This window comes from Pseudoalteromonas sp. SCSIO 43210, from assembly GCF_054133285.1.
Map to the genome: position 1 here is coordinate 1,211,101 of NZ_CP087225.1, position 115,343 is coordinate 1,326,443.

Sequence of the window (115,343 nt, forward strand, 5' to 3'; positions counted from 1 at the left end):
TGCCCGCCCGATAAGTTATCGGGGTGTCGATTACCCATGTCTTTAAGACCGACTTGCTCAAGTGCGTGTGCTATTTTTTCAAGGCGTTGTTTTTTATTACCTTTAGGCATTGCAAAGGCAATGTTACCAGCAACAGTTAAATGCGAAAACAATAAAGCGTCTTGATAAAGCACTCCAATATGGCGTAAGTGTGGAGGGGTGTTATCGATATTTTGACCATTAAGCCATACCTCTCCATTGGCCTTAAAGCTACTTGGTAAAGTACCCGTAAGCCAATTTAATAAGCTTGATTTACCACTGCCTGATGGGCCCATAATAGTCAGAATTTCACCGCCATTAACTTGCTCGTTTAAGCTAAGTAGCAGCTCATTTTGGCGATAAAGCTGACAATTTTTAATCTGTAACGATGACTGCATTAAAAAACCTTAACCCTGATTGATAGTGTTAAACATGGGGCTTTAAATATGTGCACTTTTAAACTTGCGTACTTTAAACACGTGCACTTTTGAAAAAATATTTAGGTAAACCCCATGCCAGTATAAATCCAATAAGTGGCAACGCCATTTGCATAATAGCGTACACGGCACTGGTGCGTCTGCTTGCGCCATTGGCAAGCGTAACAGCTTCGGTTGTTATTGTGGCTATGCGCCCGCCGCCAGCTAAAAGCGTGGGGAGGTATTGTCCAAAACTAATTGCTAAGCCCAGTGCGGCTGCAATTAAAATAGGGGCAAACAACTGAGGTAGTTTTACTTTAAAAAACACCTTGCATGGCGCTGCGCCTAGGCTTGCTGCAACATGAGCAAAACGAGGATCTAAGCGCCTATAACTGCTCGCAAGTGACAAAAACACATAAGGCAACACAAACAGTAAATGCGTAAGTACCACATTAAAAAATGCGGCTTGGTTATTTACCAATTGTTGTATCCATACTAGCCCAAACAAAAAGGCAATACTGGGTACTAATAACGGTAAGTAAATAATTAAACTGGTAAAACGAGAAATAGGTTTGTCACTCAACTGCTCTGATTCTAAACACAATAGAGTAAGAATAATGGCAAATAGTGTGGTTACTAAACCGATTGCTAGCGTATTAAAAAGCGGGCTGCCCATTTGCATTAGCGCACTTTTAAAATGCAGTAGCGTAAATTGCTCAGGCATTGCATCTGGAAAGCGCCAAAAACCTGCAACCGACCACATAACTAAACCAATAAGTGACAACAGTATAAAGCTAATTACTAATGTGGTGAGTACTACCGTTATTTTTTGCCAATAAAATCCGCCGTATTCGCGCACTCCATTAGTGAGGGAGTCGCTAAATAGCACTTTTACGGCCTTTTCTGCGCCAAGCCAAAGGGCTAACAAACCGCCTGTAACAGCCAGTTGTAATAAAGCACCTGCTGAGGCTTTAATACGCAGATTTAAATCAACATCGTTAAACCAATGCATTATTGCAACGGCCAACGTGGGTGGTGTATTTGGGCCTAATATAAGAGGCATTTCTACACTGGCACTAGCATAGGCAAGCACGGCTAAAAGCGGCAAACGCAACAACGGATAAAGACTTGGCAGTATTACTTTAAAAAAGGCGGTCATTGGGCAATAACCTAAGTTAAGCGCAACCTTATGTTGTTGGCGTAATTTTTTGCCAAGCTCAGGTTGAGCAAGTACGCCCAGTGCCATTAATAATAAAAAGGGAAGCTCTTTGAGTGTTAAGCCTAAAATAATACTAATACCGAATGAATCATGCGGAAACATGCCGTTTGGCGCAAGTTCCCAGCCGCTTAACCAAGGCGAGGCTAAGCGTGAAATCATACCTGAAGGGGCAATCAAAAACCCTACTGCAATAGCCGCGGCGGCATGAGGTATAACTAATATAGGGCTCAATAAACGCTGAATTCGGTTAAGCCACGGGCTATTAAAAAACGCAGCTAAAATCATTAAGGTAATGATAAATGCAAGCAAAGTACTTATTAAGCCCGTTGCAACGCTTAAGCTAACCATTTGGGTAAGGCCAGGTGTTTGCCAAAGGGCATTAAAACCTTGCAAGCTAAACGTTGTTTGCTCAAGTACGGGCGCATAACCAAAGGCGGGCAGCAAGACGCTAATTAAGCCACCAAGTACGGGTAGTATAAGTAAAGCGAGTAAAAATCGCGGGCTAAATTTTACAATGCGCGTAAACATATCGGTGCTGCACTGCGTTGTTGCTTTGGTATTTACTGGTACACTTTTTGAAATAACGCTCATTGGCTTACTCCATAACGGGTTTGCCAACCTTGCATAATGGCGTTTACCCAGCTTGGATGAGGTTCGCTCAATGTGCGTTTAATACTGTTTAAAGGCAGTGCACTTGGATGCGGTTTAGCCGTTTTAAATAAGGCTTGCTGATTGGGCGTTAACGTTGATTGAATAAGTACGCTTTTATCGCCCCATATATGCGCTTTTTGTTTTTGGGCTTGCGCCTCAGGGCTGAGTAAAAAATTAGCCACTAATTGCGCACTTTGCTGGTGGCTTGCATTGTAAGGGATTGCCACAAAATGGGTATTACTTAAACTGCCATCACTCATTGCATAGCTGCGAATGCTGTTTGGTAAGTCATAGCGTTTTACAGCTGCCGGTACTTCAGGTGCTGAAAAAGTAAAGGCTAAACTCAACTCTGTATCGTCCACAAGGCGGCGCATTTGAGCACCACTTTGCATAAAATGAGTGCCACCACGCCAAAGCGTTGGGTGTAGTTTATCTAAAAAGTCCCACAGTGGGTTTAACACTTGCGCTATGTTTTTAGTTGTAGCTGGTTGGTTTAGCTGCGCTTTAATATTTTCGCTGCTTTGCTGATGCAGTACAACTAAGGCGTATTTTAAAAAGCTCATACCTAAAAAGTCAGGCGGCTTTGGGTAGCTAAAGCGACCAAGGTTTTGCGCGCTCCAGTTTAATAATTCGTTTAATGTCGTCGGCAATTTATTGTTTGCCTTACCATTTATTGCAATGCTGTCGTAATAAAACGTAAGTGACGCTTGCCCCCATGGCGCTTCCATGCCATTTGTAGGTAAACCAAAATCAAAGGTTACAGCAGGGTTATTAGCAGCATCGGTTAATGCAAAGTAGGGGAGTTTACTCGCCCATTTTTTTAAAAGAAGAGAATGCTCACTCATGGTGGCAAAGTTAGCCCCGTTGATCCACATTAAATCTACGCTGCCTTGGCTGTTGTTGTTTGCTGATTTTTCGGCAAGTACACGGCTTACCGCTTCGCTGGTGTCGCTTAGTTTTACATGCACTAAGTTAATGTTGTACTTAGTTTTAACTTGCTGCGCAGCCCATTGAATATACGCATTTATTTGTGCGTCGCCGCCCCATGCATAAAAGTATACATCTTGATTACTACCAAGTGCTTGAACTTGTTGCCATCGAGATTGCTGCTGTGTGTGTATTACCAAATCACTTTTATTATTTGCAGTAATAACGCTATTAGCAAACACAGTGCTCGAAAAAACAGCTGAATTTGCGATTGTACAAACGTAAAACGCGACACAGCAAAAGCTGTATCGCGCCTGTGTTTGCCAAAACTTAATGGCGAACATTTAAATCCCAGTTGTAGTCTAAAAATTTAACTTCCATGTCATCATTTTTAAGTGCTTTTTGCTGAGCTGGTATCAGTTTAAGTGCATCGCTGTATTGCAAGAAAAACTGCTGTAGCGTGTTTGCACCTCGAAAGCCTTTTTCAAAGTCATCGCCGTACCACTTAAATATTGAAGAGAGGCTTAGCGTATTTTCTTGAGCCATATTACGTGTCATATCTGATAAAAAACGCACCGTTTGCTCTTGCAATTGGCTCTCTAAATCAGTGGCTGTATACGCTTCTTCTCGAAGTGCAGGGCAACCAATACTCGCGCAATTTACTGCAAAGTGAATGCGTGGATCGTTGTATTTCCCGCTGCCACGTATTAAACCATGCTCTATATCATCAAGGCTGCGAGTTTTGCCAAGTAAAGGAATAAACTCTTTACTCCACGGTGAGCTAAAAAAACTCCCTAACTCTTTGATTGATTTAAGATCTGGATACTTAGTCAATATAAGTTCAACAGTCCATGCGTTATATGCATTGATTAAAAAAGCGAGTTGCTTAGGCTTTTCCCATGCGTCGAATTCGCTTTGCGTTACAGCCGTTAACGAATCTAAATACGTTTTTAGCTGTGCATGCTCACGTTTTATGGCAGCGTAATCAACCTCAGTACTGTGATTATGGTTAATGGCGACAACATGCTTATTTAACAATGCATTCCAGCTATCGTGCATGCTCTGGGCTTGGGCCGAAAATGACGCTGCAAACGATGTTACAACTAAAGCCGAACCAAGTAGTAATGCTTTTAAAGGTGTTTTAAACATAATTAACCTCGACGCCAAGTGTGGTATTTTTCAAGCAAGTTAAGCACTTTTTCAGGTGCATGAGCGCGTTTCCACTCACCTGCTGCGTATTTATTACCTTCAGCCCAAGTAGGGTAGCTGTGGATAGTACCGAGTATTTTGTTAAGGCCTAAACCGTGTTTCATTGCCAGTACAAACTCAGCAATTAAATCGCCAGCGTGTTCAGATACAACAGTAACGCCCAATATTTTGTCTTTGCCTTTTGGTGTAATCACTTTAATAAAGCCTTTTGTAGCGCTGTCGGTAATTGCACGGTCTAGCTCTTCAAATTCAAAGCGAGTAATTTCGTAATCTATGCCTTTGTCTTTTGCGTCTTGTTCGTTTAAACCAACACGTGCTACTTCTGGGTCAATAAACGTAGTCCACGGAATAACACGGTAATCTACTTTAAACTTTTTAAGGTGACCAAATAAGCCATTTACCGCAGCGTACCAACCCTGATGGGCTGCCACATGTGTAAATTGGTATGGACCTACAATATCACCCGCTGCAAAAATATTTGGATACAGTGTTTCTAGATATTCGTTAGTTACTACTGTGCGGTTTGTTTCAATGCCAAGCTCTTCAAGGCCATAACCTTTAAGGCGCGCACTTCGACCAACGGCACATAGTAGCTCATCGTATTCAATATCTATTTCTTTGTCGTTATGTTTAACAACAATATATTTTTTACCATCGCGAGCTTCACAACGTAATGCCTGATGCGATGTTAAAATATTAACGCCGCTTTCGGTTAACGCTTCGTGAGCAAAAGTAGACACTTCAAGATCTTCTTTGATCATGATGCGCTCCGCCATTTCAATTTGCGTAACACTTGAACCTAAACGTGCAAAGCTTTGTGCTAATTCGCTACCAATTGGGCCACCACCAAGTACTACAAGTTTTTTAGGGGCTTCATCTAGCTCTGCAAATTTATTCCACAATGTATCGCTTGTTACATAGCCTGTTTCTTCAATACCAGGTAGTGGCGGTACAAATGGGCGTGCGCCAGTTGCAATAACAATGGTGCGTGCAGTTAATGTTTGCGTGCCGCCATCGTTAAGTTTAATTTCTACAGTCCATGGGTCGATTAATTTACCGTAACCTTTTACTACATCTACGCCTAGATTGGTGTAACGCTCAACACTGTCGTGTGGTGCTACATCTGCAATTACTTTATGTACACGTGCCATTACTTTTTTGAACGAAAACTGTGGAGTTGTGTTTTCTAAGCCATATTTTTCACCGTGGCGAATTTGCTCTGCAATTTTAGCGCTTTTAATAACGGCTTTACTTGGAACGCAACCGTAGTTTAAACAGTCGCCGCCCATTTCGCCCGCTTCAATAAGGGTTACTTTTGCTTTAACAGCGGCAGCAATATAACTTGTTACTAAACCACCTGCGCCTGCGCCAATAACAATCATGTTACGGTCGAATTTTTTAGGTTTAGTGTAGTTTTTGTATACGCGACGTTTTTTAAACACGTTTAAAATTCCTTTAGCAATGAATGGAAAAATACCCAATAAAGCGAATGATAAGATTAAGTTGAATGATAAAATTCCAGATAAGCTCTCTATTTGCGCCAGTTGCGTACCTGCATTAACAAATACAAACGTACCGGCTAGCATACCTGCTTGGCTTACCCAGTAATAAGTCCATGACTTTATTGAGGTAACACCCATTAGTAAATTGATTAAAAAGAACGGAAACACCGGCACTAAACGAAGAGTAAATAAGTAAAATCCACCTTCTTTTTCAACGCCAGCATCAATTGCGGCTAAGCGCTCAGGAAAACGTTGTTTAATAGTGTCGCGTAGTAAGTAACGCGATACTAAAAAAGCAAGTGTTGCGCCAATAGTTGAGGCAAAAGATGCAACCAATAAGCCTTCAACTAAGCCAAACAATGCACCTGCTGCAAGTGTTAAAATAGCGGCGCCTGGTAACGAGAGAGCAGTTACTACTACGTACAGTAAAAAGAACCCACCAATAACGAGTAACGGTGACTGCTCTTTGTAATCGCTAAACTGATCCATCGATCCTTTTAAGCCATCAAGCGTAAGTAGTTGGTGTAAGTCAAAATGAAAGAACAGACCGACAGCGGCCGCTGCAATCAATAATAGAAATATTTTTTTTATCATGTTCTCTCTCTTAAAAACTATGCGTAAGGGTTAACTTGGCGTTTATTGGCAACTCAGGAAAAGCTAAAGTTGCACCAAAGTAACCGCCTTCAAATACGGGGCGCCAGTTTTTTTGATTTGTGACGTTATTTACATCTAAACGTAATTTAGTACTAGGCGTAAAAGCATAGCTAGTATTTACGTTTAATGTGTACTGATCACGAATTTTTACCGTCGCTAAAAAGTCCAATGGGTAACTCTTTGTATATAGACCTGAAAAAACCCGTTTGCCATTTCGAATTAATTGAATAATTTCCGTTAAAACTGAACGATTGCTCAGGAATGCCTTGAACTTGGCGATTAGAGCGTGCAAATGGTGTAAAGCTTGGGGCACCAACACCGGTGCCTGCGATAATATCTGGACGAGAGTTGTCAAATGCATCTGCTACTTGCGCCGAATCTTGACTGCTTGCAGAATTGTCGTAACGTGCATCAATATAACTGTAGCCGGCACTTAACCAATAAGGGTAGGCATCGTAAAACACTTGGCCTTCAAACCCTTGTGTACGAATACCGGTATTGCTTCCATCGCGGTTACGTAAACTACGACGTTGGCTAAACAAAGCACCATCGGCGTACCAATCGCTGTCGGTTGGTGCGTATTTTAAACCAAACTCAACAAGGGTGTTTTCGGTAGCAAAATTTTGTGCACTGATTGTGTTGTCGCCACCCAGTGATGTACCGCCAGCCATGCTGTTTGATGTAGCTTCGTTATAACTTGCTGCACCGTAAGTGGTGTAATCACCATTTAATCGGTAGTTAAAGCTAACTTGACCCGATTGCAGCGTGTCATTAATGCTATCACTTGCTGCAACTTGACCTTGTGGTGCGATTGGGTCGTGCGCATCTACATCATAATAATCAACACGATAACCTACGCTTGTATGAAACTTATCTGTCCAATCAGAATCTTGCTGAATAGCAAAACCCGTTTGCCATGAGCGCGAATCGGTAGTGTCTGATAAGTTAAAGTCGCCGCTGCCATCGTTATTAATATCGTACTGACCACCAGGGGATACAAATACACCTGGGCTAATTTCAATTAAACGCGCTTGCTGTGCATCAGTTAAAGGAATGCGGCGATTTGAAATTGGGCCAGTTAAATCAATAGGCAAGTCGGCTTCGGTAGTAAATTGGCTATAGCCTAATACGCGATTATAGCGCACATCAAATGCAAAAATTGTTTGCTGTTCATTGCTCCATTGGTAAGTCAATTCGGTACGATTTTGCGCGGTATCGGCACCGTCTATAATTTCAACAAAGCTGTTTTGTGCAATTTCTTCGCGTTGTAAGTGCTGAAAATACGTAATATTTTTTATTGATGCATTACTGGAAAGTTCACGCTTATAAATGCTGTGTAATAAGTAAGTAGTGGCTTCGTTTTGATTATCAGGATCGGTAAGTACCGTACTACGGTCTATTTTTACTTGCCCAGTAGGTGAAACAATAGAACCAGCCGCTGGTATTGTACTGCCATTTGCTTGTACGCCTTGGCCAGTAATGTATAAGCCATGATCTATGAGTGCTTGTGTTGGGCGGTTAATACCTGCGTTATCGGTAAATTCAACTTGGTACAACTCAAAGTTAAGATCCCAGCTGCTCTTGTCATCAGGTAATACCCGAAGGGCAGCAAATAGGCTGTCACTTTTAGTACCTGAAAAATCATAGTAACTGCCGTTATCTATGTGCTCAGCGCTTACTCTAAAGCCAACTTTGTCTTTTACAATCGGTGCGCTGTAATCGACCAAAACGCGGTATTGATCCCACCGGCCTGCGGATAAACTTGCTTTGCCTTTGCTTTCATCGGTAGATGCTTTTTTAGAATGTAGATTCACAAAGCCGCCGTTACGTTGACTTGAGCCAAATAGAACCGGCGGTGCGCCTTTTACAACATCAATTTGTTCTACTGCGTTGAACGATAACGGCACCCCAAAACCATTATTGCCAGCTTGGCGGCGTGTACCATCTTGAAAAAGCTCACCCAATTGTCCGCGAATTGTTGGCAAACTTGGTGCACCAAAGCCACTCGCTGAATAGGTATTAGGGCTTACTGCTAATACATCTTGTAGCGTAGTAATATTAAGTTGCTCTATTAACTCACTTGAAATTGGTGTTACCGAGCGGGCTATATCTTGTAGTGCTAAGTTATCACCAAACGGGCCATCTACAGTGGTATCTTTAACTGAAAGGCCTTGAGATTTAGTAATTTGGCCCGCCACTTCAATGTGCTCTATTACATCATTTTTTGTTATTTTTAATTCTTCAGCTGCAAATGAGTTAAGTGGTGTATTTAATATGGCGGCTAAGGATAAAGCCAAGTATGCGTGTTTCAAACGTTTTCTCTCTACGGTTATATGTTGATGTCGATAAAGACCGAAAGGTTTAAAAATAACTTTCAGTAAAACTTCGATTCTTTTTGTTTATAGAACATTATAAAAACAGTTGCTTTTTAGGGGCTGTAATTAAGTAATGTTGTTTCATTAGTGGATGAAACATCAATAGAGCAATTGTATGATATTCCCTGTAAATTATTGCTTTTAATCGGCTTTTTTATTGTAGTCTACTTTTGGGTAGTTAACCTTTTATTATGTATTAACTTTCATATAATAAATCTGCATATTTCAAATAATCCACGCTTTATTTTCTAAAAGTAAAATAAGCAAAAATAATTACGCTGTGTTTGAAATAAAAACTAACTAATACGGTCTTGAATTACTTCAAGGTTTATTTATACATTTTTGAGGGAATTTTTATGACAGGTTCAATGAGTTCAGAACGTACAAAATCGTCTGCAGTGGTCTCTTTTATCGCTTCGTTTGGGCGTTTTTATTGTAATGATCATGTGGACATTCGATAAATTCGTAAATCCAGGCCATAGCGCACGTATTTTCGAGCACTTTTATGGGATCAGCGGTTCATCAGACATGGTTGCTTATGTTATCGGTGCTCTGCAACTTGTATTAGTATTGGCATTTTTAGCGGGTATTAAAAAACGCATTACTTATGGTGTGATTTTTGTGATGCATGGTTTGTCTACGCTTTCATCTTATAACCAATACATTGATGGCTTCAACAACTTATTATTCTTCACTGCATGGCCAATGTGGGCTGCGTGTTTTGCACTTTACTTATTACGCGACCAAGACGTGAAATTTACTGTGAAGTAGTAAAAGAAAAAATGGTTATAAGCCATATGGCTTATAACCAATAAGTACACAGGGAGTGTGTGGAAGTCGATTTATATGTTATGCAACTAGTGCATAGCATGGTTATATTGCTCAGCAAGGCTCTCTTTTTGCCCTTCGTTAAGTGCTTTCCCCGCTAATTGAAACACTTCGTGTTCTTCTTCACTTAAATGATGATGTACCAAATGGTGCAGCTTTTTAGCTGTAACTAACCATGCAGACGAGCTCATTTCTGTATCTTCGAGTTGTTCAATTAATTCATCAATTTCGTGATGTTCAGCTACGCTGTGGCGTGCTTTTTCATGAGTTAAGTCATCAAACATAAGTGGGTTATAAAAGTAACGTTCTTCAAATTTTGCGTGATCTTCTAATTCTGTTTTTAGCTCATCCATTAACTTGTGGCGCAGCTCTGTGTCGCCGTGTGTTTGAATAAGCGCATCTACCAATTCTCGTTGTTTGTCATGGTCATGACGTAGTGCTTCAAAAATATTCATAATTAGTCCTTTTACAATTTATTTGCTTATAACACTAACTAGCAAACGAAATGCCAAATATTAAGTTATTGTATTTTAATGAATATATTTTAATTTTTTTATTCTTAGGCTGCTATCACTGTAAATTTTACATTTGCATGAATGCAATAATTTCAGGTTTTTGCGTAGTTCAATTATAAAAGTGAGTATAAATCCCTACAGAACCTTACAAATATTTACTGGTTGTTTATTTTATTGCAGTGATAAAGTAGCAGCGTTATTTAGGTACAACCTATATGTTACTCCCACATATAACATCAATCGGTATAAATGCAGGTAGCACGTTAACTTAATAGGATAGTTTAAGGATGAACATAAAAACCCCCATCGCCGCATTATTGCTGTGCGCTCTACTGAGTGCATGTAGTACTGCCTCGCGTTCTGACCCTAACTTATGCATTGAAAAAGCTGAAACGTTTGATCGGAATGGTGCTCAAACAAGCTCACAGGTTTATAATCAATGCATTAGCGCACAAATTAAAAAGGATGAAAAAAACGACACTTTTTTTGATACTATTGGTAAGTTCTTTTTTGAATTTTTTGTAATGGTGGTAAAAAAGTAAATAGGCTAACTTGCAGCTGTGATTTAAAGTAAATAAGTTGCGTAAAAATAGGATTGGTTATGAAGCAATTGTTGATAGCAATTTCACTTTTATTATTACTAAGCGCTTGTACGGCGAAGCCTTACGCAGGCTCGGCAAAATGTATGGAACAAGCAGATATTGCATACGAAACCGATACACGTAAAAATGAGACATTAGATAATGAATGCAAAGCTGCAAAAGTAAATACGCCTAATAAAGAGCTTGAGAATCATGGCTTGGTTGATAGAAGCCTTTTACAGCTAATCGTTAGCGTTTTAAATGGCGTATTTTAATAGTAAAAATATAATTAAATAAGGTATGTATGAGAGAAGAACTAAGAACAAAAATAATTACCGTATGCGATAAAAAAATAGCAGCTAAAGGCGAAAATGTGGGGCTTTCTTTTTATGCATTTTTTGCCAATAAAAACGACGACCCAGAGCTACTTATGGAGGCCGCTACTTGGTGGATACACACCCATAAATTAGATCATTTTGTAAAAGCACATAAAATTAAACAGATGGTTTTAGATGGACTTTAGTCAATAAACTGAGCAAGTACTTCTAGCTGTGTTTATTTAATCAACAACGACTTGGTTTCTTCCGTTTTCTTTTGCTTTATAAAGTAATTTATCTGCATGCTTAATAAGAACATCCAGTGTGCTTTTTAAAGGGCTACTTACAGAGGCTCCCACACTAAAAGTGATTTTTGTATCACTAGGAAGGTCTTTTATATTACTACAATGCTCGGTAAACCTAGTGGCGAGCTGGTCAAATATATTTCGAATAGCTAGTTCGTCAACTGAATTTAGTGCAAACAACCATTCTTCGCCGCCGTAGCGGCCAAACTGATGATCACCACTTAGTGTTTCTTTTACAGCTTTTGCAAAGGCAATAAGAACTAAATCTCCAGCATCGTGACCAAATTGGTCGTTAACTTTTTTAAAGTAGTCTAAGTCAACAATTGCTATCGTCATTTTACCTTCATCAAGCTTTGCTTCTGCTGCGCGCATTATTCCTCTACGATTAGGGCTATTTGTTAGATAATCTGTTAATGAAATATCGTGATATTTTTGACGTTGTCGAGACTGTTTGTAAAATAAAAAGAATGAAACAATAACTAAAATAAACGCAATAGCAGCGCTAAGTCGCCAAATTATTTTTTTTTGATACTCTTCTTTTGCTTGCAGTTCACTAATGTCTTTTGCGTATTCTAGTTGTTGTATTTTTTCTTCTTGTTCTTTTACTTCAAACTTGACCTGCAGTGTTTTTATATTATTTTCACTGGTTGCTTCGTAGTGTTTTTTTGTATAAAGGAGCTTTTGTTCAATTGCTTCAAAAGCCTCGTCAGTATAGTTAAGGTGTCGCTTTAACTCATAGCGTTTACTTAGAAACTCGGCTTTATAAATGCTGCGGCTGAATTTATCTAATTTTAAAAATACCTCATCGTTTGCTTCATTTGCTTGATCAAGTAAATCTAGTTTTATATATATGTCAGCTAACAAAATGAGTGAAGCAAGTTGCATGTCGTAAATACCTGCAGAACGAGCGAGCTCAATGTTTTCTTTAGTTAAAGTTAAGGCTCTGTCGTAGTTTGCTTGTAAGTACTCAATACTGGCAATTGAGTATTGGGCAAAGGTTAGGCCTTTTTGCGCATTAACTTTTTTAAAATAAAATAATGCTTTGTTTAGATATATTAAGGCATCTTTAGGTTTTTCTATCTCAAGCAATACATTACTTAAACTCCAATATGCTTTTGCAGTAAAAAGCCCATCTTGCGTTTTTTCATATGCTTCAACCGCTTTCTTTGCATAATATACGGCTTTGTCTTTTTCATTTAGATAATTGTATGCATCGGCTATTTTTCTAAAAAAGTATCCTTGAGATGCTGAGTCGTCATCTTTTAATGCTAATTCTAGCCCCTCCAGTGCAACATTTAGGGTTTTTTTCAGTGCATCTGTATCGGTGTAATAGTAAGCAAGTGCTCGTAAAATAATGATTTTTTCTTTAGTCGAATACTGTTGCAAGCTCTCTTCTAATTTCGTGGCTAGTATTAGTGCTGGAGCTGGGTTTGGCTTTCTCGCTAAAGACTTCAGTTGTGATTCGAGAAATAATAAATGAACACTTTTTTGATTTGGTAACTCTTTGTTCTTTAAGTAATAAGACAAGTGTGTGTTTAACGCCTCGTATTTTTCTTGTCTAAAAAGTAGCTCCGCATACAAAGCGGCCGCTTCTAGATGAAGTTTTTCCCAATTTTGCTCTTTGCTTATTTTAAACGCCTGAGCGAGTTTGTCTTCATTTTGAAGATAGTCTATTTCATTTAGTTTTATGTTATTAATGAGAGCTTGAGCCGCTTGGTAATTTTGCGGATATGGCTCATCGTTAGCTGAGGCAAAATTACACAAAAGTAAAAACGAGACTAGAGCAATACACTTTGCCCATAAAGTATTATCTAAAATGTTTATTTGTATATTGCTAGTCATTTTAACCCTTTGATGACTTATTTTTATCAGTGAAATAATTTTGTTTACATTGTTTGTTAAGCTATTTCTTGAATCTATTTTTATATTTTTTTTTGAAAAAACTTAATCATAAACGATTTCAATTTAACTAATAAAAACCATAATTTGTATAATATAGCAGTTGTGGCCATATGCATTTATTAAAAATCAGCAGCTACTTCAAACTCTAATCGTTTAAGCGTAATTGGGTGAGTAAATGCTAAGTATTCTGCATGTAAATGTAATCTATCGGCTTTTTGTCCGTAATGTGTGTCGCCTATAATTGGCATGTTTAAACCTAAACTGTGCGCGCAATGCACTCTTAATTGATGAGTTCGCCCTGTTTTAGGGTATAACTGTAATCGGGTAATGTTGTTGTTACGCTCTAAAACCTGCCAGATAGTAAGCGACGGCTTACCATGTGTGTAACACACCATTTGGCGCGGCTTGTCATCAAAGTCGAGTACAAGCGGCAAGTTTATCTCGCCGCTATCTTCACTTACATTTCCATCTACTAGTGCGACATAACGTTTATCTATAGTGCGTTCAATAAACTGCTTTTGCAGTGCTTTGTGCACGCGTTTATTGAGTGCGATCATCAATAATCCAGAAGTCGACATATCTAATCTGTGTACAATTAGTGGGCCTGATGCCTCTGGAAACTGCGTTTTGATTCGCATATAAACTGAGTCATCAATATTAACGCCAGGTACCGATAAAAACTCAGCGGGCTTATTTACCACAAGTAAGTCGTCATCTTTATAAACAATACTTAAATCTTTACCCTGAGCTGGGTTGATAAGTAGCGGGTTATCTTCAACGTTTAAACCCTTTAACATATGCCCAAGTATTGGTTGGCATTTACTGTAACAAGATGGGTAGTAATTTTTATGCTGCCTAATTGCTGATTTTGGCGCTGCTCCCCACCAAAACTCTGCCATAGCAAGTGGCTTTAAGTCATGTTTATAGGCGTATTGTAATAATTTAGGCGCTGCACAATCGCCAGCACCCGAAGGAGGCGTGTGCTCAGGTAATGCTGCAAAAATAGCATTTAAATCTGTAGTTTCACCATTTGCATTTAAAAATTGGTACTGTGCAAATAGCTTTTTTTGTAAGCTTTTAGAAAGCGTTTTACGGCGTTTTTTTAAATGAGCAATTTCATCAGAAATATTGATGTGTGTTTGCTGCAGTGACTCGATTATATTTTGCCAATAGGCTTTAAGTGCCAGTAGTTGCTTTTTTTCTACGATGCTTTGCCCTGCAAGCTTATTTTTTAACTGCTCAAAATCACTTTCGCTAAGTTCTAATTCACCTTCGGTACGTTGTATTTTTCGTTGCTGACGACCGGCTTGCATTACCGCCTGTTGAGCTAATAGCGCTTGCTGGTAGCTCTGTGTTGCATCATCAAGTTTGCTATTAACTTCAAGCAGTTGTTCGCTATTTTCTAACTGCTCAATTTGAGCATTAATATCGTTAATTATTTTACTTTGAGCCAAATAGGTATCGTCTTGAAGTTGCATGCTAGAAACAGGCGGCACAAAGCTAATATTACCTTTATCACCTTCAATTTGTCCCGAATAAGCACTTAAAAAGCCTAATTGTTGCTTAGCATTTTGCACCACTAAAACCCCAAACATTTTACCTGCATTTTCTGCTTTTAAATGCGTTAACGTTTCAAGTTGTTGCTGTAATTGTTTAGTGGCTGCTACAGCTAATGCTTGCGGCTCGTAATAAAAAGGGAAAGTAAACTTTTCAGGAAGCGCGAGAGCATCAATATTTTGAGAAAATAATGTAAAGCACGAAGCAGAATTTGACATAGAAGTAAGAGAAAAGCATTCAGTAAAATAATTGAGCGCATAATAACATATTCATAGTTAAGCAACTAAAAATCTCGCACCCGCATATTCATAAACACTTTAAAGCGGACATTCATGTTTTATGTATCAGTATGGGGCGCAGCAAACCTAGGCGTTTGTTAGTAAAGTCTCAGTAGTAATATATCTATCATTATCAAAATATTTAAGCTTATCGATTCTCAATAATTGAGCGCATTTCGAAACGATGACTTACCTGATAGATCAGAGACGAAAAATCAATTTACAGAATAACTGAATATTTAGGAGTTCTATATTATGAGTCAAAATATCGCAAGTTTTATCACTAAAACTCTTGATCAAGCTGGCGTAAAACGTATTTGGGGAGTAACTGGCGATTCACTTAATGGCATTAGTGAAAGTCTGCGAAGAATGGGCACAATTGAATGGCTAGGAACGCGACATGAAGAAGTTGCCGCATTTGCAGCAGGTGGCGAAGCGCATTTATCAGGGGATCTTGCGGTGTGTGCGGGTTCTTGCGGGCCAGGTAATCTTCATTTAATTAACGGCTTATTTGATTGTCAGCGTAATAATGTACCGGTATTAGCTATTGCCGCACACATTCCTTCATCTGAAATTGGCAGTAGTTATTTTCAAGAAACCCATCCGCAAGAATTATTTAAAGAATGCAGTGTGTATTGTGAAATGGTGTCGAGCCCTGAGCAAATGCCGTACCTGCTAGAAACCGCAATGCGACAAGCAATACTAAACAAAGGCGTGAGTGTACTTGTGCTACCTGGCGACATTGCATTAAAAGATATGCCTAAAGCTATTAAGCCAAAATGGAACGTGCCAAAACCAGCAACGTATACCCCCGCTTTATCTGATATTAAAGCAATGGCGACTCATCTTAATAAAAGTAAAAAAGTAACCTTATTGTGTGGTGCTGGCTGTAAGGATGCCCACGACGAAATTGTTGCGCTAGCCGGCAAATTACAAGCGCCAATTGTGCATGCTATGCGTGGTAAAGAGTTTATTGAATACGATAATCCTTACAATGTTGGTATGACCGGATTTATTGGCTTTGCATCGGGCTATCATGCAATGCAAGAAGCCGATACGTTACTTATGATTGGTACTAGTTTTCCTTATCGTGCTTTTTATCCCGAAAATACCACCATATTACAAATTGATAATCAGGCTGCGTCACTCGGGCGACACGTACAAATTGACTGTGGCGTGCTAGGGGATACAAAAAATTCAGTGGCCACATTACTTGATTATATTAAAGGTGAACGGACAAGTTCGCACTTACAAAAATGTGTTAAAAATTACAAAGAGTCTCGACAAGATCTTGATGAACTTGCCAGTGGCAAAACCTCGCAAAATTTAATTCACCCGCAATACCTAACACGTTTACTCAACGAGCAAGCGGCTGACGATGCTGTTTTTACTTGCGATGTAGGTACGCCAACAGTGTGGGCTGCGCGTTATTTATCAATGAATGGAAAACGCCGCTTAATAGGATCGTTTAATCATGGCTCTATGGCAAATGCTATGTCGCAGGCAATGGGGGTTCAATCTGTAGATAGAGATCGCCAAGTCATTGCAATGTGTGGTGATGGTGGCTTTTCGATGTTAATGGGGGATTTAATCTCACTTAAGCAGCTTAATTTACCAATAAAGATTGTTGTTTATAATAATCGCTCACTTAGTTTTGTGGCTATGGAAATGAAAGCCAGTGGGTTTTTATCAAGCGATACCGATTTAGAAAACCCAAGCTTTGCTAACATTGCACAAGCCTGTGGCTTAAAAGGGATTCATGTGGACGACCCTGAAAAATTATCATCGGCAATGAACGAAATGATGGACCACTCAGGGCCTGTTGTTTTAGAAGTCGATACTGCAAAACAAGAGCTTTCAATGCCGCCGCAAATCAAATTAGAGCAAGCAAAAGGCTTTAGTGTTTACATGATGAAGGCGTTAATAAATGGAAAAGGCGATGAAGTTGTCGAACTGGGTAAAACTAATTGGTTACGTTAGTTAAGTTACTTCCCTATTGAGTATTTTGGCTCAATAGGGAAGTATGAAGCAATAATGTCCTCTATTATGTGCTTATTGCAAAGGTATGCCTTTCACGTAATGTAAAAAACGTCGGACATACTTTCTTAAATATTAATAAACCATAGTGCTTTCTTTTAACTTGTTGAACTAAAAGTAAAATAGCATGAGGTTTGTATAGAGTAGGTAATAGTAATAACCTATGAGGTCAATTACGTGTTTATAAAAGTAGGTATAGAGCGTTGATTAAAATTGAAGACTTTTCTTTAGCATGGCGCTGGATTAGCTCATCCCATGGTGATTTTTCTAAAGCTACATTAAATAAACTCAATCCATTGAGTGAAGATCAAGCAAGAGCATTAATTGCCGCCACACCCATTAACTTTCCGGTTGGAGCAAAAAGATTCGACTCCACACAAGGGAGTGAGTTAACACGCCAATGGTTAAAGGGCTTAGTAAATGATTCGCAAACAGTAACAATTTGCTGGGATCAAGAAACAGCATTAGCCCTACCTTGGATAGTTTTTTGTGATCACTGGGATGATTTTTGCTATCCATCAAGTGATGACATAAATCTGTATTTAACCTGAACTCTGGTTAAGAGATTTACTAAAATATTGAATCATAGTGATATTTAAATTTATTTTCTCTAGCCAGAGATTTTTAGTGAAAACAAGGCGAATTTACGCGTCAATAGCTGGCCTATTGCAAGTAAATTCAACGCAGTTAGCGCTGAAAATAGCTGCTTGAGATAGATTTATTATCCAGAGTTCAGGTTATTTAGAAAGCGGTGAACTGTTTTTACGTTGGAATCACTATGAGGTTTTTGAGTTTGACTCAAGTGCAATGTAATGAGCTAAAACACTTAGTATTGGCCTCAATTGCTACTTGGCGGTTGTTTTTAGCTTAACGTTTCACTCGCTTTACTCAATTAAAGTAAAGCGAGTGCTCAGTATCACTTACAAACTCTTTTTAGGCGGTAGGGCGACGTTTGCAAATATTAGCCCTGCAACAAGCGACATAAATATTAAAAACGTTTGCTGGCCTATATGCTCTGCATATATAAAGTCTTGGCCTTCAATGAGTGAGTTTAAGCCAATATAGGTTTTGCTACCTGGTACTAATACAATTAAGCCTTGCATGGCTACAATAGAGGCCGGCGCATTAGCAACACGGTTAAACAAGTTACTAAATATACCCACCGATAAAGCACCCACAAACGTACCTAACGTGTAATCAAGGTACATAGCTGAGCCAATACTTGTGCCGTACGCTATAAATCCTGATGCAATAGACCAAACTGCGTGTTTAAGTTTGGTTCTAAAAATAACGATTAGGCTGCTACAAAGTAAAAATATAGCCAGCCATGCTGTCCACTTTGGTAGAGGATCAGGTTGTACAAAGTCAGCTTGCCCAAAGAGTGCAAAGCCAATACCTATACCAATAAAACCGCCAAAATAGAGTTTAAATAACAGCATAAACGAGTCCATGACTCTTGCTGTACCCGACACTAAATGCCGTGCTGCAAGCTCTGCTAAGCCAAGCGCAAGTGCTAAACCGGGTATAAACACAATAATGGCCGAAAGTACCACCAAGCGTATGTTTATTTCGGGCGTTATGTACACGCTTACTGCACATGCAAGTATTGCCGATATTATGGCTACCAATGGCTCAAGCATATGAGCTACGCGTTTTGAGCGTCCAGACCAAAGTACAAACACATAAACAACCAAAGTAAGTAGCGATGACCAAATAACATCAGTCCAGCTAGTACCCATTAACATGGCAAACGCACCACCAGAAGTTGCAAAGGCAACGCCCGTAACAAGTTTATTGTATGGGTTTGGCATGTCGTAAATAGCATCTAACTGGGCGTCAACTTCTTGTAAAGTTAACTTGTCGTCAAGCATTTGGTTTACAAGGTCGTCGGTATCGGCAAGTGAGCCTAAATCGTGATCGCCAGGGTCTACACGAGCAACATGGGTGTACTCGTCTTCGTGGCCATCAGTCCAAATAACAAACGTTACCGAAGTTGGCGACATAACAAACGACGATTTAAGTCCTAAATAGGTAGCCACTTCCATTAGGTGGGCTTCTAGGCGGTAAGCAGGCGTACCATACTTGTGAAGCATTTTACCCAATTTAACGATAAATTTGCGTTTTTCTGTAAAGGTTGCAGTTTTCAAATCTTTTTGGACCAAATATTGCGATAACTAAGCTAAAAATATAGACAATACAGCTAAAACTGCCCACGTTTGATGGGCGCGATTTTAAACACTAATTGGTGTGTGTCTAGTCATTTTTAATCTAATTTTTTATTTTTTTCAGCTATCCATTGCGACATGTATTGAGTGCTGCGCATTGTATGATGTTTGAGCATTTGGCCTGTAAAGTTTTTTTCGCGATGAGCCTTTAAATCGCTACTTATTGAATCGATTTTTTTAATTAACACCGTGCTCAATTGTGCTTTATCGTAGAGCGTATTAAGGAGTGTATTGCCATCTTGCTGCGCTTGTTCAAAGTCACTTTGATTGGTGTACATTTCAACAGCTGCATTGGCAAAATCGTCGGCGGTGTTGGCTATTTTACCAGGCCATGGTAAATCATTATGCATGCCCTCAGCACCAATATTGGTGGTAACGCTGGGTGTTTGCATAATCATGGCTTCAAGCAATTTACCTTTAATGCCAGCACCAAAACGAAGTGGCGCTAAACATACACGTGCGCTTTGCATTACATCAAACGCATTATCGGCCCAGCCTTTTATTAAAAACCCTGTTTTAGGGTTATTTAGCGCCGTGGCTTTTGGTGGTGGGTAAGAGCCATAAATATGAAGTTCTGCTTTTGGTAGTTGCTTGCGAATAAGTGGCCATATCTTTTGTAAGTGCAACACGGCATCCCAGTTTGGCGCGTGCCTAAAATTGCCTATGGTCATAAAATGTTGGCGCTGCTCAAACGTTTTTGTACTTGCAGGTAATGAGCTTAAATCGACCATAAATGGTAAATGGTGCAATAAGCTTGGCTCTATTTTAAATACGCTGCTTAGTAAACGCATTTCATAACTTGAAATAATTAAGTTTAAATCGCAGCGTAAAATAGCGGCAATTTCGCGTTTTGCTATGTCTGAGTGTAAATCGCTGATTGTAAACTCACGCTCACCTTTAAACGCTTCGTGACGAGCGTTACGCAGACATTGTAAATCTTCGGTATCTAAAATTTTAATCGCATGAGGGCAATGTTTATCGACGCGCCAGCCAAATTGTTCTTCCATCATAAAGCGGTCAAACATGACTATATCTGGGTTATAGGCTTTAACGTATTCGTCAAAGCTATCGCAGTTTAGTGCAATGCTTTGGCTGGTTATGCCAAAAGCGTCAAGGTTTACCATGTGCTCTGTGCGCTGCGCGGGCGTTGCAAATTCAACGTCCCAGTTTTGCGCTCTAAAAGTATTTAATAACGACATCATGTGCGTTCCCGCAGCAGATGAATTTGGTTCTGGCCATACGAAACCAATTACCAGCACTTTTTTCATTGGCTAGAATCTCTAATTAGTGAGTTTACATTTACCAGTGTTTTTACTGGCGGAGCTGTGTTTTGTAGCAATTCTTTGAGTACTAGGTGACAACGTTTAGCAATGTCATGTGTGTTAATTACAACGGTGCTTAAGCTGTAAGGCATAACGCTATAATAAGGTAAGTGGTAGCAGCTCGCTATTTTTATATTGTTATTGGTTGGTATGTTAAGCGTCTGTATTGCAGTAAAAACACCTTGTGCAATTATATCATTTTCGCATACAAGGGCGCTTAACTGAGGGTGTTTTGCGTAAGCTTCAATAAATGCATTTTTAGCACTAAGCGCTTGGTTTTGACTGCATGATATGGCTACCAAAGGCGTAACGCCGTGCTGTGAGCAAGCAGTATTAAAGCCACTTTGAAGTGCTTGAGAGTCGCTTAGCGATAGCTCGCTTCCTATAAATGCAATATGTGTAACGCCTTGTGCAAGCAAATGCATGCTGGCTACGTGGCTGGCTTTTTTATAATCGGGAAGTACGCATGGCGCTGCGCTAAAGGGAACTTCTCGCATTAAGGTCATTACTTTTTGCTGTGCGCTGAGAGTATCGAGCCATTTGGCACAAGTATTAGCAACAGGGCAAATAATAAATGCGGCGGCGTTGTATTCTTTTAAGTTTTTAACCGCGTTTGTTTGCAGCTCAAGATTATTATTACTACTTACTATCATGGCTTGTAAGTTATTTTCGTTTAAAATACGCTCAAGGTTAGTCGCGAGTTGCGCCATATACGGATTAGTTAAATCGTTTATTACAATAGCGACTAAGTTAGAGCGCCTTGAGCGCATAGCTGCTGCATCGCGATTGTAAATGTAGCCTAGTTCGTCAATGGCTTTTAGTACTTTTTGTTTACTTTTTTTGCCGACTTTATCGCTTTGAGTAAGCACCAAGGATACGGTTGACTTTGATACACCAGCAAGATCTGCAACATCAAAAATAGTGACTGATTTAGCTCTGTTCTGCATTGTACTTAAAGTGCCGAAATAGTGAATAAATAGCGCAATAGTGTAGCTTAAATAACACTATTAAGTCATCTATTGGAATACTTTAAACGAGCTTAATGCTTTATGAACAAAGCAAAACGTGTTTATATACGTTTATAAAAGTAAAAAATAACAAAAGGATAAAAACATGAACGCTTTTAGGCTGTTAGTTGCCTTTATTTGTTGTGTTGCATTATTGCCAGCAAGTTATGCAGAACAAGGGTATCAAATGCCCTCACCAGAGCTTGCAGCTTTGGTTGATGCTAAATTAGCCCCCACTAGTTACTTGTCGAGCGATGGTCAGTGGCTTGCATTATTTGAACGCAAACGAGTGGTAACACTTGATGAGCTTGCAAAAGAAGAGCTTAAGCTTGCAGGGATTAAATTGAACCCAGCTAATTTTTCGCGTTCTCGTGTGAGCGCTAAGTTTAGCGCTGTTGAACTTAAACATGTTCGCACTGGTACAGTGATTAGTATTAATAATTTACCACGCGGTATTATTCGCTCTCCTCAGTGGTCGTCTAACAGCAAGTATTTAGCGTTTATAGTTGAGCAACCTAGCCAAGCAAATTTATGGCTTTACAATGTTGAAACAAAACAAGCAAAAGAGCTTTCAAGTGCAGCACTCAATTCAGTAATAACAGCAACTCCCTACGAATGGTTACCTGACAGTAGCGCCATAGTGGCAAACTTGGCGGTAAATGTTGGTAAACCTGCTTTGCAAAACGACAGTCAAAATGTAGTGCCTGTTATTCAACAAAGCACTGGTGAAAAAGCGCCCGCCCGCACTTATCAAAATCTATTAACAAGCCCATTTGATGAAGCGCAGTTTAAATTTTATGGCTTAGGTCAGCTGGCTTACATAACACTTGATGGTAATGCCCAAGCAATTGGACGTCCTTCTTTATTTAAAGCGTTTTCGATATCACCTGATTCGACAAATATATTGGTTGCAGGTATTAGCCAGCCATTTTCGTATCAAGTACCGTACAGCCGTTTTGCAAGCACTTGGCAAATATGGGGCATGCGCGGTTATGTTTTAGCCGAACTTGCAAAGCAACCTCTTGCCGATAATATTCCGCAAGGTTACGACAGTGTTCGCACTGGCCGCCGCGATTTTGAATGGCGAGCCGATCAAGGCGCTGAAGTTATTTGGGCGCAGGCGCAAGATGGCGGCGACATGAAAACCGACGTTGAGCACCACGATTATCTTTACAGCTTACGTGCACCATTTAAACGCGAGCCTAAATTGTTTGCCAAAGTAGAGCGCCGTTACGCGGGAATGGAGTGGAGCAACGAGAACATTGCAATGCTGACAGATTGGCGCTTTAGTGATCGCCAAGTACGTACTTACATCGTACAACCACGAAATGCCGACAGAAACCGCGTTTTATTTTCAGAGCGTAGTTATAACGATGCGTATAAAGATCCAGGTAATGCAATTTACGAGCACAACGATTTAGGTGCTAACGTTATTAAGATTGTAGGCGGGCGTTATATTTACCTGCGCGGTAATGGTGCTTCAGAGCAAGGTAATGTGCCGTTTTTAGATAGGTACGATGTTAAAACAAATAGCAGTAAGCGTTTATGGCAATCACAAGCGCCATACTACGAGCGCGTACGCGCACTGCTTGACGACGAAGGTGAGCGATTTATTACTATTCGTGAATCTAAAACTGAGCAACCTAACTTTTTTATACGCGATTTAGATAACGACACGCTAACGCAGTTAACGACATTTGAGCACCCGTATCCTGCATTTAAAGGGGTAACTAAAGAGCAGTTACGTTATAAGCGCGACGACGGGGTTGAGCTTTCTGGCACGCTTTATTTACCACCAGGGTATGACAAAACACAAGGCCCGTTACCGGTACTTATGTGGGCTTACCCACTTGAATACAAAGATAAAGCGGTTGCATCGCAAGTACGCGAATCGCCTTATGCATTTACCTACATTGGTTATTGGGGCCCAATGCCTTACCTTGCCAAAGGGATTGCCGTGTTTGACGACCCTAAAATGCCAATAGTGGGTATTGATGGCAGCGAGCCAAACGATAACTTTAGAAAGCAGTTAGTATCAAGTGCGCAAGCAGCTGTTGATGTATTAGTTAAAAAAGGTATTGCCGATAAAGATAAAATTGCCATAGCAGGGCACTCGTATGGTGCATTTATGGTTGCTAACTTATTGGCTCATAGCGATTTATTTAAAACCGGTATTGCCCGCAGTGGCGCGTATAACCGCACATTAACGCCGTTTGGTTTTCAAGGAGAAGAGCGTGATTTTTGGCAAGCACAAAGTGTGTACGCTAATATGTCGCCGTTTTTCCATGCTGAAAAAATTAACGAACCAATGCTAATGATCCACGGCCAAGAAGATCCTAATTCAGGAACCTTCCCAATGCAAAGTGAGCGCATGTACGCAGCCCTAAAAGGTTTAGGTAAAGATGCTCGCTTAGTAATGCTCCCTTATGAAGCACATGGTTACCGTGCGCGTAAAAGCTTATTGCATGTATTGTGGGAACAAGAACAGTGGTTAGATAAGTATTTGTTAAATGATACAGCAAAGCCAGTAGAGGTCATTACTGAACCAATGGTAAGTGCTGGGAAATAGTAATAAACATGAGTAAGTAACAGCGCGGCTACTTATAGCCGCGTTTTTGCTTTTAATATGAGAGTAAATTAATGATTGATGTAGCAGCGCTTGCGGTTTTTATTCCTACGTTCTTTTTTGTGTCTATCACCCCTGGTATGTGTATGACGCTCGCTATGACTTTGGGTATGAGCATTGGCGTGCGCCGCACATTATGGATGATGATAGGCGAGCTATTAGGTGTCGCAAGTGTTGCTATAGCTGCGGTATTGGGCGTTGCAAGCGTAATGCTAAATTACCCAGATGCGTTCGCTATTTTAAAGTGGGTAGGCGGCGCGTACTTAATTTATATTGGCGTTAACATGTGGCGAGCCAAAGGAAAAATGTCCATTGATACCTCAAAGCCAAGTGATGTAAGTAGGCCGTCGTTATTTACCCAAGGTTTTGTAACTGCAATTGCAAATCCTAAGGGCTGGGCGTTTATGATTTCACTACTGCCGCCATTTATAAGTGTTGAGCATGCTGTAGCTCCTCAGCTTTTAGTATTGTTAAGTGTAATAATGGTGAGCGAATTTGTATGTATGTTAGCTTACGCAACAGGCGGTAAAAGCCTGCGTTTATTTTTAAGCCGTGGCGATAATATAAAATGGATGAACCGTATTGCTGGCAGCTTAATGGCTGCTGTAGGTATCTGGTTAGCGCTAGGGTAATCGCTTAGCGAAGGAGCATATTTGTCATCTCTAAGTTTGACCTATTCAAAGGTCGGATGACTTTATTCACCAGCCGGCCTTCATATAATAAAAGTGAAGAATGATTACTCCGTAATCGAATTTATATAAGCGTTTATATTATGTTGGTTAGTTGGGTTTTTAGCTGCCCAACGATCATTTATACCATCTTTATTTTTATCAATTATGTCAGGGAATCCTAGAAATTGTCGTTCATATTCTTCCCAGCTTTTAATCATTTCTAGTTCACTGTTTATTAAACCTTTGCCATTAATAGGCGTACTACCATCTACTTGGTTTAACACTTGTGTATCAATATTATCTAAAAACATGCCATTGGCATTAAAATTAGCCCCTACGTTTTTTTCCTTTATAAGTGTGCTGTAGGTTTTTTGAGTACTATTTATTGTCGCACTATTTACAGCACCATTGATTGGCTCTAACTTAACTCGACTGAGTCGTTTATCATCCATTGATATATTTTTACGTTTTGCATCTTTGCTAGTGCGATAGTTTACACCCAGTCGGTTATCGGCAGTTATTTTCTCATCTCCCACAAAATAGTTACCAGATATATAAGCTTGAGACTTTGTTATATTTGGTGAGTACCATAAATCAACAAGTTGTATTGCTTTACTTGCGGGTCCCGGTTTGTAAATGTTGTTTATTAAGTTAAAGCGGCCATTCTCGCTACCATAAACATTATTGCTGCCCCAGTTAAAAATGATATTGTTGGAAAATTCAACAAATTCAAACTGTTCATCGTAAGGGGGTTTTAAGCGTGAACCATTTAATCGTGGTGTGCGGCTATTATGATGAGCGATGACATTATTAATAAAACTGGCTTTATTCCCCCCCCAAATTCCACCATAGCCATGGTGTCCTTTAGGGTGGATTGAATGATTAAGGCTCGCAGCTACAATTGAATTTTGCAGCGTGAATCGTTGGTTATTATAAAAGCTAGCAGTTTCATCGACTGACCAACTAAATGAGCAGTGATCAATTATTATATCTCGGCTATTGCGCACGGACATCGAATCTTCAGCTAATTTAAATGTACCAAGGCGAAAACGCATATAGCGAATAATGATATGATCAGCATCCGAAACTTGAACTGGCGCACCCGCAACGGTAATGCCACCAGGAGAGGTTTGCCCTGCAACAGTTAAAAAGCCACTTTTTACAATAATAGGTTCTTTTAAATGAATAACACCGGAGATATTAAATACCACTGTGCGCTTGTATTTACGCTTTAAGGCGTGTCTAAGTGTTCCCTTTGCTGGGTTTTTAGGATTATCTTCCAGTGAGTTAACAATATAGATTTTGCCGTCACGCCCCCCTTGCGTGTATTTCCCGTATCCATCGGCATTTTTAAAGGCTAAATTTGAGTCGAGTGCATACCCGTGAGAGGTGAATACGCCCACTAATAAAACAAATACACTTAAACTTAAATATTTAATTTTCTTATTGATTGTATCCAAAGTATGCACCCTAAAATTGTTATGTTTATAAGCTAAAGCTATCAGTAGCAAAAGTAGTTTTATTTATTTGTTGTGCTAAATTATGAAGTACGGCATTTGGATGCCATTTATCACCAAATACCCACTGTTCGACAGTTTGTTGGGCTAAATAAGTGTTAGTGGGCTGAAAATTATTACGTGCCCATGAATAACTATTAATGTTTTGATTATTCGCAAAAAAATACCGAGCGCCAAATTTGTTTGCCTTATTACGGCTTTTATCAGGGTAGGTTTTTTTGAATATTGGTTTGTCAGCCATGTGGCTAGAGAACTGGTTATTAATTAAATAAAACTGTGCATCATAATGATGTCGACCTAACCAAAAACCTTTTACACCATCAAATTCACTGTCATTTACAACGAGCTTTTGATTTACATTGAGTTCGCCATCATGCCAAAGAGTGGCACTTTGCTTTATGTTGAAGAATTTAGAATGCTCAATTAACGCGGTACCACGAGGACACACCATATCGGTTGCGCCAGTAAATGAGCAATATGAATGGTAATATAATCCATCTTTTTTATTCCACAAACTCAGAGTATCGGCCCCGTCGGAACTAATGTTACATTGATGCAAGGTGATGCGGGTGGCGTTTTCAAAACTACGAACCGCAAACTGGTGCTCGTTAGTGTTGTGTTCTCGGCCGTAGTGATTAGTGATTTGTAAGTTGACGATATTTATATCGCTACCGTTAATATTTACAACCGCCGCCCCCCAATCACTGTCGTGATTTTTTCGCCAGTTATTTCTAAGCTCAGGAAAAGTAATTCGCGTATTACTTTGCGACTGACCAACTAAACTTAAGTTATTGCGAGTTATAAATAGCTTTTCGTTATATTCGCCAGCGCTGATTAAAATAATAACGCGTTTAAAGTGAGTACTCGCATCAATAGCTTGTTGAATAGAGCTGAAATATTTAGGGTTATGCTTATCAACATACAAAATAGTACTGGGCTCACTTCCAATGGCTGGTGTTTTTGAGTGGATGTTGCAACTAACCAATAGACAAATAACGAAAAAAGTAAACTTCATCATTAACGACCTATTATTGACGTTTTTATTGAATCAGTATCAATACTTACAATCGCCCCTCGGTGTTGAATAACCTGTCCGGCTAATAAGTTACCAGCTTTGGCACAGTCCTCTATTGAATTACCGTGTAGCCAGTATGCTAGAAACCCCGCGTTAAATGAATCCCCAGCCGCTGTTGTATCAGTAACATTATCGACTTTGTTGGTTTTAAAATAGCGGGGCTCTGAGGTGTTTTTATTACTGTACTGACAACCATCAGCACCTGTTTTTATGAGCACATGCTGAGCGCCGGCTTTGTGTAAACGAGAATGGCAAGCGGTAATATTATTATCGGCCCAAATTTGTACTTCATCATCAAAAGTGAGCAATGATAAATTAGCAAGCGCATACATGACTTTGTTGGTTTTTTTACAGTGTTCATCACTTGCCCAAAGAGCCGGGCGGTGATTACTGTCATAAATAATATCGACACCTTGATGAGCAAGCTTTTTCAGAATTTCAAGCAGGGTATTGCAATCTTTAACTGATAAAATAGCGAGTGATATCCCTGATAGATAAATAGCATCAAAATGACTAAGAAGCGCGACAATATGGTTAAAATCAGGATGTGTTACCAAATATTTTGCTGCTGAGTCGCTTCGCCAATATTGAAAAGAGCGCTCTCCTTGAACATCGTTTTGGATCATATACAAACCAACCTGTTTATCAGGTGCGATAAGTACAAAATCAGTATTTAATTGATGTTTTTGCCACTGCTTTATCATCGCGGTGCTCAAAGTGTCGGCACCCATGCAAGTAACATAATTTACATCAACACTTTGACCTGCGAGCTTTTTCAAATAAATAGCGGTATTCATTGTGTCACCGCCATAGTTTTGTTGCATAGAAGAAAATAATTGACCCGATAGCTCAACCATACACTCGCCAATAATTGCTATTTTTTTGATAGACATTTAAAGCGTGACTCCTTTTTTCCAGATAGCGACTTCACGAATATCATTCTTTTCATTACAGGTTTGTTTTCCGTTGACTATCTCAACAAGCAAGTCAACAAACTCACCATGCACTTGCTCCATACTTACATCGTTGATGAGCACACCAGCATCAAAATCTATCCAGCGTGTTTTTTTCTTGGCTAGCTCTGAATTAGTGGCAATTTTAAGCGTAGGAACAAAGCCGCCATAAGGGGTGCCACGACCAGTGGTAAATAGTACAATGTGGCAACCAGAAGCACCTAAAGCACTTGTTGCAATTGGGTCATTGCCAGGTGCATCTAGTAAGTTTAAACCGGGTACGCTCAAACGTTCACCGTAGTGTAAGACGGCTTGTACTTTGCTGCTGCCAGCTTTTTGTGTACACCCTAGTGATTTATCTTCCAATGTGGTTATTCCGCCTTTTTTGTTTCCAGGTGACGGATTTTCGTAGATGGGTTGATTATGTGCTTTGTAATAACCTTTAAAGTTGTTAACCATTTCAACTAACTTATGAAAGGTTGCTTCGTCTTTACAACGCGACATTAATAGCGTTTCGGCACCAAACATTTCTGGTACTTCGGTTAACACGGTTGTACCGCCTTGGGCTATTAAATAATCTGAAAACACACCTAGCATAGGGTTAGCTGTTATGCCCGATAGGCCATCACTGCCACCACACTCTAAACCAAATTTAACTTCACTTAATTTTCCAGGTTCGCGTTTGTCGTGCTTTATTCGACTATAAATTTCTTCGAGAAGAGCGACACCATCTTCAATTTCGTCATCAGCTTGTTGTGTGATTAAAAATTTAACGCGGTTTTCATCAAAATCCCCAAGCCCTTCTTTAAACACATTTAATTGGTTGTTTTCACACCCCAAGCCAACAACCAACGCACCGCCTGCGTTAGGGTGCAATACCATGTTTTGTAAAAGAATACGGGTTGTTTCTAAATCATCACCGAGCTGTGAGCAGCCAAATTGATGAGGAAAAACATGAATTCCGTCAATGCCAAGATCAGGGTTTCGTTGCATAAACTCTTTTTTCATTTGTGCAATCATACCGTTTACACAGCCAACAGTAGGGATAAGCCAAATCTCGTTGCGTATACCAATTTCGCCATTTTTACGACGATAAATATTAACATCGGGTGATGGAGTTGCTGCTGCTTGGTCAATAAACTCAGGGGTGTATTGATATTCAAGTTCATCGTTTAGGGTGGTTTTAACACAGTGTGTATGAACCCACGTACCTTTTGGTATATTAGCTAAAGCAAAGCCAATTGGAGCTCCATATTTTATAACTTTCTCGTCTTTTTCTATGTCACGCAAAGCTACTTTATGGCCTTTGTCTACATCTTGAGTTACTAAAATGTCGATGCCATCAACCGGTAATGTTTCGCCTGCTCCAATATTGCGCATGGCAATTGCTACATCATCGGTTGGGTGTAATTTGATTAATGGTTTCATTTTATTGACCTAATTTACTTTCAATGGTGGCTGCTACACTGGTGTTCAACATACTCTGTAGATAACCTACGATGCTTTGTTTAAGGCCTGAAATATCATTTAAATTTGTTTCCCAGTGCCAATCACAGGCTAGGAACTTTTCAACCAATTGATCAATACTTAAGCTACCACGGCCATACTCCAGCCAGTTGTCTTTAAAAAACGCTAACCATTGTTCGCTATCACTGAGAGCTATAGACTCATCATTACGTACACCACTGTAAAATAAAATTTGTCCAGCCATTGCCATCGCAATTAACTCAGGAACCTTTTGGTTTAATTCCACATATTTAAATAGCTGAGGTAGCAGGCGTGTCTTAAATTTAGTCATACTGTTTAGTGAAATAGACAATAGTAGATGGCAAATATAGGGGTTTCTAAAGCGGTTAAGTACATCGCTGGCAAACTTCTTTAGCTCATCTGCGGGTAAATCAAGGGTCGGAATAATCTCATCAGCAATGAGTTGAGTTAAATACCGTTCAAATAATTGAGTACTAAGGGCATCACCAACCGAGTCAATATTTGCCATATATGCCAGCGGCACTAACGCTGTATGTGCTCCATTTAAAATAGCCACTTTGCGTTGTTTGTAAGGTGAAATATCGTCGACAATTTTTATATTTACGTCACTGTCTTTCAAACACAATAACTCAGCGAGATGTTTTGGTCCTTGAATAACAAATAAGTGAAAATACTCGGCAGTGACCATAAAGTTGTCTAAATAACCGAGTGACTCTTGCAGTTGTTGATGTTCGTCTCGTGGAAAGCCTGTCACAATACGGTCAACTAGGCTTGAGCAAAAATGGTTATGTACATTTAACCATTGGGTAAACTCTTCTGGTAATTGCCAGTTTTTTGCGTACTTTAAAACGATTTCTTTGAGCTTTTCGCCATTGTAATCAATAAGTTCACACGGAATAATGACCATGCCTCTTTCTGCTGAGCCAGCAAAGTGATTAAATCGATGAAATAACCATTGTGTTAGCTTTGCTGGGAATGCTTTTGCAGGTTTATCCTCTAGCTTGTCTGAATCAATGTACTCTATGCCTGCTTCAGTTGTGTTTGAAAAAATGATTTTCAAATCAGAATTTGTAGCAAGCTCTAAAAAACGCTCAAAGTTTTTATAAATAGGGATCTCTTCATTAACGCAACCAATAATACGCTCTTCACTTACGGTTTCACCTTGTTCATTTAAGCCACGAATAATAGTGGTGTACAAACCATCTTGTGTATTTAGCAGCGGTAATGTGTCGTAATCAATTGGGCGAATAATTGCAATGCCTGCACTTAGATCACTCGTTTGGTTTAATTTATCTATTTGCCAATCGACAAAAGCGCGTAAAAAGTTACCTTCACCAAATTGCATTATTTTTGTTGGGTATTTGTTTTTATTAAAGTTTTTTCTATTCAATGTTTGCATAATATAACCCATTTTGAGTATCGATTGGCCTGTTGTTGATTTCATACTACTTACAAATGCCACCGGTGGCAAATTAAATTTGACAAACTGCCACCGGTAGCGAAGAATGGCTTTTAACAACTCAAATTATTTTATTTACATTATATAAATATAGAGATTAACGATAGGAATTGGCAATGAGCATGCATTTATTCGATTTAAAGGGAAAGACGGCCTTAGTAACTGGGGCCAGCCGTGGATTAGGGCAGCAAATAGCCTTGGGTTTAGCTCAAGCAGGTGCAAATATTATATGTAGCAGTAGCCAAGAGAATGGTTGCAAAAACACGTGCCAGATGATTAACAATGAATCAGGGCAAGTGATTGAATTATCTGCTGATTTAAGCCGCGAAGATGCTGTAATTTCGCTTGCGGAGCGTGCATTAGAGTATGCTGGGACTGTTGATATTTTAATTAATGTAGGTGGCACTATTTTTCGAAGTCCAGCCGTAGATTATCCGTACGAGCAGTGGCAAAACGTAATGAAAGTAAATGTTGATGCTAGTTTTTTACTTGCTCAGGTACTTGCACCTGCAATGATTAGAAAAGGGCAAGGGAAAATTATCAATATTGCGTCAATGCTTTCATATAGTGGTGGCATGACAGTACCTGCTTACACAGCAAGTAAACATGCTATTGCAGGCGTTACTAAAGCATTAGCGAATGAATGGGCGCAATATAATATTCAAACAAATGCAATTGCTCCCGGTTACTTTAAAACCGATAACACACAAGCTTTACAAGATGATCCTACTCGAAACAGTGAGATCGAAAAACGTATACCAGCAGGGCGTTGGGGTGAAGCTGAGGATTTAATTGGAACCGCCATCTTTTTATCATCAGCTGCTAGCGATTATGTTAATGGACATATTTTAGCTGTTGATGGCGGCTGGTTAGCACGATAACTTTATTTTAGGTAGCAAACTATGAGTACAGAAATTGAGTCACGTTACGCCGTTGGTCCAAATGAAGTGAAAGGCTACGATACACAGCAGCTCAGAGATGAGTTTTTGGTTGATAAGCTTATGCAAGTAGACAAAATTTATTGGCTGTACACGCATTACGAACGTTTTATGGTAGGTAGTGCGGTTCCAACTGCAGGAGCTTTAACGCTAGAGACATTAGATAACCTTAAAGCAGCTCATTTTTTGAATGGACGTGAATTGGGCATTATCAATGTAGGCGGCCGAGGTACGGTAACCGCAGACAATGAGACGTTTGAACTTAACTACAAAGATGCTTTGTATATAGGTAAAGAATCAAAAAATGTGACGTTTAAAAGCTGTGATAACACAAATCCAGCTAAGTTTTATTTAAATTCGGCGCCAGCACACCATAAATACCCAAATAAACGAGTTACCCGTAATGATGCAAACGTCTTGCATTTAGGCGCTTTAGAAACGTCTAACGAGCGTGATATAAACCAAATGCTGATTAATACAGTTGTAAAGACATGCCAATTACAAATGGGTTTGACTGAGCTAAAGCCTGGTAGTGTATGGAATACAATGCCTGCTCATCAACATGATCGACGTAATGAAGTGTATTTTTATTTTGAAATACCAGAGCAACAAGCTGTGTGCCATTTTATGGGAGAACCCACAGAAACGCGCCATTTATGGATACATAATGAACAGGCCGTTGTTTCACCTGCGTGGTCTATTCATTCTGGGTCGGGTACTCAAAACTACAGTTTTATCTGGGGGATGGCTGGCGAAAATCTAGATTATGATGATATGGATAAATATCAGCCGCATGAACTGAGGTAATGTAGTTCGTACAATCGCTTATTCACACACTGATAAGAAGAAATATAATAATGCATAAGAATCTTCTCAATGTCGTTTTTTTGGTTTTATCGATCGGGCTACTCACCAGTTGTAGCGATGATAAAAAAACCATACGTTTAACATTAGCGCATACACTTGATACTCGTCATGTGGTTCACAAGGCGATGGAATATATGGCAACGCGGCTAGATTACTATTCAAAGGGGAGTATGGAGATAGTAATTTACCCAGGTGGCCAACTTGGTTCTGAACGAGAGTTAATTGAACTATTACAAATAGGCAGCCTTGCTATAACCAAAGTATCAGCCAGTCCTCTTGAAGGGTTTGTACCTGAAATGAAAGTATTTGGTATCCCTTACTTATTCAGAGATAGTGAACATTTTTGGCGAGTACTCAATAGCGAAACAGGCCAAAATTTACTCGATAAGGTTGCAACTGCAAAACTTAAAGGGCTGGGTTATTACGATGCGGGTAGCCGTAGTTTTTATACAACGAATAAACCAATCAACACACCTGATGACTTAGTGGGTGAAAAAATAAGAGTACTGAATAGTCCAACTGCGGTTGCCACTGTCCAAGCCCTTGGTGGTGCAGCTGCGCCTATTGCATGGGGTGAACTCTATGCAGCTTTGCAACAAGGTGTTGTTGATGGTGCAGAGAATAACCCACCTAGTTATTACTTATCTCGCCATTATGAAATAGCAAAATATTATTCATTAGATGAGCACACATTTGTACCTGATGTGATTATAGCCAGCCAAAGTGTGTGGAATTCGTTAAATACTCAGCAACAGCAATGGCTAAGCCAAGCAATGGCTGATTCAGTAAAGTACCAGCGTTCGTTATGGCAAACCGCTTCTGATGACGCCCTTGCAAAAGTAATTGAAGCGGGTGTTGAAGTAACCTATCCAGATAAAAAAGCATTTCGCGATCAAGTCGTTGAGTTTCATGCGTCTTTTGACAACACTCCTGTTGCAAAAGTAATAACAAAAATTAAAGCAATGTAGTGAGAGATGATGCGTAAATTTAACACACTTTTAAATCACCTAATTGAGCGTATTTTGATTATGGCTATGGTTGCCATTGTTGCAGTGGTTTGCTGGCAGGTTTTTTCGAGATTTATAATGCGTTCGCCAAGTTCATATACCGAAGAATTAGCGCGCTTTTTGCTTATTTGGATTGGCGTATTAGGTGCAGCCTACGCTTATCGAACACGTGCACATTTAGGGCTTGATCTGTTTTATGAAAAAATGAAACCGAGACTAAAGCACAAATGCGCTATTTTTATAGAATTAATAGCGCTAATAACAGCCAGCAGTCTATTAATTTATGGGGGCGCTTTATTGATGCTATTAAGCTTTGATTTGAAGCAAACATCAGCAGCTTTAGGCATTAATATGGGATTTGTTTATTTAGTGTTGCCATTAAGCGGGGTACTTATTGCGATTAATTGCTTAGATAATTTACTTCAATTAGCCGCTACTAGACAGAAGGAGGAGGTGTAATGGATTTTACAGCAATAATTCTCGTCGTTACTTTTTTTGCATTACTACTTATTAATGTCCCTATTTCAATATGCATTGGTTTAGCTACTTTACTCGCCTTATTAATGCATATGGATTTTACGCCGGCGGCGACGACTATCGCCCAACAGCTAGCTGGCGGATTAGATAGTTTTGCTTTACTTGCTATTCCATTTTTTATTCTCTCTGGGCTTATCATGGGCCAAGGAGGGATCGCCAAGCGGTTAATCGAATGTGCGATGGCATTAATAGGGTTTTTACCTGGTGGCTTAGCGTTGGTAAATGTTTTGTCGTGTATGCTATTTGGTGCAATATCAGGTTCTGCTGTAGCTGCAACCTCAGCGATTGGTAGTTTTATGGTACCAGAGATGAAAAAACATGGTTACAGTGAAAACTTTGCGGCTGCTGTCACCGCGACGGCATCCACGACGGGCATGCTAATTCCACCCAGTAATATTTTAATTATTTATGCAATCGCCAGTGGTGGTGTTTCAATTGCGGCATTATTTATAGCAGGCTACCTTCCAGGTATATTAGTTGGACTTGCATTAATGACTGTTTGTGCGGTGTATTCTATTAAAAATAAATACCCTGTAACAGCACGCCTACCGTTGAAAATTGTTATTGAAAAAGTGTTGGCTGCCTTTCCTAGTTTGCTGCTTATTTTTATTGTAATAGGCGGTATTATTGGAGGGGTATTTACTGCAACTGAAGCGGGGGCAATCGCGGTAATTTATGCGTTAATATTATCTGTTATTGTTTATAAGGAAATTAGTTTAGCCGCGTTACCTGGAATATTACTAAAAGCATGTGAAACAACCGCGATTGTAATGCTCATCATAGGTGCTTCTTCTGCAATGTCTTGGCTGCTATCGTTTACCCATATTCCGCAAATTGTCAGTGATTTCTTTTTAACACTCAGTGATAACCCAATTATTATATTATTACTCATAAACTTGATTTTAATTCTAGTGGGAGCATTTATCGATATGACTCCAGCGGTGCTTATTTTTACGCCAATATTTTTGCCTGTGGCTGAACAGTTTGGTATGTCGCCTATACAATTTGGTATTATGATTGTACTAAATTTATCCATAGGGTTGGTGTCGCCACCAGTAGGAAGTGTACTTTTTGTAAGTTGTGCAGTGGCTAAAACGTCTCTTCATAAAATTATTAAGCCAATGATCCCGTTATATATCGTTATGTTTTTAGTTTTAATGCTGGTTACCTACGTACCTGCTGTGAGTGAGTTTTTACCTCGCTTATTTGGTCTTATTGAGTAACATAATCTGAACTTGGGATAATAAACTTGTTTTAAGCCGTAATTTTCACGCTAACAGCGCTGAATCTACTACAATAGGCTATACAAAAAGCGGTTGGTCGAATTTATTTTGCGTAAAAGCCAACCGCTGTTATAACTATTGTCTTACAAAATAATTTATTTTTGGGTTCATTTTTGCCTTGAAAGACTAATCACTGCAATGGTTTCTTTACAGACATCAAGTAGCTGGTAAAATTGAAGATTACCCTTGTTCAGGAACTTATAATGTCAGTAACGATCAATGATGTAGCACGGCTTTCAGGTGTTTCAAAACGTACTGTTTCTCGCGTAATTAACTGCTCACCAGCAGTAGGTGAGGCAACGCGTGAGCGGGTACTGGAAATAATTAAAGAAACAGGCTTTTCACCAGATAAGCAGGCTCGTGGACTCGCATCTAGTCGTTCTTATTTATTAGGACTAATTTATGATAACCCTGATGCGCTTTATATTGACCAAGTACAACGCGGTGCTTTAAGTGTGTGCGCCGAACTGGGTTATGAGCTAGTTGTTCACCCCGGGTCGTCAAAGCATGAGGACTTTATTGATGATTGCTTACGTTTTATTTCACGCTCAAAATTAGATGGCGTGATTATCCTACCACCAGTATCTGAAAATAAAGCACTTGCGGCGGCTCTTCGTGAAGCACAATGTCCTTATGTACGCCTTGCCTCTGTTGATTTAGATGATGCAGACAATATAGTTGTCTCGGATGAGCGTGCAGCCATGCGTGATATGGCAAGCCATTTAGTTGAACTTGGTCATACCGATATTGGTTTTATTTCTGGGCCGCAACATTTTCGTTCATCTACTGAGCGTTTAGCCGGTTTTTTGGCTGAGTTACAGGTTTACAATGTGCAACTACCAGACAGTCGTATTGTGGAAGGGAAAAATAATTACGAAAGTGGCTTAATGTGCGCACAAACACTGTTAGACACGCCTAATAGACCAACAGCTATTGTAGCTAATAATGATGAAATGGCCGCAGCGGCATTACGCGTTGCAAGTAACTTAAATATCAAAGTACCCGATGAGCTTTCAGTTGCAGGATTTGATGATAATATTTTAGCGTCGCGCATTATTCCTTCGTTAACGACGATTCGTCGACCTGTTTATAATATGGCATGTTTAGCAGTACAAAAGTTAATAAATAAGTCACGTGCAACAAAAGAAAAGTTACCACTTCAAAAAACGGTTACGCCCACTTTAGTTAAGCGAGAGTCGACAGGGCAATGTAGCGAATAATACCAAACGGCATAAATACTTGAACAATTTAATGAATTAAATCACTCTATAACGTTGTTAAAAATTTTTTATTTAGAACAATTAGATATAAAATTTTTTGCCTAGTTATAGTGCAATTTTCTTATCTTTAAATAGACCCCATATATAAGCCGGTTGGTATAAAATACCCGTTATAGCTGTTTTTTTAAAAATAACGTCATTGCTTTTATTGTGTCTGTTTGCCACGGTTGAAATAGCCAAAAACAATGAGGAGCATCTTTAAATTGATAAACTTCAGTGGTTATACCCAGAAAATTTAACTTTTGAATGGCTTTTTCTCTGCCTGCATAAAAACGCTTAGCACTACTATTGATAAATAAGGTCGCGGGTGAGCTTGCGTTAATATAGTTAATTGGTGACGCATTATGCCAACGTTGGGGGTTATCCTCATATCGCGAACCGAGCCAAGCACTCGCAGATGTTATTTTTTTACTTGGGTCATTTTCATAGCGTAGGGCTATAGGTGTTGTAAAATCGCTCAATCCATCAATATTTATTAATACGTTAGCTTTTATAAGTGGGTTATTAGTTTCTTTTAATTGCCCTTGACTGTAGGCCAGTAAGGCCGCCATTTGCCCTCCTGCAGAGCTGCCAATTAGCGCTAGTTTTGATGTATCTATATTATATTGTGCTTTATGAGTTGTAAGCCAATTCAGCGCAGTGGCTAAATCATTAATTGCAGCAGGATATTGCGCCTCTGTTGATAATCTATATGCAGGCACTGCAACCACAAACCCTTGTGCTGCAATAGAAAATGCTAATGTTTTTAATAGTTCAGGTGTTCCTGATTGCCAGCCCCCACCATGAATCATGACAACAAGTGGTAAGGAAGCGGTTGAATTTTTGGGGCGATAAATAGACATTGCTAATACATGGTCGGTAACTTTTTTATAAACAACATCCTGATAGGACAAGATTTCGCGGGGTATTGTTTGTGAGGGTAACTGTATTTGTGGGTAATCCTTTATTAATTTTTTATACCTATTTTGCAACGTGTACTCTTTTCCATATGCGGATGATACTACAAGAAAGGTACTTAGAATGAGTATAATACAATGAATTAATCTGTTGCTATTACGCATTTTTAATTTTGCTCTATTGGTGTGAAACGAAAATAATCAACATCTATAAATTGCGTTGCGTTTGGCTTAGATGCAACATGAAATAAACCCACTTTTGCTCCTACCCAGCGTCCCTTTGTAGCACTAAAATGTTCACCAATAATTCGAAAAGGATCTGTGCTATTAGTGCGATAACTAAAAATAGCATCGCCAGTAGGTTGCATTGTCATACGTAACTCAACATTATTACCAGAGAAAGGTTGAGGTTCTTTTAAGTGTTCATTACAGCCTTTACGTGCATTTATACATTGTGCGTAAACCAGTTGATTAGTTTGCGTTTCTTTATCATAAGTAATACCGATCCATGCATAGTTCTCACCAAATAAGACAAGTCCTGCTTGGCCTTTTAATGGCAATTTAGGTAACGTAAGTTTAGTGGTTAGAGTAAAGGTATTTGTGGGTAATTTTTGTAGTAATAGGGAAGGTGTTAACCACAAGCTGTCATTGCTTTCGGCTATTTTTTTCTGCTGATATAAGCGCAAAACACCAAGCTTTTTAGTTAGCGAATACCAACGTACATCAGAATTTGCATTCCATTGCCATTGTAGAGCCAGTTGTTCAGCAGTAAAATCATCACTTGCTTTAAGTGATTTAATCGTCACTGTATCGCTATGCACTGGTTTTTTATAGCGTAAAACAGGCTCACCTATTTCATCACCGTCTTCGTCTTTGCCGATGATAGGCCAATCATTTTTCCACTGCATTGGTTGTAAATGTACGATACGGCCATACGCTTTTTTTGACTGAAAGTGGATAAACCAATCTTCATCAAAGTCAGTATGTATCCAAGCACCCTGATGCGGGCCATTAATAATAGAATTACCTTGATTCATAACTATTTTAGCTTGGTAAGGACCGGCTATATTTTTACTACGAAACACCGATTGCCAACCTAAATCAACGCCACCTGCTGGGGCAAATATATAATAATAGCCATTACGCTTATAAAATTTGGGTCCTTCAATCGTCCTATATCCAGGGAAATTTTTGCCATCAATGATATGAGTAAATAGGCTGCTTACCGATGATGCATCGCTTGTCATTTCCCTCAAACTTAAAACATTATTAAAGCCTGAACGACTCTTTGCCCAAGCATGTAATAAGTAACTTTTACCGTTATCATCCCACAGAGGTGTTGGATCGATGATTCCTTTTCCTGATAAAATTAAGCGCGGTTTGCTCCATTTTTTTGCTGGATTGGCTGTTGTGGTAACATAAATACCAAAATCAGGATCTGGGTAAAATATCCAAAACAAGTTATTGTGATAACGTATATTTGGTGCCCAAACACCATTACCATGTTGCACTTTTTGGTAATGCGTTACGGGGATCTGTTCTGTTAGTGCGTAATTAATTAAAGACCAATTAACTAAATCGGTTGAATGAAGTATTGGCAATCCTGGGGCTGAATTAAAGCTAGACGCGGTCATGTAGTAGTGGCCATTGACAGCAACAACATCAGGATCGGAATAATCGGCGTGTAATATAGGATTTGTATAATCGTCGGTATTTAAACTAACGCGCTTAATATCAGTATTATCTGTTACATAGGCCGCGTCTGGTGGGGCAATTGATTTGGCTGAAAATGAAAAAGTAACGAGGTAATATACAAAAAATTTTAACAGTATTATTATATTTATTGGTCGCATTATTAGGTCTTAACGCATCAAAGCAAGGCTAGCTAAAATAAATGGCCCTACGCCTTTAGGATCATTGGCTCTAATATCCTCACTTATATAATACCCAAAGCTACCATCGCGATAGGGTGTACCACCAAGGCCTGCTACGGCACATGTCTGAGTAAAAGAAATACGTTGGTTCGTTGCATCGACTAAAATAAATTGTTTAATTAAACCGTTGTAGCTTCGCTGTGCATGTAACAAGTAGTCCGCAGGAAGGTAGCCGTTCATAACACCTTGAGCCATAGCATAAGTTAACATAGCGCTGCCTGATGATTCTAGGTAGTTGCCTTTAATACTTGCTTTATCAGTTACTTGAAACCAGGTGCCAGAACTATCTTGGTAAATAAGAGCGGCATCAATTAGCGCCTTAAAGCGTGTGTTTAGCCACGTTTTTTTATTGTAATTGTTCGGGAGTTGGTCAAGTACATCGACCATTGCCATGGCATACCAACCAATAGAACGAGACCAATGATTAGGCGATTGTCCCGTTTTAGGATTTGCCCATGCCTGTTGTTTAGATTCATCCCACCCATGTACAGGTAGTTTAGTATCACTGCGATAAAGGTATTTTTCTATTAATTCAAACTGTTTGATTACATCGTCGAATTGCGTTTCGCTGCCATAGCGGCGTATATATTGTGCATAAAAGGGCGCACCCATATAAAGCCCATCGAGCCACATTTGGGAGGTATAACGCTTTTTATGCCAAAACCCACCTTCTTTAGTACGAGGATGATGTTCTAGCTGCTTGTAAAGAGTATCGATTGCTAAGCGATATTTATTGTTTTTAGTCTCATCATACATAAAAAACAATAATTTACCGGCGTTGAGCATATCAATATTATATTTACTCTGTTGATAGCTTTTAATGGTGCCATCTTCATTAATTAAGCTATCAACATACTCACGTATATAATCAAAGTAGCGTTTGTCTTTTGTATTTTGATAAAGCCGAGAGAATGCGAGTAGCTCAAGGCCGTGTGTGTAATCCCAACGTGGCGCTTTGCGCCAATCGAGGGTATACGCCTGTGGGTTTCGCTGCATCTCTGATTCAGCCATTCTGATAGACCATAAATTTTCATTTGGTAATGGCTCGGCTTTCAAAGTAAAAACACAACAAAAAATACAGATAAGCACTGAAAATACAGCTGAACTAAATGGTAAATGCATAGTAACGCAACCTTATTTTGAAGAATGACTTACTTTACTGAGTTATCTATACCTAGTAGCTTAACCATTTCGATACCAGCCAAAATGTATGGTGCAACACCTTTGGGATCGTTACGGCTAATAGGTTCGCTCATGTAATAGTCATAGCTTCCATCACGACCAAAACCTAACCCTGCTACGTAGCATTGATTTAGCATAGAAACAGTTCCATCTTTATGAACAAGGGTAAATTCACTGAGTAAACCTTTATAAGCTGATTTTACTAAAGCAGTATATTCTTTAGCTAAGTAGCCTTTATTGATTGCTTTGGCATAAAAGTAAATAAACATTGCTGTGGCTGACGACTCGCGGTAATTACCGCGCTGCGCAGGTTTGTTAAGTATTTGCCACCATGTTCCGGTGTTTTGATCTTGAACACTTTTAAGGCTAACGGCAATCTCACCAATCATTGTGACTAAAAAATCACGCTGCTCGATATTTTCTGTCGGAATATAATCCAGTACATCAACAACAGCCATGGCTAACCAGCCCATGCCGCGAGCCCAAAATTCTTGCGACAATCCTGTGTTTTTATCAGCCCAACTTTGTGCTTTTAGCTCATCCCATGCATGGTAGTAAAGCCCTGTATTTGAGTCGCGTAAAAATTCGCGAGTAAGTTTAAATTCGTTGACTACTTCATTAAGCGTTTCTTGCTGTTTATGACCAAGCTCGAATTTTTTTGCATAATGAGCTAAAAATGGCATACCCATGTAAACACCATCTAACCATACTTGACCTTGGTATTTCTTTTTATGCCAAAAAGCACCAGCAGAGGTGCGTGGTTGATCGTGCAATTGTTCTCTAAGTGTTTCAATAGCTACACGGTATTTAGCCTCACCTGTACGCTCATATAAGCTAATTAAGTTTTGGCCGGGGGGATGTTATCAATATTGAAGTTACTTTTTTTATACGCATAAATTTTACCTTGATCAGAAATGAAGCTCGCGGTTACTTTTTCAATGACTTCGCTGTACTGTTTTTTTCCGGTCAATAGAGCTAACTGATTATATGCGTAAGGCTGAATACCAATGATATCGTATTCAAATTTTGGTAAGCGTTTACGGTTTACATCCCAGCCCATATAGTGATAACCAAGTACTTTATGAGAAAGCTCGGTGTCAGCTAATGCCTGTGTCCACTTTAAAGCACTTTTTGCATCAAGTGGTGCTTTGAATTGAGCTGCTGATAAACGCGTTTTAATTCGCAAACGTGGTTTTTGTGTTAATTTTTCGGCTTCCTTGTTTAAATAATCAATAAAAGCATCTTTACTATTTATGCCGCTTTCTGGTTGCCACACTGAAGCAAAATAGTAATTAACACGTTGCTGAGATTTATCCCCTTTAGGCTCAAGTATCGCGAGATAGTTGTTTTTATCTTCGGTTACTTTTTTTAGATCGCCTTTTTTGAAAAAAATAGCCATACCAAGTGGTGATTTATCTAAGCTTTGTTTACCCCAACTAGCAATATAGCTATAGCCATAGTTACTTAAGTTGCTTAAATCACCTTGTATGAACACAGTATTTTCATGTTTAACAATGCCTGTAGCCATATTCGGTAAGTCTTTACTTAGCTTTAGTGCTACATTTGCTAGGCGTGAACCTGCATGCATACTAATATCAGCAACAAGATTTTGTTGATTATATGAGCTTTTCCAGTTGTTATAATCTAGCTGTACACTCGCGCGTAAATCGCCATTTTCGACAATGCGTGCTGTCCGTGTTTTTACATTGGCGACGTGCTCAAGCTGGTTTTTTGTATTCATTACACCAAAGCCGCCTGCACCGAGAGAGCTTCCTACTTTAAGGATATCCATCCCCCAACGTGCTTTGTGATGATAAGATTCATATCCATCTAAGCCAACTTGGTGTAACACGGGTTCTGGTGTTAATTTACCGAAAACATCAAAGCCATTTCGCCAATCTAAATAAAAGCGATAGCCTACTTTGTCTGATTCAATACCGGGTCCTTCATAGCGTATCCAATTTGAATGGTCCGTATAGTAATCTGGCGGTGTAAGTGATTTAACATTTTCAAAATGACCTCCAACGTATTCTTTTTTACCTGTATTTATTTGGTGTTTAGGGGGGCGACTATGTGGATGCCATTGCCCAGCAACTTTATGGGCAAGATCTGCCTGTACTCGTTTTACTTTATCGACAGGTTTAACACTAACAGGTGTATTTTCAATAGTAATACTGACAGGTGTGCTGTTATTTAAATCAACAACAAAGTAAAGTCCATCAACAGTGCCATCGTAGTCAATATCAACTGCTTGACTTGGAAGTTTCACATCAGCACTGAAAACGCTGAGTGCTTCTTTTGATGTGAGGCCTAAATCGTAGTAGCTCACGTAGATAGGCTCATCAGGACGTGCAAAATCAGAGGGGTTACTGATTTCTATTTGTGCTAAAGGGGGCGCTTTTTTAAGTGTTGGTAATGCTGCAGTGCTTTCTTTTTGCTGGCAAGCCGATAGAAACAAACTTGCAAAAATAATAGCGCCGGATGCGAGTGCAAACTGTTTTAAAGGGGCGTTTATTGTCATAATCTTCTCCCAATAATAACAGCCAAGCAAAAAGTACTTGGCTGTTAATTAAATAAGCTAATCTAATTTATATGCTTTTTTAACTAACCCATAGGTTAATTGATAAGCTAACGTGTGAGCTGTTTCTTCATTAATTTGATGATTTGTTACCAGCTCGGCTAAATATCGGCAATCTACTCTGCGTGCTACATCATGACGTGCAGGAATTGATAAAAATGCTCGCGTATCATCATTAAAGCCCACCGTGTTATAAAATCCAGCAGTTTCAGTTGCTTGCTGACGAAATCTTAACATACCTGCGGGGCTATCATGGAACCACCATGCTGGGCCTAGTTTTAAACTAGGGTAGTGGCCTGCGAGCGGCGCAAGTTCACGACTGTAAGTTGTTTCATCAAGGGTAAATAGAATAATCTTTAGATTTGGGTTATTTCCGTATTTACTTAACAGCGGTTTAAGTGCATTAACATACTCGGTTTGACTTGGTATATCTGCGCCTTTATCTCGGCCAAATTGATTAAATATTGGTAAGTTATGATTTCGGTGTGCCCCCGGATGAATTTGCATCACTAGGCCATCTTTTATACTCATTCCAGCCAGTTCAGTTAGCATTTGGGCGCGAAAAAGCTCTTGTTCTTGTTCTGTTGCTTGACCTGTACGGCATTTTTCAAAAAGGGCTTCACATTCATTTAAACTTAAATCAGCAGTTAGTGCACTAGGGTGACCATGATCAGTTGCTGTTGCTCTGCCTTCTTGTTTAAAATAATCACGGCGAGTTTGAATTGCACTTAGATAACCTTGCCATGTAGCAGTATTTTGGTTGGTTAGTTCACCTAGTTTTTTTATATTTTCAATAAAGTCTTCTCGGCTTGCATCAACAACATCATCTGGTCTAAACGAGGTAATAACACGTTTTTCCATCGATGTACCAGCAATCGCTTTATGGTGCGCGAGTGTATCCAAAGCACCTTCAGTTGTTGCAATTAGTTCAATGTTGAATCTGTCCATCAGTGCTTGTGGCTTAAATGCTTCTGTTGCTAAGGCCGCCGTTATTTTTTCATAGTAGTCTTGTGCATTTACAGAGCAAAGTTTTTCTGTAAAGTTAAATACATCACTAAATACCGCATCTAACCAGTAACCACTTGGTGTGCCAGCAAATAGGTGATAATTGTCAGCAAAAATTTGCCACGCTTTTTTTGGATCCGCATTTCTCGAGCGTTCCATATCGCCTTCAAGGCCATGCTCGGGGATCCCTAGCGTGGTAAGGTCAATACCTTGGCTGTACAGCATTCTAAATACATAGTGATCAGGTTTAATAAAGAGTTCAGTTGCGTTGCCAAAGTTCTTATTTTCGTTAAACCAACTTGGATCCGTATGCCCATGTGGGCTAATAATTGGTAAATCCTTTATTTTTTCATACAGCTGGCGTGCAATATTAATAACGCTTGGATCACTTGAGAAAAGACGGTCCGGGTGTAATTTTAATTGTTCAATATTCTTCGTCATGGAAATTCCTGCATTCATTTCTTTTACCTATTCAGCCACCGGTGGCAAATTTTATAAACTTAAATTATTTAGCTTCGAGTACGTGTGAACATGCCTGTGTAATAAGTTGCCACTGTTTATTTATCACCCATTGAGGATTGGCTACCCATGTACCACCTACGGCAAAAACATTACTCAGAGCTAAATATTCTTGATAATTATCTTGATTTATTCCACCTGTTGGACAAAAGCGAACATCTTTAAATACGCTCGATACTGCTTTTAAAAAAGGCTGGCCTCCAGCAAGAGAAGCGGGGAATAATTTTTGTTCATTAAAACCAAACTCTGTTGCAAGTAATATGTCAGAAGTATTTGATACACCAGGTAAGCATGGAACTTCACAGCTAGAAAGCGCATCCAGTAATTTAGAAGAGACGGCAGGAGTAACAATATAATCAGCACCTGCGTTAAGTGCCTTATCCAAAATATGTGTACTCGTCACCGTTCCTGCACCAACAATAAGGTTTGGTATTGCGTGTTTTATAGCTTTTAAGGCATTAATCGATTGCTCTGTTCTTAATACAACTTCAACAAGATGAATCCCTGATTCGTACATTGCGTTTGCTATATCAATACCTTGTTGTTCATCATTAGCTTGAATGATTGGTAAAATAGGTTGTGATGCCATTAATGCGGAAAACGGTTTATTGCTCATTCATTTACTACCTTTTACTGGGTTATTTTAGCTAATGACATTGGTTGTTTGTTTAGTGTGACATTATCAATGGTAAAATTAGTCACATGGTTAACGATTGATTCATCACCGACTTTGTCAAAGTGGCTGTTTGTTAGCGTAATATCTTTAATTGGATCACGGGCAAAGCCATTAAGATAAAGGGCTTTACTGAGTACATTTTTACAATGTAAGTTGTCTATTTTTATATCGCGGACAATGGGATCAAATTGCCCCGCATCGCCTTCTTCATAGTAAAAGTTAATTACAATCGCATTTTTAACGGTACCAACTTCAATGTTACGAATACGGATGTGTTCAATTAAACCACCTCGAACTGAGTTGGTCTTGATTCTAATAGCACGCTCTAAATGGGGGCTATCCATAGTACAATTTTGTACAAAAACATTATTCACACCGCCAGAAATTTCACTGCCTATTACGACGCCGCCATGACCTTCTTTCATATGGCAGTTTTCAATGACAATATTTTGTGAGGCTGTATTTACTCTGCGTCCATCAGCGTTTCTTCCTGATTTAATTGCAATGCAGTCATCTCCGGTATCAAATACACAATTTTTGATATGGACGTGATTACAGCTTTCAGGGTCGCAGCCATCAGAATTAGGTCCATGGCTTGAAAAAGTAACATCGCAAACCGTAACACTATTACAAAGTACAGGGTTTACTAGCCAAAATGGCGAGTTTTTAATTGTGATACCTTCAATAAGTACATTATTACAGCGATAAGGTTGTATAAAAGGAGGGCGTAAGTAAGCGCCATCAGCATAAATGCGCTGCTCAACGGGGATATGTTGCTCAGCATCTCGCATTAACTTATCTCGAGCTGTTTTTTGCTCAATTATCTGGCCATTATTGTCAGTTAAAAGCTCCCAGTGAGCCTCTTTGTGCTTACCTTTCCATGGCCACCAGGTGGTATTATTTGCATTACCTTCAAGAATACCTTTGCCTGTTATAGCAATATTTTCTTGCTCGAAAGCATAAATAAGCGGTGAGTAACCCATCATTTCCAGGCCTTCCCAGCGGGTAAATACAGCTGGAAGATAGTCTTCAGGGCTTGTACTAAAACTGAGTATAGTGCCTTCCTCTAGATGTAAATTAACATTAGAAAGTAGGTGAATTGCGCCTGTTATAAATTGACCTTGAGGAATAATTACCTGTCCCCCTCCTTGGGCGTTACAGGATTTGATTGCATTATTAATTGCGACAGTATTGTTAGTTTTATTATCGCCGTTAGCGCCAAAATCGATAATATTAAATGTTTTATCTGGGAACGAGGGGACTTTAATGGATGACTTAATCGCATCTGCCATTTTCCAGTCATCACCTCTTACAGGGCTGCTTAGCATATCGACAAGGGGGGCTGATTTACATCCAACTAACGCTCCTCCAAGTAATGTACTAGATGCAACTGCCTTTATAAAAAATCTACGTGTATTATCCATGTATGTATCCTACAGTGTGGCACCTTATTTATTATTAGTAGTGCTGTTGGTACGCTTAACTAACACGATTAAATATTATTGAGTTAGTTATTATAAATTAACTTTATCAGCCATTGCCACCGGTGGCAATTTGTTTTTGTGATAATTAAAATCACTATAGCTTTTTGATATAAAATAACCGGTAACAAAGTTACCGGCTATTTTAGGTAAGATCATTGTTAGAATGATCCGCGCAAGCCTACTAAAAATTGACGCCCAGAGGATAAGCTCTCATAAGGACGCTGGGTATAAATATCATTCCATTGTTCTTGTTTTTCGTCTGTTAAATTAACTGCTTCAAACGACACACTCATCGATTCGCTCAACTCATAGCGAGCAGAAAAGTTAAGTTTAGCTTTTGCATCATAACCACGTACAAAAGTAGATTCATCCTTATATTCATTGAGGTACTGTTTGTTATACCCACTGCGGTAGTTATAAGAAAAACGTGCCGACCAGCTTTCTTCTTCATAATAAAGTGTAATGTTGTACGAATTTTTAGACGTTTCTTCTTCTACCAAATTTAGCTCAGTACCATAAAAAGGGTCTTCAACATCGCGAGAATAATCAATGTAGGTATAGTTTGATTGCAGACCTAAATTATTAAATGGTGCAGGTAAAAATGTAAAAGGTTGCTGATAGATAAATTCAGCCCCCCACATACCCTCGGCATCCGTATTAACGAGTTGAGATACTTGCCAAGTTATAGTACTTGGGTCCATATCACCAATATCAATCCCGAGTCGATCCAACTCATCTTGCGTTAATACCTCATCACTACTGTCCTTAGTTAAGCCAGTAATATCTTTATAAAATAATGAAGTTGCAATAAGCGACTCTTCTGCAAAATACCATTCTAGGCCTACATCATATTGTTTCGATTTGTAGGGTTGTAAAGAGGGCCCCGCGCCACGTTTAATTGATGCTGTAGGATCGTTTTCATCAGGGACATTAACACTAATCGATGAGCGTAAATCAGACAATTTAGGGCGAGTTATCGCATGTGAATAACTAAAGCGACCAACTAGATCTTCAGTGATATCGTAAGCAATATTTAACGATGGCAACCATTCGTCACCTTTACTTACTGATTCGCGCCAACTGTAGCCGTTATCAAAATTTGCACCGTCGCCGCGACCTGCTGTGTAACCATCTTTATAGATGTGGTCTAAATTAACGATGCGACTGGTATTTTTATTATCAACATAACGTAAACCTATATTACCGCGCAGTTCATTATCAAAAATGTCGTGCCTAAAGTTAAGTTGAGCATACGCTGTTGTTACTTCTTCTTTAATATAATATGTGCGTTTATATTCTTCTTTAGCTTCGAAAAAATCACGACCTGAAAATGCAGCCATCATTGCATTGTAATCAGGCGTTAACCATGTGCCATCGTTTAGTGTTGATGTGGCAGGTACTGAAGCATCATTACCAAATTTGACACCTTGTTTATCTAACGTAGTTGAAAATAATAAGCCATTTATTTGTGAATTATCTAAATCCATAACGCGTGTTTCAGCACTTTTTCCACTGGTTTTATTTGTTTCAATATTAAGGTCTTTCCACGAAGATCGATAATCATGTTGCTCTGTTTCAAACGAACGTTGACCTACACCAAATTTAACTGTGTATTGGTCATTTATCTCGTAGCTAAAATCGATTTTAACTGTACTATTTTCACTCTCGATTGTTTGAGCGCGGTTACGTGTTAGAGCTGCGGCGTAGTTGTTACCATCTACCATTGAATTTTCTAAATCGGCACGTGTAAATATGGCGCCAGGGGCTTGGCCAGCAGCAAATGCAAATGAAGGCATGGTCGAATTTAACTCACCACTGCCTATTGCTACTCCACCTGGATTATTTATTAACTCCAAAGGGTCAATATTACTATCGTAACTATAAGCAACAGTCGAACCTGCGCTATCGAGTGCAAATGTTCTAGAGTAAGGAACGTCTAAATCAGATTTACCCATACCAACTAAAAAGTTCATTTGGAGGCGATCGTTAATATACCAATCACCAGAAAAACTTATTTGGTCAAAGTCAGACTCAGCCTTATCTTGACGAGCTTCAGAGCGAATAATTGCATTAGAATAGGCTCCCGCTACAATTGTATTGTTATCATCTATATGGATGTTTTCTGGAACAATGTCTTTTTGGTCACGTAACAATACAGAGTATTGATATTCATCCATTGTTGTATCAAGGGCTGCATGTAATATGTCTAAATTCATAGACAGGTTGTCGGTGGGAGCGTATTGAAAAGCAACCGTTGCACCTAAACGTTTTTGCTGCTTAGAAAAAATAGAATAGCGAGGGATACGCGGTAAATATAAGCCATCTAAATTATCATCAGTATAGTTACCATTTTCTTGTAATAGTGTTTTAGGCGAAGCCGTTAAATAGTTAGTGCCGCCTTGCGTTACAGGTAAACCATCATCTTGGTATTTTGGGTTATTGACGGTCCAGCGCACACTTGATGATCCTTCGCTTTGTACTGTTCCATCGCTGTAAGCAACCGATGCTAACACTCCAAATTTGTTATCCCAGTTATTGCTCAGCATAAATGAAATACGAGGGGATACATCCTCAGAAATGTCGTTGTAGCGGGCGTTTACGTTGTAAGAACCTTTAAAACCATCATACTGAAATGGACGCGCCGTTTGTAAATTAACATTACCTGAAATACCGCCATCTTCCATTTCGGCAGAAACTGTTTTATCGACATCAATTTGAGTAAAAAGCTCAGATGCAAATACATTATAATCAAATGCACGAGAAGTATTTGAACCGCCAGCAGCATCTGTTGCAGCACCAGCAGATGCTGATTCCATACCGTTAATAGTTGTTTTAACAAAGCGAGAACCTAAACCACGAATCGTGATTTGACGACCTTCGCCGGCATCTTCTTCAATTGAAATTCCGGGTACACGAGCAAGAGAGTCTGCTACATTTAAATCGGGAAATTTACCAATGTCTTCTGCAATAATGGTTTCGCGTGTGCCAACAGCTTCACGTTTTGCCATAAGAGCTGCGTTAATGCTACCGCGATAACCTTTTACTTGAATGATTTCTATGTCATCGCTGTCGTCACTGGCCTTTTGCTGTGATTGCTCAGCTGCAAAAGCATTGCTAGTAATTACGCCACCTAAAATAAGATAGGTCATGAGTGTGTTTAGTTTAAAGTTGTGTGTAATTGCTGCCATTGCGATCCCAGTTGTGTTTTATTGTTATAAATTACATGGCCGTGTCGGTGTTTTGCCATGTGTTTGCTATATTTAACATAAATGACTGAAAAATATATGTTTAAGTAATTTAATTTAAAATGCCAATGAATGAACGATATAAATTGCTACCGGTGGCACGCGATGAAAACTATACCTAAAAATAGCGACTGTCAAATAATAAAAACAATAAAATTAATACTTGGTTCACATAATTTAACATTTAATTATCTGAGATAGACTAGGGTTTGTTTATCTTTCGAGGTTAAATTTGCAGCCGTTTAGACAAGGCGGATGCGGAAACTTTGCTCGGTTTTTACTTAGCCCACTAGGCAAAAAACCGAGCAAAGCGATTTGATCGCCCCTAAGTTGAACAAATATCAATCCAAAAAGTTCAACACTCTCTAAACACAACTGAATAATATATTGACTATATATTATTTTATTTGCCACCGGTGGCAATTGTGTTATTTTTAATAAAAGCCTTTGAATTAAATCAGTCAATTAGCCAAGCGTTATAGCTTATTTCGTAAGCAGGAGATAATAATGATAAAAAAAATAGTAGGCTCAATACTAATATTGAGTAGTTTTTTTGCAATGAGTAAACAAGGTACAACACATATATATATGGCTGGGGATTCAACCATGTCTATTAAAGATGTTAAAGACTATCCTGAAACAGGGTGGGGTATGCCATTCAGCATTTTTTTTAATGAATCAGTTTCTGTGGTCAACTTAGCTAAAAATGGTCGCAGCACGCGTACATTCAAAACTGAAGGGCTATGGAAAAAAATAATAGATAATATTCAAGTTGGTGACTACGTGTTTATTCAGTTTGGCCACAATGATGAATCCAAGAAAAAAATAGATAGGTATACCTCACCTGATCAGTTTGCAGATAATCTTACTCATTTCATTAATGATATTAATGCTAAAAAAGCACATGCTATTTTACTCACTCCAATTACGCGTCGTTACTTTAACAAAATGGGTACTTTAAAAGAGACACACCCTATATACGCTGATAAAGTCCGTCAGGTTGCACAAGAAACAGGTGTTGATTTTATAGATATGGAAAAGGTAACCACGGCATATTTTCAATCTTTGGGTGATAAAGGTTCTGCACTTCGTTTTATGCACATTGGTGCAAATTTACACCCTAACTACCCATTTGGGGTAACAGATGATACGCATTTAAATCAGCTTGGTGCACGCGAAGTCGCACAATTGGTATTAACTCAACTAAAAATATTGAACCACCCATTGGTAAAAAAGCTACGTACTCCCGATCCAAAGCATTTAAAACTAAAAGGTTGATATTATCAATTAATTTGTTATAGTTGATTTTGTCATCTATTTAACGCTGAGGCATGCCTAAAAATGAGTACACCCGTATCAGCAAACCCAGTAATGGTTGAGCCTAAAAAAACACCTGTAATTTATAAAATACTGGTTATGGTAAGTATTATTACCTTAATTGGCGGTACTCTAACTGGCATTATGACTTATGTGAATGTGGGTGTTACAGAGCATTTTTATGCAGATTGGTTTACCTCATTTATAAGTGCAGTATTGGTTATGGCGCCTGTTGGTTTTGTAATGATGACCTTAATGCATAAGCTAGTTAATAAGTTATTGCCTAGTAGTAGCGAGCTAAAACGTAATTTAGTGATTAGTGTTTTTATGGCGCTGATCATGGAGTCGGTTATGGCGTTTGTTACCGCTACTAATAATATTGGCTATGCAGATATGCGTGTATTTGTAACTGGATGGGCTGAAGGGTTATTAGCCGCATTACCAATAGGTTTAACTATAATGCTGATAATGTCGGTTACGGTAAAACCTAAAATAGAACGCTTTTTAAAAAGCTAATAACAAAAAAGAGCCATTGGCTCTTTTTTGTTATTTAGTGTTTACCTGCTCTTTAAATTGCACCATTCAAAAAAGGTGCTGTTCGGCTTATTTTAGATTGAGCTACCTCTGTAGGTTTACCTTGGGCTACAATTAAGCCGCCTTCTTCACCAGCACCGGGTCCTACATCTATGACCCAGTCACTATTGCGGGCTACTTGCATATCGTGTTCAACCATAATGACGGTATTGCCAGCATCTACTAATTTATTTAACTGCGACATTAACATTGATACATCGGATGGATGCAGGCCTGTGGTTGGCTCATCAAGAATATAAAGTGTGTTACCGCGCTGCGCACGTTGCAGCTCGGTTGCTAATTTAATACGCTGCGCTTCACCGCCAGAAAGCTCAGTGGCAGGTTGCCCTAAACGTAAATACCCAAGACCTACTTGCATAAGTGCATCGAGTGCTCGCAGTATTGCAGGTTCGTTTTCAAAAAAGGTATGCGCCGATTCAACCGTTAAATTGAGGATATCGCTTATGTTTTTATCACGATATGTAACCTCAAGTGTTTGCTCGTTATAACGTTTGCCATGACACACTTGGCAAGGTGAGTAAACGCTAGGTAAAAACAGCAGCTCTATACTTACAAAGCCAACGCCCTCACAGTTTTTACAGCGACCTTTAGCAACATTAAACGAAAAGCGACCGGCATCGTAACGGCGCTCTTTCGCTTTTTGGGTAGAAGCAAATAGTTTACGCACATGATCAAACAAACCCGTATAGGTAGCTAAGTTTGAATGAGGGGTACGGCCAATCGCTTTTTGATTTACGGTAATTAGGCGGCTTATATTATTTATACCTTCAATGATTTTTCCGCTGGAGTGTGTTTGCAGTTCTTGTTCGAGTAAGTCGGCTTCGTCGGTGGGGGCTTCCGGGATTACTTTTTGCCCAAGTGCTTCGTAAACAAGCTCTACTAACGCTTGGCTCACTAAGCTTGATTTACCAGAGCCCGAAACCCCAGTAACGGTTGTCATAACACCTAGTGGAAATTCTGCATTGAGTTTTTTAAGATTGTTACGCTCAATATCAGCCAATTTTAACCACGCTTTTGGCTGCCTTTGCTCCTTTTTTTGCGCGCTGTTTTGAGTAGACTCTTGACTGGCGTTTTTAGCAAAAAGGTGACGACCGGTGTGCGAATTTTTTATTTTGCTTAACCCTTCAACAGGGCCGCTGTAAATAATGTCGCCACCATAGACACCTGCATCAGGGCCTACATCAACAATCCAATCGGCGTGTTTAACAACGCTAACATCGTGTTCAACAACAAATACAGAATTGCCAGCCGCTATTAACTCGTCGAGCGCTTTTAAAAGTGCTTGAGTATCGGCAGGGTGTAAACCCGCTGATGGTTCATCTAACACGTAAACTACCCCAAATAATTTAGAGCGAATTTGTGTGGCAAGTCGCAATCGTTGTAACTCACCAGGTGAGAGCGTTGGTGTTGTGCGCTCAAGCGACAAGTACCCTAAACCAAGCATGGTTAGTGCCTCAATACGAGTGAGAATATCGCTAGCAATGCGCTGCGTAACAATGGCTTGCTCTGGATTTTTTGTATTTTTATTTACTTTGGTGTTGGCGGCATTACTTAATTTTTTAGCAAGTTCGTTTAATGTAAGTTGAGATAGCTCGCCAATATCGAGCCCTGCAAATTTAACACTTAGCGACGCTTGTTTTAATTTTTTACCTTGGCAGGTAGGGCACTGCGATATTTGCATAAACTGCGATACGCGCTTTTTTGTACGCGGGCTTTGCGTGGTAGCAAAAGACTGTAAAACAAAGCGTTTAGCGCTTGAAAAAGTCCCCATGTAGCTTGGATCTTCGTTATTTTTTATCGCATTTTGTGTTTGCTCATAGGTGTAATCTGGGTATACCGGCACAGTAGGAGTTTCGTCGGTAAATAAAATCCAATCGCGTGCTTTTTTAGAAAGTTTGTTCCAAGGCGTATCTATGTCATAACCAAGGGAAGTAAGAATACGGCTTAGGTTTTTACCTTGCCATGCTGGTGGCCACGCTTCAATGGCGCGCTGGCGAATAGTTTTTGTATCGTCTGGCACAAGTAGCTTTTCGGTTACTTCAAATACTCGGCCTATTCCTGAGCATTCTGGGCACGCACCTTGTGGCGTATTCGGCGAAAACGCATCGGCGTAAAGTATGCCTTGCCCTTTGGGGTATTCGCCTGCGCGTGAGTAAAGCATACGTAGCGCGTTAGAAATAGTTGTTATGCTGCCAACGGATGAACGAATCGACGGTGCGCCGCGTTGCTGCTGCAAAGCAACGGCAGGCGGTAGTCCTTCAATAGAATCAACATCGGGCTCATCAACTTGATCTATTAACCTACGGGCGTATGGTGATACCGAATCAAGATAACGGTGCTGCGACTCAGCAAACAGCGTTCCAAACGCAAGCGACGATTTTCCAGAACCCGATATTCCTGTAAAAACAACCAATGCGTTACGAGGTAAATCAACGTCTACATTTTTTAAGTTGTGAACGCGCGCCCCTCTTAATTGAATGCTGTTACTGGGATCAGATAAATTCATTGTTGAGTTTTTATGTGTGCTTGCCATACGTTTATACTCCTGTTTAATCGCGCTTTTTACTTTAAGTTAGCTTTGAATTATTTACTCTTATCACTCGTTATTACCTCAAAGTAGCGCAAGCACACTGAATGAGCGCTTAGTCTGTAGTGGCGCAGCCAAAGCGCTGGATAAAATTACGATGATTGTTTGTTTACATAATAGGTATGGAATGCGAATATAATTTAAACAGTTATTGTTATGTAATTTACTAGGTATGTTACTTGGTAATAAAAAGGAACTAACAGTGAATAAAGCCTTAGTGATCATTTTATTAGTGCTTTCGTGGGCAACCCAAGCCGACACAATCAACGCGCTAAATGTTGACCGTGCAGTACCAAATAGCATGCACTTATCGTTTGCAAACGATAGCAACATAACCCCTAAAAAAGGGGATTTTAAAATCGTTAATTATGTATTAATGAGCAATGAAGAGGGTGAACGCTGGGCTGTTATAACGCTAACTAACTTATCGTCGGGCAATCGCGAATTAGGCGAGGAGCACTTACTTGCACTTTTTGCTGACGGCAGCCGATTCATGCCAATGGAATTTAAACTCGGTTTTAAAGGCAACGAAACACAATCGGTAACTGTATCGTTTGCCGATTATAAATTCCCTATTTTAAGTGTGTATTCGAGTAACGATTTGTAACTAATAACGATGCGATAATATTAAATTAGGGATATTTCTAAAATTAAGGATTTTTATGAAGTTTGAAGATGCGCAACAAAATATGAACCTCGCATATTTCGGTGGTGGAACCGGTGTATTAGTGTCTGGCTTGGTTTGGTGTATAGCTGGCTTTGTCGCATTACTGCATTCAAATCAATCGAGTATGCTTACTTTGTTTTTTGGTGGTATGTTTATACATCCTTTAGCCATGCTACTTTCAAAAGCGCTTAAACGCTCTGGCAATCATGACCCTAAAAATCCATTAGGTAAATTGGCCTTAGAAAGCACTATTATTTTATTTGTTGGTTTGTTTTTAGCGTTTTATGTAGCAAAACTTCAAGCTGAATGGTTTTATTCAATAATGCTGATGATAATTGGTGTTCGCTATTTAGTTTTCAACACTTTATATGGCATGAAAGTGTACTGGATTTTAGGTGCTTCGCTTATGTTTTCTGGCATGTTGTGTATTGTATTAAATGCCAATTTTGTAATCGGCGCCTTTATTGGCGGGATAACCGAAATAGTATTTGCGCTAGTAATATTTGCCCAATCGAAAGGTATGGTTTTAAAAACAGAATAATAAGCTCTTATAATCGCAAAAATAGTGTGCAGTTGGAGTTACCCTTCAGCTTGGTATATAGCAAAGGCTTTTTAAAGTATTGAGTATCTGCAAATAGCATGTATCCATTAGTCGGCTTAGAGCGAATAGCAGACATTAAAAAATTAAATTTATTCCTATGTTTTGAGTAGAAATCTAATTTTGTCCGATAACATTATTAAACGCCGTTTTGGGGCAAAATAACATGCTTAGTTCCTAGTTGTTTTAATTACTTGTTTACAAAGGTAATTATTGGTGAAATTATCAGAGTATGTAATATACGCCGTTTTGGTGTGTTATAAACCACCTAAATGGTGTTCAATAAGCTGTTAGCCGTCATGGAGGATGTATGGATTTCCGAGGCAAAATAATAAAATCGACACATGTTTTTTTTCGATCTGGATTTCTTTATAAAATAGCTTTAGAAGCTAGTAATAAAGTTGAGAATGAACCCGAACAAGCACTTGTTAGTCTAATCTTTAGTTATAATTCATTAGAAGCATTTATAAATGAAACCGCAATGAGTTGTGAGATCTTTAGAGGTGGTCGGAGAACCGATAAAGAACGTGATTTCTATGACTTAATTAATCAAATGCAAGATGATCAAGTATCAACAGCAGAAAAATATCATACAGCTAAAGAACACTTTACTGATAAAAGGTGGGATAGAGGAGGGAAGGTGTTTCAAAATTTCACACTCCTTACGTTGTTAAGAAATGAACTTATCCATCGAAAATCTGAAGTAGTAAAACAAAAGAAAGTAATAGGTGGGGAGAAATCTGAAATTGACTTATGTTCAATTCGGCATAAATTGTATTCGCGGTTAAAGGATAAGAAGCTAGTAACAAACATCGATCCAACTGCAGATGAAAGTTGGATTGATAGTGTTCAAAATCCACAGTTTGCAAAGTGGTGTTGTGAAACTGCTTTAGATATGACAACTGAGTTTTTTTCATATCTACCTGAAGGTCATTTTAAACATAAAATGATGGAACAGATGTCTTTTCAGCCTTATGTAAACGGCTAACAAGGCAATTAAACGGAACTAAAACAGTTGGTTAAGTTTCGCTTCGCTACACATTATAACCAACAATTTTAGTCCGCTTATTGCGGCGTTACGTGTCAGTGTTGTAATCATCATGGAGTTCTATATGGAAAATTTTTGTGAGGCAAAAGGAGTGAATTTGGAGAATATTTTCTTAGATAAGTTTCAAGAAGAATCCCCTGAGATGTACGCAAAAATTAACGATTTTAAAATAATGATTCGGATAGCCGAGGTATTAGAAAACCGCTATAGCGTTTCGTTTTTGTTAGACTTATTCTTTGGATTTGAAAATAGTCTTATAAATGTTGATGCTGTCATGCATGAGGTGAAGTTTCTTGAGGGAACTGAACCTGAAAGTCACACTAAAGAGCAATCTGAATTTAAAAGACCTCCACTTAAAGGGCTTTGGCATAAACATTACATGGATGGTAGCATTTCTGGGCTAGCTCAAAATGTTAATAATGCGCTAAAAAGTTACAGTATCCCTTATTTTAAGCAAAGAATAATAGATGCTAAAAAAAGTGGTGAAGAGCAATATATGACTGCCGAGGATATTTCTCATATAGTGAACGATCTCGTTACGGGTAACTTACAGAGACGTAGAGAAGAACAAAAAACAACTGGTGAATGGCTCATTTATGCTATCCATGAAAACACCAAGTATTATCTTTGTTTGGCAAAACATGGTGATGGTGACGATGCTATTCGTAAAAAAATTAATTCATCTTGTATTTACGAATTTCCATTTTTAAAAGAAATTTTGCCGGTTCAAGTTGAAAACACGTAACAAGAGTCTAAGGTTACGACAGTCCGCTTTTGGCACTCTCCAGCCACTCGACAACATAAAATGTTGATAATAATTGGCAAGGTATTTTACAGTGTTGGATGGCGCTTCGATTATCCGACCTACACTGGCACAAAGCGAACTATCCCTGAGTCCATCCATTTAACTCCCAAGCTACAAAGCCCTTACTCAAAACTGATACCTTGCTTTAAAAAGTAATCTTCAACTGCATCAGTATGGGGCTTAAACGCTTTCCAACGGCCTATTGCTTTATTGTTAAGTGGTTGGCGTACTTGTACTTTACTGGCGGTAGAGACCGGTGCGGTGTTTAAGTGAAAATCTATACATTGCTCCTGCCACTCTAAGTTACAAAAGCTGACTAACTCTTTAATTTGTTGCTCGGGCTGTGCGACTAATTCTTCGTATTTTACTAATTTTATATTGCTGTGCAGGGTACTAAAGTGCTGCATTAGTTTGTAAAAACGGCTGTAAAATTTTGCAGTGTCGAGTAAATCGAGCATCAAATAGAACAGACACCCATCCTAAATTTTGCACTTTTCAAAATTAAAGGCTACGTTTTAGTTAGTGCAAAAAACGAGCAGGGTGTCTTATGGCAATTGCAAGAAAGCGTCAAGTAAGTTTGGTTGATACAAAATACTATCACTGTATTTCACGCTGTGTTCGTCGTGCATTTTTATGTGGAGAAGACCGTTTTACTGGTCAATCTTACGAGCATCGACGAGGCTGGGTTGAAGATAAGCTGCTTGAATTAGCGAAGGTATTTTGTATTGATGTATGTGCTTACGCTGTTATGAGTAATCACACCCACTTAGTACTGTATGTTGATGATAAAAAAGCGAATCGATTAAACGATAAAGCGATTATCATTCGCTGGCATAAGCTCTGTAAAGGTACTGTACTTACGCAAAAATACATACAGGGTGAAAAGCTAAGTAAAGCCGAACTTATCTTTTTCAATCAAACAGTAAACGACTACCGCGAGCGCCTATCAAGTATTAGCTGGTTTATGCGGTTGTTAAATGAAGACATTGCCCGCAGAGCAAATAAAGAAGATAACTGCACAGGTAGGTTTTGGGAAGGGCGCTTTACGTCTCAAGCATTATTAGACGAAGCAGCACTTGCAGCCTGCATGGCGTATGTTGATTTAAACCCCATTAGAGCCAAAATGGCTAATACACCAGAGGAGTCAGACCATACCAGCATCAAACAGCGTTTAACGTATGCAAAGGATGGCAAGCAACCAAAACAACTACTGCGCTTTGCAGGCATGCCACGTCAAATTATGCCAAAAGGGCTGCCGTTTAAGCTTAAATCGTACCTTGAACTTGTTGAGTTAACTGGACGTTGTATACGAGAAGACAAACGAGGTTATATTGAAAGTTCGCACCTACCCTTACTCGAAAGAGTGAATATATCCCCCGAGAACTGGTTAAAACTCACCACACAATTTACGCGTGTATTTCATGGTGCAGTAGGCAGGCCAAGTTCACAAGCAAGTTACTGTGAAAATTTAAACAGAAAGCGACGGGCGAATATCAGTAACTGCGAAAAGCTACTTGCATAAAGCTTAAGCTACTCAGTAAAACTATTCAGTAATAAATCACAACTGCACCATGCAGCCATTTTTATGCGTGTGATTTAGGTTTAATAGAGTTAATGACTTATTTAATAGGTGAAATGAAAGTAATCCAGTAGGAAAGGTAAATTTTTAACCTAAAAGATAAATTTTATGACACAGTTTGGCTTGTATAATTAAAGTGGCTGTCTAGTTTCGCCCGAGAGTAAACGAAGAGAGTCTCAACATAATCTTTGGAGGTATAAGCGATAACCATTGGGGAATCGTAATTAACCATAAATCAACTATTCCAACTTCTGGTGATTATAGCCATATAGGTTTGGAATTCGATATTGTTCAAAAAGTTTCAGATAGCAGTTTTTACTATCAGACTAACTAATGGCTGTTATTGGCACTTTTGTGGAGTTCAACTGTGAGCGAAAACTGACTGTCAGCCCCAACTATTCCAAATATTGATTATCTTATAAAAGAAACAACAACGACAACCAGAGTAATAAACCCCGCAATCACAGCCTAATCAATAAGCATAAATTGATGAGGTATTGTTACTTTTAGTGCCTTATTGTTATTTATTGATCGTAATCAATAGATAACCTTTTAATACTCACTACACTTAACTTGCTGAGATGGAGCCGAGTCTATTCTTATGGAGTTGGTAATATCATTGAAAAATATGATTATAAATTGTGAAGGAGAATAATATGCGAACAGGTAATATTTTATGGCCTACGGATTTTTCTGATACTGCATCACATGCTTTGCAATATGCCATTGAAATGGCGAATTTATATCAAGTAGGCATTCGTATTTTACACATTGTTGATCAGCCTTCAGATAATGAGAATTATATGATCCTTGCGATAACTCCCCAAGAGTTAGCTAAAAATATGGAAGACGCTGCGGCGAGTAAAATGCATGAGTTATTAGGTCAGTTGAATACTGATTTAAAGATTGAAACGGTTATTCGACATGGTGATGCCATTAATGAGATTTTAGATGAGACTAATAGCGGTGATATAGGCATGGTGGTAATTGCCAGTCATGGGAGAACCGGACTTTCTCATTTTTTGAATGTTAACGTTGCAGAAACGCTCGCCAATAAAGCTGATTGCCCAGTGTTAATAGTCAAATAAAATTGGGGCGTATCTCTTGTCCCGCTGCGGTTTTAGACGGGACAAAGTGGCCAGCACGTTGGGTAAAAATGTGAGTCGTGTAAACGTCAATACACGGTTTAATTGCCCGAAAGTGAACGTTTCATACTGGGGCAGTACCTGCATGTATAACCTGGTCTTTTCCTCATGAATTGACTGAATAATGAAGGTCCGCTTATGGCCACCCTCCAATCACTCAACAACATAAAATGTTGATAATAATTGGCAAGGTATTTTACTGTGTCGGATGGCGCTTCGCTTATCCGACCTACATTGGCACAAAGCCGCCTATTTGGATTTTCCCACCGGTAAAATAAAGCGTTTACTCAATACTAATACCTTGTTTTAAAAGGTACTCCACTGCTTTATCAGTATGGGGCTTAAATGCTTTCCAACGGCCAATTGCTTTATTGTTAAGTGGTTGGCGTACTTGCATTTTACTTGCAGTAGAGACCGGTGCGGTGTTTAAGTGAAAATCTATACATTGCTCCTGCCACTCTAGGTTACAAAAGCTGACTAACTCTTTTATTTGTTGCTCGGGCTGTGCGACTAATTCTTCGTATTTTACTAATTTTATATTGCTGTGCAGGGTACTAAAGTGCTGCATTAGTTTGTAAAAACGGCTGTAAAATTTTGCTGTGTCGAGTAAATCGAGCGAGTACGCGTAGTAGGGGTTATTAATGGTAAATAATTGGCGATAGTTGCCAATACAGATGTCCATTGGATCGCGCAGCATACAAATTATTTTGGCGTTTGGCAGTGCTTTGGTTATTAAATCGATATAAAAAAAGTTAAACGGGAGCTTATCAATAAAGTGTTTATGGCTGCCTGTTATTACGCGTGTTGCGTTTAAATAGGTTGACCCAAGCTGATTAAAATCAAGCTCGTAGGCTTTACTGAGCGTTTGAGTGTCGAGCACATGGGGTGTTTGTGTTTGGCTCAGCTTTTTAACACTTAGGCCAAAGTCTTGTAATTCACCGGCTGATTGCACGTCGCTGTGGCTCGATAAAATACGCTCAACTAATGTGGTTCCAGAGCGGGGCATGCCTAATACAAAAATAGGTTCGGCCGTTTGGTTACCTTGTGTTGGGGCTTGTTTATGCTGCTCACTTAAGTGTTTAATGTGTTCAAATAACTCAGTTGAGCTTTTATGATCAAACGGCTGCACAGCACGTTTTACTACTTTACCTTGCTCTAACGCGTTAAAAGCCTCTGAATACTCACCAATATCTTGATACTCTTTTGCGAGTGCATGGCCAATATGCAGTTTTGCATCCGGGTGTGTTACTTGCTCAAACACGTTTTTTAAGCGTTCAATATGATTGTTTTGTGTACTTACTTTAGTTAAATCACTTAATGCAAAATGACTTTGGTGGTGCAGCGGGTTAAGCGCTATGGCATTTTCAAAAGCGTGTTGGGCTTTATCAAATAGCCCTAAAAACTTAGCGCTTACACCGTAGTTATAATAAAACTGAGGTTGAGCTTTGTTAGCTGCTGTAGACAGTGTAATAGCGCGCTCAAAGTAGTTAAGTGCTTGCTCGTGAATACCTGCTTGAGTAAGTGCAACGCCGAGTGTGTCGGCATCAAGTGCTTTAGTTATTTGCTTTAATGGCACCGATAGTGCGGTGTTTTTTGCTTTTTGTAATTCGCCAGTAAGTGCGTAACATTTAGCAAGTTGCGCGGTGTATTCAATACTTTGGCCAAGGGTGAGGGCTTTTTCGATGAGCTTTATTGCTTTGTGTATTTGCCCAACAGTTAAATTAACCATTGCCAGCAAAAAATACCCATCAGCAAAGTCTGGTTTGAGTGTAACTAACTCCACTAGGGCTTTGTGTGCTTGCTCTATTTTACCTTGGTTTAGGGAGTGTATTGCGCTTTGATGAAGTTGCTTTAAATTTGGCTGCATGGTTTTTGGTAATTATTTTGTGAAAGAAAATAAAAAGGCTCAAATAAATTTGAGCCTTAAAACATTGTTTAAAAATTACTATAAATTATATTTCAAATTTGTAGTTAAATTTAACACCTACCGTAAGCGGGCGATTAATGTAATGGCCGTAGTTACGTTGTATGTCGGCACCATTTGCTGATGTTATATCGGCATCTGAACGACGAACTGAGGTAACTGCGTATTTGTTGAATAGGTTATCAACATATAGGGTAGTTGACCATGCATCAGCTGTTAATTTAGCAGATATATTACTTAAGCTGTAACCTGGTAGTGTTTCGCCATTGTCATGCAAGCCAACTCTTGTAATTACATCACTTTGCGCGGTTAGACCGTAGTTAATATCAAGCGTTTTGTCGTTAAATACATCTGTTTGATAGTTTACACCCATTGAGAACTGATGCTCTGGAGAGCCTGGTAAACGGTCGCCGTCTTCTGCGCCATCGGTACCATCAGCATTAAACAAAAATGGTGCATCTGATGTTAGCTCTGCTTTTGTATAAGCATAGGTTGCATAAACTGAAAACGAGTCAGATAAAATGGCACGGGTAGATATTTCAATCCCTTTTGCGTTAGCGCTACCTGCGTTAGATAAGTACGGTAGTTGGCCTACATCAGTAGCGCCCGCAATTTGTGCATCATCCCAATCTACGTTAAATAGAGCGGCGTTAAAGTGAAGTTGGCTTCTAAACCAGGTGCTTTTAAAGCCTAACTCGTAGTTTGTTGTTGTATCGGCATCGTAAAGCATTTCTTCTGGACTACCACAACCTGCTTGGTTAGCTGGTAATGGATCAGGACACGGTGCTAAACCATTTGAACCGCCGATTCTAAATCCTTCACTTACCGTTACATAGCCCATGACTGAATTTGTGAATTGGTATTTAGCATTAAACTTAAAGAGGCTGCCGTTATCGTCAGCTTCATTTTTTTCAAAGTTTAATGAAATAGCATCAGGTGCTGCGTCATCAAATAAGGTATTAAATAATGGAAAATCTACAGCTGACTCAGATTCAACGTCGTATTGGTATAAACGCATACCTAAAGTTACGTCTAGTTTTTCTGTTACTTGGTAGCCTATTTCGCCAAACAAAGCTGATTCTGTTATTTCGGTACGATCTACCGAGAAGTACTCAAGTTGATCTGGGCGAGACTGCGAAGCGCCAAAGTTTTCTACTGCAAAGTCACCAAAGCCAGGCGTAAACTCTTTACTAGAAGCATCCGTTTCTATTTTGTTGTAAAACGCACCAACAATCCAGTTTAAGTCGCTATCGCCTTGCGATACTAAACGCAGCTCTTGGGTGAAGGTGTCTTCTTCTTCAATCTCACGCGTGAAAGATGAAAACGCTGGGAATTCTTCATAGCCATAATCAAGGCGAATAAGTAAATCGGTTTGATCGCGTTGGCCGTCGGCATCAAAGCTCGAAATACCAGTAGCCGATACTAGCTCTGCAAAACCTAGGTCGGCTTTTAGTTCAAGGCTTAGTAATTGGTCTTTTTTCTCGCGCGGCTCTTCAAAGCGATAAGCCGATTCGTATTTACCTATTACGTCGCTTAAACCGTTGTTTGAATTAAGGCTGTTGTAATGAACAATCGAGCGGCCTTCGCTGTCTTGGTTTTGGTAAAAGTAGTTAAGCGTACCTTCAAACGATTCATTTGGTTTAAAGCGAACAGAAATACGACCTGTAGTGGTGGTTTCGCCGTTGGCGTCTTTTACATTTTTAAGGTTGTTACTAACTGCTGAGCTATCGCTCCAATCTGGATCTGGCAACGATACGCCAGGCTCACGTACTACGTAGCCGTAATCGATAAAACCCGGATCTTCATATACGTTTAAGCTGGCGCGTACTGCTAATTTATCTTCGATAATAGGAAGGTTAAATATAAAGCCGCCTTCGCCGCCTAAAGAGTCACTTTCTTTTGTTTGAAATAGGTCGCCGTAAACTTCAAGCGATGTAAAATCAAGCTCCGGCTGTTTTAGCATGTAGCGAATTGCACCGCCTAATGTGCCTGCACCATAAAGGGTGCCTTGTGGCCCAATGAGTACTTCAACGCGCTCAATATCTACTAGGCGCATATCTACTGAAACCGGAATTTCGTTAATGTAAGTAGATACTGTGCCGCCATCTGATGATGGACCAGACGAGTTTGTATTTAAACCACGAACAATAATAGGCGAGCCTGAGCGGCCACCTTGATCGGTAATTGTTAAACCAGGTACCCAGCGCGCTACATCCGCAAGCTCACTGATATTTTGATCTTTCATTATATCAGCATCAAGGGCTGTAATATTTAGCGGTGCATTTTGCACCGAGCCGCTGCGCCTTGTTGCTGTAACTTCGATTACTTCGAGTGATTTGTTTTTAGCTGCAACTTCTTCTTGAGCAAGTGCGGCATTAGGCAATAAAAATACGCTAGAAACAGCGCTCGAAATAGCCAAGGTTAACAAGCTTGGTTTAAACATAAAAAGTGATCCCCAGTTCAAATGTTTTACATTAGTAAATTAAGTTAAGCAGTTTATCAGGGAGTGAAGTCGCTTGGAATATTTAAATTGAATTTTAATTCACTTTTATAGAATAAATATGGTTGATATGTAGGGTTTTTATTTGGTTAATCGGTAATACAGGCAATGGCTTAGTGTAATTAGGTACAGTTAGATTAAAAATTAAACCCTTGTTTAAAGGTAAATAGTCATTCATATTTTAAAGATGGTGTTATGACGTGCTCGTTAAACAAATTATTACATTAAAATTAATATTTCATAATGTCATTACTTATACTTTTATTAGCACTATTAAAGTGTATTTTGATCCCCATTAAGAATGTTAAGTCGCCATTATTAGTGACAGTTTAAGTTATTGAGTGAGCGTGTTTGATTGCCGCTTCGTATTCTCTTTTTTATTTTGTCCGCACTTTTTTGTGCGTGTTTTTAAGGATTAACAATGAGCCAACTATTTTCGCCTTTATCACTTGGGCAAGTAACGTTAGATAACCGTATTATTATTGCCCCTATGTGCCAGTATTCAGCCAATAATGGCGCTGCTAGCGATTGGCATACTATTCATTTAGGCCAATTGAGTTTAAGTGGTGCAGGGTTACTTATTTTAGAAGCAACAGCAGTAAACCCAGAAGGGCGTATTAGTTACGGCGATTTAGGGCTTTGGAATAATGAAACCCAGCAAGCACTAGGCAAAAGCCTAAAAGCAGTAAGGCAATACAGCCCTATGCCTATTGGTATTCAGTTAGCGCATGCTGGGCGCAAAGCATCAACTGAAAAACCATGGGACGGTGGTGATGCCATTGCACCTGATGATGTAAATGGCTGGCAAACGCTCGCACCTTCGGCAATTGCGTACGACGCTAACAGCCCAGTGCCAAAAGCAATGAGCCAATCTGACATAGATTCACTAATTAAAGATTTTGTAAGTGCAGCTAAACGGGCTGATGAACTCGGCCTTGATTTAATCGAGCTACATGGTGCGCACGGTTACCTGTTACACCAGTTTTTGTCGCCACTTTCAAACAAGCGCGATGACAACTATGGTGGTAGCCTAGAAAACAGAATGCGTTTATTGCTTGATGTGTTTAAAGCGGTAAGAGCGGTATTCCCCAGTAATAAAGCGGTAGGTGTGCGTATTTCGGCAACTGATTGGGTTGAAGGCGGCTGGGATTTAGAGCAATCGATAGTGCTTAGTAAAGCGCTTGATGAACTCGGTTGTGACTTTATTCATGTAAGTACGGCGGGCCTAAGCCCAGATCAACAAATACCAGTTAAACCTAATTTCCAGGTACCGTTTGCAACAGCCATAAAAGAAGCGGTTAAAATGCCTGTTATAGCGGTGGGTTTAATTACACAGGCGCAACAAGCAGAAGATATTATTAGTGAGCAGCAAGCCGATGGCGTAGCACTAGCGCGTGGCATTTTATATAACCCGCACTGGCCGTGGCATGCAGCTGCAGAGCTTGGCGCTACAGTAACTGCACCTAAACAATATTTACGTTCAAGCCCACATGGGCAGCCATCACCAATAAAATAAGTAAATTACGAGGTTATAACCCAACCCGCGTTTGCTGGTTGGGTTTTATTATTTTTGTAAAGTAGAGACACACATGACCCAAACAGGCGTTTCAGCGCAACCACTTAGCAATACACTCGTTACTATTATTGCTTTGTGTTGCGGTCTTATTGTTGCCAATATTTATTACGCTCAACCTATTATTGAGTTACTTGCCCCAGAAGTTGGATTAAGTTCACGCAGTGCTAGCCTTATCGTATCGCTTACACAAATAGGCTACGCTTTGGGGTTGTTTTTTTTAGTACCATTAGCTGATTTAGTTGAAAATAAAAAGCTTATGTTGGTCACTCTTGGTGTGTCGTTTTTGAGTTTAGTGGGTACGGCACTTGCTGATTCACCTAATGTAATGCTTATTTTGTGTTTGATGATAGGTATAAGTTCGGTTTCTGTTCAGGTGCTTATTCCACTTGCTGCGCATTTATCGTCTGACGAAAAACGCGGACAAGTTCTTGGTAATATTATGGCGGGTTTGTTGTTAGGTATTTTGCTAGCAAGACCTATATCGAGCTTAATAGCCGATCACTTTGGTTGGCGCGCTGTATTTTACTTTGCAGCAGGGTGTATGGTGTTTATTGCTGGCGTAATTTATTTTGCTATTCCAAGTAGGCAACCAACCCATAAAACAACGTATTTTAAGTTATTAAAATCGCTTAAACAATTAATGATAAGCCAGCCAGTGCTGCGCCAACGTTCACTTTTTCAAGCGTTAATGTTTGCATCGTTCAGCTTATTTTGGACGAGCGTACCGGTTGTGCTTGCCCGTGAGTATGGTTTATCCCAATCAGAAATAGCATTGTTTGCACTAGTGGGCGCCGCAGGTGCTGTAGCAGCTCCCATTGTTGGGCGTTTGGCTGATAAGGGCTATACGCATCAGTTATCGTTACTGGCCAAACTTATTGCAGCACTGTGCTTTTTACCAAGCTTATTTGAGTTACCTTACGGCATTATAGTATTGGCATTAACCGGTGTGTTTATTGATTTTGCTGTGCAGGCCAATATGGTATTGGGTCAACGTGCAGTGTACGCACTAGAGCCACAAAGCCGTGCGCGTTTAAACGCTATTTACATGACGAGTATATTTGTAGGTGGCGCAGTAGGCTCGCTTATTGCCAGCCCATTATATGAAGCGGGCGGTTGGACAGCTATTGCACTGGTGGCTGCCGGCATGCCGCTTATTTCGTTGATTGGCTATTTGCTTACAACTAAAAAGCAAAGTAAGGCTGTGAGTTAAAAAATTACCGGATACAACATAATAAAGTCACCATGTTACGTGGTGACTTTATTTAGCTTGTTTAGGTTAGTTTGGTAGTTAACTAAGTAGCCTGTTTTTTTGCGTTTGAAAACGAGCTACCAACAGATGCAATAATAACAAGCAATATAGCGAGCCACTGCCATAAAGTAAGCAATTCACCCAGTATAATAAACCCTGCGAGCGAGGCAATTGCAGGCTCTAAACTCATCATTACGCTAAACCCTTGTGAAGGCATGTTACGCAGTGCAACCATTTCAAGTGTATAAGGCAGTGCGCTTGATAAAATAGCAATACCAATCCCTAATGGGATAATTTCCCATGTAAACGCGGCGCTTTGCATAATGCCGCCGTAAGGCACTAACACTATAGCGGCAACAGTCATGCCCAATGCGACAGTGGCTCCACCAGAGCTTTGCGTACCCGTTTTTTTACCAAATAATATATAACCTGCCCAACATGCACCGGCACTAAGTGCAAGCGCTACACCCAATGGATCAAGGCTGTCTTGGCCGCTCATATCTGGAAGCAAAAGCAAAATACCAGTAATAGCACACGCCACCCAAAACAAGTCACGTTTTCGGCGTGATGAAAACAAGGCAACTGCAAGCGGACCTGTAAATTCAAGCGCTACACCAATGCCTAGTGGAATGCGTTCAATAGCGTAATAAAACAAAATGTTCATGCCGCCTAAACTTAAACCATACACAATTATAGGAATACGATTACCAGAAGTAGGTAAGTGTTTCCAAGGTTTAAACACTAAGCAAAGTATAAAGGCAGAAAAACCAAGCCTAAGGGCTGTCGTGCCTTCAGGGCCAACAATAGGAAAAAGCTGTTTTGCAAACGACGCGCCCGTTTGAATGGTCATCATGGCAAGCAGCACACACACGATAGCCAGTAAATAACTTTTTGAAGATGCTTGCATAATACTCCTTAATTATACCAATCTGCATAAATCTTTCATTTAGAACAACTAGATAAAAAAAATTTTGCCTAGTTCTAGCGTGATTTTATTATCGTCAAATAGATCCAATACAAGCAGATTGGTATTACAACCAGTTGAATGGCAGGCATAGTATCTTTTTTTATATTTATACGTAAGGTTTTATGTTCAAAAGTAAGGAGGGTTATTCTAAATTTAAGTGATATTTTTATTACTAAAGAGCAGAAAAAGCTAGCAATCAGGACGAGTGCTAGCTTTTCATTGTATTAATGAGCGCTTTTTACTAAGCCATCTAAAGAGTAGAGGCCTCGTTTTTCGCTATTTTTACGTTTCACTTCTTCTAAAGCGCGCGACTCAACGGCATCAAATAACGCGTTAATGAGTCGATTAAAATGTTGATGCATTGCTGCACGAGCAGCATTTGCATCATGTTGCTTTAATGCATTATAAATAGCAGTATGTTCGTTCATTACGCATTCGTTGTTATTAGCACATACGCTACTGTAATCAGTTACAATTTGTGCATTAGTTAAGCGTAAATCCCATAAATTAGCGACGGCAAATTCAAGCGCTTTGTTGCGCGTTGCACGTGCTATTATTTCATGAAATTCTCTGTCTGCTTGCTCAACATATAAGCCTTCTTGCATGGCTTCAAGCGTCTTGTTTAGTTTTTCAAGTTCTTGTTCTGTAATACTTAACGCTGCTAAAGCTGCAATTTCACCTTCGATGAGTGCACGGGCTTGAGTTAGTTCAAAAGCACTGATTTCTTGGGATTTAATTGGTGCGTCGAGGCTTTCTACTACGTAAACACCGGAACCCGTTTTTACTTCAACACGACCGCGCACTTCTAATGCGATAATAGCTTCTCTAATTGTAGGGCGGCTAACGTCGAACATCTCTGCTAGTTCTCTTTCTGGCGGTAAACGCATGCCAGCAGAAAATTCACCTTGGTTTATTAAAGACTCAACCTTATCAACGATGCGCCAAAATAAGCGACGATTTCCCATATTTTACCTTTATATACCTTAAGGACTGTACGCGCTAGATCTTGTAAAACTTAAAGCGTAGACCAAATGTTAAGACCAAAGGTTACCGTAAAGTTAACCACTATGTCAAAATTGCAAAGTCATATTATAACTAAAATCATAGTACATTATTGGTAATTTTTACATGTATTACCAATTTAATTTAAAATAAATAATTGGTAATCTTGATTGGTAGGTTTTGCTGTGATAGTTTTGCATCGTACTTTTTTGAAACAAATAATTTACATATTGAAAGTGCATGTGCCATTAGCAACAATTGTAAAAAGTAATTTAAGCCAAATTGATTGCCCATGGAAGGGGGTCGCTCTGGCTTAGGTAATATTGGTAGCTAAGTCATATTACAAAATAAATTACTGTGGGCGTTAATTGTCGTTGGTTAACGCCCACATTTATTTTTAGATTTTTAGATTTTTAGGATACCGTGTCGTTTGGGTAAATAACCCCTAATTGTTTACGGGCCTCGTCAAGTACTGCCATCACATTACGTGCTAATTGATGTGTGTTAATGTCCGATTGTAACTTTTTTTGACTAACCATTTGCATAAAATGCTCAACTTCAAATTTCATAAAGTGCTCGTCAAATGCGATAGACATTAACTCACGCTCTCCATTGTTAGCAATAAACTCTATTTTTTTAAGTTGTAATACGGCTTCGATACGAATACGGCCAAGTTCGCCTTGTATTTCGGTTATGTTGTCGCCTTGCGATATTTTGGAGTAACTAATAACAGCTTGTTTATCTGCGTAATTTAGTAATACATCGCCCGCACCATCTACACCTGTATCAAGCAATACGCCACTGGCACTCACGCTTTTTGGTGCGCCCCAAAGTGCAATGAGTAAATAAAGCGGATAGATACCTAAGTCAACCAGTGCACCATTAGCAAACTCAGGTAAAAATGTATTTGGCCGTTCGCCATTTTTGTACTTATCGTAGCGAGATGAATATTGACTATATTGCCCAATGTATTTACGTGGTGTGCCAATTTTTACCATTGCCTGTTGCAGCCGTGCAAAGTTAGGCAAGTGAGTGGTCATCATGGCTTCCATGTAAAGGCGCTGATGCTTTTTTGCTGTAGCTATAATGCTTGCAAGCTCTTTAGAATTGGCTGCTGATGGTTTTTCGCCAAGGACATGTTTACCCGCTTCTAGGCACATAACGGCATATTGTTTGTGTAAGCTGTTAGGGGCGGCTATGTAGACAGCATCGACATTGTGATCTTGGCAAACTTGCTCGATTGAGGTGAAAATTTTAGCTTGTGCATTTTGTGGGTGTTTGGCTAAAAACGCTTCGCCGCTTGATACTGCACGCGAGCACACTGCGTACAAATTAAAATCGTTTAACGTATTTGCAGCGGCTAACAATGTGTCGCTAATAAAATTGGTGCCAACAATAACAAAGTTCATACCCGCTCCTTAGAAAATATAAGAGCGCTTAGTCTATCACTTTTTTAGCCCTGTATGTACGAGGAGAACACCCAAACCAGCGTTTAACATTAGCACATAATGTTGCTTGCTCCTGATACCCTAAAAGCTCAGATATGGTTGATATTGTATATTGGTTCTGCGCTAAGTAATGAGCAGCTAAAGCGCGGCGAGTGGCATCTTTTAGTTTTACAAAGCTCGTATTATGTTTTGCAAGTTCTCGGTGTAGGGTGCGAGGGTGCATACCCAGCGCAGCAGAAATAGTTTGGTTACTGCATTGATAAATAGGCAACATTGGCCTTATTAACGCACTGACTTGGTTGGGTAATGATTGCGTGTGCTCTGCATTTTTGGCTAAAAAACTCAGCGCAGCTTGTACCTTATTTAGCTCTGATTGTTCAAGCTTAAGTGCCAAGTCGCTTTTCACTATTACAATGCCGGCGCTATTACGGTGTTCTATAACGTCACAGCCAAAATAAGCGTTATAAGCGCGAGCGTTAGCACTTAATCTTTGTGGCAAAAATACATTCATTGGTTTACAGCGGTTATTGCTCAGCTTTTTTATAATAGCGAGTGCTAAACCAATGGTAAGCTCAATCGCTTGGCTAATGTTAGGTAAGGGTTTTAGGCTAATTTCGAATGAGAGAAATAAGCTTTTTTCATCCTCTAAAGGGTGCGACGTTAAACTCAGTGCAGGGCTATGTAAATGCAAGTATTTAACAACCCAATTGAGCGCATCACCTAAGTTAGTGCCGCTTTTGGCTGCTATTGCAACGTGTCCTAAAATATCAAAATTTTGCCTGCTTGCAAGCTGAAGGCCAAAGCTGAGGCAATTAAATTTACACGCGCAGTACTCTAATACCTCGGCGTAGGCACGATAAGGCAAATATTGGTTTTCCAGGCATTCAAAGTCAATATTAATATTATTACTTCGCATGATCATATACGGATCGCCGCCAAACTCTCTAATTAGGGTATCTATACCTTGTAGTGACGTAGCTCTAATTAGGCTGCTCATAGTTAACCTCAAATAAACGGTGTCTAAAAATATCAAGTTTTGCTGGGTTTTTCTATGCACTATTGCCATTAAAGCCGTTTAAATTTTAATTAAGGTACACCATGAACAACACCGCATTTGACTACATTGTTATTGGAGCTGGCAGTGGCGGTTGCGTTATTGCATCGCGCTTGTCAGAGGATAAAAATGTAAGCGTGTGCTTAATTGAAGCAGGAAAAAGTGATAACAGCGCATTTGTTCAAATGCCAGCGGGAATTGCGGCGAGTGTGCCTTATGGTATTAATAGTTGGCATTACAATACAGTAGTGCAAAAAGCGCTGAATAATCGTTGCGGGTTTGTACCTAGAGGCAAAGTATTGGGTGGGTCAAGCTCGACTAATGCAATGGTTTATATTCGAGGTAATAAATACGATTACGACCAATGGGCGGCTAATGGCAATACTGGTTGGGATTTTGAGAGTTTACTCCCATATTTTATTAAAGCTGAAAATAATAAAACGTTTATAAATAATGATCTTCACGGTACAAAAGGCCCACTGCATATACAAGAGCTAAATAGCCCAAGCCATGTCAATCAATACTTTTTAAATGCCTGTGCTGAGCAGGGCGTTAATTTAAGTACCGATATAAATGGCGAAGAACAAAGTGGTGCACGTTTATCGCAAGTAACGCAGCATAATGGCGAGCGGTGTAGTGCAGCAAAGGCATATTTAACACCGTATTTAAACCGCCCAAATTTAACTGTATTAACCAATAGCCATGTTAATAAAATAAATATAAAAAATAACACAGCGAAAGGCGTGCAAATAGAGCGCAATAATCAGGTTATTAATTTGCTCGCACGTAAAGAAGTAATATTAAGCGCAGGTGCTATTAACTCTCCGCAAATATTGATGCTTTCAGGCATTGGGCCAAAAAATCACTTAAAAGCGCATAATATTGACGTTGCTGTGCCGCTTGAGGGAGTCGGTAATAATTTACAAGATCATTTAACCGTGGTGCCATTATTTAAAGCCAAATACAATAAAGGCACGTTTGGGATGAGCCCGTTAGGTATAGGACATATTTTAAAAGGTTGTGTAGATTGGTTTTGTAAACGACAAGGGCGTTTAACCAGTAATTTTGCAGAGTCGCACGCGTTTATTAAATTATTTGAAGACTCGCCAGCGCCAGATGTGCAATTAGAATTTGTTATTGGGCTGGTGGACGATCATAGTCGTAAATTACACACTGGGCATGGTTACAGTATACACAGCAGTATTATGCGTCCTAAAAGCCGAGGCACGATTACGTTAGCTGATAACAATCCGCGTAGCGCTCCACTTATTGACCCTAATTACTTAAGCCATCCAGATGACTTAGCAGCAATGTTATTAGGTCTTAAAAAAACGTTGATGATTATGCAAAGCAAAGCCTTTGATAGCATACGCGGAAAAATGGTGTATCCGCTTGATATAAATAACGATGAGCAACTTATTGCATTCATTCGCCAAACAGCAGATACCGAATACCACCCAGTTGGTACATGTAAAATGGGACAAGACTCAATGGCAGTGGTAGATACAAGCTTGAGGGTTCATGGGATGAGTAATTTACGCGTGGTTGATGCGTCTATTATGCCTAGCATTATTACTGGTAATACTAATGCACCCGTTATTGCTATTGCAGAAAAAGCGGCTGATTTAATTAAATCATCACTTAGAGATTAACGAGCTATAAAAATCATTTAGCCATTGTTGCCAATCGCTTTCAAGGTGCAGCATTTGCTTATGTTTTTTAGCATTTATATGCTTAGTTTCATCTTCATTTGCCATATAGGGACCAACGCGACAAAGCGGGCAATGGTTTGGTGTTAAGTATGCAGGCTTTGTGAGACGTGAGCTTAATTCGCTAGTATGTTTATCGATACTTTTTGGGCTGAAAACGTAAGTTATACCGCTGGTGTCTTTGACGTGTTTATCGCGGTCAACATTACGAATTTTATAACCTTCAAAGCGGCTAATATCAAAAGGCATTTGCCCAAAATACTCAATGTTTAGATGAGTATTTAAACTGCCTTCTATATTCCATTCGCGATAGGGTTTTACGTCCTTTGAGGTGATGTAGCACAGCATTGGACCATTTTTATCAAGCGCGTATTCGTTAGCGTATTTAATAAACTGGTGCAGTAAAGCGCGGTTAAGTACATTTATGCTGGTTTGGCGCGTGTTGTTTTCAAACGCTTCACGGCCAACAAACGCAGGTATGAGTGGAAACTGAAAAATAACCACATCAAAGCTGTGCTTGCTTTCACTTAGAGCTTGCCAACACGCAGGGTTTGTTACGTCAAAACCATTGAGTACTTCAACGTTGTGCGCTTTTAAATTGCTAAGTGCATTGTGCTGGTACTTTTGCTCAATTGTGGTCTGGTCATCGAAAGTAGATGCAACTAAAGCTTTTGGCGATAGGTGAGTGTAAATAGCATTCGAAAACGATAAATCGCCATCGCCTACGGTGAGTATTCGCCATTGAGGATTTAAGTACATATTTTATTTAGCGTTTATGTTTGTAGCAGTATTATTTATATCGCTATTTGTTTGTGAGTCTTTTGCTAGTAAACGATGAAACGCAAGTCTGGTTTTTAACCCTTCGATTGCGATTTGTTTAATAATAAGATTAAAAGTAATTAAAACAGCAAAGGCAATATGAATAGGGCCATGAGTAAATCCTGCATCTGTATCGTAAAGTGTTAAACCGAATAGCAAAAATAAGACGACTAAAAATATTTCGAGTAATTGACTTGAATAAAAGCTTAAACGACCTTCACTTTTATGATCTTTTTTAATGCGAATAGCACAAAAAAATGGGATCACTTTGATTTTAAATGCAGCGTTTTTCTCTACGTAGTTTTCGCCTAGTTCATCGAGTTGTTGGCGTAGTTGGTCAATCATAGTGTGTCCTCAAATAGCAGTGCGCGGATATTACCTTATTACCGAACAATATTTAAGTTTACAGCTGCTATTTAGGATAAATACTCATACCAATAGTAAGGATATGACAAACAAACACAACAGAGGTAAGTACAACACGCATTTTTTGGTAATCCTTGTGGTAGGTTTGCCATTGCGCAGTCGCTTTTTCAAAAAGTAGCACAAGCCAAAAACTTATAGCTAACCAACCCAATGCCCACTCAACAGGTACAAAGGCTAAAAATGGTATAGGAATAACCGGTAGTACGGCTTTTACTGCATCGCTATAGCTTTGCTCACCCGCTCGCCATAGGTTACCTGTCATAAATGCTAATATAGCAATGCTATAAAAAGTGAAAAATTCTAAGTTAATACTGTTACTACCAAACACAAGCGGCCAACCCACGCAGCCTAAAAATGGTATTAAGCCTAAGTAGCCTAATTGAATGTGATTGATAAATTTTTCCATAACAGTATGCCCTGTGTTTATATAATTAAAAGCGCGGGTATTGTAACAGTATTTTGGTCCAAAAATTAGAGCCCGTTTATTTTTACGGAAAAAGACACAATCTAGTTCAATCTTAAAAATCGATTGGTTTAATCTAAACAATCAATTTTATTTAATTATCAATTGGCCTTATTGTACTAATCAAGCCAACGCAAGAGGCCACATACTACGGCTGCGTTGAGTAACTTTAATTCTACTTAAATATAAATGAGGAATACCATGAGCACTTCATTAATCAACACAAAATTACAACCATTCAATGCAACCGCTTACCACAACGGTGACTTTGTAGAATTGTCTGAAAAAGATGTTCTAGGTAAATGGTCAATCTTCTTCTTTTACCCAGCTGATTTTACATTTGTATGTCCTACTGAACTTGGCGATGTGGCAGATCATTACGCACAACTTCAAGAAATGGGCGTAGAGGTTTACTCAGTATCTACTGACACTCATTTTACTCATAAAGCATGGCACGACACGTCAGACACAATTGGTAAAATCACTTACCCAATGATTGGCGACCCAACAGGGCGTATTACACGCGGCTTTGGCGTAATGATTGAAGAAGAAGGCTTAGCACTTCGCGGTACATTTGTAATGAACCCAGAAGGCGAAATTAAAATTATCGAAACTCACGATCTAGGTATTGGCCGTAGCGCTAAAGAACTTGTTCGTAAAGTACAAGCTGCACAATACATTGCAACTCACGACGGTGAAGTTTGCCCTGCATCTTGGCAGCCAGGTGAAGACACACTTGCACCTTCACTAGACCTAGTTGGTAAAATCTAAGTACCTGATTTTCCAATCAAGTAAGGGCAGGTTACTGCCCTTAAATCAACAAACGTACGCTTGTTGATGCCTCCTATATCAATATATTTGTTTAAGCACATGCATTATTTGGCATGGGAGGCCTGCTGTTTAAATTTTCCTAAAAGGGTTAAGCCATGTTAGATAACAACATAAAAAATCAATTAAAAAGCCATTTCGAATCGCTTACTCAACCTGTTGAGCTGCTTATTGCCTTGGATGACAGCAAAAAATCAGCAGAGGTAGAAAGCTTAGCAAACGATTTAGCCTCACTAAGCGATAAATTTACGGTAATAAACAATCCTGATACAAGCGCGCGTCGCCCATCAATGGTTGTACATTCACCTATTAAAAACACTCATATTACGTTTGCAGGCGTACCTATGGGTCACGAATTCACAAGTTTAGTGTTAGCACTTTTGCATACTGGCGGACACGCAAGTAAAGCTAAAAGCGAAGACATTGAGCAAATACAATCGCTCACTCAAGAGCTAAACTTTGAAGTATACATAAGTCTAAGTTGCCAAACGTGCCCGCAAGTCGTGCAAGCACTTAACACTATGGCTGCGACAAACAGTAATATTAAAGCCACCATGATTGATGGCGCATTATTTCAAGATGAAGTAGAAGAGCGAAATATTTTAGCTGTACCGGCTGTATATTTAAATGGCGAACCATTTAGCCAAGGTGCACTAAGCCTTACTGACATACTCAATAAAGTAGATAGCAAAGGGGCTGCTAAACAAGCCGCAGCGCTAAGCGAAAAAGACGAGTTTGATGTACTTGTAGTTGGTGGCGGGCCTGCGGGTGCATCGGCTGCGATTTACTCAGCGCGAAAAGGGTTAAATACAGGCATTGTTGCCGACAGATTTGGTGGGCAAGTTGCCGATACATTAGCAATAGAGAACTTTATTTCGATTAAGGCGACTGAAGGGCCAAAGTTAGTTGCTCAGCTTGAAGAGCACGTTAAAGAATACGATGTAGATGTAATGCATAATCAGCGTGCAGCGGCACTTGGTTATAACAATGGTTACGAAATTACACTAGAAAATGGCGCAGTACTTAAAGCTAAATCGCTCGTACTTGCCACTGGTGCACGCTGGCGCGAAATGAACGTTCCAGGTGAGCAAGAATATCGCGGCCACGGTGTGGCATATTGCCCACATTGCGACGGCCCTTTGTTTAAAGGCAAACCTGTTGCTGTAATTGGCGGTGGTAATTCAGGTATAGAAGCGGCAATCGATTTAGCCAATATTGTGCAAAGCGTTACGGTACTTGAATTTGCAGACACATTACGAGCTGATGAAGTGCTTATTCGTAAAGCTAAAAGTATGGCTAATATTACTATTATCAAAAGTGCACAAACAACCGAAGTACTTGGTGATGGTAAAAAAGTAACAGGCTTAATGTACACAGATAGAGTGTCTGGAGAGAGTAAAGAGCTTGAACTTGCCGGTATATTTGTACAAATAGGCTTAATACCAAATACCGAGTGGTTAAAAGACAGCGACCTTGAATTAAGTAAATTTGGTGAAATACTGATTGATGCTAAAGGCGCAACTTCATTACCAGGCATTTATGGCGCGGGGGATGCAACCAATACTCCGTTTAAACAAATTATTATTGCAATGGGCAGCGGTGCAACAGCAAGTTTAGGTGCATTTGATTATTTAATTCGTCACAGCGATGAAACCGAGCAAGATCAAAGCGCTGCTTAGTTGTATTAGTTCAGACAAGATCTGACAATTCAACTTGAAAAAGTGAGAGTTACCCGTTTTGATAAAGGTGTCGAATCTTTAAATCAAAACAAACAAAAAGGTAACTCTCATGTTGCATACTAACAATCCAATCATAAAACACAAAGCTGGTTTACTTAACCTTGCCGAAGAACTAGGCAATGTATCAAGAGCCTGTAAAGTCATGGGCGTATCACGAGATACATTTTATCGTTATCAAGAACTCGTTAATGAAGGTGGTATCGATGCATTAATCGAAAAGAACCGCCGTACACCAAATATAAAGAATCGCGTTGACGAAGAAACAGAGCAAGCCGTCATTAACTATGCAGTTGAATATCCTGCTCACGGTCAACATAGAACCAGCAATGAGCTTCGTAAGTTAGGCGTGTTTGTCTCAGGTAGTGGTGTTCGTTCAATCTGGTTGCGTCACGATTTAGAAAACTTCAAAAAACGATTGAAAGCATTGGAAAACAAAGTCGCTAATGAAGGCATTATTTTATCTGACGCCCAAGTTGCTGCGCTAGAAAAGAAAAAACATGACGATGAAGCCTGTGGTGAAATTGAAACAGCGCATCCCGGTTATCTTGGCTCACAAGACACATTTTATGTTGGTAACCTTAAAGGTGTTGGTCGTATCTATCAACAAACCTTTGTGGATACCTACAGTAAAGTCGCCTTTGCGAAGCTCTACACAACGAAAACGCCAATTACAGCGGCTGACATGCTCAATGATAAAGTATTGCCTTATTTCGAAGGTCACAAATTGCCTATGCTTCGAATATTAACTGACCGAGGAACTGAGTATTGTGGGCGAGTTGAGCATCATGATTATCAGCTATATTTGGCAATTAACGACATCGACCATACAAAAACGAAAGCAATGTCCCCGCAAACAAATGGTATCTGTGAGCGTTTCCATAAGACGATTTTAAACGAGTTCTATCAAATCACATTCCGCAAAAAGTTGTACGATTCAATGGAAGAACTACAAAAAGATCTGGACGAATGGATGGATTACTACAACAATGATCGGACTCATCAAGGAAAAGTATGTTGCGGTCGAACACCACTTGAAACATTACTGGATGGAAAAACGGTTTGGGCAGAAAAGAATTTAGCTCAAATCTAAACTAACAGTCACCATTAGAAAAATGGGTAACTGTCAGATCAAGTCTGAGCTAGTACAGCTTAGTTAACCAGAAATCTCTCTTGATATAACAGCGTTCACCCTTAGCTGTTTGTTCACCCAAGCCGCCCTTCTCCAAAGGCGGCTTTTTTAATTTATAAAGTTCTTTAAATACATGTTTCTTAGGCACTACCCTGGTGAACGACTATCTAGATCATCTGATTTTACTATTATTGAATCTTTGGCTTTTAGCCCTGTCTCAACTTTACCTGCTGTTTTTATTAATATATCTTGGCTTTCTTTATCTAGTTTTGTTATTAAATTCGAAAAACCAGGTATGTTTTTTAATTTATCTACCGCATTTCCTAATTTAACACTTTTATCAAGTGCATCCATAATAGGGTGGTCAGTCGTTTTATAATCAGAAATTAGTTTCCCTGGATTTTCTGCATTAACATGAAGGATGTTAAATAATAGCTTTACACGAAGTTCATTGGATAGATCACCGTCTTTCAATTCTTCTATCTGGGTTGATAAGCCTTCAAATGTCTTACTTAAAACTCCTTTGTGTGTGTATTCTTCGATTAACCTTTTGGAAAGGTTTGCTTTTTTGTTGGCTGAATAAGCTATCCATAAAACAGGTAGATATAGTGGTAAAATTGATAATATAATTTTTGGAGTATCTGACAAAACGGCTAATAGATCTTTATTTAGGCCAATCAGTAAATAAAGATCAACAGCAAAAGGAACTAAAGAAATAGCGACAAGGCTACGGATAGCATTTGTAAAAGTGTTTTTATGATTTTCCATTTCGGTTTTTTCCGATAATGTTTTTTCATCATAAGCACTACTTAAACCTGCAGTTAGTGCATCAGGTAATAACTTAATTATCCTATTATAAACTTCATTATGTTGATTATTATGGTTGCTAAGTTGTTCCTTGTGAGAAATGTCATATTTATCTCGTAATTCTTCAATATCTTTTTCTGATTTACTAACAAGTGATTCAAATTGCTCTGTTTTTACTTGTTTATAATCAATTAGTTCTTGATTGAAATCTGAATAGTTCTTTTTTAACTCATTAAATGAGATTTCAAGTTCATCTTTAAGTCCTTCAATATGCTCTATTTCACCAGTATCACTTTCTGTGTCATACCCTAAAATCTCTTGCCTTAATTCTTTTATTTTACTGTGATGAGATGCAATATTTTTGAGAATGCCTTGAGCTTTAGTTTCAATACCTTCTAACTCATCAATACTTTCAAGAGCATTAACTAATTTTGTCGGTAAATCACTGTGCTCATCAACAGTTGTTACAAGTATGTCTACATTAGCTTGTAAAGATGACTTTAATTCTTCAGTTTCAGATTCAATACTTTGAATCTTATGTAATAATTCAATGGATTTATCTTGAGAGTTAGTAACTAACTCCAAGTTCTCTTCAATACTTGTCTTGGAGCTCGATACGGAAGTATGTATCGCTTTAATTGAATCGGCATGTTTTTCAATTTCTTCTTTTATTTTCTTTATATTTGACCTGTACGCGATTGCTGATCTTGATGCTGTTTGAGCATCTTTTTGGCTTTCACTTGGTTGTTTAGCTTTTGCTTCTAGTAAATTTAGTTTTTCATCTAGAGCTATAAATTTCTTATCGAATTCGGTGTTTTTTCGTTCGATCGGAACAAGTCTTTCCCAAATTAAGCCAATTTCTTCTCTATTATTTTTTTCACTACCGAAGATCATACTTCGCTTTCCTTATGATTCAAATTATTCGAGATAAACACTTTAATTATATTAGTTTTTATTCACTCGTAAGTATATAAAGGTCAATAAGTTTAAAAATCTAGCCGCTTAGCAGCCGAGGCAATCGCAATTTCTAATGAGTGCATTTTAAACGGTTTTGAGATAAACATATCCATACCAGCTTGTTTGCATGCTAGCTTATCTTGCGCTGATGTATTAGCTGTTAAGGCAACAATATAAGTTGAGTCATGCCTGCAAATGTCTTTTGAACGCAGTTGTTTTGTTGCCTCAAAGCCATCGAGTATTGGCATAATACAATCCATAAAAATAAGATCGTAGTGTTTTTGCTGACACTTTAATATGGCGTCTTGCCCATCAACTGCAAAGTCGGGTCTCACATTAAACTTATTTAATGATGCATCAAGTACTAATCTATTTATATCGTTATCATCGACAACTAAAACAGAAAGCTTGCAAGCATAAAGATTAACTTGCGATATGTTACTTGAGTGATGTATTTGTTCTTTGCCCGGTTTAATTGGAATACTCAGTAAAAAATGTGTGCCTTTATTTATCTCACTCTCTACTTTTATTGTACCGCCCATATATTCTACAAGTTCTTTAACTATTGCTAAGCCAAGTCCTGTTCCACCTTTGCTGTTTTTGGCGTCGACTTCTTGAGTGAAAGGCGAAAATAATGACTTTAAAAACCCACTTGTCATGCCTCTGCCTGTGTCATGCACTTCAATATTTAAAGTGAATTGATTACTCGCTTTAGTTATTGATGTTTGCAATTTTACCGACCCTTGCTCGGTGAATTTCAAAGCATTACTTAATAGGTTAGAGACTATTTGACTTAATCTTGTATTGTCTGAATAAGCCCAGCAATGGTCGGGTATATTATTGCTAACTTTTAAGTCCACATTAGTATTTGTAAACAATGGGGAGTACAAGGAAGTAAGATCAGTAAAAATTGTTTTAAGTAAGAAATCGGTTGGTTCGAGTTTCAATTCACCATGATTGATTTTAGAAAAATCGAGTACTTCATTGATTATTCTCAGAAGAATATCGGCACTGCGTAATGCAACTTTTATTTTTTCAGACCGTTTTTCTTCGTTTTGTTCATCTATTAATGTGGTTAGCATGCCAGTTATACCGTTGAGCGGTGTTCTTAGTTCATGACTTATTTTTGCAAGTAACATGCTTCTATCGTCAAGTAATCGTTCTGCTTCGGCCTTTTTATTTTTAAGTTCTTCTCTGAGGGTAACTGACTCTGTCACATCTTGAAATGTGCCAAAAAGTCTTACGCAAATACCGTCATCAAACTCAGCTTCGCCAAAAGTTGACACCCAAATATGTTGCTTTTTAGCTGTGATTATCTCCAGTTCTAAATGCCACTTTTCACCTGATTGTACGGCGAGTTCGACTGCTTTTGTTATACTATCTCTGCTTTGACCTTCTTTATAAAACTCAAGCGCAGAGTCTATTTTTGGTTGATAATTTTCGTCAACTTGATGGATGCGTTTAGTTTGTTGACTCCAATAAATATTATTATTAGTTAAGTCTACTTCCCACGTGCCTATATTAGCTACACTTTCTAGTTTCAATAAACTATTACTGTTTTTAGTGAGTTCTTCTCTTGTGATGCTGCGAGCAAATTCAGCCCCTAACCATTGTGCAAATAACTCAATGTAGTCGTAGGCGTCGTCTGAAAATACTGGTGATTCAGTTGCAGAAGAGAAGTTAACAGTACCGTATACATTGTTACCTACTTTTATAGGTGCACCAATGTACGATTCTAACTGAAAATTAATATAGCATGGGTGATCTGCAATTATGCTCTGTGATACTTTATGAAATGCAAGTGCGGAACCTGCCTCAAGTGTGTGTACGCAGTAGGTGCCATCCAGATCAAATTGAGTGCCTATTTTTAATTCGTTATTAGGGGTTATGGCATGTAACACTGAATAACAGTTATTTTCAACACGGCTAATGATTGCTAAATCGAGGTTAAAAACCTCGAGTCCGAACTCTAGAAGCTGGTGGGTTTTATCGTCAAAATTAAGGTCTTGATCCGATACTATATCGTGAAAACGTCTAAGAAAATTCAATAGAAAACATCCCTTAATTTTTTAGAATCTAATTAATATCTTGATATGGAACTAGCTAGTAAAGCAGCTTAACTAAAGATAGCGTTATTCAGCTTTTATTTGTAGTACTTGTTCAATATTTCTTACTGAATTTGAGCACAAAAGATTATTTATAAATCTTTTAATTATCAAATCATTATATTAATAAGTTGAATTGGGTGTGTACTCAGGGTTGATATCGCCGCCTACTTCTTCAGGATCAACATCGTTAATAAGCAATGTTTCGCGTACAGCTTCAATGTGATCAAGCACACTTTGGTAGCGCTCGCCATATTCATACTTTGTCACTTCAATCGCTTTAGGCATGTAAGTAAAGGCTATTTTAAGTGCGTGGAGTGCTTCTTCGTTTATTTTTTCGCTCATAATGTTCTCTTATGTGTAGGTTATAGCTAACCTGAGTTCTGGATAATAAATCTATCTCAAGCAGCTATTTTTAGCGCTAATTGCGTTGAATTTCCTTGCAATAGACCAGCTATTGACGCGTAAATTCGCCTTGTTTTCACCAAAAATTTCTAGCTAGAGAGAAACAGACTTAAATATCGTTATTATTTATAGTGTTTTTAAATCTCTTAACCAGAATTCAGGTTAGTTAATAAAATACCACCAAATACGATTCGGTAAAGACAAAACTAACAAAAGTGAAATTTTCTAGAAACCGTATGAATAGTTTAATAGAAAAATAAGTGACTATAAAAGGCTTTAAAAGGGCTGTTACGCCATCTAATGTTTAAGCAACTCGTAGCCTGAGGGAGTAGCTAATACAGGTAAGCCAAGAGAAAACGAAAAATCAAACTCGGCTTCACTGAAAAGGGGCATTACTGCGTACCTAAATTGCACTGCATAGCATAAAAGCTAATAAGAAAAACCAACCGTGTTTTTAGTATAAAAGCGGCTTAATTTGTTTAATAAATTGCATTAAGTAATAAATACACAATATAATGGCAATTGTTATCATTTGCATGTGCGGTTTTGTATATGTTTAGGCAAATTTAATGAGCGAAGAATGGATAATAAAAAAACGTTTACAGCCACACGGCGAAGACACTTAATTGCGTGTGTATTAGCACTAATTACTGCGGTAATAATAATTCCGGGTATGACAACCTACTTACCGTTTCAAATGAATGAACAAATATTACTGCCTATTTTACTTTTTCCTGTTATTTGGACTGCGTTGTTTATTTATGCGTATTTGGCGCAAAAGGTATGGCAACCTTTTGTTGTGATGATTGTACTGTGTGTATCACATGGTTTATTGAGTTTTTGGGCGTTAACACAGGGGCAGGGATGAAGTCGATCACTTTAAAAAAGCTATTTTTATTACATAGCTGGGTAGGAATTATTACTGCGGTACTGCTGTTTATTGTTGCATTTAGTGGGGCATTAGCAGTGCTGTCGCGACCTGAGTTAAAAATATGGGCAAATCCAGAGCTACAATCTAGCCAACACGTTGCCAGCGCGCAAATTAATCGACTAGTAAACGAATACCATAAACAAGTACCTAGTGAATTTGGCGAAAACATTCATGTGTTTTTGCCAAGTGGACATAACTTTCATTTATTAACGTTGGTATTTGAATCTCACCATGGTGATGAAAATTACGACCAAGAGGTGGCCAGAGTATTTCAATTTCATCCCAATACATTGGCGCTGGAAAATACTTACTATGGGCCTAGTAAAGAATTTTACGCTAATAAAAAAACGGATGCGCCAACTTATATAGGCGAGTTTCATGCAGACTTGCATTTAGGGCGACCAATTGGGTTAATACTCACTGGGTTTTTAGGCCTAACGCTTTTAGTAAGTGCGGTTACAGGCTTGTTTATTCATCGTAAATTGATAAAAGAGCTTTTTACGTTTAGACGAAATAAAGGGTTAGATATTGCAGTCAGTGATGCTCACAAAGTTATAGGTATTTGGGGCAGCGTATTTAATATTGTGATTGGTTTTACAGGATCATTTTTAGGGCTCGCGACCATTATTTTACTACCAGCAGCTGCGTTTGTGAGCTTTGGTGGCGATCAAGATAAGTTAATAGAAACGTTTACCGCCATTCCTGAGCCGGTAGTTAGCCATATTAAGCAACCTACAAAAATAGACACTATTTTAGAGCATGCTCATAGCCGTTACCCTGAAGCAGTAATTAGGGATGTCACAATAATGGCGCATAACGATGCGAATGCGCAGGTGTATTTGCGTTTGTTAGGTGGCGAGGCTGTTGCTTCTCAGTTACTGCATTATCGTGGTAATGGTGAGTTTGTGCAGTCGATGAGTAGTTTTGGTGATATTTCGGGTGTATCAATACAAGTAATTGAGTTGATGTTTCCGCTGCACTTTGGGAACTTTGCAGGGGTGTTTGTAAAATTACTTTGGGTATTGCTTGGCTTAAGTACCGCGCTTTTACCTATTTCAGGGATGATGATGTGGCTGGCAAAGCGTACACGTGGCAGTAGCCCGTCGCTGAGTATGCAGGCATATGCACGATGGAATCGTTTTATTATTGGCAGTTGTGGAGGTTTGGTATTAGCAAGCTTTGTGTTATTTCCTTTACAAGTTGTACTTAATTATACCGTTATTGGTGTGGCGCAAAATAGCTTTTTTGGACCCGTGTTTTTTTATACGTGGTTGGCATGGTTACTCTTAAGTGTATTGCCTGTAGGTTATAAAAACTATTTTAAGCTGACTCTTTTGCTATGCGGCGCTTCGCTTGCGTTGGTGCTGCCGCTCAATATTATATTTGGCGTGAGCAATGTTATTAACCTTAATAGTACGTTTGTTGCGGTAGTAGATATAAGCTTTATGGTGGTGGGTATCGCGTGTATTTTTGCTGCCTTAAAAATAAAAAACACACAAAAATTACAAGCCGAGGTACAACCCGCATGAACGAGCTACTAATTACAATTGCAATGGTGAGTTTGCTACTAATGATGCTCAACATACGAAAAAATACACTAACAATAGTGACTAAAACATTTTTAAGTACGCTGTTATTTGGTTTAGCGCTGATATGTTTTATGAGTATTTACGGTATTTTAGGCGGTGCAATATGCACCGTTGTCGGGGCCATGTTAGCTGGTTTACTAACTGCAGTTATTGCGGGTAAAGCACCGCAATTATTAGGTTAAAAAATGCAGTTATTCAGCTAAAAAGGCCTTAGCAGCATCAATCCCCATGTTGTAACCACTATTAAGTATTTCAAACTTTTTAGTGGTACGCCCAACTTTAAAGTTAGCAGGTGGTGCAATAATATTGATTTTGCAGTCATTTGGTGGATTCATAATAAAATCGATAGACTTATTATAAAAATCAGATCTACCTAACGTAGTTTGAATTAATGCGGGGTAGTCTTTATACATTTTTTTAGTAAGCCAAGGTGCTTTACTTGGTTTTTTACGATAGCCCAAACATTGAGACAAAATAACGGTGATTTCACGTGCGCCCATTTCGTAAGCTTTTATTACCGGAATTGAATCAGCAACCCCGCCGTCGGTCATCGCTATGCCATTAATAATAGGGTAGTCACGATATGCGATGGGTATAGCGCACGATGCTTTTAATTGATGTACCATATCGGTGCTGGTGGCTTTTAAATAGTGCGCTTTGCCCGATTCGATTGCCGTAGATACAATATAAAACTCGTGTGGAGTTTGATCAAATACTTCCGTATGGAGGCGTATTTCGCGAATTGTTTCTTGCCAGAGCCAGTCTAAATCAAATAAATGACCACCTTTAATAAAACGCGCTAAATTGATAAATTCAGGTCGGCACGAGTAGTCGGTAATCACTTTATAATTTCGCATTGGTTGCTTACATAAAAATGCGGCTATATTCGTTGCGCCAGCTGATACACCAAAATAGCGTTCAAACGGTTGGTATTGTTGTTTTAAAAACTCATCAAGTACACCTGCGGCAAATATACCACGCATTGCACCGCCTTCAACGACGAGTGTATTTTTATTATTGTTGTTCATGGTCAATCCTTTTATGAAATTTGATGTTATCAACTCAGTCTAAAAATTACTAATGGTGTTGATAAATTAAAGCCTGGTACACATCGCGAAATTCACTGTTTTCTGGTAAGGTTTAATATTACAAGGCTTTGTTAATAATAAAGAATAATTACTTATGTTTGATCCTAGCGTAACCATTTTTGAAAGCACACAGTATCAGCTTGCAGAAAGTCCACTTTGGCATCCTGTGCTGAATACTTTTTTTTGGGTCGACATAAATAAAAAATTACTTTTAAGCAAAAACATACACAGTGAAAGCCAACTAAAAACAGTTAATATGCCCGATACGCTCAGTGCAATCGCTTGGATTGATGAGCAGCACTTGCTGCTCTGTACAAGTACTGGCTTATATAAATATCATATTAATTCAACTACTCGACATCTTATTCTTAATATTGAAAATACACAGCTAAATAGGCGTTCAAACGACGGCCGTGCTGATCCATGGGGTGGCTTTTGGTTAAGTACAATGGATGTAAATGCTAAAAAAGGGGATGGTAAAATATACCGTTATTATAAACGCCAGCTTAAAGCCGTTGTAAATGGCTTGAGTATCCCAAATGGGTTGTGCTTTGATAAGCCACGTTTACGCGGTTATTACTGCGACTCTTTAACGAGCTGTATTTATGTATTAGATTTGGATGAGCAAACTGGCGAACCTTGCGCTGAGCCACGTGTTTTTTATCAATTTAATAATATGGATGTTGACCCCGATGGCTGCGTAACCGACAAATTAGGCAATTTGTGGCTAGCTGTGTGGGGAATGGGGTGTGTTATGTGTTTATCCCCAGACGGTGCGTTAATTAAAACGATAAAGCTTTGTGCAATAAAACCGACATGCGCTGCATTCGGTGGTAAAAATGCTGAGTTGTTACTTGTGACATCGGCGTTTGATGAGGCGGTTAATAATACTGTTAGTGAGCAAGGCGCTGTATTTCAAATCTCAGGCATAAAAAACGGGCAGTTTGAGCCGCCCGTTTTACTGTAATTTATTATACACAGTGCTTGTTTTAAAGTGATGATTAGCTTTTAGGCTTAACCCACATAACACCCACTTCTTTTTTGGTTACTAAGACTTCAGTACCGGCGCTAATTGGTTGCTCACTTTTGAGTTTCCAGCTAATACCTGAGTATTGATGTGTAGTTAAACCTTGTTCTGTTACATCGCTAGCAAGTACAAAAGTAAGTTCAGCAAAATCACTATTTACCTGTTTTTTATCTACGCGATTTTGCATTTGTTTTAATGGTTTCCAAAGTACAACCGCCAAGCCTGCGGTTACAACTGCGTTACTCCAAAGGGCTATGGTTAATGAGTCAGGTAAAATACCAAAACTCATTAATAATCCGGTAAGGAATAACGATAATCCAAAAAACAATAAAATAAATGTAGAAAGGCCAAGTACTGCTACTTCTATTATTAAAGCAACAATACCAAGTACCATAAGTGTTTGCGGTAAATTTTGCGTAATAAAATCCATACAAACCTCTTTATTTAGTTATTAACCCTGATGCTTTTTATTTAAGCTATTAATGATTGCCATACCTTGGGCAACCATTGAACTTGCATCTGTCGCGTTGTCTGGCAGTAATACAATTGATGACTCACGAGCAATGGCTTCTTTAGCAGCGATTGCTTTAGTTGCTAAGTCTAACTGAATTGCTTTTTGGCCTTGCTCTGTATCTGCGGCTTCACCTATTTTAATAAGTGCATTTGCTTGTGCTTCTGCAACCGTAGTAATAGCTGTTGCTTCACCTTCAGCGCGTAAAATTTGCTCGGCTTTGTCGGCTTCAGCAGCAAGTACTTGTGCTTGTTTTTTACCTTCAGCAACGTTGATATTTGCTTGGCGATCACCTTCTGACTCTAAAATTTGAGCTCGTTTAACACGCTCAGCTTTCATTTGTGCTTCCATCGCTTCCATAATAGAGTTAGGCGGCACAATATCTTTAATTTCGTAGCGAAGTACTTGAATACCCCAAGGCTCAGATGCCTGATTTATAGCTGCAACAATGTTTGTATTAAGTAAATCACGCTCTTCAAATGTTTTATCAAGCTCCATTTTACCTAATTCTGAACGCATGGTTGTTTGCGAAAGTTGTACAACCGCAAACGTATAGTCGTCAACGCCATACGTTGCTTTGTAAGGGTCTAGCACTCTAAAGTACAGTACGCCATCAACGATAAGTGAGATGTTATCTTTAGTGATAGCTGACTGCGATGGTACATCTTGAGCTTGTTCTTTTAAGCTACGATCAGCCGATATTCTATCAATAAATGGAATAATAAAGTTAAGGCCAGCTTCTTTAGTTGATTGGTACTTACCAAAACGTTCGATTAACCAAGCGCGATTTTGTGGTACAAATTTAACGCTACTTTTTAAAAGCACGATAACAAAAACAAGTAAAAAAGCCTCAACAGTAAAAACCATATCGAGAATTTGTGTGACTGGATCCATTTAAACATTCCTTATAATAATTAAACGCTGAGCAGTTGTATTGTTTATAATTTCAGCGTGTGTAGATTATCACTACTAAGGCGTTTTAACCACAAAAATAGGCACTAGAGAAGGGGGGTGATATAGCATTTTTTGAAAGTGCTGGCATTTTAATTTTATTAATTTTTACTGCACGAAACGGAAAGTTTACTTTCACAAAAATATTCTATTTTCAGTTTTATATTGGATGTAACTCAATAGGTGTATATTAATTTACTTAAATATAGGGCTATTTAACAATGAGAAAACCACCCCATAACGAGACAAAATTTTTATATCTATTTACTTAACTTTTTAGTGCGTTTAAGTGCGTAAAGTATTACAATTGATACTGTATATCATTACTCCTTCCAGTTGAGCCTTTTAATGGCTTACTTGCATTTTAAGTATAGGTAATTCAAGCACTTCATGACAGAGATCACTACACACCAAGCTTCACGCCGTAGGCTACTGATTGCCCTGGCTATCACGTGCTCATTTATGGTTATTCAAGTCATCGGGGCTTATTATTCAAATTCACTTGCGGTACTTGCTGATGCGGGTCATTTATTTGTCCATAATAGCTCACTTTTTATTGCTTTAATTGCGTCTAGCTTAGCGATTCATTTTGCTAAAACCTATAATGATGGACATCAACGGGCTGAGTTATTAGGTGGACTTGTAAATGGTGTTTTGTATTTAGCTATTAGCTTAATTATTTTGTATGAAGGCGGTGAACGGTTCATGCATCATAGTGAGGGGCATGAGCTTGCTATTAATAGTTATTTAATGTCGGTAATTGCGGGGATCGGGTTTTTGTTTCATGGTGCCGCTGCTTGGGTTTTATATAAAGGACGCAAAGCAAGTATTAATATCTATGCCGTATTCCTACACTCATTTTTTGATTTAATTTCTACTGTATCGACTTTTGTTGCTGGTGTGCTTATTTATTTTACTGGCTGGGATGTAATTGACATTCTATCTAGCATGTTGATTGCGTCGTTTGTTTTATTTACTGGTATTAAAGTAATTATTAGTTGTATTAAAGGTTTACGTTTAAATAAAACGCAGTTACCAAAAGCAATTGATATTGAAAACGAAATAACGCGTATGGAGCACGTGCATGATGTGCATAATGTCACTGTTACTCGTAAGTACAGAGGGATCGTAGTTGGTGCCCATGTTGTACTTAAACAGCACTGCACTATTGAAAAACACGACGAAGCGTGTCGCTTAAAAGTAGAGCAAGTGCTGTCAGACAAATTCAATGTTAAAAGTAGTGTGTTGCAAATAGAGAGCCATGCTGAGCATACGCATGTTCATTAATTTATGAACATGCTGGGCGTGATTTTATTTGCATACGAATTAGTAACATTAAATCAACCCCAAAATTTCTTCAAAACAACTATTTTTTCGTAACTCTTTGGCGCTCATTGGCTTTGCAAAGTAATACCCTTGTAGTACATGGCAACCTATATTTGCTAAAAATATCATTTGCTCTTGTGTTTCAACACCTTCGGCAATGCAATAAAGCTCTAAGTTTTCAGCTAACGAATATATCGTTTTAATAATAGATTCGTCGTCTTTATCAAAGCCAATACTATTAACAAAACTTTGATCAATCTTAATTACATCTATAGGGAACTGACTTAAGTACGTTAATGACGAGTAACCCGTGCCGAAGTCATCAAGCAGTAATTTGAAACCAGCTGCTTTTAAGTTTTGTAATTGTTTAGCTGCTTTAAACTTGTCTTCAAGTAAGATACTTTCTGTAATTTCAAGTCTGATCTGCCTTGGTGATATTTGTGATTTTGCTAATATATAGAGTAGCCGATCAGTTATATTCGCTTTTAAAATATGTTTAGGTGATAAATTCAAAGAAATATAAAACAATGGGTTATTGCTCAGAATTGGAGCAAGCTCAATAAATGCTCGTTTCATTGCTTGCTCTGTAAGTTTTTCTATTAATCCTGTTTCTTCTGCGATAGGGATAAATACAGCAGGTGACACTAATTGACCTTTATTATCCCAGCGCATCAGTAGCTCTACGCCATTAATAGTTTTTGTTTTTATATCAACTATAGGTTGGTAATGATTAAAAAACCGATTGTCTTTTACGGCATCTTTTAAATCATTTTCAAGAATAAGCTTTTGTTTTATTTCTTCATTCATTTCTTCACTAAAAAATTTAAATCCATTTCTGCCAGCTTGCTTTGCATGCATCATCGCAACATCAGCATTTCGGATCAGTAGATCTGCATTTATAGCATCGAATGGATAAAGGGCAACACCAATACTGGCAGATATATTGATAGAGAAATCCTCAATAATGACTTTGCTTGCCAATTCGCGGCTAATTTTTTTTACTGTCTCAGTAAGCGACTTTAGTGAATCTACATGCTTTATCAGTACTAAAAATTCATCACCACTTTGGCGGCCAAGTGTTGCTTTGTTACTCAGTATATTTGTTACGCGTTCTGTAATATTACAAAGTAGCTTATCGCCTACGGCATGCCCAAATGAGTCATTAACGGGTTTAAATTTATCAAGGTCGATAAATAGTAGTGCACATTGCTTATTACTTTTGTCTGCATGATTAATCGCTTTTTCTATTTTTTGATGCATTAAACTACGGTTTGGTAAGCGTGTTAGGGGATCAAAGTTTGCTAGATAGCGAAGCTCGTTTTCTGCGTTTTTCTGTTCGGTTAAATCAGAAATAACGACAACGTAGTAGCTTACGTCATTGGTGTCTTTTGCTACTGCTGTAACGCTTATATGTATAGGATGTTCATTGTTTATTGCTGTGTTGATATAGGCATCTGTACGCCAATTTTGTGTTGGCTTTAACGCCTTTAATATTGCTGAATATTCTTTACACTTGGCTTTACCTATCGCTTTAATGAAAAGTTTAGGGTTTAATTCGGCAATAGATTTTTTGTTTGAAAATGTATTAATAAAGCTATTATTGGCTGAAAAAGGCATAAGTTGATCATCAAGGATCAATAGCCAATCGGTTATTTGACTAAAAACCTGACCAAGAATAGCCGCTTGTTGTTCATTGGCTCGCTGCTCTGTAATGTTTGTATAAATACCTGAAATATACAAAGGCTCAGAGGATTGTGGTTTATACACAATTTGGCCAAGGTCTTGATACCATAACCAATGACCTGTTTTATGGCGTAATCTATATGTAGCTTGCCAATTATTTTGCAAGCTTAGCGTATCGTTTTGCTGAGCATATGAAAGTAATTGCCCCTCAATTTGTCGGCGATCATCTGGATGTATCAAGGCTAAAAAATCATCTAGTTGAATACGTTTAGGTAAGTCTAAATAACCTAGCTCTTTTCCGCGTTGTGTGTTTACAGAGTTATCCTTAAAGTAATAGTTCCATACACCGCTTTTATTATTTTTAAGCGCAAGCTCAGTTTGCTTTTGCGAATCGATCGTCGCTCTGTGAGCTTTTCCAATCACAATTTGGCGACTGCGATACTGCCAAAAAAGTAAAGACAAAATGATGATAATACCGAATAAGTAGGCAGTATAGGCAATAGGTGATTGCCAAGGGGCATACGCTACATTAAAGTTGAATGTTTTTGGTATGCTTATATTAACTCCATCTCTGGTGTATGCCGATACAGTGAGAGAGTAATCGCCGGGTTGTAATTTAGTAAAAAAGACTTTATTTACTTTTAAATCATCATAGGTAAGCAAGGTTGGTCCTGATAAAGTGACTTTATAACGTACTTTGTCTTTGTTTTGATAATCAAAGATAGAAAAGCTAATCATCAGGCCCATATCTTTATGGCTAAGCATTAATGGCTTGTTAGTGTATTCATTTGGATAATAACTTAGGCTTTTTGAAAATAGGTCTATATCAGTAATTTCAAGGCTACTCTTTGAACTGGTAGTGATAAAATCAGATGGATCAAATACCTGTAGTCCAGAGTTACTGCCAAATGCGAGCTGATTATCTTGCAGTCTAACGGCTGAAATTGGCTCAAATTCATTTGTACTTAAACCATCTTCTATTGTGTAAGTATTAGTATTAAGCGTATCTAAATTGAGTTGATATAAACCATTATTACTACTAACCCATAAAAATCCGTTGTGATCATCTGCAAGCAACGAATAGATAGAATCAGTTCTCAGTGTGTTTTTTAAGCCTATATAATGTTTTCTTTGATACGTACTTGGGTTTACACCAATTAGCCCTTCCTGAGTAGTAGCTAGCCACAAAGTATCACGAGCTTCATCAAGGTAAATATTTTCTACTGTATGAAAAACATTATCTTTAGTGCTGTTCGATTGAAAAATAGTGGTGAGCTTTTGCGTTTTCTCATTATAGCGATATAGTCTTTTTGCAGTGCTCAATAGCAGCTCTTTAGGATGCGATTTCAATGGTTGGTGAAATGTATAAGCCTTTAGAGGGTTTACTTTGTCTTTCAATCCATTGATTACTCTGCTTTCTCCTGTTTTTCCACTATAGATATAAAAGTTTTCACTAGACATATAGGTAAAAACATCGGAGCTGAAAGGGGAAAACCCATATAAATTCTCACCATTCACGCCACTTTTTTTCTGGTTTCTTTTTTCGATAATTTTGCCGGTGCTTTTGTCAAATAGATCCAGTCCATTAAACCGCACTAACCAGAGGTACTTATCATCAAGCTGAGAAGGAAAAATGTCGTATACGGAATATTCACCATAAACCGCTTTAGAGTCAGTTGATTGCAAATATGTTTTACTGTCTTTTGTTGTTAAGTTGTAGCGAGTTAGACCATCGTTGGTGCCTAACCAAAGAATGTGATTTTTATCTTGATAAATTTTATTTATGGTATTGTTTTTAGGTAAGGTAATTTGCTTAAATCTACGAGTCTGAGTTGCCCATGTAAGTACGCCTTGTGTTCGAGACGCGAGCCAAAGTACACCTGATCTATCAAGCATTAAATTGTTTATTGTATTTTCGGTGATGTTAAATTTGCTTTTATCAAAGCTTAAAATGAATTCTAATTGGGTTGTGTCTCTGTGATATTGAAACAAACCACTTTCAGTTGCAATAAACTCACCATATACAGTGTTCGCATAATCCCAAATATTATAATCAGCAATAAGAGTGGTAATCTGGGTAGGATCAATCTGTTTAGTGGTGTTAAATGCAATGCGATACATTCCTTCCACAGTGCCAATTAACAGCCCTAAGTCATCATCAATTGTTAAAAACTTGATGTCATTGTTGTCGACTGTTGTTTTTTTAGGTTGGTGAATTGTCAGCGGCGCCAGACTTTGTGTTTTTAAATTATACGTAAAAAGTCCATTATCTGTACCTACATAGAGTATATTGTCGTAAATTTTAAGAGCTCTGATGTAATAATTTTTATTTTTTAGAGCTATTTTTAAATCTAATTTTTTTTCAGCATTATTAAAGCTAAATATTTTTTCGTTTATCGCAAAATAAAATGTATTTTCTAATTGTGTGATACTAGATATAGGAGAGAAATCTGTTTGTTTTTTATCTAGTTGACCCGAATAAATTTTTTCTGTTTTTAGGGTCAGCGGGTTAATCATGTATGCGCCAGATACATCGGTAGAAACAATTATTTGACCGTCTTGGGTTTTAAACAGTTTATTAATGTAGTCTTGGTCTAGGTCGAAACCTCCATCAAAGGTTTTTATTTGATAACCATCATATCTGTTTAGTCCTTGTGCCGTGGCAATCCAGATGTAACCAATATCATCTTGAATCGATTGCAGTGCATAACTTTGTGATAAGCCTTCATCAGTTGAGATGCGTTGTAGCTGTTGAGCATAATTTTGCGAAGCTGATACACTTCCTATGCAAAGAAAACAAACAGTGATGGTGAGGAAAAAAAACTTACTCCAATACACTTATAAACTCGCCCCATAATAAGTAGGATAGTATTGTAATATAGCATAAATTTAAATTTTGACTCGTATGAAAGATACATGAGTCAAACATTTTTTGGTGATTGAATTAAGTTAACTTTTAAATACTGGTGTTATAAACCCATGAGGTAAATATGAGTAGTGTATTCAATATTGATGCTTCACAAAGTGTGCTTTTAGTGATTGATTTGCAAAGCAAGTTGGCACCTGCGATAGAGTGTTTTCCTACAATCTTGAGCTGTACTTTACAGCTGGCTCAAACGAGCCTTATACATGGTATACCCGTTTTAATTACAGAGCAGTATAAAAAAGGCTTAGGTGGCACACAAGATGAAATAAAAGCGCTTTTACCAAAAGCAACGTATTTCGATAAAACACATTTTAGTGCCTGTGCCGAACCTGGTTTTCTGGCGAGTATGAAGCAGTTTGCTCGGCCTCAGATAATTGTTGTTGGTACTGAAGCACATGTTTGTGTATTGCAAACATGTTTAGATCTTTTACAAAGCGGGTTTGACGTAATTGTGATTGCAGATGCCGTTGGTTCTAGAAATGAAAAGCATAAGCAAATTGCTATTAATCAATTACAACAAGCGGGTGCTATAATTTCGTGTGCTGAAACTGTTATTTTTCAATGGGTAAAAAATTCAGCAACGACAACATTTAAAGAAGTTTTGTCTATAATAAAATAATGAATAGACCCTGCTTTAAATTAAAAATAAAGCGGATAAATAAATTCACCAAATTTTCCTGATTCCAATGAACTTATTGGCGTTTAACTACGTATGAATCGGGCTTAACTTATAAATCAAAAGTAGTAAGGTTTTTATGTCTAATGTTTCTAGGTTATTTACAATTATATTTAGTCTGCTATTTATTGAATCAATAGTTTTAGGCTTATATTTTGATACGTTGATGCAAGCTTTTGTTGTAGGTTTGCCACTTTGTTTGTTACCTATTTGGTTACTCAACACAAATGTAAATAGTCAAATAACACCACATATTGTTGCAGCAGCAACTATGATGTTTTCTTTTTTGCATATACAACAAACGTTTGGTCTGATTGAAGTGCATTTTGAAATATTTATTTTAATGCCCATGCTAATCGTATTTGTACAATGGCGTGTATTTATAACTGCAATTTTATTTGTCGCTGTCCATCACTTTTCTTTTTATTACTTACAAACTCAAAATACAGGTGTGTATGTATTCGACCCTGACAGACTTGCTTTTACAACGGTACTTATCCATGCCGGGTATGCAATAGTTGAAGTAATCGTAGCTGGGTATATCGCAGTAACATTACGACGAGAGCGTAGAGCTGGTTTATCGCTAAGCTATGCAACAGAGCAAATAATGCAAGACCCTGCTCACATTAAGCTTTCTTTACGGGCTGACGCTACTGAAAGTGAAGCTGTTTTAGGTTTTAATACGTTGCTCGACTATTTATCTGATGTAATTAAAGAAGTGCAGACACAATCTGACTCTTTACAAGGTAACTCTCAAGAGTTGATTCAAGTACAGGCTCAATTAGCTGACGGGGCACAGCAACGAACACAACAAACTGATGATATTGCCAGCTCGGGTGCCCAAGTTGCGCATGGCTTTAAACTTGTAGAGCAAGAAAGTGAGATTTTAAAACATCAAGTAGATAACATCACCCAAGCCGCAAGTGATGCCTTGCATGAAGTGCTACAAACTGACAGTAAGAGTAGAGAACTACTAACTCTTTTAAATCATACTGAAGAGCAAATTAATCATTTAGTTGCCGCTGGGGATGTTATTTCAAGTCTTCTTAATGAAATATCAGGTATTGCTGAACAGACTAATTTATTAGCATTAAATGCGGCAATTGAGGCTGCGAGAGCGGGTGAGCACGGGCGTGGCTTTGCTGTGGTTGCTGATGAGGTTAGATCACTTGCGAATAACAGTAAAGCGACGACAGACAAAATTAGCCTTACATTAAAAGATTTAGTTAATAACAGTAAAACATCAACTCAGTCTATGAGCCAATGTGTTGATTTTGTTGTTGATTTAACACATATAAGTACTGCAATGAAAGAGAACATTTCTGCAATGAGCGAGCAAATTGCTGCGGTATCTACAAGTACAAATTCGGTATCACAGGTTGTTGCAGAACAAGCAGTAAACACCTCGCAAATAGCTACGAGCACTGATCATATGCGAAAAAATCAATATGAAGACACTAAAATAGTTCAACAACTGACCTCTAAAGTACAATTAATACATGTCAGTATTGACGTGCTAGAGCAAAGTATTGCCAAATTTAAATAAGGTTAATTATTGGAATGCCATACTTATCATTGTGTGGTTTAGCGTTGTTATAACTGGGCTGGTGTATTTTCAATTAGGGCAGTTAAAAACTTTTGATAGCGCTAAAGTATTTATGCAAAAAAGTTGGTTTAATGATTTTAAACAACAGATTGTGTGGGACAATAAAGATACAGCGTCGCTGCTACTCGTTACTGAGGAAAGTTGTGGCTGTTTTACGCAGGCTAAGCCGCATATAAATTCACTCACTACTTTTGCCAAAAGCAAAGGACTTGGTGTTGTGCAGGTTCAACTAACACAGCAATTGAAGCGAGTTGTACCTGCTACGCCTGCTGCTGTCATTATAGATAAGCACGGGCAATTTGTTTATGCAGGGCCATTGTCTGAAGGATTAGCGTGTTCACAGGGGAGTGGCTTTGTTGAAACAGTCATTACTAATTTGGCTTCAGGGTTTAATTCTGAGTTATTAATTACTGACACAAAGGGCTGTTATTGCACAAATAACGAATCATAAACACGCCTCGTTAAGTAATTACGTTATTGCAAGTGAGACTTATTTTCATTATCATGCCCGCACCGTATTTTTGCCTATTTAATTCTAATGAAATTTTCTCTTTTATCTCTTGCAATCACATCTATTATTTTTAGTTCTGCAAACGTAATCGCTAGTGAAGTAGAACAAACATCACCTAATTCATTAAACAAAGCTGAAAACGCTATTGAGACTATTGAAGTAACGGGTCGCGCTTTTTCATTATATCGACCAACAGAGTCAGCATTTGGCACACGCACCAATACTCCACTAGAAAAAATACCACAATCAATTCAAATATTGCCACAAGCTTTAATAAGTGACCAAGCTGCACGTCAAATTACCGATTTATACAGTAATATCGCAGGTGTAAATGGTTTTAGCTATTCGGGTGTCACTTTTAGAGGATTTCGCCAAGACGAAATTTTATATGATGGCGTAAAAGGTGATCCGTTTAATGGCTTTGCTGTTCCGCAGTTATTTAACATTGAGCAAGTTGCTGTGTTAAAAGGTCCCAGTGGGGCAGTTTATGGAAGTGGTAATCCTGGTGGGATTATTAACTATATGACTAAAAAGCCACAATATGACGCTAATACTGCCATTGAATTAGAAATCGGGAATGATGACTTTATAAGTGGCGCATTCGAATCAACGGGTAGCGTGAATGATGAGCAAACGCAAGCTTACAGAATTGGTATTTACAAAGATAGTCAAAACCCGTTTAGATATAACACGTCAGAAGATAATACCATTATAGATTTAGGCTATCGCTTTGATTTTTATGATGAGTCTAATCTTGTGCTGCAATATACTAATATAGATCAAGATTTAGGAGGAGCACGTTTACGTGGTGTGCCTGTTGACGAAAATGGTGATTTTATTGCGAGTAGAGATTGGAATCATAATGAAGCAACTGACTATCAAAAAATGTCTGCGGACGTATACCAAGCAACGTATAAAAACGAATTAAGTGATGTGTTTAGCTTAGATGTTACGACTCGTTATTTTACCAATGAAGAGCAACAAAACTATCATGAGCCACGTGGCTTGTCTGATACCGATAATGATGGTGTTGTTGATTGGAGTGAACGCGAATTTAGAGATCAAAAGCGCGAGAATGAAGGGCTAAGTATTACCGCTAATTTAATTGCTGAAACAACCATAGCCAATATGGAACATATATTTTTAGTGGGCTCTGATTGGTACTCATCAAAATTTGATGCCGTGTACCGCACTGCGACTCAACAAAGTAAAGGCGGCCCTGTACCTGGACTCTCGCTGATTGATCCACAATATGGTTTAACATCGGCGGCTAATTACGACTTAGAAAATATAACACCGCGAATTATAAGCACAGACTCAAAAAGGTTAGGTATTTATATCCAAGACCAAGTAGATATCACTGAAAAATGGAATATAACCGCAGGCTTGCGCTACGATCATTTTGAAGACACGGATAAAGTATCTAACGTTGAGTTCTCTGATAGCGATGTTACTTTTAGGGTAGGTACTAGCTACAATATTAGCGATACTTTTTTTCCTTATGCTTTATATGGCACCGGTTTTTTACCGCAAGATGCAGCAAGCCAGTCGCAAGAAGTTGGTGGACCATTTGAGCCTGAAAACAGCCATATTACAGAGCTAGGTTTACGTACTAAGTTACTTGATGACTCGTTAGCCATTAATATTGCGACGTATCAGATTATTCGTAAAAATATATTACAAACCAGCTTATTGCAAAACGACACGGGAATTGATCAACTTGAATCCCTAGGTGAAGTACAAAGTGATGGTTTTGAGCTTGAGATAGTGGGTGATATAACTGACAAGTGGGTTGTAACCGCAAGTTATGCGTATAACGACACGCGTATTAATGAGCAAAGTGAAGATTTTTCTGCGCAAGCAGAAGGCACTGATAAATTTGCAAATGCCCCACAAAATACAGCTGGCTTATGGACGCGCTACGATTTACCAAACATCAACTCATCAATAGCTGCAGGGCTTGACTATGTTGACGAACAAGTAAGCCTTGATGGCGCACACGTTAAACCATATACAATTTATAACATGGCCTGGAAAACGCAAGTAGAAAACTGGACATGGCAAATATCAGTTAAAAACGTCTTTGATAAAGAATATGCATCGAGTGGCTTTATTGACCGTACTGGGCATTTTCCTGGTGAGCCAAGACGCGTATATTTATCTGCAAAATATCAGTTTTAATACCAAAGTACCTCTAAGATAAAAGTACGAAAGCTCAATAATATTGAGCTTTCGTTTTAAATTAAATGTAGTTAAGGTTGGAAATAGCTGCTTGAGATAGGTTTATTCTCCGGAGTTTAGGTTAAATAGTAGCAAAGCCATATAACCCTAGTAAAACAAATACACTGGCCGAAACTGCACGCACTGTATTTAATGGCACTTGGCTTAAAAGCGCATTACCTGCAAAAATAACAGGTACATTTGCTATTAACATACCCAGTGTAGTGCCAAGAGTAACCCACCAAATTGATTGGTATTGCGCGCCTAATAGAATGGTTGCTATTTGTGTTTTGTCACCAACTTCGGCAATAAAAAACAATATACACGCGACAAAAAAAGCACCATATTTATCGTGCTTATGGCTAATTTTTTCATCCTTATCAGGAATAAGCAGCCAAAGGCCAACGCCAATAAAACTAACATTAACAATCCATGGCATGTACTGAGTTGCAAAGTTATTGCTCAGCCAATTTCCAAACCAAGCACTGAGGCCATGGTTAATAATAGTTGCGGCTAATACACCTAAAATAAGTGCTATTTTATTGTGAAAACGGACGGCAAGTACTAACGATAAAAGCTGTGTTTTATCGCCTATTTCAGCTAAGGCTACGGTGACGGTTGATGTGAAAAAAACTTCCATAAATATTACTTACAGGCGGGAATATTAAACCAAGGCAAACAACTATCTCCCGCCATGAGGATAGTGCCTACCTAGGTCTCGCCGATAATGCTGCTACAACATTACAAACTTACCATGCACGTGAGGTGCAATTATGTTGATAAGTTTACTCGTTTATCAATTAATTAAAATATAAGTGCTCTAGTTCACTAACTAGTTATTTATTGTAATTGACAGTACTGAGTGGGCTACTCCCCCAAGAGAAATTGCATTATTCCATAAATTTTTTATTCGGTAAATATTAAGAAGAGTATGGCGTTTGCTTTTATTTTAAAAAATGAATAAAAAGCAGACGCTATAAATAGCATCTGCTTTTATATATTTAAAATCAATTAGTTAAACCATAGTGAGCTTTGAAATTCACTTAAGCCTGAGGTTTAATTAAGTATTTTTCACCGGTTGCTTGCTTAGAGTAAGCCGCAATTGATTTTAAATGCAATACTTCAGCTAATGACACTTCATGTGTGTAGTGACTTGCAAATGTGGTAGTAATTTCATTTGCAACACGTTCGCGCATCGCCATTACTGTATTAGTTCCTAATTTACCTAATGCATTAAATAATAAAAATCCATTTACAGCCCAAGCAAAACCAAAGTTACGGTTTAGCGTAATTGGGCCTCGATCTAATGCACCGTAAATATAAACTTGCTTGAATGTGTCAGAGCCATAAATAGTGTGCTCTTTCATATCACGAGCTGCAGCAACTTCCATACAATTAAGAATATCACTTGTTAATTGACCACCGCCAATGGGGTCAAACGCAATCGTTGCACCCGTTTCAATAATTGCCGCCGTTAAGTCCGAAAGAAAAGAGTCGCTACTTGAGTTAACAATATATTTTGCACCCATGTTACGTAATAGTGTTTCCTGTTCTGCTTTACGCACAATATTTATTAAATCAATACCATCGGCAATACAAATACAGTTTAACATTTGGCCTAGGTTAGAAGCTGCAGCGGCATGAATAATGGCTTTATGACCCTCCGCGCGCATGGTTTCTACCATTGCTAGTGCGGTAAGCGGGTTAACAAAAGATGACGCACCTTCTTTAGCTGTAGTCCCTTCTTTTAATTCTAAACAGCTCTGCACATTGGCACATATAAATTGACGATAAGTTCCTCCACCAATTACAGCTACGGTTTTACCTATTAATGCTTGTGCTGCGGGCGATGAGCCAGCTGCAACAACAGTCCCAGCACCTTCATTTCCAACTGGCGTTGCTTTATCAACTCGCGTTTTAAGTGAGGGCATAAATTGAGCCGGAACATCAGCTGTAATAACAGGGTTTTGCACAGTACCTGATTGCACCGCTGTAGACATATCAGCTGCGCTGAATAAAACGCCTAAGTCTGAAGGGTTTAGTGGAGCAGCTTCAAGACGAACAACAACCTCATCGGGGCCAGGTTGCGGCATTTCGATGTTTTTTAAAGCAAGTGTTAGCTTACCATTTTCACTAATAGTTGAAGTAAGTTGAATATTTGTATCAGTCATTTGGGTCACTCCTGTCAATAATTAAGTTCGTTGAACCAATCGCTTTATCGTATTGGTTATTTTTTGATTACACTTAGCGTAAAATATTACTTTGGATTCACTGCTTGAATTTGAGTTTTAATCTTTTGCATAAACTCAGGTATATTTGCCTGTCGATCCGCTTCTACTTTTTGGGCAATAGCAGATTGACTCATCGAATCGTTCCACTCTTTCATTTTAGGTACTTGTGCAAGTACATCCCAGTCAAGTTGGCTAGAGCCAAAAGCACTGACAATGGTGTTAACGTAATAAACGTAAATATCAGCCATTGTAAATTGCTCACCCGCAATACAAGGAGAAAATTTACATAATCGACTTAAGGCAATAACGCCACGGCTTAATACTTGGCGTACTTCAACTTTGAGTGATTCAGGGACTTCAGTGCCTGAAAATACATAAGGTATTAATCGTCTACTTGGCAATTCAAAATAAAGTTCAGCTACTTTCATTATTTGGCGAACAGCAGCGCGTTCTCCGGCATTTTCTGGGTATAACGCATTTTCAGGATAAGTTTCTTCAATAAAGTCACAAATAACACTCGACTCTGAAATATTAAGTCCTTCAGATGTAGTAATAGCAGGGACTTTACCGACCGGACTGATGGCCAATAAGTCATCGTTACCACTATAAATTAGGTGTTCTTTAAATGAGAGTTCTTTATACAAAAGTACATGTTTTACTAAGTTGTAATAGTTACTCGCGGCGAAGCCGTGCAAAGTAATCATAAATCAGTTCCCATTATTAATGTGAAGGTACTTTTTAATTGCATCAAAAATGCAAATTAAAATCTCAGTCGTTAAGCTAAATACATTATTACTTGTTTTAATTTGGTTATATATAAGAGAAAATGCGAATCACTTTTGCCTTTAAGACAATAATAAAGGCATTCGCAAATTTACTTAATGGAGAGATGAGTTGGATCAACTTCGGGCAATACGATATTTTAATAAAGTAGTAGAAACAGGAAGTTTTACTAAAGCTGCAAACGTTTTTAATGTACCGCCATCTTCTTTATCAAGGCGAGTTGCAGATTTAGAAAAAAGTTTAGGTGCAACGCTTTTAAAGCGATCGACCCGTATTGTGAAGCTGACTGAAGTAGGCCAGATTTATTATAACGACATGCAGCAAATACTAAATCAGTTAGAGCAAAGCAATGAAACTGTTCGTAGTTACCAAACTACCCCAATGGGACGTCTACGTATTAGTTCGATGGTGGGTTTTGGCGAAAAAATCCTACTTCCTTTACTTGATGAGTTCAGCCAGCTGTACCCAGAAATTATATTAGATGTTAGTTTAAGTGATGAGTTATCAACACTTGGACGTGATGATGTTGATATTGCTATTCGTGGCGGTTACGCCCCAAATGAGCGAGTACTTGCAATAAGGCTTATGGACAATGGATTCATTCCCGTCGCTTCACCCCGTTATTTAGAAAAATACGGGGTGCCGATGAACGCGATGGAGTTGCAGCATCATAAGGGTCTTTATTTTAAAGCTCCATTAGGGCCAACGCCTTGGTTGTGCAATATGAATGGTCAATGGCATGATGTTTCAGGGCCTGCTGTCGCTATTTCAAACAATGGACCTTGGCTTGCAAAAAAGGCGTGCAACGGTGAAGGTATTTTAATGTCTACCCGATGGGCGTTAGCTTCATATCTAGAGTCAGGAAAATTGCAAGAGCTTACGTTTGAACATGAACTTACCATAACGCAAAGCGCCGAAATGGCCGTGTACTTGTTATATCAAAAACAACGCTACTTAGTACCAAAGGTAAAAGCGGCTGTGGATTTTTTAGTGCAAAAAATAAAAAGTAACAAATGAAAGTTAATAAAGTGAGTAATACCAGGGCGCTATATTTACTCTTAGGCACTTAAACTGTGTAATTACCCTTTTTAGGAGAAAATCCTATTATTTTGAATCGATTGTTTTTAACCTGCGACCTATTCGTTCACTATTATCTAATGGATGAAATGAAAATAACCCGCAATAAAAGGTAAATTATTAACTTAAAAATTAAATTTAATTGCCATCGTTTTGCTTGCTTAATTAGAGTGGCTGTCTAATTTATTGAGTTTGACAGGCTGTCATAATAAGCAAGTTACTGTAAAAATTTTAACCGAAAACGGCGAGCGAATATCAGTAACTGCGAAAAACTACTCGCATAAAACTTAAACTACTCAATAAAAAGTTAAAACTGAATCATGCAGCCATTTCATGTGTGTAATTTAGGTTTAATAGGGCTAATGACTTATTTAATGGATTAAATGAGAATCTAGGCAAGTTTAGGGCTTCTATTTAATTTAGTGGTTAAATATGAAGCGCGACAATTAGTCTGACAGAGAGGGTTAAGAATCATCTACTGGGTGCATTACACTCTCTATTGGCCTCATTTGATTATTATCAAAATTATCAAATAGTTCAGACTTATCAAGAGTATCTGAAACTAAATTAAGCATAGATATTGCTCTAGGTTTTGCAGGTAAAATTCCTGTAACTCCATTAATTATAATTGCTTTTATTGAGTGGATGTTATTCTTTAACGCATAATAAAAACGCGTGTGACCTTCTATGATAACAAATTCACTTCCAACTTTTTCAATAATTGGTGGAGTTATAATCGAATTAACCCCCAAGCTTGTTTTAAAAGTTGCTGGAGAGAAAAGTGCAATGTTAGCTTTTTTGAATATACTTGCCAACAAAGCCACTTGGGCCAACTTATATTCCTTAACGTGCAAATCTAACGTCATTAACTTATCGCTTAATGACACTGATTCCAATGTAAATGTTGAGTTCTTGTACTGTGAAATTTCTTTTAATTTTTCAAATACTTGTTCCGGGGGAATTGATTCTATAGTTATATTTACATTCTTATTATTTTCAAAAATATCAGCTTCAATTTGATTGTTAAGTGCATTCAGTATTGGGGAATCATATGATCTATTTGAATACACTCTTATTTTTTCCTCTGAATATTGATAGTCCCTTCCAACAACACCATCTGCGGTACTAATTGCTGCGATTGCTCGTTCGTTAAAACGGTCTAACAGTACACCTTCAAATGGGATCTCTTCATTAGAAAATAAACCTGCACCAATATCTTTAAGTAGTCTTTGCCTATATATTTCATCTTTATCATCTGGTTTCGCGGGTTTAAGCAGTATGTTGACATTAACACCGCGATCTAAAGCAAAAACAACTGAAGGGAATACAAAATAAAGCCAATAGCTATTTGAGGAAACAATTAAAACCTCATCAGTTGCTTCATTTAGATACTCAACAATTAGAAGAAGCTTTTCATCAAACCCTTTATAAATTATATTCTCCGACCGATTTCTAACTGCTATTCTTTCATCTCGGACAAATTTCTTTACACTGTCAAACCCTGATTTTATTAACCAATTTTTTGCTTCTAGATCGACTCTGTCAAAATCAGTAGCCTTATATTCTCCTGTAGGAATATTGACAGCATAAGTGTTATTTTGCATTTGGAGCTGTATCTCAGTCCCCCCATTAATGACTGTTGAAACTAAACTTTCTATAAAACCCGTTAAGCTAGTTATTTCTGAATTGGTGGTATCTTGTAATCTGAAGCAAAGGATTCGTGATGATTTTTTCTGCATTTCAGGGGTAGAAAAAACCCATGAAGGAACATTACTAATCATACCTCCATCAACTAATAGTGACGTTCCATCAGAAACAGGTTGAAAGTATAGAGGGATAGAACTTGAACAACGGACAGCAAATGCAACGCTTTCATTTGGAGTTTCTTCTTTGCTCCATAATCGAGGTTTACCTGCTGCAATATCCGATGCAACGATATAAAGAGGAATTGTTAAATCTGAAAACCTCACTGGTGGCCTTATACCTAGCTGCTCACATAAAATCCTATCTAGCCAAGTTTGAATTTCAATTGAAGAATACTTACCTGAATTTTTCCATATATCAACCAATTCACCTGGGAGCCCATTAATAGGCTTAGTAAGATGCCTCCACAATGATTTCGAACCAAAAGCGTTATCTTTGGTCAACGTAGTTTTCATAAAATCATTAAAATCTTTTTTTTCTAATTGATTTAAAATAAATTCAGGCGTTGCTCCACTTGCTACTAGAGCAGCAACAATGGAGCCTGCCGATGTACCGGCCACTCGACCAAAATTAATTCCAGATGAGACAGCTGCTTTATAAGCCCCAGCTAAAGCAGCACCTCTTACACCTCCTCCTTCAAAAACCCCCCAACAATGATTAAAAAAATGTGTTTTCGGGAGATATTCAAGGCCTGCTTCTTTCAATATTTGAGTGAAAATATGGTTAGCTTTTTCTTTGTATTTAGAAGGACAATAATTATTGATACCTTCGAATATAGTTTCCACATCATAAGGAGAAATACATACCTGATGAATAAACTTTTTTACATCACTATGGAGCTCAAATGAACACTTAGCAGAATACATAACAGCTCTGGCGACTTGAACCGTTGGGAAAGGAACTCTGGATGACTTAAACGAAATTGTTCCCTTATCTATTGCATCAATAAAGCCAGACTCGAGTACTTTTGCTTTCTGATGTAACTGGCTAGGATAAAAAATAATAGAGTTTATTGAAAATACAGTTGTCGATGGCAGTACAGTAAGGCTTGATTCCAATGAAAGTGAATTTATTAAATATGTATTTTTAATATCCCAAATATCCAACGATGAGATGGTTGTTTTTGCAACATATCCTCCAAACATTGTTTTTTTATTATCTTTCGACAAAATAGACTCTAAAGATATTCCTTTAGGTAAATCAACAACGATATCAATATCTCTAGGGCTTAATTCAACATTTCTAGTGCATGATAAGTACTGATCTCTTACCCAGCCACCAAATATTACAGCGGGTATTGAAGCTTCTTTTAATTTTGTGAATACAGATGAAAGCATCGGGTCATTATTCAAAAAATCATCAAACTTTTTTTGAATAGCATCCACAACCGTCGAATCATCAAGCTCATTAAGCAAGAAGATATCTTTATTATTTAGATCTATATATTCCACATTAGAAAAGACTGACAAGTTAATTCACACCATAAATTATGTAGCTAGACAAGATAATGTTATCAGCCTTTATGTAAATAAACACGCAACTATTGTCAGGATTAAAAAAAATGGTCAGATACACATTAATTTTAGAGTAAATGGCAACTGTATTGCCTTTTTCATAATATAGAAAAACTGCAAAACACGATGCGTTAAGAAGGGGAAGCCCTTTTTAACCTAAAAAAAGCCACTCAAACCCCCGTAATTCCTTTCAAAACGGCAATTAAAACAACACCAAACTCCCACTTTATATTCTGCATAAAATACTGTAATAGATTGAATCAAAATAGGAACTCAGCTATGGTTTGTTTATCAATAAAAACAAATAAAAAACGCGTTAATCTACAGATTCGTTAGGTTTTTAAGTATGGAGTCAACTTTGGAATTATCAGATGTTTTTGGAGCTTTAGGGATTGTTGTTAGTGTTTTATTTGGAGCATGGGGAATCTATTTAGCTCTCAAAAGTGCAAAGAATAAAGCCTCACTATCATTTGTGTATGAACAAGTTATTGGCCTATTTGATGATGTAACAAGTAAAATTCCCAATTTATCGATAACTTATAAAGAAAACCAAATAGACAGTAAAGTGATCCTTATCAACGGTTATCTAGCAAATGATGGTGGAAAAGATATTTCGCCGTCTATGATAGAAAAGAAACTTACAGCAATATTACCAGATAATTGGAAGTGGCTGGAGTGTAAAGTTTTATCAAAACCTAATGATTTAAATATAACTTCAAATGTAGTGTCAGAGAACGAACTTTGTTTTGATTTTGGACTTTTTAGAAAGGGGGAGTCCTTTTCATTTCAGGCATTATTTTCAATTGACGGTGATATAAATGATAAGAAAACTAAAGCTTTAATCGATAATATTTCATGGAATCACCGAATAGCTGATTTAGGAAAGGTAAAATTTATAGATTTACCATATGCAAAAAAAACACTTCGTGGATACATTCTGCCAGTGGCAATTAGTTTAGCATATATGGGATTTAGCTTTTATATGCTTTTAAGTGGTATGTTTGAACGTCCCATAATAAATTATATGGCACCGATAAACGGCGAATATGTTGAAGTTAAATTCAAGCCTGAATTAGATGGTAATGCTGAATTAGAGGTTATTGAAACAGAGCATATAGAGACGGTTAATTTAGAGAAGTATTTTAAGACAACTAAAATATATCCTAAGATATCGGTACCTAAAGGTAGTGTTTATGCTAAATACATTCTGTTTAGTTTAATGTTTTTAAGTTCATTTCTGATGCTCTATGTTGCTTTTGAAAAAGATATTAAGAAAAGGAGTATTCGTAAACTAATCACTGCTTCAAATAAAACCTAATCGGGTAGCCGGAGGTCTCTAACCTCCAGCCCCCACACCAGCCATCATGCGGGTGGTGTAGGCGGTTCATCTCCCGTAATAAATACCGATCCTAAAAGCGACAAAAAGCGACGGCCTCAAATCTTGACTTCACACATTAAGAATATTCAATGTCCGCAATTGGCACTCTCCAGCCACTCGACAGCATAAAATATTGATAATAATTGGCAAGGTATTTTACTGTGTCGGATGGCGTGGCTTCGCCACTTATCCGACCCGACCTACGTCAAAAGGTAGGTTGGTTAAGCCGAAGGCGCCACCCAACAGAGTATCGATTCACGCCTTGAAGTTCAGCAATTCGTACAAACCGGAAATCACCTTCCCATAAATTCCGTACTTATACATTAAGGCTTCTGAAGCCTTAATGTAATTAATTTTCAACCATTCAACCATTCAACCATTCAACCATTCAAATATTCAAATATTTACCTAAACCTAACCTTACTTAAATTTAAAGTCGACTCTAATAAATCTCAATCTGTGTGTCACACCTTGCTTAAAATTAAAACAATTCTCAAGCTGCCGCGAATTCTCAATTTAAGTGGCGCTGGCCACATAAGCTGAAAAAAGATACATTTTAGCCAATAAAATAATTGATAACTATTTTCGTTTAGATTAATATGCACATACTAAATGTAATTGAGAGTGGTTTGTATTCATGTATATTTGTCTATGTCACGGTGTGACAGATAAAAAAATTGAGCAAACAATTGACGATGGTGCAACGACCATGCGTGAATTAACTAAAGAGCTTAAAGTGGGCAGCCAATGCGGTAAGTGTTGTGGTTGTACTAAAAAGATCCTTAATCGCAGACTTATTCAGATTGCGGATGTAACGGATCAAGTTGCTTAATTACGTATAAAATTTAGATATAAAAAAAGCAGCTTTTTAGCTGCTTTTTTTATGGCTGAATTATTGTTTACAGTTGAGACTGTAAATAGTTTTTAATGCCCGTATTTTTAATAAGTAATTGTTGGGTTTCTAACCAATCAATTTGCTCTTCTTGTTCATTTAAAATGTGATCAAGGGCTTCACGGGTAATATAATCTTTTTTACTTTCAGCCAGTTTAACTGCGCTTCGTAATTCATCAATCGTATCGAGTTCAAAGCTCATGTTAGCAGCAATCATTTCTTCGCTGTTTTCACCAATACGTAATCGGCCTAAGTCTTGAAGATTTGGTAAGCCTTCTAAAAACAAAATACGTTCAATTAATCGATCGGCGTTTTTCATTTTTTGGATAGATACTTTGTAATCTGCTTTGTCTAGTTGAGTGAAGCCAAAGTCTTTAAACATGCGTGCATGTAAAAAATATTGGTTAATACCAACAAGCTCATTAGCGAGTACTTTATTTAGCGCCGCAATAACGTCTTTATCGCCTTTCATAATATGCTCCTACTAAGCCATTTGTGCTTGATGATAATTTTCAGAACCAATTTTATCAATTAGACCAAGTTGTTGCTCTAACCAGTAAACATGATCTTCTTCGGTATCAAATAACAGCTTTTCTAAAATGCTACGTGATTGGTAATCTTGCTGTTCTTCACATATTGCGATTACGTCTTTAACACACGCTACTACTTCAAGCTCTAGTGTTAAATCGTTTTGCATCATACTTTTTACATCGCTACCGATAAGTAAGTCACGGCGCTTAGTCATATTTGGTACACCTTCTAAAAACAAGATGCGCTTAATAAGCCAATCTGCGTGATCTTTTTCTTCTTCCATTTCATGGTTAAGGCGTTCGTATAGCTTGTTTAAACCCCAGTCGTCATACATGCGCGAGTGTATAAAATACTGATCGATTGCTGCTAATTCGTTAGCTAACAATGTATTAAACGCATCGATTACTTTTTGATTACCTTTCATGATAAATCGCCTTAACTATTTCAATTGTAAGCAGTGTAGTATAAATTGAATGAATTGCAAGTTTTCTCTATAAAAATCATTGTGTTACTATTGGTTTTGATTCTTATTTAAGTTTGCGTTATTGCTTGGTTTATGGACAGTTTTTTATTTGTATTAGTATCTGAGAATGATTACTAGAGGTATTTATAGACAATAAGTTGAGATACTGCTTTTTATATTATTTTTTTAAATAAATAGGCATGCTGATGATGCCTATTTATTGAGTCTATTGCTAATTAAAACTGGTATTTAGCACCGAGGGTAGCCGTTGTGCCTAATCCTTTGATGTTATAGCCGCCGTAAGTGTAAGATTGTGCGCGGGCAGGGTAGTAATCGCTATTGAACAGGTTTTCGATACCAAAATAGCCACTCCACCTGGCGTTAACGTTGTACTGGCCACTTAAGTTAAATGTGTTGTAGCTACTCACAGGGCCCTGATCGCCAGAGTATTGGCCTTGCGCATTTTTATCAAAGCGCTTTCTGTCACCTACATATAAAAAACTCATTGCAAGTGATAACTTTTCGTTAGTTTGCCATGTTAAATTAGCAGTGGCTTTAGGTGGGCTGATTTGTTTTGCCCCTAAATATTCATCCGCTTCAGTATTTTTTCCTTCTACGTAGCTGTATGTAGCACTTAATTTAAGATCTTGATTAATAGTATAATTAACTAAACCTTCGTAACCCCATATTTCTTGCGGTGCGCGTACGGGTTCGTAAACACCCGTTACTTCGTTAAATTCATTACTGGTGCCAAGCTCTGAAGTACTTCTGTACAGTGCAAATTCAAAACGAACGTTTTCAAACTGTGAAGTAAAACCAATTTCGTAGTTGTCAATTATAGATGCTTGTGTCTGAATAAGTGCAATATCGTCAACGGTTGCAGCGCGAAGTAAGCGCCCAATATCAGAAATATCAGATCCCTGTGAATAACTAAAAAATGGGCTGAATGCATCTGTTAAATTGTATTTTATGCCTGCATTATACGTTGTAGCGTCATAGTTTATGGTATCACCACGCACATTTAATGGGACTGAGCATTGCGAAGGGGTTCTACACAGTTTTAATGTTTGGTAATCACTTACGCTCAAATCAATACTTTCGTTTCTTACACCTGCTTTTACAATAATATCGTCGTTTATTACCCATTTTGTTTGTAAAAAACCAGCAACACTTTCCATATCCATTTCTGGCACCCACACACGGCCATCTACCAAAGGTTGTGATGTTTTATCGTTTAAGGCATCAATGCCGTAGATTAGGGTGGCTGCTACGTTCTTAAAATCAAACTGGCTATTAAATGTAGCCCTTGCACCTTGCTTTTCTGATTTAATAACGGACTGACCACCGGTATAGCCTTCATCGAGGTTAGCTAGGTTAGTGGAGAAAAAGAATACGTTTTCTATATCTTGTTTATAAAGATCGAGGGTCATTTGTGTGTTTTCAAACAACGCGTAGTCAACATATTTTAGAGTAATATTAACGTTGCCATCGGGTCCTTGCGGCTTACCTTGCTTTTGTAGTTCTTTAGGTACGTGAATAGCGTATGTTTTTTCCCCTATATTGCCATCGCCAGTAATATCACCTAAGTCAGTTTTTTGCTGTGAGCTGTAAAAGTTATAGCTAAACTGCAATTGCTTTTCGTCGTCAAAATCGTAACTTAGTTTAGTAAAGTAATTTTGAGTTTCAGAGTCTGATAAACCGTATTGTAAGCCTAAAATATCGCCCTGTGCATCGCGTTGCACGCCGTTTTCTTCATAGCTTGCCGTTAACAGGTAGCTTAATTTATCGATCTTGCCGTTTACTGCTGCCGATATTCTACCGCCGCCACTTTCTGCTAATTTAACAGCGCTAAAGCGGCTTGAAATACTTATTTCACCTTCAGGCTTACCATCACTGCGAGCCTGTTTTGTTATGTAGTTAATAATGCCACCTGAAGCACCATTACCATAAATAGAAGTCGCGCCTTTTATAACTTCAATGCGCGCTATGGCACTTGCATCAAGTGTTTTTATGCCTAAAGAGCCGTTACGAAGAGGGGTTGATTGCGGTACACCATCAATCATTATTAAAGGCGCACGGCCACGTAGCGTTTGTCCTGAATTACTTGAGCTGCCTGTATCTGGGGCAAGTCCTGGAACCATTTGTGCAAGTAAACTCCCCAGTTCTGAGCTTACTTTTAAATGCTGCTGTATTTGTTGTTGATTAATAACGGTAATAGAGGCAGGTACTTCGTCAATACTTTCTGAGATACGACTGCCAGATACAATGACATGTTCTAATTGTTCAGAAGCGTATTCATTTTTATTATTTTCATCTGCTAGCGTGTTAGTACTTACTGCAACAGCAATAAGGCAAAGCGAAGTTTTTAACATGGGAGAGCTCTTAGTTGATAATAATTTTCGCAATGGTAATTATTATCAAGTAATCACGCAAGTGTTAATGAGATTTATTTTCGTTTGTGGCGTTTTAACCAAAAATACACACCGCTTACAATAAAAAATGCGAGTGAAAGGGCAATTAATAACCATATAAATTGCACTATGGGGCCTGCAAAATCCCCAATGTGAAATTTATACTTAAAGTTCCATGCTTTCGTCGTAAAGTTGGCTTTACTTGCGTCAAATGAGTTTAATACTTTGCCTGTAAATGGATTTACCCATACCCAACTATAAGCATGGCTTTCACCAGGGGTTTGAATTCTGAGCGCAATGGCATCGTCTGCTTTTTTAGGTAAGTAAATTCTAAATAATCGACCATCAGGGAATACATCCCCAGCATTTTTAATTGCTTCGTTATAGTTTATATCAGCTTGAGAAGGCGCTATTATTTTTGGCGCTTTGGGCCTTTGTTCTACTTTATTAAACGTTACAAATTCTAATACTGATTGAGTTTGTGTTTTCCAATTAAATGCCATACCAGTAAAGGCAATAAGTACAAGCGGTATAAAAAAGTAAACACCAAGTACGGTATGTAATTGATACATTAGCACTCTAAATTTGGCTTTAGGCTTAATAGCTAAACGCTTAATTCTGTTTTTTGGTTTTATCCATAGGTAAAAGCCGAGTAGTACATTGATTAAAAGTAATAATGCACACACTGACATCCAATTTTTAAATGGTTTTTTACCATCACTATCTTCAAATAATAACCAGCGATGTAAGCCTAAAGCAAAGCCATAAATTGTGTCTGTTGTTTGATAGCTATGAATTATTT

At 38.4% G+C, this 115,343-nt stretch carries 90 protein-coding genes and 2 pseudogenes (2 of these 92 only partly in view); 40 read left to right on the top strand and 52 right to left on the bottom strand.

Features of this window, described 5'->3' with window-relative positions:
• From LOS73_RS05445 to LOS73_RS05470, 6 genes and pseudogenes are all read right to left on the bottom strand, one after another.
• Positions 1-416: the 5' portion of an ATP-binding cassette domain-containing protein gene (locus LOS73_RS05445; protein WP_007377202.1), read on the bottom strand. The gene continues 223 nt to the left of window position 1, outside the view; only the first 416 of its 639 coding nucleotides appear in the window; its start codon is at positions 414-416; its stop codon lies beyond the left edge, outside the window.
• A 73-nt stretch (positions 417-489) separates the two neighbouring features.
• Positions 490-2,244, bottom strand: coding sequence for an ABC transporter permease (locus LOS73_RS05450; RefSeq protein ID WP_457934626.1), 1,755 nt, complete (start codon positions 2,242-2,244; stop codon positions 490-492).
• Complete coding sequence (locus tag LOS73_RS05455; protein ID WP_457934627.1) at positions 2,241-3,575, bottom strand: ABC transporter substrate-binding protein; 1,335 nt, start codon at positions 3,573-3,575, stop codon at positions 2,241-2,243. The genes LOS73_RS05450 and LOS73_RS05455 overlap by 4 nt, the downstream gene beginning before the upstream one ends.
• A complete protein-coding gene (locus LOS73_RS05460) occupies positions 3,562-4,380 on the bottom strand; it encodes a DUF547 domain-containing protein (RefSeq protein ID WP_033032238.1) in 819 nt (272 codons plus the stop codon). The genes LOS73_RS05455 and LOS73_RS05460 overlap by 14 nt, the downstream gene beginning before the upstream one ends.
• A gap of 2 nt (positions 4,381-4,382) precedes the next feature.
• On the bottom strand, positions 4,383-6,536 hold the full coding sequence (locus tag LOS73_RS05465; RefSeq protein ID WP_096794388.1) for an FAD-dependent oxidoreductase: 2,154 nt from the start codon (positions 6,534-6,536) through the stop codon (positions 4,383-4,385).
• 10 nt (positions 6,537-6,546) lie between these two features.
• A pseudogene (locus tag LOS73_RS05470) lies at positions 6,547-8,908 on the bottom strand (TonB-dependent receptor).
• A gap of 501 nt (positions 8,909-9,409) precedes the next feature.
• Here LOS73_RS05470 and LOS73_RS05475 point away from each other — a divergent pair.
• Positions 9,410-9,742, top strand: a complete 333-nt coding sequence (locus LOS73_RS05475) for a hypothetical protein (RefSeq protein WP_457934629.1) — start codon at positions 9,410-9,412, stop codon at positions 9,740-9,742.
• An 86-nt stretch (positions 9,743-9,828) separates the two neighbouring features.
• Here LOS73_RS05475 and LOS73_RS05480 read toward each other — a convergent pair whose 3' ends face one another.
• Entirely contained in the window at positions 9,829-10,254 is a 426-nt protein-coding gene (locus LOS73_RS05480) for a hemerythrin domain-containing protein (protein ID WP_457934630.1), read from the bottom strand.
• A gap of 347 nt (positions 10,255-10,601) precedes the next feature.
• Between LOS73_RS05480 and LOS73_RS05485 the strand changes: the two genes are divergently transcribed.
• The 3 genes from LOS73_RS05485 to LOS73_RS05495 are packed head-to-tail and all read left to right on the top strand — an operon-like array spanning position 10,602 to position 11,418.
• Positions 10,602-10,856, top strand: coding sequence for a hypothetical protein (locus LOS73_RS05485; protein WP_033031839.1), 255 nt, complete (start codon positions 10,602-10,604; stop codon positions 10,854-10,856).
• 59 nt (positions 10,857-10,915) lie between these two features.
• Complete coding sequence (locus LOS73_RS05490) at positions 10,916-11,170, top strand: hypothetical protein (RefSeq protein WP_007377211.1); 255 nt, start codon at positions 10,916-10,918, stop codon at positions 11,168-11,170.
• Positions 11,171-11,199: 29 nt separating this feature from the next.
• Positions 11,200-11,418 (top strand): DUF6500 family protein, encoded by a 219-nt coding sequence (locus LOS73_RS05495; protein ID WP_033031836.1) that lies wholly within the window; start codon positions 11,200-11,202, stop codon positions 11,416-11,418.
• 36 nt (positions 11,419-11,454) lie between these two features.
• On the opposite strand, the gene LOS73_RS05500 is transcribed toward LOS73_RS05495, so the two are convergent.
• Complete coding sequence (locus tag LOS73_RS05500; protein WP_457934631.1) at positions 11,455-13,359, bottom strand: diguanylate cyclase; 1,905 nt, start codon at positions 13,357-13,359, stop codon at positions 11,455-11,457.
• Between the two features lie 179 nt (positions 13,360-13,538).
• Positions 13,539-15,194, bottom strand: coding sequence for a pseudouridine synthase (locus LOS73_RS05505; RefSeq protein ID WP_457934632.1), 1,656 nt, complete (start codon positions 15,192-15,194; stop codon positions 13,539-13,541).
• 315 nt (positions 15,195-15,509) lie between these two features.
• Here LOS73_RS05505 and poxB point away from each other — a divergent pair, with 315 nt between their 5' ends.
• Both poxB and LOS73_RS05515 read left to right on the top strand, forming a co-directional pair.
• Positions 15,510-17,234, top strand: a complete 1,725-nt coding sequence (gene poxB / locus LOS73_RS05510; protein ID WP_457934633.1) for a ubiquinone-dependent pyruvate dehydrogenase — start codon at positions 15,510-15,512, stop codon at positions 17,232-17,234.
• 260 nt (positions 17,235-17,494) lie between these two features.
• Positions 17,495-17,842 carry a hypothetical protein gene (locus LOS73_RS05515; protein ID WP_007377216.1) on the top strand — a complete coding sequence of 116 codons (348 nt, stop codon included), beginning with the start codon at positions 17,495-17,497 and terminating at the stop codon, positions 17,840-17,842.
• A 369-nt stretch (positions 17,843-18,211) separates the two neighbouring features.
• On the opposite strand, the gene LOS73_RS05520 is transcribed toward LOS73_RS05515, so the two are convergent.
• The 3 genes from LOS73_RS05520 to LOS73_RS05530 form a co-directional block, all read right to left on the bottom strand.
• Entirely contained in the window at positions 18,212-19,438 is a 1,227-nt protein-coding gene (locus tag LOS73_RS05520) for a threonine/serine exporter family protein (RefSeq protein ID WP_008134486.1), read from the bottom strand.
• A gap of 116 nt (positions 19,439-19,554) precedes the next feature.
• Complete coding sequence (locus LOS73_RS05525) at positions 19,555-20,784, bottom strand: glycosyltransferase (RefSeq protein ID WP_007377218.1); 1,230 nt, start codon at positions 20,782-20,784, stop codon at positions 19,555-19,557.
• Positions 20,781-21,785: a LacI family DNA-binding transcriptional regulator gene (locus LOS73_RS05530; RefSeq protein WP_007377219.1), complete on the bottom strand. Its 1,005-nt coding sequence runs from the start codon at positions 21,783-21,785 to the stop codon at positions 20,781-20,783. The genes LOS73_RS05525 and LOS73_RS05530 overlap by 4 nt, the downstream gene beginning before the upstream one ends.
• 166 nt (positions 21,786-21,951) lie before the next feature.
• On the opposite strand from LOS73_RS05530, the gene LOS73_RS05535 reads away from it, so the two are divergent.
• Together LOS73_RS05535 and LOS73_RS05540 are read left to right on the top strand one after the other, a co-directional pair.
• On the top strand, positions 21,952-24,414 hold the full coding sequence (locus LOS73_RS05535) for a S9 family peptidase (RefSeq protein ID WP_457934634.1): 2,463 nt from the start codon (positions 21,952-21,954) through the stop codon (positions 24,412-24,414).
• A 71-nt stretch (positions 24,415-24,485) separates the two neighbouring features.
• A complete protein-coding gene (locus tag LOS73_RS05540) occupies positions 24,486-25,103 on the top strand; it encodes a LysE family translocator (RefSeq protein ID WP_457934635.1) in 618 nt (205 codons plus the stop codon).
• A 104-nt stretch (positions 25,104-25,207) separates the two neighbouring features.
• Here the strand turns inward: LOS73_RS05540 and LOS73_RS05545 are convergent, their stop codons facing one another.
• The 5 genes from LOS73_RS05545 to LOS73_RS05565 are packed head-to-tail and all read right to left on the bottom strand — an operon-like array spanning position 25,208 to position 31,619.
• On the bottom strand, positions 25,208-26,602 hold the full coding sequence (locus LOS73_RS05545) for a pectate lyase family protein (protein ID WP_457934636.1): 1,395 nt from the start codon (positions 26,600-26,602) through the stop codon (positions 25,208-25,210).
• Between the two features lie 25 nt (positions 26,603-26,627).
• Positions 26,628-27,677: a pectinesterase family protein gene (locus LOS73_RS05550; RefSeq protein ID WP_457934637.1), complete on the bottom strand. Its 1,050-nt coding sequence runs from the start codon at positions 27,675-27,677 to the stop codon at positions 26,628-26,630.
• Positions 27,677-28,627, bottom strand: a complete 951-nt coding sequence (locus LOS73_RS05555; protein ID WP_457934638.1) for a sugar kinase — start codon at positions 28,625-28,627, stop codon at positions 27,677-27,679. The genes LOS73_RS05550 and LOS73_RS05555 overlap by 1 nt, the downstream gene beginning before the upstream one ends.
• A complete protein-coding gene (locus tag LOS73_RS05560) occupies positions 28,628-30,115 on the bottom strand; it encodes a UxaA family hydrolase (protein WP_342866011.1) in 1,488 nt (495 codons plus the stop codon).
• A 1-nt stretch (position 30,116) separates the two neighbouring features.
• Positions 30,117-31,619, bottom strand: coding sequence for a tagaturonate reductase (locus LOS73_RS05565; RefSeq protein WP_457934639.1), 1,503 nt, complete (start codon positions 31,617-31,619; stop codon positions 30,117-30,119).
• A 131-nt stretch (positions 31,620-31,750) separates the two neighbouring features.
• Here LOS73_RS05565 and LOS73_RS05570 point away from each other — a divergent pair, with 131 nt between their 5' ends.
• The 6 genes from LOS73_RS05570 to LOS73_RS05595 all read left to right on the top strand — a co-directional run bounded on the left by LOS73_RS05570 (position 31,751) and on the right by LOS73_RS05595 (position 37,486).
• Positions 31,751-32,515 carry an SDR family oxidoreductase gene (locus tag LOS73_RS05570; protein ID WP_342866009.1) on the top strand — a complete coding sequence of 255 codons (765 nt, stop codon included), beginning with the start codon at positions 31,751-31,753 and terminating at the stop codon, positions 32,513-32,515.
• A gap of 21 nt (positions 32,516-32,536) precedes the next feature.
• A complete protein-coding gene (kduI, locus tag LOS73_RS05575) occupies positions 32,537-33,379 on the top strand; it encodes a 5-dehydro-4-deoxy-D-glucuronate isomerase (protein WP_033031990.1) in 843 nt (280 codons plus the stop codon).
• A 50-nt stretch (positions 33,380-33,429) separates the two neighbouring features.
• Positions 33,430-34,407 (top strand): TRAP transporter substrate-binding protein, encoded by a 978-nt coding sequence (locus LOS73_RS05580; RefSeq protein ID WP_033023705.1) that lies wholly within the window; start codon positions 33,430-33,432, stop codon positions 34,405-34,407.
• 6 nt (positions 34,408-34,413) lie between these two features.
• On the top strand, positions 34,414-34,905 hold the full coding sequence (locus tag LOS73_RS05585; protein ID WP_007377230.1) for a TRAP transporter small permease: 492 nt from the start codon (positions 34,414-34,416) through the stop codon (positions 34,903-34,905).
• A complete protein-coding gene (locus tag LOS73_RS05590; RefSeq protein ID WP_007377231.1) occupies positions 34,905-36,206 on the top strand; it encodes a TRAP transporter large permease in 1,302 nt (433 codons plus the stop codon). The genes LOS73_RS05585 and LOS73_RS05590 overlap by 1 nt, the downstream gene beginning before the upstream one ends.
• A 263-nt stretch (positions 36,207-36,469) precedes the next feature.
• Positions 36,470-37,486, top strand: coding sequence for a LacI family DNA-binding transcriptional regulator (locus LOS73_RS05595; RefSeq protein WP_007377232.1), 1,017 nt, complete (start codon positions 36,470-36,472; stop codon positions 37,484-37,486).
• Between the two features lie 170 nt (positions 37,487-37,656).
• Here LOS73_RS05595 and LOS73_RS05600 read toward each other — a convergent pair whose 3' ends face one another.
• From LOS73_RS05600 to LOS73_RS05640, 9 genes are all read right to left on the bottom strand, one after another.
• A complete protein-coding gene (locus tag LOS73_RS05600; protein ID WP_157770570.1) occupies positions 37,657-38,388 on the bottom strand; it encodes an alpha/beta hydrolase in 732 nt (243 codons plus the stop codon).
• Positions 38,389-38,609: 221 nt separating this feature from the next.
• A complete protein-coding gene (locus LOS73_RS05605) occupies positions 38,610-40,295 on the bottom strand; it encodes a glycoside hydrolase family 43 protein (protein WP_457934640.1) in 1,686 nt (561 codons plus the stop codon).
• A 9-nt stretch (positions 40,296-40,304) separates the two neighbouring features.
• Complete coding sequence (locus LOS73_RS05610; RefSeq protein WP_342866006.1) at positions 40,305-41,498, bottom strand: glycoside hydrolase family 88/105 protein; 1,194 nt, start codon at positions 41,496-41,498, stop codon at positions 40,305-40,307.
• 29 nt (positions 41,499-41,527) lie between these two features.
• Entirely contained in the window at positions 41,528-42,397 is an 870-nt protein-coding gene (locus LOS73_RS05615) for a glycoside hydrolase family 88/105 protein (RefSeq protein WP_242401461.1), read from the bottom strand.
• Positions 42,397-44,079, bottom strand: a complete 1,683-nt coding sequence (locus LOS73_RS05620; protein WP_457934641.1) for a DUF4861 family protein — start codon at positions 44,077-44,079, stop codon at positions 42,397-42,399. The genes LOS73_RS05615 and LOS73_RS05620 overlap by 1 nt, the downstream gene beginning before the upstream one ends.
• A 57-nt stretch (positions 44,080-44,136) precedes the next feature.
• Positions 44,137-45,582 (bottom strand): glucuronate isomerase, encoded by a 1,446-nt coding sequence (gene uxaC, locus LOS73_RS05625; RefSeq protein ID WP_342866004.1) that lies wholly within the window; start codon positions 45,580-45,582, stop codon positions 44,137-44,139.
• A 64-nt stretch (positions 45,583-45,646) separates the two neighbouring features.
• Positions 45,647-46,276, bottom strand: a complete 630-nt coding sequence (eda, locus tag LOS73_RS05630; RefSeq protein WP_007377238.1) for a bifunctional 4-hydroxy-2-oxoglutarate aldolase/2-dehydro-3-deoxy-phosphogluconate aldolase — start codon at positions 46,274-46,276, stop codon at positions 45,647-45,649.
• A 14-nt stretch (positions 46,277-46,290) separates the two neighbouring features.
• Positions 46,291-47,760 (bottom strand): glycoside hydrolase family 28 protein, encoded by a 1,470-nt coding sequence (locus LOS73_RS05635; RefSeq protein ID WP_457934642.1) that lies wholly within the window; start codon positions 47,758-47,760, stop codon positions 46,291-46,293.
• Positions 47,761-47,978: 218 nt separating this feature from the next.
• The gene (locus LOS73_RS05640; RefSeq protein ID WP_008134456.1) at positions 47,979-51,008 is read right to left on the bottom strand and encodes a TonB-dependent receptor; all 3,030 of its coding nucleotides are present in this window, start codon (positions 51,006-51,008) and stop codon (positions 47,979-47,981) included.
• A gap of 564 nt (positions 51,009-51,572) precedes the next feature.
• Here LOS73_RS05640 and LOS73_RS05645 point away from each other — a divergent pair.
• Complete coding sequence (locus LOS73_RS05645) at positions 51,573-52,343, top strand: rhamnogalacturonan acetylesterase (RefSeq protein ID WP_149605186.1); 771 nt, start codon at positions 51,573-51,575, stop codon at positions 52,341-52,343.
• Between the two features lie 63 nt (positions 52,344-52,406).
• Entirely contained in the window at positions 52,407-52,898 is a 492-nt protein-coding gene (locus tag LOS73_RS05650) for a DUF2798 domain-containing protein (protein WP_182692473.1), read from the top strand.
• A 52-nt stretch (positions 52,899-52,950) separates the two neighbouring features.
• Here the strand turns inward: LOS73_RS05650 and uvrA are convergent, their stop codons facing one another.
• Positions 52,951-55,509 carry an excinuclease ABC subunit UvrA gene (gene uvrA / locus LOS73_RS05655; protein ID WP_457934643.1) on the bottom strand — a complete coding sequence of 853 codons (2,559 nt, stop codon included), beginning with the start codon at positions 55,507-55,509 and terminating at the stop codon, positions 52,951-52,953.
• Between the two features lie 256 nt (positions 55,510-55,765).
• Between uvrA and LOS73_RS05660 the strand changes: the two genes are divergently transcribed.
• The 4 genes from LOS73_RS05660 to LOS73_RS05675 all read left to right on the top strand — a co-directional run bounded on the left by LOS73_RS05660 (position 55,766) and on the right by LOS73_RS05675 (position 58,621).
• The gene (locus LOS73_RS05660; protein ID WP_369619988.1) at positions 55,766-56,170 is read left to right on the top strand and encodes a hypothetical protein; all 405 of its coding nucleotides are present in this window, start codon (positions 55,766-55,768) and stop codon (positions 56,168-56,170) included.
• Positions 56,171-56,225: 55 nt separating this feature from the next.
• Complete coding sequence (locus LOS73_RS05665) at positions 56,226-56,771, top strand: DUF7010 family protein (RefSeq protein WP_008134451.1); 546 nt, start codon at positions 56,226-56,228, stop codon at positions 56,769-56,771.
• A gap of 367 nt (positions 56,772-57,138) precedes the next feature.
• A complete protein-coding gene (locus LOS73_RS05670) occupies positions 57,139-57,816 on the top strand; it encodes a hypothetical protein (RefSeq protein ID WP_457934644.1) in 678 nt (225 codons plus the stop codon).
• 124 nt (positions 57,817-57,940) lie between these two features.
• Entirely contained in the window at positions 57,941-58,621 is a 681-nt protein-coding gene (locus LOS73_RS05675; protein ID WP_457934645.1) for a hypothetical protein, read from the top strand.
• A 182-nt stretch (positions 58,622-58,803) separates the two neighbouring features.
• On the opposite strand, the pseudogene LOS73_RS05680 reads toward LOS73_RS05675, so the two are convergent.
• Positions 58,804-59,136: pseudogene (locus LOS73_RS05680) on the bottom strand (sulfotransferase); the annotation flags it as partial.
• Positions 59,137-59,228: 92 nt separating this feature from the next.
• On the opposite strand from LOS73_RS05680, the gene LOS73_RS05685 reads away from it, so the two are divergent.
• Positions 59,229-60,203: a transposase gene (locus LOS73_RS05685; RefSeq protein WP_457934646.1), complete on the top strand. Its 975-nt coding sequence runs from the start codon at positions 59,229-59,231 to the stop codon at positions 60,201-60,203.
• 713 nt (positions 60,204-60,916) lie between these two features.
• Complete coding sequence (locus tag LOS73_RS05690) at positions 60,917-61,348, top strand: universal stress protein (protein ID WP_272450927.1); 432 nt, start codon at positions 60,917-60,919, stop codon at positions 61,346-61,348.
• 340 nt (positions 61,349-61,688) lie between these two features.
• Here the strand turns inward: LOS73_RS05690 and LOS73_RS05695 are convergent, their stop codons facing one another.
• Positions 61,689-63,272: a tetratricopeptide repeat-containing sulfotransferase family protein gene (locus LOS73_RS05695; protein ID WP_457934647.1), complete on the bottom strand. Its 1,584-nt coding sequence runs from the start codon at positions 63,270-63,272 to the stop codon at positions 61,689-61,691.
• Positions 63,273-63,357: 85 nt separating this feature from the next.
• Positions 63,358-65,772 (bottom strand): TonB-dependent receptor, encoded by a 2,415-nt coding sequence (locus tag LOS73_RS05700; RefSeq protein WP_002960583.1) that lies wholly within the window; start codon positions 65,770-65,772, stop codon positions 63,358-63,360.
• 478 nt (positions 65,773-66,250) lie between these two features.
• On the opposite strand from LOS73_RS05700, the gene LOS73_RS05705 reads away from it, so the two are divergent.
• Complete coding sequence (locus tag LOS73_RS05705; protein WP_457934648.1) at positions 66,251-67,345, top strand: NADH:flavin oxidoreductase/NADH oxidase; 1,095 nt, start codon at positions 66,251-66,253, stop codon at positions 67,343-67,345.
• Positions 67,346-67,418: 73 nt separating this feature from the next.
• Complete coding sequence (locus LOS73_RS05710) at positions 67,419-68,615, top strand: MFS transporter (protein WP_457934649.1); 1,197 nt, start codon at positions 67,419-67,421, stop codon at positions 68,613-68,615.
• An 82-nt stretch (positions 68,616-68,697) separates the two neighbouring features.
• Here LOS73_RS05710 and LOS73_RS05715 read toward each other — a convergent pair whose 3' ends face one another.
• From LOS73_RS05715 to LOS73_RS05730, 4 genes are all read right to left on the bottom strand, one after another.
• Complete coding sequence (locus tag LOS73_RS05715; protein WP_457934650.1) at positions 68,698-69,561, bottom strand: EamA family transporter; 864 nt, start codon at positions 69,559-69,561, stop codon at positions 68,698-68,700.
• A gap of 284 nt (positions 69,562-69,845) precedes the next feature.
• Positions 69,846-70,586, bottom strand: a complete 741-nt coding sequence (locus LOS73_RS05720; RefSeq protein ID WP_033030709.1) for a FadR/GntR family transcriptional regulator — start codon at positions 70,584-70,586, stop codon at positions 69,846-69,848.
• A gap of 450 nt (positions 70,587-71,036) precedes the next feature.
• Positions 71,037-72,032 (bottom strand): Gfo/Idh/MocA family protein, encoded by a 996-nt coding sequence (locus LOS73_RS05725; protein WP_457934651.1) that lies wholly within the window; start codon positions 72,030-72,032, stop codon positions 71,037-71,039.
• Between the two features lie 28 nt (positions 72,033-72,060).
• The gene (locus LOS73_RS05730) at positions 72,061-73,068 is read right to left on the bottom strand and encodes an AraC family transcriptional regulator (RefSeq protein WP_306725370.1); all 1,008 of its coding nucleotides are present in this window, start codon (positions 73,066-73,068) and stop codon (positions 72,061-72,063) included.
• Positions 73,069-73,169: 101 nt separating this feature from the next.
• On the opposite strand from LOS73_RS05730, the gene LOS73_RS05735 reads away from it, so the two are divergent.
• Positions 73,170-74,777 (top strand): GMC family oxidoreductase, encoded by a 1,608-nt coding sequence (locus LOS73_RS05735; RefSeq protein ID WP_457934652.1) that lies wholly within the window; start codon positions 73,170-73,172, stop codon positions 74,775-74,777.
• Here LOS73_RS05735 and LOS73_RS05740 read toward each other — a convergent pair.
• From LOS73_RS05740 to LOS73_RS05750, 3 genes are all read right to left on the bottom strand, one after another.
• The gene (locus LOS73_RS05740; RefSeq protein WP_457934653.1) at positions 74,763-75,593 is read right to left on the bottom strand and encodes a class I SAM-dependent methyltransferase; all 831 of its coding nucleotides are present in this window, start codon (positions 75,591-75,593) and stop codon (positions 74,763-74,765) included. The genes LOS73_RS05735 and LOS73_RS05740 overlap by 15 nt on opposite strands.
• A 3-nt stretch (positions 75,594-75,596) precedes the next feature.
• Positions 75,597-75,998 (bottom strand): hypothetical protein, encoded by a 402-nt coding sequence (locus tag LOS73_RS05745; RefSeq protein ID WP_008134428.1) that lies wholly within the window; start codon positions 75,996-75,998, stop codon positions 75,597-75,599.
• A gap of 67 nt (positions 75,999-76,065) precedes the next feature.
• Entirely contained in the window at positions 76,066-76,485 is a 420-nt protein-coding gene (locus LOS73_RS05750) for a DUF3429 domain-containing protein (protein ID WP_457934654.1), read from the bottom strand.
• A 258-nt stretch (positions 76,486-76,743) separates the two neighbouring features.
• Here LOS73_RS05750 and ahpC point away from each other — a divergent pair, with 258 nt between their 5' ends.
• From ahpC to LOS73_RS05765, 3 genes are all read left to right on the top strand, one after another.
• Positions 76,744-77,313 (top strand): alkyl hydroperoxide reductase subunit C, encoded by a 570-nt coding sequence (gene ahpC, locus LOS73_RS05755; protein ID WP_457934655.1) that lies wholly within the window; start codon positions 76,744-76,746, stop codon positions 77,311-77,313.
• Positions 77,314-77,468: 155 nt separating this feature from the next.
• Positions 77,469-79,049, top strand: coding sequence for an alkyl hydroperoxide reductase subunit F (gene ahpF, locus LOS73_RS05760; RefSeq protein WP_457934656.1), 1,581 nt, complete (start codon positions 77,469-77,471; stop codon positions 79,047-79,049).
• Positions 79,050-79,158: 109 nt separating this feature from the next.
• Positions 79,159-80,199 (top strand): IS481 family transposase, encoded by a 1,041-nt coding sequence (locus tag LOS73_RS05765; RefSeq protein ID WP_033032172.1) that lies wholly within the window; start codon positions 79,159-79,161, stop codon positions 80,197-80,199.
• Positions 80,200-80,385: 186 nt separating this feature from the next.
• Here LOS73_RS05765 and LOS73_RS05770 read toward each other — a convergent pair whose 3' ends face one another.
• The 3 genes from LOS73_RS05770 to LOS73_RS05780 all read right to left on the bottom strand — a co-directional run bounded on the left by LOS73_RS05770 (position 80,386) and on the right by LOS73_RS05780 (position 84,452).
• Entirely contained in the window at positions 80,386-81,939 is a 1,554-nt protein-coding gene (locus LOS73_RS05770) for a hypothetical protein (RefSeq protein ID WP_457934657.1), read from the bottom strand.
• A gap of 92 nt (positions 81,940-82,031) precedes the next feature.
• Positions 82,032-84,050, bottom strand: a complete 2,019-nt coding sequence (locus LOS73_RS05775; protein ID WP_457934658.1) for a hybrid sensor histidine kinase/response regulator — start codon at positions 84,048-84,050, stop codon at positions 82,032-82,034.
• Positions 84,051-84,230: 180 nt separating this feature from the next.
• Positions 84,231-84,452 carry a hypothetical protein gene (locus LOS73_RS05780; protein WP_007375621.1) on the bottom strand — a complete coding sequence of 74 codons (222 nt, stop codon included), beginning with the start codon at positions 84,450-84,452 and terminating at the stop codon, positions 84,231-84,233.
• Between the two features lie 640 nt (positions 84,453-85,092).
• Here LOS73_RS05780 and LOS73_RS05785 point away from each other — a divergent pair.
• The 3 genes from LOS73_RS05785 to LOS73_RS05795 are packed head-to-tail and all read left to right on the top strand — an operon-like array spanning position 85,093 to position 87,214.
• On the top strand, positions 85,093-85,380 hold the full coding sequence (locus LOS73_RS05785) for a hypothetical protein (protein WP_007375620.1): 288 nt from the start codon (positions 85,093-85,095) through the stop codon (positions 85,378-85,380).
• Positions 85,377-86,972 (top strand): PepSY-associated TM helix domain-containing protein, encoded by a 1,596-nt coding sequence (locus tag LOS73_RS05790; RefSeq protein WP_205986676.1) that lies wholly within the window; start codon positions 85,377-85,379, stop codon positions 86,970-86,972. Before LOS73_RS05785 ends, LOS73_RS05790 begins: the two co-directional genes overlap by 4 nt.
• A complete protein-coding gene (locus LOS73_RS05795) occupies positions 86,969-87,214 on the top strand; it encodes a hypothetical protein (RefSeq protein WP_008134420.1) in 246 nt (81 codons plus the stop codon). Before LOS73_RS05790 ends, LOS73_RS05795 begins: the two co-directional genes overlap by 4 nt.
• Positions 87,215-87,223: 9 nt before the next feature.
• Here the strand turns inward: LOS73_RS05795 and LOS73_RS05800 are convergent, their stop codons facing one another.
• Positions 87,224-88,060 (bottom strand): patatin-like phospholipase family protein, encoded by an 837-nt coding sequence (locus tag LOS73_RS05800; RefSeq protein WP_007375617.1) that lies wholly within the window; start codon positions 88,058-88,060, stop codon positions 87,224-87,226.
• Between the two features lie 154 nt (positions 88,061-88,214).
• On the opposite strand from LOS73_RS05800, the gene LOS73_RS05805 reads away from it, so the two are divergent.
• Positions 88,215-89,087: an SMP-30/gluconolactonase/LRE family protein gene (locus LOS73_RS05805; protein WP_007375616.1), complete on the top strand. Its 873-nt coding sequence runs from the start codon at positions 88,215-88,217 to the stop codon at positions 89,085-89,087.
• Between the two features lie 34 nt (positions 89,088-89,121).
• Here LOS73_RS05805 and LOS73_RS05810 read toward each other — a convergent pair whose 3' ends face one another.
• Both LOS73_RS05810 and LOS73_RS05815 read right to left on the bottom strand, forming a co-directional pair.
• Complete coding sequence (locus LOS73_RS05810; protein WP_008134418.1) at positions 89,122-89,577, bottom strand: NfeD family protein; 456 nt, start codon at positions 89,575-89,577, stop codon at positions 89,122-89,124.
• A 21-nt stretch (positions 89,578-89,598) separates the two neighbouring features.
• Positions 89,599-90,552 carry an SPFH domain-containing protein gene (locus tag LOS73_RS05815; RefSeq protein ID WP_007375614.1) on the bottom strand — a complete coding sequence of 318 codons (954 nt, stop codon included), beginning with the start codon at positions 90,550-90,552 and terminating at the stop codon, positions 89,599-89,601.
• A gap of 447 nt (positions 90,553-90,999) precedes the next feature.
• On the opposite strand from LOS73_RS05815, the gene LOS73_RS05820 reads away from it, so the two are divergent.
• On the top strand, positions 91,000-91,896 hold the full coding sequence (locus tag LOS73_RS05820; protein WP_033015172.1) for a cation diffusion facilitator family transporter: 897 nt from the start codon (positions 91,000-91,002) through the stop codon (positions 91,894-91,896).
• Positions 91,897-91,944: 48 nt separating this feature from the next.
• Here the strand turns inward: LOS73_RS05820 and LOS73_RS05825 are convergent, their stop codons facing one another.
• A complete protein-coding gene (locus LOS73_RS05825; protein WP_457934659.1) occupies positions 91,945-96,456 on the bottom strand; it encodes an EAL domain-containing protein in 4,512 nt (1,503 codons plus the stop codon).
• A gap of 152 nt (positions 96,457-96,608) precedes the next feature.
• Between LOS73_RS05825 and LOS73_RS05830 the strand changes: the two genes are divergently transcribed.
• From LOS73_RS05830 to LOS73_RS05845, 4 genes are all read left to right on the top strand, one after another.
• Positions 96,609-97,163 carry an isochorismatase family protein gene (locus LOS73_RS05830; protein WP_457934660.1) on the top strand — a complete coding sequence of 185 codons (555 nt, stop codon included), beginning with the start codon at positions 96,609-96,611 and terminating at the stop codon, positions 97,161-97,163.
• A 136-nt stretch (positions 97,164-97,299) separates the two neighbouring features.
• Entirely contained in the window at positions 97,300-98,766 is a 1,467-nt protein-coding gene (locus tag LOS73_RS05835) for a methyl-accepting chemotaxis protein (RefSeq protein WP_033030742.1), read from the top strand.
• Positions 98,750-99,277 (top strand): DUF6436 domain-containing protein, encoded by a 528-nt coding sequence (locus tag LOS73_RS05840; RefSeq protein WP_007375609.1) that lies wholly within the window; start codon positions 98,750-98,752, stop codon positions 99,275-99,277. The genes LOS73_RS05835 and LOS73_RS05840 overlap by 17 nt, the downstream gene beginning before the upstream one ends.
• A gap of 87 nt (positions 99,278-99,364) precedes the next feature.
• On the top strand, positions 99,365-101,518 hold the full coding sequence (locus tag LOS73_RS05845) for a TonB-dependent siderophore receptor (protein ID WP_457934661.1): 2,154 nt from the start codon (positions 99,365-99,367) through the stop codon (positions 101,516-101,518).
• Between the two features lie 121 nt (positions 101,519-101,639).
• On the opposite strand, the gene LOS73_RS05850 is transcribed toward LOS73_RS05845, so the two are convergent.
• The 3 genes from LOS73_RS05850 to LOS73_RS05860 all read right to left on the bottom strand — a co-directional run bounded on the left by LOS73_RS05850 (position 101,640) and on the right by LOS73_RS05860 (position 104,492).
• Positions 101,640-102,197, bottom strand: coding sequence for a TMEM165/GDT1 family protein (locus LOS73_RS05850; protein WP_008134414.1), 558 nt, complete (start codon positions 102,195-102,197; stop codon positions 101,640-101,642).
• A 403-nt stretch (positions 102,198-102,600) separates the two neighbouring features.
• A complete protein-coding gene (locus LOS73_RS05855) occupies positions 102,601-103,728 on the bottom strand; it encodes a zinc-binding dehydrogenase (protein ID WP_457934662.1) in 1,128 nt (375 codons plus the stop codon).
• Between the two features lie 86 nt (positions 103,729-103,814).
• The gene (locus LOS73_RS05860; RefSeq protein ID WP_457934663.1) at positions 103,815-104,492 is read right to left on the bottom strand and encodes a glutathione S-transferase family protein; all 678 of its coding nucleotides are present in this window, start codon (positions 104,490-104,492) and stop codon (positions 103,815-103,817) included.
• Between the two features lie 190 nt (positions 104,493-104,682).
• Between LOS73_RS05860 and LOS73_RS05865 the strand changes: the two genes are divergently transcribed.
• Complete coding sequence (locus tag LOS73_RS05865) at positions 104,683-105,588, top strand: LysR family transcriptional regulator (protein ID WP_457934664.1); 906 nt, start codon at positions 104,683-104,685, stop codon at positions 105,586-105,588.
• Between the two features lie 524 nt (positions 105,589-106,112).
• Here the strand turns inward: LOS73_RS05865 and LOS73_RS05870 are convergent.
• Positions 106,113-108,821 (bottom strand): patatin-like phospholipase family protein, encoded by a 2,709-nt coding sequence (locus LOS73_RS05870; protein ID WP_457934665.1) that lies wholly within the window; start codon positions 108,819-108,821, stop codon positions 106,113-106,115.
• A gap of 403 nt (positions 108,822-109,224) precedes the next feature.
• Between LOS73_RS05870 and LOS73_RS05875 the strand changes: the two genes are divergently transcribed.
• On the top strand, positions 109,225-110,184 hold the full coding sequence (locus LOS73_RS05875; RefSeq protein ID WP_131649242.1) for a hypothetical protein: 960 nt from the start codon (positions 109,225-109,227) through the stop codon (positions 110,182-110,184).
• Between the two features lie 697 nt (positions 110,185-110,881).
• On the top strand, positions 110,882-111,076 hold the full coding sequence (locus tag LOS73_RS05880; RefSeq protein WP_002960627.1) for a (2Fe-2S)-binding protein: 195 nt from the start codon (positions 110,882-110,884) through the stop codon (positions 111,074-111,076).
• A gap of 67 nt (positions 111,077-111,143) precedes the next feature.
• Here LOS73_RS05880 and bfr (LOS73_RS05885) read toward each other — a convergent pair whose 3' ends face one another.
• The 4 genes from bfr (LOS73_RS05885) to LOS73_RS05900 all read right to left on the bottom strand — a co-directional run.
• Positions 111,144-111,608, bottom strand: a complete 465-nt coding sequence (bfr, locus tag LOS73_RS05885) for a bacterioferritin (protein ID WP_002958984.1) — start codon at positions 111,606-111,608, stop codon at positions 111,144-111,146.
• 12 nt (positions 111,609-111,620) lie between these two features.
• Positions 111,621-112,091 carry a bacterioferritin gene (gene bfr, locus LOS73_RS05890; protein WP_007375598.1) on the bottom strand — a complete coding sequence of 157 codons (471 nt, stop codon included), beginning with the start codon at positions 112,089-112,091 and terminating at the stop codon, positions 111,621-111,623.
• Positions 112,092-112,366: 275 nt separating this feature from the next.
• Positions 112,367-114,502 (bottom strand): TonB-dependent receptor, encoded by a 2,136-nt coding sequence (locus LOS73_RS05895; RefSeq protein WP_457934666.1) that lies wholly within the window; start codon positions 114,500-114,502, stop codon positions 112,367-112,369.
• A 74-nt stretch (positions 114,503-114,576) separates the two neighbouring features.
• Positions 114,577-115,343, bottom strand: the 3' portion of a protein-coding gene (locus LOS73_RS05900; protein ID WP_457934667.1) for a PepSY-associated TM helix domain-containing protein. 304 nt of this gene lie beyond the right edge of the window; the window shows 767 of its 1,071 coding nt (coding positions 305-1,071); its start codon lies beyond the right edge, outside the window — the gene reads right to left on this strand; it ends in the stop codon at positions 114,577-114,579.

What these genes read in the sequence shown, in the direction of transcription:
- LOS73_RS05450 (WP_457934626.1), bottom strand. Translation starts at nt 2,244, where the DNA reads ATGAGCGTTATTTCAAAAAGTGTACCAGTAAATACCAAAGCAACAACG.
- LOS73_RS05455 (WP_457934627.1), bottom strand. Translation starts at nt 3,575, where the DNA reads ATGTTCGCCATTAAGTTTTGGCAAACACAGGCGCGATACAGCTTTTGC.
- LOS73_RS05460 (WP_033032238.1), bottom strand. Translation starts at nt 4,380, where the DNA reads ATGTTTAAAACACCTTTAAAAGCATTACTACTTGGTTCGGCTTTAGTT.
- LOS73_RS05465 (WP_096794388.1), bottom strand. Translation starts at nt 6,536, where the DNA reads ATGATAAAAAAAATATTTCTATTATTGATTGCAGCGGCCGCTGTCGGT.
- LOS73_RS05475 (WP_457934629.1), top strand. Translation starts at nt 9,410, where the DNA reads ATGATCATGTGGACATTCGATAAATTCGTAAATCCAGGCCATAGCGCA.
- LOS73_RS05480 (WP_457934630.1), bottom strand. Translation starts at nt 10,254, where the DNA reads ATGAATATTTTTGAAGCACTACGTCATGACCATGACAAACAACGAGAA.
- LOS73_RS05485 (WP_033031839.1), top strand. Translation starts at nt 10,602, where the DNA reads ATGAACATAAAAACCCCCATCGCCGCATTATTGCTGTGCGCTCTACTG.
- LOS73_RS05490 (WP_007377211.1), top strand. Translation starts at nt 10,916, where the DNA reads ATGAAGCAATTGTTGATAGCAATTTCACTTTTATTATTACTAAGCGCT.
- LOS73_RS05495 (WP_033031836.1), top strand. Translation starts at nt 11,200, where the DNA reads ATGAGAGAAGAACTAAGAACAAAAATAATTACCGTATGCGATAAAAAA.
- LOS73_RS05500 (WP_457934631.1), bottom strand. Translation starts at nt 13,359, where the DNA reads ATGACTAGCAATATACAAATAAACATTTTAGATAATACTTTATGGGCA.
- LOS73_RS05505 (WP_457934632.1), bottom strand. Translation starts at nt 15,194, where the DNA reads ATGTCAAATTCTGCTTCGTGCTTTACATTATTTTCTCAAAATATTGAT.
- poxB (WP_457934633.1), top strand. Translation starts at nt 15,510, where the DNA reads ATGAGTCAAAATATCGCAAGTTTTATCACTAAAACTCTTGATCAAGCT.
- LOS73_RS05525 (WP_007377218.1), bottom strand. Translation starts at nt 20,784, where the DNA reads ATGAAAAAAGTGCTGGTAATTGGTTTCGTATGGCCAGAACCAAATTCA.
- LOS73_RS05530 (WP_007377219.1), bottom strand. Translation starts at nt 21,785, where the DNA reads ATGCAGAACAGAGCTAAATCAGTCACTATTTTTGATGTTGCAGATCTT.
- LOS73_RS05535 (WP_457934634.1), top strand. Translation starts at nt 21,952, where the DNA reads ATGAACGCTTTTAGGCTGTTAGTTGCCTTTATTTGTTGTGTTGCATTA.
- LOS73_RS05540 (WP_457934635.1), top strand. Translation starts at nt 24,486, where the DNA reads ATGATTGATGTAGCAGCGCTTGCGGTTTTTATTCCTACGTTCTTTTTT.
- LOS73_RS05550 (WP_457934637.1), bottom strand. Translation starts at nt 27,677, where the DNA reads ATGATGAAGTTTACTTTTTTCGTTATTTGTCTATTGGTTAGTTGCAAC.
- LOS73_RS05555 (WP_457934638.1), bottom strand. Translation starts at nt 28,627, where the DNA reads ATGTCTATCAAAAAAATAGCAATTATTGGCGAGTGTATGGTTGAGCTA.
- LOS73_RS05560 (WP_342866011.1), bottom strand. Translation starts at nt 30,115, where the DNA reads ATGAAACCATTAATCAAATTACACCCAACCGATGATGTAGCAATTGCC.
- LOS73_RS05565 (WP_457934639.1), bottom strand. Translation starts at nt 31,619, where the DNA reads ATGAAATCAACAACAGGCCAATCGATACTCAAAATGGGTTATATTATG.
- LOS73_RS05570 (WP_342866009.1), top strand. Translation starts at nt 31,751, where the DNA reads ATGAGCATGCATTTATTCGATTTAAAGGGAAAGACGGCCTTAGTAACT.
- kduI (WP_033031990.1), top strand. Translation starts at nt 32,537, where the DNA reads ATGAGTACAGAAATTGAGTCACGTTACGCCGTTGGTCCAAATGAAGTG.
- LOS73_RS05580 (WP_033023705.1), top strand. Translation starts at nt 33,430, where the DNA reads ATGCATAAGAATCTTCTCAATGTCGTTTTTTTGGTTTTATCGATCGGG.
- LOS73_RS05585 (WP_007377230.1), top strand. Translation starts at nt 34,414, where the DNA reads ATGATGCGTAAATTTAACACACTTTTAAATCACCTAATTGAGCGTATT.
- LOS73_RS05590 (WP_007377231.1), top strand. Translation starts at nt 34,905, where the DNA reads ATGGATTTTACAGCAATAATTCTCGTCGTTACTTTTTTTGCATTACTA.
- LOS73_RS05595 (WP_007377232.1), top strand. Translation starts at nt 36,470, where the DNA reads ATGTCAGTAACGATCAATGATGTAGCACGGCTTTCAGGTGTTTCAAAA.
- LOS73_RS05600 (WP_157770570.1), bottom strand. Translation starts at nt 38,388, where the DNA reads ATGTCTATTTATCGCCCCAAAAATTCAACCGCTTCCTTACCACTTGTT.
- LOS73_RS05605 (WP_457934640.1), bottom strand. Translation starts at nt 40,295, where the DNA reads ATGCGACCAATAAATATAATAATACTGTTAAAATTTTTTGTATATTAC.
- LOS73_RS05610 (WP_342866006.1), bottom strand. Translation starts at nt 41,498, where the DNA reads ATGCATTTACCATTTAGTTCAGCTGTATTTTCAGTGCTTATCTGTATT.
- LOS73_RS05620 (WP_457934641.1), bottom strand. Translation starts at nt 44,079, where the DNA reads ATGACAATAAACGCCCCTTTAAAACAGTTTGCACTCGCATCCGGCGCT.
- uxaC (WP_342866004.1), bottom strand. Translation starts at nt 45,582, where the DNA reads ATGACGAAGAATATTGAACAATTAAAATTACACCCGGACCGTCTTTTC.
- eda (WP_007377238.1), bottom strand. Translation starts at nt 46,276, where the DNA reads ATGAGCAATAAACCGTTTTCCGCATTAATGGCATCACAACCTATTTTA.
- LOS73_RS05635 (WP_457934642.1), bottom strand. Translation starts at nt 47,760, where the DNA reads ATGGATAATACACGTAGATTTTTTATAAAGGCAGTTGCATCTAGTACA.
- LOS73_RS05640 (WP_008134456.1), bottom strand. Translation starts at nt 51,008, where the DNA reads ATGGCAGCAATTACACACAACTTTAAACTAAACACACTCATGACCTAT.
- LOS73_RS05645 (WP_149605186.1), top strand. Translation starts at nt 51,573, where the DNA reads ATGATAAAAAAAATAGTAGGCTCAATACTAATATTGAGTAGTTTTTTT.
- LOS73_RS05650 (WP_182692473.1), top strand. Translation starts at nt 52,407, where the DNA reads ATGAGTACACCCGTATCAGCAAACCCAGTAATGGTTGAGCCTAAAAAA.
- uvrA (WP_457934643.1), bottom strand. Translation starts at nt 55,509, where the DNA reads ATGGCAAGCACACATAAAAACTCAACAATGAATTTATCTGATCCCAGT.
- LOS73_RS05665 (WP_008134451.1), top strand. Translation starts at nt 56,226, where the DNA reads ATGAAGTTTGAAGATGCGCAACAAAATATGAACCTCGCATATTTCGGT.
- LOS73_RS05670 (WP_457934644.1), top strand. Translation starts at nt 57,139, where the DNA reads ATGGATTTCCGAGGCAAAATAATAAAATCGACACATGTTTTTTTTCGA.
- LOS73_RS05675 (WP_457934645.1), top strand. Translation starts at nt 57,941, where the DNA reads ATGGAAAATTTTTGTGAGGCAAAAGGAGTGAATTTGGAGAATATTTTC.
- LOS73_RS05685 (WP_457934646.1), top strand. Translation starts at nt 59,229, where the DNA reads ATGGCAATTGCAAGAAAGCGTCAAGTAAGTTTGGTTGATACAAAATAC.
- LOS73_RS05690 (WP_272450927.1), top strand. Translation starts at nt 60,917, where the DNA reads ATGCGAACAGGTAATATTTTATGGCCTACGGATTTTTCTGATACTGCA.
- LOS73_RS05695 (WP_457934647.1), bottom strand. Translation starts at nt 63,272, where the DNA reads ATGCAGCCAAATTTAAAGCAACTTCATCAAAGCGCAATACACTCCCTA.
- LOS73_RS05700 (WP_002960583.1), bottom strand. Translation starts at nt 65,772, where the DNA reads ATGTTTAAACCAAGCTTGTTAACCTTGGCTATTTCGAGCGCTGTTTCT.
- LOS73_RS05705 (WP_457934648.1), top strand. Translation starts at nt 66,251, where the DNA reads ATGAGCCAACTATTTTCGCCTTTATCACTTGGGCAAGTAACGTTAGAT.
- LOS73_RS05710 (WP_457934649.1), top strand. Translation starts at nt 67,419, where the DNA reads ATGACCCAAACAGGCGTTTCAGCGCAACCACTTAGCAATACACTCGTT.
- LOS73_RS05715 (WP_457934650.1), bottom strand. Translation starts at nt 69,561, where the DNA reads ATGCAAGCATCTTCAAAAAGTTATTTACTGGCTATCGTGTGTGTGCTG.
- LOS73_RS05720 (WP_033030709.1), bottom strand. Translation starts at nt 70,586, where the DNA reads ATGGGAAATCGTCGCTTATTTTGGCGCATCGTTGATAAGGTTGAGTCT.
- LOS73_RS05725 (WP_457934651.1), bottom strand. Translation starts at nt 72,032, where the DNA reads ATGAACTTTGTTATTGTTGGCACCAATTTTATTAGCGACACATTGTTA.
- LOS73_RS05730 (WP_306725370.1), bottom strand. Translation starts at nt 73,068, where the DNA reads ATGAGCAGCCTAATTAGAGCTACGTCACTACAAGGTATAGATACCCTA.
- LOS73_RS05735 (WP_457934652.1), top strand. Translation starts at nt 73,170, where the DNA reads ATGAACAACACCGCATTTGACTACATTGTTATTGGAGCTGGCAGTGGC.
- LOS73_RS05740 (WP_457934653.1), bottom strand. Translation starts at nt 75,593, where the DNA reads ATGTACTTAAATCCTCAATGGCGAATACTCACCGTAGGCGATGGCGAT.
- LOS73_RS05745 (WP_008134428.1), bottom strand. Translation starts at nt 75,998, where the DNA reads ATGATTGACCAACTACGCCAACAACTCGATGAACTAGGCGAAAACTAC.
- LOS73_RS05750 (WP_457934654.1), bottom strand. Translation starts at nt 76,485, where the DNA reads ATGGAAAAATTTATCAATCACATTCAATTAGGCTACTTAGGCTTAATA.
- ahpC (WP_457934655.1), top strand. Translation starts at nt 76,744, where the DNA reads ATGAGCACTTCATTAATCAACACAAAATTACAACCATTCAATGCAACC.
- ahpF (WP_457934656.1), top strand. Translation starts at nt 77,469, where the DNA reads ATGTTAGATAACAACATAAAAAATCAATTAAAAAGCCATTTCGAATCG.
- LOS73_RS05765 (WP_033032172.1), top strand. Translation starts at nt 79,159, where the DNA reads ATGTTGCATACTAACAATCCAATCATAAAACACAAAGCTGGTTTACTT.
- LOS73_RS05770 (WP_457934657.1), bottom strand. Translation starts at nt 81,939, where the DNA reads ATGATCTTCGGTAGTGAAAAAAATAATAGAGAAGAAATTGGCTTAATT.
- LOS73_RS05780 (WP_007375621.1), bottom strand. Translation starts at nt 84,452, where the DNA reads ATGAGCGAAAAAATAAACGAAGAAGCACTCCACGCACTTAAAATAGCC.
- LOS73_RS05785 (WP_007375620.1), top strand. Translation starts at nt 85,093, where the DNA reads ATGGATAATAAAAAAACGTTTACAGCCACACGGCGAAGACACTTAATT.
- LOS73_RS05790 (WP_205986676.1), top strand. Translation starts at nt 85,377, where the DNA reads ATGAAGTCGATCACTTTAAAAAAGCTATTTTTATTACATAGCTGGGTA.
- LOS73_RS05795 (WP_008134420.1), top strand. Translation starts at nt 86,969, where the DNA reads ATGAACGAGCTACTAATTACAATTGCAATGGTGAGTTTGCTACTAATG.
- LOS73_RS05800 (WP_007375617.1), bottom strand. Translation starts at nt 88,060, where the DNA reads ATGAACAACAATAATAAAAATACACTCGTCGTTGAAGGCGGTGCAATG.
- LOS73_RS05805 (WP_007375616.1), top strand. Translation starts at nt 88,215, where the DNA reads ATGTTTGATCCTAGCGTAACCATTTTTGAAAGCACACAGTATCAGCTT.
- LOS73_RS05810 (WP_008134418.1), bottom strand. Translation starts at nt 89,577, where the DNA reads ATGGATTTTATTACGCAAAATTTACCGCAAACACTTATGGTACTTGGT.
- LOS73_RS05815 (WP_007375614.1), bottom strand. Translation starts at nt 90,552, where the DNA reads ATGGATCCAGTCACACAAATTCTCGATATGGTTTTTACTGTTGAGGCT.
- LOS73_RS05820 (WP_033015172.1), top strand. Translation starts at nt 91,000, where the DNA reads ATGACAGAGATCACTACACACCAAGCTTCACGCCGTAGGCTACTGATT.
- LOS73_RS05830 (WP_457934660.1), top strand. Translation starts at nt 96,609, where the DNA reads ATGAGTAGTGTATTCAATATTGATGCTTCACAAAGTGTGCTTTTAGTG.
- LOS73_RS05835 (WP_033030742.1), top strand. Translation starts at nt 97,300, where the DNA reads ATGTCTAATGTTTCTAGGTTATTTACAATTATATTTAGTCTGCTATTT.
- LOS73_RS05845 (WP_457934661.1), top strand. Translation starts at nt 99,365, where the DNA reads ATGAAATTTTCTCTTTTATCTCTTGCAATCACATCTATTATTTTTAGT.
- LOS73_RS05850 (WP_008134414.1), bottom strand. Translation starts at nt 102,197, where the DNA reads ATGGAAGTTTTTTTCACATCAACCGTCACCGTAGCCTTAGCTGAAATA.
- LOS73_RS05855 (WP_457934662.1), bottom strand. Translation starts at nt 103,728, where the DNA reads ATGACTGATACAAATATTCAACTTACTTCAACTATTAGTGAAAATGGT.
- LOS73_RS05860 (WP_457934663.1), bottom strand. Translation starts at nt 104,492, where the DNA reads ATGATTACTTTGCACGGCTTCGCCGCGAGTAACTATTACAACTTAGTA.
- LOS73_RS05880 (WP_002960627.1), top strand. Translation starts at nt 110,882, where the DNA reads ATGTATATTTGTCTATGTCACGGTGTGACAGATAAAAAAATTGAGCAA.
- bfr (WP_002958984.1), bottom strand. Translation starts at nt 111,608, where the DNA reads ATGAAAGGCGATAAAGACGTTATTGCGGCGCTAAATAAAGTACTCGCT.
- bfr (WP_007375598.1), bottom strand. Translation starts at nt 112,091, where the DNA reads ATGAAAGGTAATCAAAAAGTAATCGATGCGTTTAATACATTGTTAGCT.
- LOS73_RS05895 (WP_457934666.1), bottom strand. Translation starts at nt 114,502, where the DNA reads ATGTTAAAAACTTCGCTTTGCCTTATTGCTGTTGCAGTAAGTACTAAC.